Here is a 115,343-nt window from a genome sequence, read left to right on the forward strand (position 1 = left end):
TTAGAGATCCGCACCACGTCCAAGAAAAATTCTTTTCAGTTTCTTTCTCGTTCGCTTGGCGACAGGAAAATACTTTAGGTGGAAATGCAGGTCAGCGTCAAATCCGAGCGCCGTGTCCCTACTCACAAAGTAGAATTTCAGCTTAATTTCGCGGTTTTCTAGGCTTGCCAAAAATAAGAAAGAGGGTGGAGTGGAAAAAATTCCACTCCACCCTCTTCGATTAAGTTCCGCCAACATCTTAAGATCGTGTGCTAAGCCATACTCAAATTCCAGAGTTTCTGTAGTCGAAGTTATTTACTTCGTATCCTGATTTGAATTACGTTCAAATTCCATACGAATAGCTTCGGCAACTCGCTTAGAGATATCAGGGTGGAAAACACCTGGGATTATGAAGCTCGGGTTGAGCTCTTTTTCTTCAACCACCTCTGCCAATGCTCGCGCAGTTACCGAAAGCATCTCATCGGTGATTTCTTTGGCTCTGATATCGAGCAGCCCACGGAAAAGTCCAGGGAACACCAAAACGTTGTTGATCTGGTTCGGGAAGTCAGATCGACCAGTTGCAACGATAGTCGCATACTCTCCTGCCGCTACCGGATCAACTTCTGGGGTTGGATTAGCCATTGCAAAAACGATCGCATCCTTTGCCATGGTTGCAATGTCGGCACCAGTCAAGATATTTCCAGAAGAAACTCCGATCAGTACATCGGCGCCTTTAAGAACATCCTTGAGCGAACCTTCAACATTTCGTGGGTTCGTGTTCTCAGCCAACCATTGACGGTCCGGATCCGCCTCTTGACGGAAGCGACCCAAAGACCCTGCACGACCACAACCGATTACATCCTTAGCCCCCTCACGAAGTAGCAAGCGAATGATCGCGTTTCCCGCAGCTCCCACGCCTGAAACTACAATCTTTACATCCTCTATCTTTTTATTAACGACCTTCAAAGCGTTAATTAAAGCAGCTAAAGTGACTGCAGCTGTACCATGTTGATCGTCATGGAATACCGGAATATCGAGTTCTTGACGCAACCGTCGTTCAATCTCAAAGCAACGAGGCGCCGAAATATCTTCAAGGTTAATTCCACCGAATCCAGGCGCAATTGCCTTAACGATCGAAATAATCTCCTCGGTGTCTTTTGTATCGAGACAAATTGGCCATGCATCGACATTGGCGAAGTTCTTAAATAGTGCCGCCTTGCCCTCCATGACAGGCATGGCTGCTTCCGGACCAATGTCTCCAAGACCAAGCACTGCAGTTCCATCAGAGACCACAGCAACCGTGTTTCGCTTGATGGTAAGACGACGAGCTTCAGCTTTATCATCAGCGATAACTTCACAAACGCGCGCCACACCAGGGGTATAAATTCGCGATAGATCCTGACGCGTCTTTAAAGGACGCTTTAGTGCAATTTCAATTTTTCCACCGAGATGCGCCTGGATTGTTGCATCGTGGATACCGTGGACCACAACGTCGTCGAGATCTTCAAACGCTTCCCTGATCTCGATTGCATGTTCGTAATCTGTACAGTTCATGGTGATATCGACCAAGATTCTATCGTCATCAGAACGCACAACATCAATACCGAAAACCATCGCGCCACAATCGGCTACAACTTTAACTAATTTAGGGATTGAGTGCGGATCCGTGGGAATTTCGCAACGCATTGTTGCAGTGTAGGTCGGAATCGCCAAACTCATAATAAACATACTCCTCGTATAAACAAATACGGCTCAAAGCCATTAACACAAGTTTAAGAATGGCACAAAAGTCCTAATGAGTGTTACAGGTAATCAGGATACAAACAGGGATGGGTGACGTAACCTCTAACGTCACCCATCCCTGAGCACACATCACATGATTGTGCAAATCAGCCCTGAGCTCGCTCCATAATGATTTCACGTACACGAGCAGCGTCTGCCTTACCACCGGTAGCACGCATGACTGCGCCGACGATCGCTCCAGCTGCCTGAACCTTTCCATTGCGGATCTTCTCAACCACATCGGGGTTCGCGGCCAAAGCTTCGTCCACGGCTGCCATCAATGCACCATCGTCGGAAACAACTTCCAGTCCGCGTGCCTTTACAACATCAACTGGGCTTCCTTCACCCGCCAAAACGCCTTCGAGAGCCTGACGAGCTAGCTTATCAGTGAGTTTTCCGCTCTCAACCAATTGGTCAAGCTCAGCAACATCAGCGGCAGTGACTGGAACAGAATCGAGTTCTACGTCGTTGTCCTTTGCGTATCGAGCCAATTCGCCCATCCACCATTTACGTGCTCCCGCAGGAGTTGCCCCGGCTTCAACCGAATCGGAAATTAAATCCAACACGCCAAGATTCACCATGTCACGCATCTCGAGATCCGAAACTGACCATTCTGCCATCAGACGACGGCGCTTAGCTGCCGGAAGTTCAGGCAAGGATTCCCGAATTTCTTCAACCCAAGCACGGCTAGGCTTCAACGGAACCAAATCCGGCTCTGGGAAATAACGATAGTCATCGGCGTCGGACTTAACGCGACCAGACAGCGTGGTTGAGTCAGCTTCTTGCCAGTGGCGCGTCTCTTGAAGAACCAAACCGCCCTCGCTCAAGACTGCTGCTTGGCGGCGCATTTCGTACTGAACCGCACGTTCGATTGCGCGGAAAGAGTTTACGTTCTTGGTTTCTGTACGCGTGCCAAGCGGAGATTCCGGAGTCTTACGCAAGGATACATTGATGTCCGCACGAACGTTTCCGCGCTCCATGCGAGCCTCTGAAACGCCAATTGCACGAGCAATATCACGAATAGTCTGCACATACTTAGCCGCAACCTCTGGAGCGCGTTCGCCGCATCCTTCAATCGGACGGGTAACGATTTCAACCAACGGAACACCAGCACGGTTGTAATCAACCAGGGAGTGACTAGCACCATGAATACGACCCTCGCCTCCAACGTGGGTGTTCTTACCGGCGTCTTCCTCTACGTGAGCACGTTCGATATTGACGCGGAACACCTCTCCATCGTCAAGCTCCACATCGAGGTATCCGTCAAACGCAAGCGGCTCGTCAGACTGTGAAGTCTGGAAGTTCTTGCAAAGATCGGGATAGAAGTAGTTTTTGCGAGCAAAACGGCAGGATTCAGCAATATTACAGTTGAGAGCCAAACCCAAGCGGATCGCGTACTCAATCGCTTTCTTATTTACAACGGGAAGCGCACCTGGCATGCCTAGTGAGACCGGCGTCGTATAGGTATTTGGCTCGCCACCGAATGCGTTCGGAGCAGCGTCAAACATCTTCGTTGCCGTTCCCAATTCAACGTGCACTTCGATGCCAAGAACTGGGTCGAAGTTGTCAACAACGTCTTGGTAGTCCATCAATTCATCCATCACAGAGCCTCCTCCAGTGCTTCAACGGGACACTTCGCGGCTTCCTCCACCGCAATTTCCTCGATAATCGAGGCAAATGAATACATCCGCGCATCTTCATGAGCCGGAGCAATCACCTGCACACCAACTGGGAGTCCTTCAGAAAGACCTGCTGGGATAGACATCGCCGGAACTCCGGCCAAGTTAGCTGGAATCGTAGCAATATCGTTGACGTACATCGCCATCGGATCATTGGATTTTTCACCAAAGCGGAAAGCGACGGTTGGAGACGTTGGGGAAATGAGAACATCACACTGCGAAAATGCTACTTCAAGATCCCGTTGCACAAGCGTGCGGACCTTCTGAGCCGAACCATAGTAGGCATCAAAGTAACCAGCCGAAAGTGCGTGCGTGCCCAAAATGATGCGGCGTTTAACTTCAGTTCCAAACTTTTCGCCACGAGTTGCACACATCATGGTTTCAGCGGTAACTGGGCCTTCCTTTGGTTCTACGCGGTTACCGTAACGAACGCCGTCGAAACGCGCCAAGTTCGAGGATGCCTCGGCTGGCATGATCAAGTAATAAGCACCCAATGCAAATTCGAAGGACGGGCACGAAATCTCAACCAACTCTGCTCCGCGCTGACGAAGTTCATCAACCATTGCATTGAATACATTGAGAACGCCTTCGGAGTAGCCCTCTCCACGCATTTGGTCAACGAGACCAATACGAAGGCCAGCAAGATCCTTCTTACCTGAAAACTTTTGTGCTTCATCTAGCAGGTCAATATCAGAATCCGGCAACGAGGTTGAATCGTGTGGATCGTAGCCGTCTATGATATCTTGCAAAGCTGCTGCGTCTGCAACAGTGCGAGTAACAGGACCGATCTGGTCTAAGGACGATGCCATTGCAACCAATCCATAACGCGAAACTGCACCATAAGTAGGCTTAGCGCCAACAGTTCCCGTCACAGCACCAGGCTGACGAATCGATCCGCCCGTATCCGAACCAAGGGCCCAAGGAGCAAGATACGCAGAAACGGCTGCAGCCGAACCACCACCAGAACCACCTGGAATTCGTTCGGTATCCCAAGGGTTGAGAGTCGGACCAAATGCCGAGTGCTCCGTGGAGGAGCCCATCGCGAATTCGTCCATGTTGGTGTGTCCAAGAATTGGGAGTCGCGCTTCCTTGAGCTTGACGACGACAGTCGAGTCGTAAGGGGGTTTCCAGCCAGCAAGCATCTGCGAACCACAGGTAGTTGGAATACCACGCTGGCACATATTGTCCTTTACCGCGATTGGAACACCTGCGAACATTGGGAGTTCTTTACCGGTTGCACGATCTTCGTCAACGGCCTTCGCCTGCGCAAGTGCACCTTCGTGATCAACGTACAAGAAAGCGTTGAGCTTCGGATTCAAACGGTCAATATTATCGAGGCATGCTTGGGTGAGTTCCACGGAAGAAATTTCACCGGCTCGAAGCATCTGTGCCAGTTCAAGGGCAGATTTTTTCAGAATCTCTTTCATTTATTCCTCCCCCAAAATCTGTGGAACAGCAAACTTGCCATCCTCGTGTGCAGGTGCCATCGCAAGCACTTCGTCGAGCTCCACACCAGGGCCAACGACGTCTTCACGCCACACATTGGAGAGCGGAATCGGATGCGAAGTTGCTGGAACATCAGCCGATGCTACTTCTGAAACTTTTGCAACGGCGTCGGAAATCACGGCTAGTTCTTCCGTAAACTGAGTGATTTCCTCATCCGTCAAGGTAATACGCGCGAGGTCCGCTACGCGGGCGACCTCTTCTTTGGAAAATGACGACATATCTTTATTCTATGGTTCTTGACCACATTGCGCGAACCCGCATCATATTTCGTCACAGTCATTTTCACGAATAACCGCCCCTAGGTGCTAATTAGATTCCTAGATCTGTTAAGAAATGCGTTCATAGTGCATCAACTAGGCATCCGATATCGGTTATGCTGATAGCCATGAAGCGGATGAACAGGCAGCAAAAAGAAACGGTGAAACGAGCCGTAAAGTGGTGCGTTGGAGGGTTGGTGAGCGCGCAAGCTGCCACGATTGGTATAGTGTCGGCGATCGATGCCCATCGCAAACGCCGTGACCCACAAAGTGGAACATTTCCCTACCTAGATCCCCTCAAAAATTCATTCCGTGAACACGAAGTAACTGTTTACACATTTGGCGATCAGCTTTATTCCGCGCAGCTCGAGGCTATTCGCTCTGCTGAACACCATGTTTATTTCGAAAACTTCATTATGAAGGACGATCACATCGGCAATGTCTTCAAAAACGAACTCATTGAAGCAGCTAAACGAGGTGTTTCCGTCTACATCATCCTCGACACCTGGGGAAACCTTAACCAACCACCAAGTTTCAGGCGCTACCCACCTCATCCCAATCTCCATGTAATTAGATTCCCGCTAATCCGGCCAGGAATCATTACCGGTCAAGCCCGAAAGAAAGGTCGCGACCATCGAAAAATTATTTGTGTGGACTCGAAGATCGGCTTCGTAGGTGGATACAACGTCGGCGATCTCTATGCACACCATTGGCGCGACACTCACATTCGGATTCGCGGCCCCCAGGTCTGGGAGTTAGAAAACGCATTCGTCGATATGTGGAACCTCTATCGATACAAGAAGATCCATCCCGAGCTACTAGATGTGGGTGCTGGTGTTTGGGCACCTCATCTGCGTGCGGTAACCAACACTCCCGCCTTCAATTCTTACCCAGTGCGTGCTCTCTACCTCGAAGCTATCGATCGCGCTTCTAAAAATATCTGGATCACCATGGGGTATTTCATCCCAGATCAAGGACTTAAACACGCATTGATCCAAGCCGCGAAACGTGGGGTTGATGTAAGGATTCTTATTCCTGAGTTCTCCAATCATATCGTCGCGGATTGGGTGGGACGGCCGCACTACTCCGAGTTACTTCAAAACGGAATTCGAATTTTCCGCTATCGCCAAGCGATGGTTCATGCCAAAACCATGACGGTAGATGGAATTTGGTCGACCGTGGGAACGACAAATATTGACAGGCTCTCCATGGCGGGAAACTTCGAGATCAACATGGAAATCTTCTCCTCCGAGATGGCAGATTCGATGGAGCAGATCTTCCGACTCGATCTAACAAATGCTAACGAATTACTTCTAGAACAGTGGGAACGGCGAGGAAAACTCTCTAAACTCGGAGAAAAGCTCCTCGGACCTCTCGGCCCACTTCTTTAACCTCTTGGCGCTTAAGCCGAAGGTAACTTCCCAGTTCGAATTAGCTCCTCGAATTCCTCTTCGCTAAGAATAGGTACACCTAGTTGCTGAGCTTTCGTTGCTTTCGATCCAGCGTTTTCGCCGACGACGACGGCAGAAGTTTTCTTCGAAACCGAATTTGCCGCTTTTCCGCCGTGCTCAACAATCGCATCGTTCACAGACTCTCGGGTAAATCGCTGCAAAGTTCCAGTAGCAACGATCGTTAGCCCTTCAAGAGTTTGGGGCAGCTTCTCTTTTTCTTCCTGGACGTCGTTTGTGAAAGAAACACCGGCAGCTTTCCACCGCTCAACAATTTCTTGATGCCAATCGATCTTGAACCAATCTAAAAAGGACTGTCCGATTACTGCACCAACGCCGTCGACCTGGGAAATCTGGTCCGAATCAGCCTCAACGATTGAATCAAGGGAACCAAAAGTTTGGGCCAATGCCTTCGAGGCAACTGGACCAACGTGGCGAATATTTAGAGCTACTAGCTTTCGCCACAAATCCTTAGATTTGGCAGCCTCGATTTCCTCCAAGGCCTTAACCGTCGTCTTAGAAGGTTCGGACACGAAATAGGTACGTCCATCTGGGAATTCTACACTTGGTGCCTCCACTTTTCGTCGAGGCTTCGTCCATGCTGCTCGAACGTACTTATAGTCACCCGTCAATTCGCCTTTTGTGCGCACCGGTTGCCATTGCCAAACATCTTTTACATCTTCAGCTGTGAGGTCAAAAAGTCCAGCCTCCGACTCCAACACAGGTATTTGCGCTGGCGGGAAATGAAGCTCAGTCAAGACTTCCTCGGAAATTGTGTGCTCAGGGTCAAGGATCGCACCGTCGTCGTCAATAATTCCAAGCTCTTTACGCTGGTCAAAGCTAAGGCAAACCGGCTTCTTCGCTCCTCCAAAGTCTCGGAAATCAACTGTGTGACCGGTCGCGAGCGCGATTAGCGCATCTGCACGTAGCCGGTCCGGGTCAGCCAGCCATCGCGCAGATTCTTCGCCTAAGGCTTCAATATCAAGCGAGCCGCGCGAAGCAATATGCACAATTCGTTGGGTGAGCTGGGCTGGGCATGAACGAGTATTTTGGCACCGTAAATCGGCATCCCCGTCCTTCGAAGCGCGAACCGGCGCTCCGCAAGCTGGGCAGGTAGTTGGCATAACAAACTCGCGCTCCGAACCGTCACGAGCGCTCTTAATCGGACCAACCACTTCGGGAATGATATCTCCAGCTTTACGAATTATCACCAAATCCCCGATCAAAACGCCCTTGTGTTTGACCTCCGTCGGATTATGAAGAGTTGCTTGCGAAACCGTTGATCCAGCAACTTCCACCGGTTCCATAACGGCGAAAGGAGTAACTCGACCAGTTCGTCCCACTTGGACACGAATATCTAGGAGTCGGGTTTGCACCTCAGTCGGTGGAAATTTAAAGGCAACTGCCCACCGTGGCACTCGAGTGGTGAATCCAAGTCTTTCTTGTTCTTTGCGATTTTCAAGTTTGATTACGACGCCGTCGAACTCATGAGCCAAGGAATCACGTGCGGATTCGTAGCGGTCAAGAAAAGCTTCAATTCCCTCTAGCGAAGAGACGATCTTTGTTTGTTCGGAAATAGGTAGCCCCCAGCTTTGGAAGGCATCGTAAACTCCTTCTTGGGTTTCCACCTTTTGAGCCAGTATAGGTGATGCGCCCTCTAATGCCCCGATACCGTGAGCGATAAACGATAGCGCTCTGATCGCAAAACCCGAATTATCATCTTGACGAAGCGAGCCAGCTGCCGCATTTCGGGGGTTGACAAAAGTCTTAAGTTTTTGTTCCCTGCGTTTGAGGGGAATCAAAGGCTCTTGATCGTCGGTAGCTTTATTGCTGTTGCTCAATCGGATTCTAGAATTCGCTTTGCGGATCTGTGAATTTACAGCTGAAATCTGCTCGTTACGCTCTTCGATCAGTTCATTTCGCTGGTCAACCAACTCATTAAACTCAAGGAATTCCTTGATTGGGAAGAACACCTCACCACGCACTTCAACCAGCTCTGGAACATCTTCTCCCTCTAATCTAGCGGGAATAGCGGAAATAGCGAGGGCATTTCGAGTCACATCTTCACCTTCAACGCCGTCGCCTCGCGTTGCAGCACTGTCTAAAACACCGTTTCGGTACGTAAGATTCAGAGCAAGTCCGTCGATTTTCACTTCGGCTGTAAACCTTGAGCCCACCGGTAAATCAGCTTGCAACGTGGTGTACCAGGTGCGAAGTTCTTCTCGCGAGAAGACATCTTGAAGCGAGTACATACGCTTTCGATGCACCAAGGTCGGCACGCTCTCGCGAGCAATCTTCGAACCAACTTTCATCGTTGGCGAATCAGCGCTCCACAGCTGCGGGAATTGATCTTCTATCGTACGAAGTTCATGGATGAGCTCATCGTATTGAGCATCCACCATAATTGGTTCATCCGATGAATGGTAGGCAATCTGAGCTTTACTAAGAAGCTCAGCCAGCTCATTCCAACGGTGTTGAGCTGAATCGAAAGAAAGTCCCTGAGTCACGTAGATATTGTTTCGCATCCACCTCGCCCACGCCACTTTTCGCACACAATAGGGTAGGCATCGCAGCCAGATAAAGAAATATGCATCTCATTCGATGAAATTGTGGCAGGGGAAGTATTCTTAATACATGGCAGTCCGGCAGTTGCTGAATTCGATACGCAAGATCACTCCCGCTGACGCAATCATTGCGCTTAGTGTCGCTGCTCTTTTCGCATATTCATTGCTATTCATCGAGTCTCAAATTTCCTTGATCGAAAACGAAATCATCAGCCTCTTTGCCATTGCCATCATCGTTTGCGTAGCAACAGTTTTTCGACGTACGCATGCCCATATCAGTGCTGGAATCGTCTACTTCGGATTTCTTTCACGCTATCTTCTTTTGCCTGCTCTAATTCTGCCCTTTGACCTCGTTATACTGTTTTCTCTCTACGCGGTCACGGTATACGGCGAAAAAGCAGCTCGAATCGTAGCACTAATTGGCGCACTCTTTTTCGGTTTCCTTCTTACTTTCCCGGTGATCCCAACCAATCAGATCCTCGAATCGATTCTCGACTTCGTCCTCATCGAATCAATCGTCATCGCCACTTTTTCGGTTGCGATGCTTCGCTATATACAGCTCCAGCGCTACCAAGAACTTCTTGAACGAAATGAGCAGGTACTGCGTGATAGCGAACGCGATTCTGAAATAGCCGTGATCGAAGAACGTACCCGAATCGCTCGTGAAATGCACGATATCGTGGCACATACGCTTTCCGTCGTCATCGCCCAGGCCGATGGCGGTCGCTATGCGGCTAAATCAAATCCTGAAGTCGCTCAACGCGCGCTTGAAACAATTTCTGAAATGTCACGTGCCGCACTCGGAGATATTCGTTCGATTATCGGTGTCCTCAGGGACCCCAATGAAAGCCACTCCCCTCTGAAGCCCCAACCTGTAGACGACGATTTAGATCAGCTCGTCCAAAAGGTTAGAGACTCGGGCGTAAACATTTCTTACCTTCGACTCGGAACAGCGTTCCCGCTTCCAGTTGGACTCGGCAACGCTCTGTACCGAATCTGCCAAGAAGCATTGACTAATTCCCTAAAGCACGCCGGTCCACATGCACAGATCACGGTTATTTTAAAATGGTCTTCAGTTGCCATTACATTAGAAATTTTGGACGATGGACGTGGTGCTGCTACACCTGACGACGGAAAAGGTCACGGAGTCATTGGTATGAGAGAACGCGCCGCGCTATTCGGCGGAACGGTTGAAGCTGGTCCACGTCCAGAAGGTGGATTCCGCGTACGCACTCTTATCCCAGTGAACTCATCGAGAGGAATGTCAAATGACGGAAATTAACACCCCTGAAAAAATCAGAGTCGCTCTGGTTGACGATCAAAACCTAGTTCGTTCTGGATTCTCGATGGTTATTGATTCCCAACCTGATATGCAGGTAGTTCTTGAAGCGAATGACGGCGAACAAGCCCTAGAACGAATCGCTTTGGTACCAGCGGACGTTATCCTTATGGACGTACGTATGCCAAATATGAACGGTTTGGACGCAACTGAGCACATCGTAGACACCGCTTTCCCACACGGTGTCGAACCTAAAATCATCATCCTCACGACGTTTGACGTGGACGAATATGTAATGCGAGCAATCGAAGTGGGAGCCTCTGGATTCTTGCTCAAAGACGCACCACCTGACGAAATGCTTTCGGCAATCCGTACCGTTTACCGTGGCGATGCCGTTATTGCGCCGTCGTCGACGAAACGTCTCGTTGCACATCTAGCGACCGAAGCATCATACACCAAGGCGATCACCCCAGAACTACTCGATGTCCTTTCTGAACGGGAAAAAGAAGTGCTCTACTACGCAGCTCGTGGATTGAGCAATACAGAAATTGCTGATGTCCTTTTCCTCGCCGAGGCAACTGTCAAGACCCACGTAGGTCGTATTTTTTCAAAGCTCGGCGCTCGTGACCGCGTACAAGCAGTAGTGATCGCCTACCAAGCAGGACTCGTTAAGCCGGGTGAAATTGACTGAGGATGCAAACCATGGAAGAAATCCCGATTGCCGGAAGACTGACTGACGTAACTAAATCTATTTTAGTTGCGGGTGTTCCTACGCGTGTCCTTGACACCGTCACTTTCGACCTTCCTTCACGGAAAATGACTGCTCTCCTTGGGCCATCTGGTGCCGGAAAATCCACGATTGTGTCGTTACTTGCGGGGATGGATCATGTTGATTCTGGATTCATTCAGTTAGCTGGGGAAAATTTGACTCAGCTAAACGCCACAGAGATCACTGAACTTCGTCGCAAACGCATCGGAATGATTTTTGAATCAGATAATTTGATTCCGTCACTGACGATTGAACAAAACCTTCGGCTCCCTGAAACTTTCACGAAGGAAATTATTGATGAATCAAACTTTAAAAAAATTACCCATGATTTCGGGCTGGTGGACGTCCTACAGTGCTTCCCACATAACGTGGGATTGGATATTCAACAAAAAGTAGCAATCGCACGTGCCTTGCTCTTCAAAACCATGATTCTCCTGTGTGATGATCCTGTACGAGGAATGGCACGCAATGCAGCACGCGAGATTTTGTCACTTTTGCGAGTATGCGTCCGAGAATTCGGAACGAGCGTTCTTATCACTACGGAGGATCCATCTGCAGCAGCTTTCGCCGATCGCGTCTATCTCCTTTCAGACGGATACGTGAAGGGACGCATTGACTCTCCATCACTTTCTTCGGTTCTGCTCGCAATGAATTCTTTCGGATACGGCGAAGAATAATGCTTGGTTACGTATTTCGAACGTTGTCGTTTAACTGGAAAACGCACCTTCTACCGGCTTGTGCGTTGATAGTTGCGTCGATTTTTATTTTACTCGAAGTTCTTCTCAGTCCCTTTCTAAGCGAAACCCTGCAACACTCAGTGGATAAAACGGTAGGTCACGTTTCCTTCGCAATTTCTGATCCAAATCAAACCGCAAAAGACCTCGAAGCTAAGCTCAAAGAAATACCAGAAGTTGAGAGTGTTTATTTCTCTACCGACATTTCCACTCTTGCTATTTCCGGTCCCAATGCAATTACCGCAAACGTCAATTACGCGCCTCCTTTGCGCTGGTCTGATCTAGATATCGATTCAGGTAATCTCCCTAAAGACGACCAGCACGCGATAATCTCAGCTTCCACCGCCGAGGCACTCAATTTATCAATCGGTGATTCTTTTTCGCTTTCCATCGAAGATGCCCAGAATGTAGCACTCCATAAGCTCGTGGTATCGGGAATCTATTCTCGAAGTCCGTTTTCAACACCTTCAAACCGCTTCGAAATTCTTGTGAATTCGATTGACGATGTTCTCAGCACCAAGACGAGAACTCAACATATGGCTGAAAATAACTACCTCTACGTCATTGCAAAGCCTCACTCCTCACGCGCAGCGCTCGGGCAGAAGATTGCTGAAATCACCGACGGTAATATCCAAAACACTGACGAAATTCGCAAACAGGTAGTCATTGATCAAACGCATTCGATTGAGTATTACCAAAGCATTTTAAGTTGGCTCTTGATAGTACCGATGCTACTCTCGGGCTTTGTTATTGCTGTATCAACTCATACGCTGGTAAAGAACCGGTGCCGAACTATCGCACAGCTTCGCTTGCTTGGAGCATCACAGTTTCATATCTTCGTGATCAACGCCGCGGAAATTTTGGTGGTAGCCATCATTAGCACGGTACTTGGCCACGCGATTGGACGTGCCATCGTTCAATCGCTCGTGGAGCTCATGAAATCTGGATACGGTGGGGCGTATATCCCTCAAACTTTCACTGTTACCCCAAGCGACTATATTTGCGCCGCTCTTGGCTCAATTGGCATCGCCCTTATCGCCTCACTCCCAAGCGTGATCGCGTATTCCTTCGTTTCAGAAACCTATATCTACGCCAAACCAAAGCACCAAAAACCAAAGCGTCTAACCCTCTTGGCGATCAGCATAGTCCTCTTAGTCCTTGGGACGGCAGCTTTATTTTTCACGATCATCGTTCCAGAAGACTTCCTCTACATCGCACTTACCGGAAATGAAACACAATCTTTGCGTCTTATGGCTATGGTAGGACTCTTCCTCCTAGCAGCATTTGTCTCTTTTGTGGTCCTGCGCTTCATTGTTTCTGGGATTACCCGCAAGATTCGTTTTAGAAAATCCATGACTAGCTTACGCTTGGCATCCACCCAGCATTACGCCGATATGGCCTCACGCATCGGAACTCTTATGGTTATTGGTACCGCGGCTTGCCTCATGGGTCTCACCACAATGAGTTCTATTAAGACGACGGCCTATCAAGAATCTGGGGAACGTTACGTTCCGTATGATGCCTCAGCTCGTATTCTCGATCCATCCCATATTTCTTCTGGCTCAGTGGGAATCGATACCCAATCAATTGTTGGTCTATTAGATAATTCCAATATTGATCGAGTTTTGCCACTTCCAACAATGGTTGCAAACCTCGACTATGAGGGTGCACCGAGCTTGGAAAATCTCTACATCTACAGCATGGATACCGAAGCAGCTAAACGCTATTTCGGTTCAGATGCACGCTTCCTCAAGAAGCTTGAACCTGGAACGATTGTTATTCCGCGCGATCTTATGGGCAGTCCTACCTCTGATCTTCCAGATCAAGTTACATTAACTCGCCAGATCTTTAATGGGGATAATCTGAGTTCAACTCCGATAGGCTCACCAGTTACATTTAAAGCGCGCTATGCGCCTATACCGTGGACGATTATTACCCCTAGCGACTTTTCACGTTTTGCGTCAACAAGTCAGATAGCTGAGGTATGGATCAGATTCTCGAGTCAAGGCCTCCAGCACCGTGATTTAGCGTATCAAGCTACTATCGACATCATAAAGAAGCATTCACAAGTTCCACCTAACCTCACCTTAGCAACGAAACTTCCGAGCGAGAGTGATCGCAATACACCAGCGTCTATTCTTACACTCGGTTTACTTACGATCAGCTTGATTCTTTGTATCATTGCTGTTTGTAACTCACTATTCCTCTCCCAGCAGGCACGGCGTTCAGAGTTCAGAACCCTCTCTGGTTTGGGTATTTCTCCGCATCTACTTTCAACTAGCCTGGTTGTTTCTGCAATTGGTAGAACAACGTTGGCGGTGATCGTCGGTGCTCTCGCGGGAGTTGCGAGCGGAATCTATCTTGCACAGTCCTATATTGGTGCGATCACATGGAATCAGATTTTCTCCATTCCGTGGATTTCAATCGCTATTTTGGTGCTCGTTTCCACCCTTCTAGCAGGCACTTGGACCCGCATCCAAACCCTTTTCCCAACTTTTTCGCACCAATCGAACCGTCAAGGGCAATAAATCTGCCGAGGATCACAGTTTTTACCCTTTACTCTGTGAGTGAAAACTGCAAAAGTTAAGTATTACAACGATTACACGACTAAGTAACGTGCACTTTTCGAGATAGTCTCGGCACTGCCCGCACGTTTCAAGGAGACATTACATGGATTGGCGTCACGAAGCTGCGTGCCTTAATGAAGATCCGGAACTCTTTTTCCCGATCGGAAGTTCAGGTCCAGCCATGGCTCAGGTAGAACAGGCAAAACGAGTGTGCAGAACATGCTCGGTTCTAGACACATGCCTTAAGTGGGCTATTGAGACCAATCAAGATGCAGGTGTTTGGGGTGGAATGTCCGAAGATGAACGCCGCACGCTCCGTCGTCGTACGGCACGTACTCGTCGCGCAAGCTGAGCTTTCACATAAATCATTAAAGTGTGGTGGTTGCCCGAACTGGTCAACCACCACACTTTTCTTTTCAGATTACTGCAGGAATGTTTCAGCTTATCCTTGCTTGTAGTACGTATTCACTTACGAAGGTGAAGCTCCAGGCTCACTAAGGTGCCTCCATCGACGTGGTTAGACCACTCAATCGTTCCGTTCAGCTCACCTCGCACCAAAGTTTTAACGATTTGGGTTCCTAATCCTCCACCCGGACCATTTTCCGAAATACCAGAACCATTATCACGTACCTGCACGAATAGTCTTTCTTCGAAGCGTTCTGCATTCACTTCAACTTTGCCACCTTGAGCAAGACCATGTTCAATTGCATTGGAGATAACCTCGTTCAGAACCACAGCAAGAGACGTTGCTTGCTCAGCCCGTACTTTCCCAAATGACCCCGTTACTGCAATGTCTACCGCAGACTCTGTCACGGCGATATCGCGTACCATTTTCAAAAGTGATCCAAAAACGGAATCGAACTCCACAACTTCATCGATGGTCTGAGAAAGTCCTTCGTGTACTAATGCAATCATGGAGACACGACGTTGCGCCTGCTCAAGTGCAACTCTAGTTTCATCGTTTACAGCGCGGCGTGCTTGCAATCTAAGCAGCGCAGATACAGTCTGAAGATTATTCTTCACACGATGATTAATCTCGCGAATCGTTGCGTCCTTCGTCAACAATTCGCGTTCTTGACGCCGTAACTCAGTAATTTCACGCGTCATCAGCAAGGCTCCGGCCCGCTCGCCGTCGCGAGTAAGCGGAATGGCACGGAGGGACACAATAACTCCATGAGCATCGATTTCTGCTACCCACGCAGCCTTGCCTAATAAGACGACGGGAAGGGATTCGTCAGGGATCGAGAAATCATCAAAAATTTCGGTAACTGTCTCGGCCAATACATTTCCAACCAGTGGTTCATCCACACCCAACCGGCGGAAATGAGAAACGGAATTTGGACTCGCGTACAGGACTTCACCGTCGTCGTCGAGCTGAATAACACCATCTGAAACACGCGGGGTACCGTGGCGATACCCAGCCGGCATCCCCTCTAGTGGGAAATCCCCCGAGGCAATCATATTAAATAAATCATGGGCAATTTCTTCATAGTTCTGGTGCGCCTGTGAAGGAACACGATCTTGCAACAGAGCAGTAATCACGCGCACCACACCAATCACATGCCCATCAAAACAAACCGGAATAAACGTATTCGACACACTTGAGTCTTCGGTGGTCACAATTTCGCCCAAGTTAAAAACTGCGAACACTATCTCGGAGCTGTCTGCATCAACTTTCTCTCCGATGATATCCGTCTCAATCAGGGTTGCCGCCGTCGCAGGACGAGCATGCGCTGCCGTAATAAATTCATCGTCGGTTGGAATATAAAGCAACAAGTCCGCAAAGGAAATATCTGCAATGGTCTGCCAGTCTCCTACGAGCTGATGGAACCATTTTCTTTCATCTTCGGTGAAGCGCTCAGAGCGCTCAAGAATTTTCGTCAAAGTTGGCACAGTTCCACAATAAGCCGATTTCGTGTTCAATGGTTATATGAAGTTTTCAGTTGATACAAAAATCAATGCCAGTTTTGCCCAAATTCTCCAAATCTTGCCTTCCGAAGAGCTCGCGCAAGCTCGTGCTAAGGCCCTTGGTCTTAGCGATTACACTTTTAGCACAGATCCCGGCAACCGGATCAACGAGGGCGTTGATACCAACACATCATCCGTAAGCTCAGAGCTTACAGTTTCAGTTCAATCCACGATGTTTCCTGCCCAGATGAGATCGCTCCTACCTCGCGGGATTAATGCAAAGATCAAGGCAAATCAAGTTCCATCAGCGCAGAGTGCTACAATCCATTTCGATATAACGATTTTAGGTGCTCCAGTTAAGGTCAATTCCGTTGCAAAGGTTTTACCCGAAAGTGAAAATACCGTCATGACATACGTCGGCGATATCAAAGTCAGCGTGCCATTTTTAGGTGGTGGAATTGAAAAGAAGGTTGTTGAACAGATTCCGCACATCTTAGGTAAAGATGCGGTGATCATTGAGAGCGTAGCAAAGCAGTTCGGCAATCGGTGAACTAGACTGTAACTATGGCAGTTGTGAACAGACAGTACGAAGATTTGCTCTCCGATGTGCTCGCAAACGGAACGGTGAAAGGTGACCGCACTGGTACCGGCACTATTTCCGTTTTTGGGCGTCAGCTCCGATACGACCTCGCGAACGAAGGTTTCCCTCGGATCACCACTAAATTTGTGGCAATGAAGGCAGTCAAGGGTGAGCTACTTTGGTTCTTGCGTGGCGATACCAACGTACGGTGGCTCCAAGAAAATGGCATCACTATCTGGGATGAGTGGGCGGACGACGCCGGGGAGCTCGGTCCTGTGTACGGCTATCAGTGGCGCTCATGGCCAACCCCAAATGGTGAGCATATCGATCAAATTCAGCAGGTAATCGACACAATCAAGAACAATCCTGATTCACGGCGCATGATTGTTTCTGCATGGAATGTGGCTGATCTTGAGGATATGGCACTTATGCCTTGCCACGCATTTTTCCAGTTCTACGTAGCTAACGGAAAACTCTCATGCCAGCTCTACCAGCGATCAGCAGATCTTTTCCTCGGAGTGCCATTCAACATCGCTTCGTATTCACTTCTGACTCACATGATTGCCCAGCAGTGTGATCTTGAGGTAGGAGATTTCGTTTGGACTGGTGGTGACTGCCATATCTACTCAAACCACATCGAACAGGTAAAAGAGCAAATTTCACGTGAGCCTTATCCGTTCCCAACCCTCGAGCTCCGCAAAGCCAATTCAATTTTTGGCTATCAGATGGCTGATATCGCGGCATCAGAGGGATACCAGCACCACCCAGCCATCAAAGCACCAGTTGCTGTTTGAGATTTAGAATTTAGGCGGATTTAATGCTTGGAATGATTTGGGCTCAGGGGCACAACCTTGCAATTGGAAAAGATGGCACCTTGGCGTGGCATATTCCAGAGGATCTCGCCATGTTCAAGCGAGTCACTTCTGGTAGCCCGGTGATCATGGGGCGCCGCACATGGGAATCACTTAGCCCGAAGTATCGTCCACTCCCAAATAGAAGAAACATTGTGTTGACGTCTAACGCGGTTTACGATGCACCCGGAGCCGAGGTGTTTACCGATCTAGAGACAATGATCGAAACCCTCAACGTCCACGATCCCGATAACAACGTGTGGGTGATTGGCGGAGCTCAACTCTATAAATCGTTGCTTGATCAAGCCGATGCGTTGGTGATTACAGACGTTGATCTAGATGTTCCAGATGCCGACGCTTTTGCCCCTCGGTTAACTGATGAATGGGTGCCAGTACAAACCGAGCCCGATCGTGGTTGGTTGAAATCCAAGACGGGAATTAATTATCGTTTTTCGGCTCTCCACCGCAAAGTTTCCTTTTCCGACGACGATCGTGCACGTAGTGCTCGAGCTTTCGCCCAAACCAAGGATCCGCTACATCTTTATTCGTGAGCAGCGATTAACTACTCCGCTCCCATCCAGAACCTATTCTGATTTACTTTTCAAGCAATTGCAGCTCTCCGAGGACCTCGTTTAACGCTTCGGTTGATGACGGATGCGTCCAAATACCATCACGCAGTTCAGATACTGGAATTTTTGCTCGCATTGCTAGCGCAACGAGGTTGATCACCTCTTGAGAATCAACATGGAAAAGCCGAGCACCCAGAATCATATCAGTGTTAGCATCAACAACAATAGAGATTAAACCGCGAGGGTCGCCCACTGTTTTTGGACGCGGCATCGCCTTAATTGACGCCACCTTTTTGGTTACAACTTTGATTGAATAACCAGCCTTTTGGGCATCTTTTGCCGTCAACCCAACCGACGATAGCGGCGGAGTAAGGAACGTTGTCACAGGAACAGCCACACGATCCAAACGAGAACGTTGCACACAATTGTTACTAGATCTGTTACTAGAGCCATCTTGACGGAACAGAATACGATCCTTGACGATTCGGAAATCGTCAAGAGAAATATACGTATGTTGTGGTCCCCCATTAACATCACCTAATGCAAATACGCCTGGGACCGAAGTTTCAAGGTAATCGTTAACTACGACTGCTCCACGTTCGTCCACATCAATGCCCACTTCATCAAGAGCAAGACCAGACGTAGCCGGGCGTCGACCAACGGCAAGTAATACGGCGTCAGCATTAACAGTGACGTTCCCATCACGAGTATCTGCACGGACGATAGCTTCGCGAACAGATTTAACGCGCGCTCCAGTTACGAACGTGATGCCAGTCTGTTCGAGAACATTTCGAACTTCCTGAGCAACCTCCGGATCTTCAGATTCTAGGATTTCTTCACCCATGTGGAACACTGTCACCTTGGAGCCAAAATTCGCGAACATTGAGGCAAATTCCAAGCCGATAAATCCTCCGCCTACAACCACTAAATGATCCGGAAGGTCAGTCATATGTTGAATAGTTGTGGATGTAAAAATCTTGGAGCCGTTTGCTACATTTTCTTCGCCTTCAGGGAGTGCAATATTGGCTTTACCTTGGAGAATCTCATCGGGAATACCATCAATTGGAGGAACAACCGGAACAGCGCCAGTATTGATCACCACTGACTCACCCGAAACCTTCACGGCCCCTTCTGCAGTCTCAATTTCAATTATTTTGGGAGTGATGAACCTGGCACGTCCATTAAAGACCGTGGCTCCTGGAATCTCTGCGAACATCGAGTAGTTGACTGAATTAAGCTTAGAAATCAAAGCATCGCGCACTTTTACAGCATCATGGAAATGTCCCTGCTTATCAGTTACCTGAATCTCTGCTTGATGAACGAGCGTCTTTGTTGGAACACAACCAATATTGATACAGGTGCCGCCATACATCATTGAAGATTGCTCTACAATCGCGACCTTTTTGCCTTGCTTTTGAAGATTAATAGCGAGGGTTTTTCCGCCCTTGCCCCAGCCAATAACAACTACATCGAATTCTTCCATACTTTGAAAATATGCTTGGGTGTCCACACATGCATAGTGTTTTCACAATAAGCTTAGACGGGCACCCAAGCAGAGCTAGTCGCGAATCTTTCGATTTGATTCCATAAGTTCACTGTACAAAAGCAGTATTGATTAAGTACCGCTATTCAAGAATCTCTTTTTCTGGCTCATCGAGAAATACTTCACCGATATATTTTGGATGCATCAGGTTCTCAACAGAGAGTGCCTCATCTAGTTCTTCTTCAGTTATCAACCCTCGTTCGAGGACGACCTCGCGAACAGACTTTCCGGTGCGCGCGCATTCCTTGCCGATTAAGTCACCCTCGTGATGACCAATAATATCGTTCAGGTATGTGACGATTCCTATCGAATTCATAACGAAATGCAAGCAGACGTCTTCGTTAACTGTAATTCCGTCCACGCAGTGTTCACGCAATGTAATACAAGCATTCTTTAGAAGAGTAATCGATTCGAAAATTGATTGTCCGATTACAGGTTCCATTACGTTGAGCTGCAATTGCCCAGCTTCGGAAGCCATCGTAACCGTCATATCGTTGCCGATCACTTTAAAGCACACTTGGTTGACGACTTCAGGGATCACTGGATTGACCTTCGCCGGCATAATGGAGGATCCAGCTTGCATCTCGGGAAGATTAATTTCATTGAGACCGGCTCGAGGACCCGATGAAAGCAAACGAAGATCGTTACAGATCATCGAGAGCTTCGAAGCAAAACGCTTCAAAGCACCCGAAAGTGACACATATGCACCGGTGTCGGAAGTCGCTTCCACGAGGTTTGGAGCTGGTTTAACTGCCAGTCCCGTAACCTCGGCGAGTCGCCTAACCACAATTTCTTGGAAACCCGCCGGCGTATTAAGTCGAGTTCCAATCGCAGTGGCACCGAGGTTAATTTCCAAAAGTAATTCGACTTCATGTACTAGGTGCTTAACTTCTTCTTCCATCAAAACTCGGAACGCGTCAAATTCCTGACCAACAGTCATAGGGACAGCGTCTTGAAGCTGGGTGCGTCCCATTTTCAAAACACGTTCGTTCTTCTCTGCTAAAACTCCAAAAGATCCAGCAAGATTTTCCACTTCCTTGACCATATCAATCACCATTCGATAAACAGCGATTCGGAATCCAGTTGGGTAGGCATCGTTCGTAGATTGCGACTTATTAACGTGGTCATTTGGATTGATTACCGAATAGGTACCCTTGTCCAAGCCCATTGTCTCAAGAGCAAGGTTAGCTATAACCTCGTTCGTGTTCATGTTGACAGACGTTCCTGCTCCCCCTTGGAATACGTCCACTGGGAACTGGTCCATGCAGCGACCTTCGTCCAAAACCAGATCACAGGCCCGCACAATCGCCTTCGATACATCGGCTGAGAGCACTCGAGCATCTCGGTTCGCCAATGCCTCGGCTTTCTTGACCTGCACCATTCCGCGGATAAATTCAGGAACACTATTAATCGTATTATTGGAAATCTTGAAGTTTTCGATTGCCCGAAGAGTATGGACTCCATAGTAGGCATCGTTTGGTAATTCACGAGCTCCGAGTAGATCTTCCTCGATTCGTGTAGCAGCCATTTTATCTCCTCAGTGACAGTTGGCACGTCTTCGTTAACGCTTTTGCTGTAATTTCATTGTTTCACGATTTCATTCTTTACGCAGTGCCAAGCGTGAGTTCACCGCAGAGTGGAGTTTCCATCCAATCCCGAAATTCTTTTCCATGCATTCCCTGCGAAAGAAGGAAAATAGTCTTTGCATAGCAGGCTTCAAACGTCATATTCAAAGCGCTCACAACTCCAAGCTCGGCAAGCGCATATCCCGATTCATAGTGTCCAAGCACTACATGGGCCTGCATACACTGCGAGGAAACAATCACTTCTACTCCGTCATTCACAATTTCGACCAACACATCTACTAAGCCAGGCTCATCCGCTGGAATATTTCCAGTGCCATAGGCGCGCAAAATTACTGCTTCGGGCCGAGGCTCAAGCATCGCTTTCACTCGCGTTGCAGTAATACCCGGTACCAGATCTAGAACGACGACGTCGTGGCGATCGTATTTATTGATGTCACCAACATCAGAAGAAAACGCTTTGTCACCGAAGTCGCTCCATTGCCATGGAGCTCCAGTAGTTGCGAGAACAGGAGAATTCGGAGAAGAAAATCCTTCGAAATTCCATGACGACCATTTCGTTGCGGAAGCTCCATTGATGATGGAGCGACCAAAAACAAGTGCCACGCCTCTAACATTTCCGCTGGTAATAGCCATTAAAGCATCAACTACATTCGCATAAGCATCAGTATCGAGAGCGCCGATCGGGAGTTGGGAGCCAGTGAGAACAACTGGCTTCCCAAATCCCCGAAGTGCGAATGCTAAAGCAGATGAGGCATAGGCCATCGTGTCCGTGCCATGCAAGATAACAAATCCGTCGGCATCGTCACGTGAATTCCATAGTGTATCGACCAATGCTTGCCAGTCTGCAGGTGTAGCGTTAGATGAATCGATAAGAGTTTCAAACTCAGTGAGGGTCACTTCTCCAATGGTTGGACGCCGTGATACCAACTCTTTGAGCCAAGTGTCGAGATCAGCTCCAGGTGCCAGACCTGAATCGGTCTCAACCATTCCGATTGTTCCACCTGAATAAATGACGTTGATTCGCACGATTTCACCTTACTATGAGGTTACGCCTGTAGCTCCGCCGTCTATGGTTTCGGCATCAAGCACGTGATCCATGAGGTCGCCACGAATACGGTTACGGACCGAATACCAGCCGATCACCAGCATAACTGCGATGCCAATAAACATGAAGATCGTTGGACGACCGACTTTTGGATCGAACCACATCGAACCGATGACTAGGAGTAAGAACGCAATTGCGACCAAATTTGTATATGGGGCAAAGCGCAACCGGTAGTTAGGACGCTCCTCGATTCCACGTTCAGTCCGGCGAACAAAGATCCAATGCGTGATCAGGATTGAGATCCACGTACCTGCAATTCCGATGGCCGCGAGGTTCATGACGATTTCAAAGGCCTTGCTTGGATAGGCATAGTTGATGAGCACACCGATGAGACCAAGTACAGCTGTGATGATGATTGCGTTCATCGGAACGTGGTTCTTATTGAGTTTCGCTGCCACCTTTGGCGCTTCACCTGCGACTGCAAGCGAACGGAGGGTTCGTCCAGTTGCATAGAGACCCGCGTTGAGGGAAGACAACGCGGCGGTGAGAACGACGATTTGCATGATCGTGCCAGCATGAGGAATACCAATGCCACTAAAGAAGGTAACGAATGGGGATTCGTCTGCGGAATAAGCGGTCCAGGGAAGGACGAGCGTCATGAGGATAACAGCGCCCACGTAGAAAAAGGCAATACGCCAGATCATCGAGTTGATTGCCTTGGGTAAGACAGTCTTTGCATTCTCAGCTTCACCAGCTGCAACACCGACCATTTCAGTGCCACCGAAAGCAAAAACGACCCCGAGGGAAAGCGTGAAGAGTGGAAGGACTCCCAATGGGAAGAAACCACCAGCATTGGTCAGATTATGAACACCAGCAGTGTGGTTACCAACGCTCTGACCGGTAACGATTGCCCAGATCGCGATAGCCATGAAAATAAGGATTGCACTTACTTTGATAAGTGCAAGCCAGAATTCAAATTCTCCAAAAGCCTTGACGGAAAGGATGTTGAGGACGAGTACTAGTAAGAGCGCCACAGTTGCCAAAACCCACTGTGGGACCGCTTGGAAAGTTGGCCAGTAGTGCAGATAAAGAGCCACCGCCGTGATGTCTGCCATGACGGTAGTCGACCAGTCTAAAAAGAATAGCCATCCTGTCACGTAAGCACCTTTTTCGCCCATGAATTCGCGAGCATAGGAGACGAACGCCCCCGAAGACGGTCGACGAATTGAGAGTTCACCAAGGGCACGTACCATGATAAAAGCAATGACACCACATAGCGCGTAGGAGATAGCGAGCGCTGGTCCACCTTGAGAAAGGCGTCCACCAGCACCAAGGAACAAACCAGTTCCGATCGATCCACCGATTGCGATCATCTGAATATGCCGGTTTTTCAAACCTTTTGAATAACCCTCATCAGCTTTATCTTGGGCTTGTGAATTGACTGGAGTGCCAGAATTCTGGTTCATACGAAAACTCCATCTGTTGAGTCCGCACCGCGGAAGTGGATAAATATTAAGATCGCATACCCTCGCATACGCTCACATGACCATTTTTACACCTCGGACAAGAGGTCGAACGCAAATCGTAATTTTTAGATAATTTTTCACTTAACTCACATTTGCATTACTTAACTAATTTAGGATAAAAGCCCCATGGCGTTCAATGCCGTGAAAACAAATGTTAGCTTCGTGAAGTCACCCACTGTACAGCATTTAGTGAAGAGATTAGAAACCTGCTTTTGTGAGTAAAACCAAGTCGAGCATGGAGCACCTTAATCCTGCCGAATATGGTGACGACAAAATTACAGGGCTCAGCAACGGTTGAAGGCGTGGCTTTCACACTGAATTTGCCACACCTTCAACCAGGTATTCTATTTTCCTAATCCACCGTTTTCCACCATCAAGTCAAAATGCCTTTAGACTTGATCAATTATTCATCGATGCGGATCTATTTCCATCGTTGCTCGCCCTACAGTTTTTCACTGGTTCTTTGACCTTTTTGCGATTTCATCCATGCGCCAGCACCACCTAAGAGTAGAAACAGTGCAGCGCTTTCCCAAACATAGTAGTTTGCGCCAGTAACCGCTAGCGCCGCCACTAGTTCCTTATTCACCTTAATCGTTTGCAGTTGTTCATTCACATCGTGATGGACAGCAATCGTCTTTCCCGCGAGTTGTATATCTTCAAACACCACGACGCTTTCAGCGTTTAGTTTCGAGGCATCAAAGTTCATCGTTACAAAGGCACACTCTGAAGGATCTTTTGGCAAAAAATCGATCTGGGAAGAAACTGCCTTCCCCTCCGAATCAAGGACAGGACTTCCATCACGATAGTGAAGTGATCCAGTAACTTGGTAGATAGTTCCGGGAATTAATGATTGTTGCAAATCGCAAACTTTATCGGTAATTGATTGCTCAGGTTTAGCAATCACCTCTTTAGAACCGTTATGAGTATTTGAAGCTGATGTGAAAAGAGCAGGCATTTTCCGCTCAACTACGTATTGTTCTTTCGAATCTTCGAGTGAAGAACGGAATGGCTTCACTCGATCATCGCCAACAAATGACGTTTCAAATACGTATGTACCTGGAATATCACCGTGTTCATCGCGTTTAACTTTGAATTCTGTTGCACCAATATTCGGGTAATACCCGTTTTGCGCAGATACGTTTACTTTTGCGATTTCTTCCGCAGCGCCACGGTTTTCATCGGTTACCTCAGTTCCTTTCGGAAAGAAAAGTAGCGTTTGAGTCATAGATTTTTGATCAGATCCAAAATATTCGTCACCTAAAAAATCACCATGGTTCACCGGAAATCCCTTCACAAATAAATCATCAACTAGGTAGGATCCCGATTTTGTTTCTCGGATAGACATCGTCGAATCTATCTCTGCCGTTGTTCGGTAGGAAGTGGTTTCATTTGGTATTCCATAACCGTCTGCCCAATCACTATGGATATAGTTCTGCACTTCGTTCGGTTGCTTTGATTTTTCAACACTCCAAACAACCGTGGCAAAACCTGGCTTATTCGACTTAAAGGATGCCTTCACAGAGCCTGGTCCCTTTGCCACAACGCTCACTGATTCAATAGCAACCGCTCGGCTGGGAACAACATCTATCTTTTTCGGTGGATTCTCACCCATAAAATATGCCGTTGCTGTAAAAGTAACCGGAACCGGCGTCGTCGTGTCATCGAAATTGAGCCATTTTCCATTTCCATAGCTAGGATCCGATAACGCATTGAATGTATCGATAAAGACTCCGTCATCACTAATCTTCACCACCTGCGATGTTCCCATCGGCTGAAAATCATACGTAACGTCCCAACGCGGGCCAGATATTAAAATTTCTTCAGGGTCGTAGATTATTGAGTTTCCATAGGTAACCGTATTTTGTGACTGGTCATTAATGAGTTTGGTAAGAGTTTTACGAGAAGCCTTAAATTTTATCGAGGTTTCTACCTTGCCATTTCCAGTGGATTTCCAACTCAAGGTCATCGGTGTTGATTGACTTGTCCCCGTCCAGATTTGTGTACCAGTTGTATCAAATACAGCTGGACCGCTCAGCATCACAGTCATCGGAATTCCCTCGATATATGCTCCGGTTTGGTTGGTAACACCGATTGAATGGATATTACCTTTCCGCAACTGTTCACCCGAAACTCCACCGGGCTGGTATCCAACTGCTGCCGAATTCTTAGCTTCAGACGCAAGCCCCTGCGCTGTGCTTTCAATGTGCGGCGCATACTTTCGAACTGTGGACATAATATCGTTTACTACATTTTGTGCCGAAGAATCTGAATAGAGCTTAGACCCCACGGAATCTTCTTCAAAATTTGCGTGAACTAGGAGAGAAATCGCCGATTGCACCGCAGGGTCCGTCGACCCCTTGTATCTGTCTAAAAGGTACGCCATTTGAGGTGTTGTCAATTCTAGACCGGAAACTCGTGGAATAGCCGTGTCCAGCGTTGCTACGCTGATAACTTGGTCTCCACTGACCGGTGCAGAAAGACCACTTTGTACACAGTAAGCTACCAATCCTCCGGTTGACGAACTAGGTGCCTGCGTACCCAACCAAGCAGTATCTGTTCCTTCTCCGATGTAGTAACCAATTCTCCCTAGTCCCTCTGGGTCGTTGGCTGAAATCGTGGCGTGAGCTGGTTGGGAAAACGCCATTGAATAGCTAAAGAAGAAAAGGAATACCGTGTTTATCATGACGTAGAATCGCATTCTGCGACGATGTCTATAGGGTTGCATTATTACTCCATTCAGTGGTTTTTGGGTGTACTAAATCCAGCCCGCTCGGGCTGTAATACTTTGTTTGATCGTGAGAAAGTGCACGAGCTAGGTCAGCAAGGCATCACCCATGAGTTATCATTCGTATCTGCACGAATACCTTGATCTCGTTCATCAGTCACAACCCACACGCCGTCAGCGCTATTCGCCACTGACTCGCTACGTTCAATGAGGATCCCTGCTACTAAAACAACAAATGTAAGTCCGCCAAGCATAAACATGATTACTCGGCGTCGTGTCTGTCGAGGCAGATCATTTTTTCGCAACTTTGATTCGCCCATCGCTTTTGCTCTCTTGATTCATATGGTTAATGCAGATACCAAAACCGAAAATTTCCTTGAGATTCTCTATAAATGATTCACTCAAGATCCCTATGGCAAAGGCGATAATCTATTTGTAGCAATATTTAGAAAAACCATATTTTGTTTTCCACAAGGTGGGTGAAAACACCTGAAAATTAGCTAAAATATTTCCTACATTTTCCTATTTGTTTTACAAATATGCTGGTCTTTACGCTATTCGCTATTGTTGTCCACGTTAAATGGAATAGTATTCATTTCACATAACTCAACGTCGAGTACGGAGGTACAGAAATGAAAAGAAAACTACTTGCTTCAGTCACAACTCTTCTAACGTTCGTGGCATGCACACCAGCAATGGGATTAACCGACTCTCCTGCGGTGCAGTCACAAATAACCATCGAAGCTGCTAGAAGCACAAACCTAAACAAGGCAACGACGATCGACTCAGAATCTGCTGAGGCGGAATTAGATAAATTGCCTGTTAAAGGTCGCGCACCAAAAACGGGATATAGTCGCAAGCAATTCGGGCCCGCCTGGGCCGACACCGACCACAACGGTTGTGACACGCGAAATGACATTCTCCAACGCGATCTTACGAATATTAAAACTAAGGCGAATGGATGCACGGTTCTTTCAGGCACCCTCGTTAGCCCCTATACTGGGGAAACAATCGAGTTCGTCCGCGGAAATTTGACATCTAGCCTCGTTCCAATCGATCACGTCGTAGCCCTTTCCGACGCTTGGCAAAAAGGAGCTCAACAAATTTCGGCCGAGGATCGCAAAGAGCTTGCTAACGACCCACTTAACCTCATCGCCGTCGACGAAAGGTCCAACAAACAAAAGAGTGACGCTGACGCTGCTTCATGGCTGCCGAGTAATAAGTCATTTAGGTGCGAATACGTTACAAGGCAGATTCAGGTAAAGACCAAGTATCAACTTTGGGTAACGAGCCCCGAGAAAACCGCAATGAAGGACGTACTCGCTACGTGCCCACGCTAAAACTGGCTTCGTGCGGGATTGTAAAATCCCGCACGAATTCCCTACCTCTTTAAGGGCAGCGACAACGGATCACATTAGTTTCATGAACAACCCCAGTTGGACACAACCTAGTTTCCGGTACGCATTTATTGGGCACCTAGGAACAGGGTTCTTTTCTTTTGACGCTTTCCTTGGCTGAATTTTGCAACGTTGTGTTTAGGATTCATCTGCCAAGGTTCTTCACCTTAGCTATTATGCTTTTGATCGCAGAGTTCCTCTCCCAGCTATTCCTAACTGTTTTTGATCGAAGAATCGAACAAAAACGCAGGCGCACTGGAGCCAGCTCCCTTCCCAACGCAGTTTCAGGCGTTGCAGTTCGAACCTTAGCATTCGCCGTCGTCGGAACATTTACGACTTCATCGAGAGCTACAGTAACGATCGTCGTCTGTGCCTTCCTCGTTTCCTTAGGCGAAATGGCTACGCTGAAATCGTGGAAAGATGGACTTGACGACGACGAAGTACGGCACGCAGTCCAAGAGACGGCTCAGCTTGCGCGCGATACCTTTCACGGATCGGATTGAATCTTAGCTGACGAGCCAATACGTTCTTTTCGAGTTTTGCAGAGATAGGACGCCATAATTATTGCGAGTGCTAACAATGCTATGGTGCTAATGATTATCATTGTTCGAGCGGAGATGTCAGCGAAAAGAACTGTATAGCTCATAGGAAAATAACTGAAAACTCTGGGTGATTGCACCCTGTTTATTCATCGGATTGTTTTATATTCATTTGCTCTTGGATAGCATCAATTTTCTTTTCAACCCTGACATTATGCCGCCCCATAATTCTCTCGACAACAATGATGCCGGTCACCACCAAAACTATGATCAGCACACCAAACCAAAACCAGTAATCAGAGGATTTTGGCAGGAGTACGGACCCCTTAGCACAATATAGTTCGTTAAGCACACTTAACATCATTACCCCTGTGCAACTGCGACCATACCGTACAGATTACTACGAACACCTATCAATCTAGTATTCATATTGGTTGACAAATTGAGATGCCGTATAAGGAGCCAGCAATATGGTCTCGCCCGGTACTACAGCTACAGAGTCCACTAGCAATACACTTTGAAAACAGAGACTCCATGGCGCTCGATCGATTCGTTCGAAACTGTTACGTTCGAATTATCGGGATTATGTGCATGGTCATTGTTTACATTACATCTCTATTCGAACATGACAGTCGAGGAGCGGTGGTTTCTACCGTTTTCATCGCAGTAACACTAACGGTCATTCGTAAGATCAGAGCTGAAAAGCCGAAGGATAAGAATACAAAATTCTAGTTCGGTGCGAATTATGCTCATTCGAAAAGTTGGGATTGTTGAACTTGAAAAAACAAAATCCCCAGACTCTGTTGAGTCCAGGGATTCTGGTTTAGTTGCGGGGACAGGATTTGAACCTGCGACCTCCGAGTTATGGGTATTGAACACAATTGATCGTCTTTTGTTTTGTCGCGTTATCGATAAAGATTTCGGGCTGGTTGCGTAATGTTTGCGATCAAAAAATCGAAGCATTTTTATTTCCGATTAGACCTATCGTTAACATGCTGCATGACTAATACACTATGGCCAGTGCCGTCCGAGTGGGAGAAATCCTTAATTTTGTGGGAGCAATATTTAATTGCTTGTAACAAAAGACCCCGAACTGTTGAAACTCGCATTCGCGCAATGCGTAACTTTGCTAGAGAAATCAATGAAATTCCTCAAAATGTCACTGAAGATGACATATTTTCCTGGGCTGGACGCAAACAATGGGCAGCTGAAACTAGGCATTCAAAATACGTAACGCTGCGGTCATTCTACGAATGGTACGCAAGGAAGAATGAGTTGGCTGATCCAACTCTTTATCTTCCTTCAATACACCGAGCCTGTCCTCCCCCGCGTCCTATTCCCGAGTTTTTGTATGAGCAAAGCCTGAGTGACACCAATTCCCGCCGAACTCTCTTGATACTGCGGTTAGCTGGGAATCTAGGTCTACGAGTCGATGAGATTTGCCGGGCCAATATCGAAGATATTATGCCAGATTTGCTTGGTTATAGTCTTCGAGTTACCGGCAAAGGCGGTGTTGTTAGGTACCTACCGCTTCCCACCACAATGCATCGTGATCTAATCGCCGCTGCAGATCCCGTAACAGGTTTTGTTTTCCCAGGCAAGATCAACGGTCATTTATCGGCACGGTGGGTCGGAAAAATCGGCGCTCAAGCGCTCCCTGGTGAGTGGACTTTGCACACTCTTCGGCACCGTTTCGGAACCATTTCCTACCGGCAAGATCACGATCTACTCACAGTACAACGCTTGCTCGGCCATCTTCAAGTTTCGACAACTCAAAGATACGTAGAACCAGCAAAAGAAGCGATGAGGTCAACCATTCTCGCAATAAGCATTTAACCGACAAAACTAACAATCTATGCCGAAACATCATTTTGCTGGCATCTCCGGCAGAGCCAGCACCGCTGGCAAGGCCAGCAGAAAGGAAAACTCGATGATCATTTCAGTTTGTAATCAAAAAGGCGGGGTGGGTAAAACCACGTTGGCTACTAATATTGCTCAGCGGCTTTCAGAAAACGGCAGACATGCTGTTTTATTGATTGATGCAGATCCGCAAGGTAATGCATCAACGACAGTCGGTGCCGATGTCGGCACCGAAACATTAACCTTGAATGATGCTCTCACGGCGGTAGCGTCAGGTGCTCCCGGCTCAGTGATTACCCAGACGATCATAGAGTGTCTGCCGCCGTGGACTATTTCGTTGATTCCAGCAGATCGTCTACTCGCTTCGCGCGAATCAGACACTTCCCTAGGACGGGAGAATCGCCTCAAGACTATGTTGGAAGCGGTTCAATACGATTTCGACCACGTTGTGATTGATTGCCCACCTTCCCTTGGAATGCTGACCACAAACGCACTCGTAGCCTCAGATAAAGCTTTGGTGGTTACCACCGCTCGTGAAACGAGTTTTGATGGGGTCGCGGAAATAACCTCTACTATCGCAACTGTACGCGCACATTATAATCCTGACCTTGTTTTATCTGGGGTTGTGGTCAATTCTTACCGTGCAGATCGGTTGGATCGCCGTGAATGGTTTGATCATCTTCAAACCTATTACGGTTCACATCTTCTGCCCAGCGCTATTCCGGAGCGTGAAGCTATTGCTGCCGCAGCCTCTAGGCATGAACCTATCGGCTACGTGGACGACATCACTCACAACGCTTTAAATGCGTTGATTCAGATTATTAAGAAAGAGTCGAAATGAAAACTCCCGATCCACACGTGCTTTCAAAAGCAACAATCAATGATCCAATCATTGTTGGCAACGCCAGCGAAGTGGGCAGTGCCGGATATGCCAGCCAAGCCAGCCACGCCAGCACTGCTGGCAGTGCCAGCGAGACTGTTGAAACCCGGGTTAAGTTCACAATCCGTCTACCTAAGACTCTCATGGGCAGGATCCGGGCAGCGTATCTTGCTGATCTCGCTACAGGTGGGGCACCGACTCTCTCTGAATGGGCTGCTGAGCATCTCGAGCAGGCTGTGAATGAGTCTGAGCAGCGTGTTAATGGCGGAGCACAGTTCAGGCCTGTAGGTACCGGGCGTGTGCCACGGCTGCCTTTGTCCGGACGCGACTAGTCCAAGGCGATTATCATGGATAAGGGCAGATCACGAACAACAGATCCACTAACCAGCAATATAGCTGGTAGTAAGTTAAAGAATTTCACTAAAGATCATGGGCGGATCCTTAAAGCTCTACACGAGTATGAAAATCTTACTGATTCTGAGCTTGAACAACTTGCTTCACGACGTCACTGGCCGATGTGCGGGAAAGACTATTACCGGCGGCGTCGTTCTGATTTGAAAACAATGAACCTTATAACCGCCACTGATCAAAGGCGGGCAAATCCACAAGGAAATCTAGAGACCGCATGGGCTCTCAACATTGAAAGGAAAACACGAATGGAAACACAAACCGGTGCATCATTCGACGAAGGCAACATTATCTTCATCGATCTAGGTGATGACGAATACGGGGTGGAAGGTAAAGACCTCCAACCAGGTGCCGAGGTGAAAGTATCGAAAAAGAACGGTGGTAAAGCCACCGTCATTATCGACGAGATTATCGACGAGGAGGACGGTATCCAGACCGCTACCTTTACGTGGCCGGACGAGGTTGGCAAAGCTTTAGAGGACGGCCAGACTATTTTTACCCAGACCGATAATGGTGAATGGCTTATTAAAGGTTATGCGTTGATTGAGGGTGAAAAAGTCGAAGTCACTTCACGCAATGGAAAGAAGCGCACAGTCATTGTCGGTCCTATCCATAGCGCCGACGAGAATAGGCTTCAAACAGCTGCGTTTGAGAATGTCGAATCCGATATGAGTGACTTGCTTGCTGATGGGCGCATCATTTTCATCCGTGACGACGGCGAGTACCTCATCAAAGGTAAAGGGCTAGCGAAAGGCTCAACAGCTAAAGTTACGAAAGCTAACGGGAAGAAAGTGAAGGTTACTGTGGGACATGTTATTTCCGACGAGAATGGCATTCAGACCGCTACTTTCACTTCGATAAACAAGAGTGAAAATTGAGGTAATTAAAACACTGCTGGCTTGGCTGGCACTGCCAGCCAAGCCAGCAGTGCCAGCAAAAAATTGTTAGGATAAACGTATTGTTAATCAAAGACACCTGGGTAAGTGGTTCGAAAGCGCAATCTGTTGCTTATCAATTAAAAGCCCACGGAGCGTCGCGAGTTATCGCATTAGCTGTCGCTAGAAAAATAAAACCTAACTTCCTAAATTCCAATGACATAATCAGTAATTTCGAGCGCCCTAGTAACGTGTTTAACCCAGCTATTTCACCTTGGAATATTTGAAACAATTTCGTTTCTAGATACACACATTGAAGTGGTTAACGCATAACATGCTAGATTTCTGGGTGTTCTGACCGAGTTATCAGTGTGGCGATAATGAGCGATATGCTAGCGCTAAGGTCTGGTCAGGATTTCTTTGACCCTACTGTTCCACAATTTGCTGCGCCGCATTTGAAGCAATTCACCACATTAAATTGGACGGAATTTTAACAGGAACACCGCTGTCACATTAATGAAGTTTTTGTTTACCATTTTTTGTCACGATCCAAATGATTCCGAACGTCAAAATAAGCGGGAAAAGGTAGTGCTCAATGAATTGGGTTGCCACAACAATGCTCGATTTTGCTTTGGACATATTGCTTATCAGCACAAAATTCAAGATGAAATGCCCCAAAAATAGCGGCAAAATGCGGTGCGTTTTGATGAAGTAGAGGGCTGTGAACACCGCAAGGGGTGCCATAAAGAGCAGCGAAGTTATTGATCCCATATGTAGGTGAATTACTCCACGGATAACAACCATGATGATGAGCGAGATGGAAGTGTTTATGTGCGCTTTCTTTATCAATAACCATAGGACAATACCTGTGAAAACAACTTCTTCCGTTGCTCCCATGACCGATCCAGATAATGTATCGGCAAGAGGCGAATATCCTGAGTAATCAAGGTCAAAAGTGGCTTCGGTAGCATTCCTCAGTAGTTCGTCTATTTGGAAACGCTGTGCCAATACAACGAGTTCACGCTGCAAGATAGGGTAAATCAAGAGCATGGCAATTGTTCCTACCACGCCATAAGTAAATGTTTTTGTGGATTCTAGATCCGGTTTAGCGATAATTGGTGATTGTTTTGAGTTGGTCAGCTTCATAAATAGTAGCCAAGAAGCAATCATCCATATTAAATAAAAGATGAACCCGTGGAACTTGTACGGGGGGAAAATATTGCCTACATCCACGTAAAAGCCTAGGGCAGTTGTACTTAGAGATGTTGCGTCGAAATATACCCATAGGTTTTGAAGGATAAACGACACAGGTGGATAAAACACAAACAGGTAGAGCAATACGTTGGGTATATTCTTTATTTTTTTTATCATAATCACCTAAAGTAGGGATTGCTTTCTTCTCGTTGAAGTTCCACGGGTAGATATTATTGTTTATTCATCATACTTAATCGGGTCTATCGCGTCAGTACATCCCCAAGTTGTACCAACACGGACACATTCGTTGCAAAGATATTTAACTCCACCAATCCATTTTATAGTTTCTCCAGCTTTCCTGGGGTAGCCCGGTCCAACTTTGATTGTGCAGTGCGGTGGCCGAGGAGATAAGCCTTGTGTGTATGAGGAATTGTCAGATCCCAATAGTGAAGGTTCCGAAGGTACTCCGACACCGGTAAGCGCAACTCCTAGAAGTAATGACGTGAGAGCGTACAGTGTAGTTTTCATAAAAACTCCTTTGTTTTCTAGTTGGTGGTTGTAGCTTAATCCACAGCCTTGCACCTGTCCTTCAATTTTCTCGAAATCGACAAATTGGATATAAGTTTATTTACCGACAAGCTAAGGGAGAGGCTAATCGGCGGCATCGTTCGTGCTCATCATTCGTTCGCGAAATATTGACCACACTATCAATTATTTCCTTTTAAAGTTCATTATCAGAATCGAACGTCGAATATATACACGAGAATTCTACATAAAAGCACTGGCGGCTTTTGGAGCAATGATCGTTGGTGTCCTTTTCTGGATCAGTATTTAGGTGAGACTACTAGAAAACAGATACTAGAATTTATAGAAAGAAGAGAGTGGCTGCGTTTAGCGTAGTCGCCCTCTTTGTTTCCAAGTTCATCGGCTGCGTGATTTTTGGTGTGTCACAGGTGCGGGTGTATCGGTTTGCACGGGCATCATGCGTTTAGGTTGATGGTTTGGGACAATGATGTCTGTTTTTCCTTCTTCACTAAGGCGGATCGCGGCTCGTATGTTTTGTAGGTTGAATCCTGTCCATGTTTGACGGTTTGCACCTGTTTCGACTTCGACGATGGGTGCCGCAGTGTAGCCTTGTTATCTGAATTTTTCAACCAGGTCTGGGTATTGATCGGGCGATACTTCGCTAAAGGGGGTACCTGTTTTATTAAACTGGCGTTTGGTAGCAACGCATTGAACACAGTTTGCTTTTGTGTAGATTGTTATTGCGTTGTCTTTTCTGACAGGCACGGTTAAGTGCTTGTAGGTTTGCGGCAACATGGTTGGTAACCATTCCGCGATGAGCCATCGTGAAGCAGCGGCTTGTTGGAGACGTGGTGATGTCGCGATGTTTTGCTGCCCATCGACGCCTGTCTCATTATACATGTGGATGGATAGAGCGTCGGAGCGAACGTATTGTGGGTATTGGCGTAAGGGTGGGCAGTTTGCGGCGCTCCACATTTCTTCAAAGTCGATGGTCTCGTATTTAAGATAGTTTGTTAAATAGTTGAGGCCGCGAACATATACGTCGCTTTCGCTTATCGACATGCCGTTATAACGGCTGTTGACGAATGAGCTCAGTTCGCGTGTGAGTGATTCTTTCACTCCGTCAAAGTAGTCCATTTGCCTTGTAGTGATGTTTGTTTGCTGCGCTGCAAGAGCTTGTTCATAGGTGAGATATAAAGCCATGTTTGTCCACTCCTCACCGATGCTGTTTGGCTGGTTTGAGTGGCTGCGCTTGCGACTCCGCCCCGCGTCCAGGTTCTTGCACGGGAGGGGCGTTTAGTGTGGCTGTTTTTATTGCGTCGCGGATGAGGTCTTTGCGGAATCCTGACCAGTGGCTGGTGCCGGAGAATACGACGGGTGCAGTGTAGTGTCCGAGTGCTTTGAGTAGGTTAATGTCGTGTGGGTTGCGGGCGAGATCGATTTCTGTGTAGCTGACACCGGCTTTATCGAATTCGCGTTTTGTCGCTGTGCATTGTGCACAGTCGGGTTTGGTGTAGATGGTGATCATGATTGGCCTTTCATCAAAAGATTGTTGTCTTTTGATGCTTCGCGACCGTCAGCATCTACGTTCTTTTATTATCTCATAAAGCTGGATGTTCAGTGCAGCGGAATCGGATTATTTTTCTTTTGTTTGTGTGGTGCGCTTCGCGCGTGGATTGGACGGATCTTAGATCCGTACTAGTGGTGCACGCTGTGCGTGCTGGGGATTGTGTGTTCCGGCTGAGTTACCAGTGCTGCGATTACGGTTTTCGCGCAAGCGTTTGAGCGCCTGGGCAGGATTGACTTTGCCCTGATCTCACCCACACTGCGCTAAAGCTGCGTATGGGTGAGATCACCGCAGTCAATCTTTTTCTGCCCCTGCCCTACGGGTTGCACTTCATCGTTATCAATCGCGTTTCTGGTTTTTGTCAGCCGGACAAACAAACGTCCACAAGATAATCGAAAGGTTAGATCATGAGCATTGAAGTAACCGATGTTGAGTCGTTCAAAGCGGTTGTTGCACAGGCGTATAGCGAGCCGATGCTTGATGTTAGTTGTGGAAGGTGTTGCTTTCTAACAAGCGTGTGGGTGCACGTGGTCTTGGACAGGCGCTGCGTGGCTTGGATAATATTCAGGTTCGCGACTATGTTCTCATTGCAGCAGTAACAGGAAGGGTGGATATAGCTCTTGGCACGTTTGATGATGTGCTTAACGGGGCGTGTGCTCAGTCTTTGAATGTCGCTTCTGTGGAACGGGCTATGTGCGTGTTGCGTGCTTGCGATAATTACCTTGATGTTGTGAGTGTCCCCTTGCATGGTGTGCTTGCTTATCTTGCGTGGTGGAGTGGCGATAGTGGGACTGCCGAGCTCGAAACCGAGCTAGCGTTGAACGCCGACGCTAGCTACAGTCTTGCGCTGCTTGTTCGCCACGCTTTGATCGTGGGACTGCCTTCACCTGTTGCAGGTAGTTAGGAGCAACTGTGTTTGGGAGGACACCGAGTCGCTGTCCTCCCAAACCTTTACCACGTGTCGGGTGTGGTATCGGGCGAAGGTTCGACAGGTGCGGGTGGGGTTCGTTGTGTATGTTTCACAGTGGTTGCTTTGAGAAGACGGGCGAGCGTTCCGGTTGCGCTGAGGGCGTGGATGAGTTCGTCACGTTTCATACCAGACGCTTCGAGTTGGTCACGTTGGTGAAGAATATCGTTCACGATTTTTTCATAGCGATTGATAGAGCTCTGTAATTTTTTGAACGCTGCCTTTTGCGTTTTCAGGCTTTCTTCTTTTGCTTGAAAGAAATCGATAACTGGATCGAGTGAAGGAGTGTTTTGCATTTGAATATTTCCTTGCTGGATTCAAAGGCAAAGAGTCTGCACTGGTGAATGTAGCACTTATTTTTCGTGTTTGTAGATTCAAGATGACTTTATCGATACCTATTCAATTCTGTGATAGCGTGACAAAGTAAGTTGATCAATAAGCATTCTAGTTTCTAAGAAGACAGCACATGAAAATTGATGATTTCTTTCGAAATGTATACGTTCAAATTATTGGAATCTTATGTATGCTTTTCGTGGGTATAGGTTCAGCTTTAACGGGTGATACCCGAGGGGTCGTAGTTGCCACTGGTTTTATTGTTGTTTCTCTTATTGCAAGAAGGAAAATTAGCGAAGAGAAATCCGAATAATCTATTGCTTTGGAATCGTGTGGGGCGAGAAATATTTTTCTCGCCCCACACGATTATTTATTTCTTAGCAGAATGTTGCGATTCCGACTGCCGCACCGCCAGCTACGCCCCAACCGGTAGCACCTACTCCGGTTCCTGCTATACCTCCGAGTACGCCACTTCCAGCCGTACCGATAACGCATTTCGCTGGTTTCCAGAATCTTCCACCACGACATGACCCATTCGGGTTATGCCCAAATGCGCAAAAACCGCGTGTAACAGCTTGCGGTTTGTCCAAATCGGCTTGACTGTCTCCGACCAGAAGTACCGTTTTGGAGATAATTTTCGTTGACGCATAGCCTACGGCTTTAGAAATAGTTTCTCCGGAATTTTCTTTGATAAGAACATCGTTAGTATTTCCACCGGCTGCTTCGAAATATCCACCATCGAGATAGATTATTGCTGTGTGCTCATCAATTGACTGGACTAGGTAAGAGACATTTGTCTTGACCATGCCTGGTGACCAATGAGTGGAGTCAACGTTGGTTTGTGCTGCTGTGATATCTGCTGTGTTATTTGCTGTGTCCGCGGTCGCAATACTAGGGGCGAAAAAGGTTGCCATTAGTGCGACTGATAAAGCGATCAGCTTCTTGATGTTTTTCATTTCTTTCCTAAATGAATTGATCTTTCAAGTCCATGTTTATAAGTAGACTCGTTATCATATTAATCCTAATTTTGTTTTGTGAATTGATTTTCAAAAAGGGTATTTACCAACGTTAAGCCTTCTCAATATTGTGCCTTATTGACAGTTCTATCCCTGCTGCGAGCGAAGCTCGCTTTGATTCTTCTTCAAAACTGTCGCGCAGTTTTGAAGAACTAAGTGCACGAAACATCGTTTCGTGCACGAGGTCTAAACGCGTGAACGTGTTTAGACGTTTCCTCTTCTTCGCGTCGAGCTGCGGCGAGCAAAAACAACCAAGACAGCCTAGGGCGAACGTCCTAGGCTGTCTTGGTAGCAAGATTAGCATAAGTAATACTTTACGAATGCTGTCTTGCCACTGTCGTGGTATGCTTGGAGTACCCAAACCCATTAGGAGGAGACGTGGAAAAGCCACGGTCTTCCGGGGAGAACTCGAAGCGGGATTTGACGAGGTCGTTCAAATTGTCTGCCGCTGATTGGGACATGGCTGGTCGCCGTATGCGACTTTGCGAGCAAAGAAATTTTTCGAAATTTGCTCGTGAAATTCTAACAACTGGCATTGTTACTGTTTCTAATTCTGCGTCAATTGCTGATGAGATTTCTCGTCAGCTCGGACCGATTGGGAACAATATTAACCAGATCGCACGTAAGGCGAATACTGATAATTTGCTTCACTCGAAGCGGTTAATGAGGCTCTGGAGTTGTTGGAGAAAGTCCATCATATTGTGCAAGAGTTGAAGAGTTCTCATGGCGGTCATCAAAGTAAAACAGATTCATACAACGTTTAAAGCAGCGATTGAATATGTGGTTGATAAGTCGAAAACTAACGGCGGTGTTTTAACGTCATCTAACTGTGGGATCCCTTCGATTGCTGAGTCTGTTTATTGGGGTATGCGTAGTACTCAACTGGAAGCAGACCTTGCTAGGAAGCGCGGTAAACGCGGGAGTGTGATGGCTAACCATGTTATCCAGTCGTTTCTTCCCGGTGAAGTAGATCCAGTTAAAGCACACGAGTTAGGTGTGGAATTTATTGAGAAAATTCTTGGAGGTAGCGATCAATATGACTATGTGATTGCGACCCATACTGATCGTGGTCATGTCCATAACCACATCATGTTTTCACCTGTAAATCGCAAAACGTTGCGCCGGTATCGGATGCCGAAAAGCCGGGTGTTTGAGTATCGGCGGATATGTAATCAGATCACGAAGCGCGAGGGTTTATCGGTTACTCGTGAATGGAACGAGCGTGATGACCCGGAAAAGTTAGGGCACAGTATTGGTGAAATTTATGCGAAAACGAAAGGTAAATCGTCGAAGATAAAACTTGCTTCTTTGATAGATATTGCGATTACTAACGCGTTTTCTTGGCAGAGTTTTACTGAAAACCTCGAAGAAATGGGGATCAGTGTTGAGTTCATTGGTGAAAACATTTCTTTTAACGCACCCAAGATTATGAAGAATAAAGTTCGCGGTAAAACGTTAGGGGTTGCGTTTAGCGAACACGCAATCATGTCACGGCTCGGGCGCGAAAATGTTAGCGAATATATTGTTCAAAAACGCCTTGTGAAGTATGCGGGCGATGAAACATTTCGTGTGCAACTACCGGGGGTTCACCCTCATAAATTCATCATGGTGGATGCTCACCATGTTAATGATCATGGCACACACTACCGACTATATTTGCCGAACTCTCAGACTTTTTCGCCGTCTGATTGGCAAGGACGCTTGAACGGTAGTCCGTTGACAACCGAGGGTCTGTACCGGCACTTTTCACGCACAGATCCTCTCAAAACAGCACGCGTGCTCCATCAAAACAATCCTAGCCAGCGTGGTAAAACGAGCGCGCAACAAGCCTATTTCGCGGGCATTGACCGCAGAGTAGAAAAACTACACGACGAGGCGAAAGTCAGCAACATGTTTGCTGACTATGTTCACTCCGACGATAAAACGCAGCACTTCACAAAACTCACTACACGCTTGCATGAGCTCCAAAGCGAACTATCGTCGGCGATTATTTCGCGTCAACAAGCAGCTGATATTGACCACGACCATGCACGGTGGGATGAACAGATTTCAGAATTAACCGATGAATTAAACGCCTACCGCGCGGTTGTTTCCAAGATTGAAGAACTCAATAATCAACAACCTGACCGAAAGGAACCGAGACGATGAGTATCTTAAATTTCGAGGGTATGGGCAGCCAGTTAACCATGCAAGCAATACGTAGTGGGATCAAAGTAAACGCAACATGCACCCGGCTAACAACAACAGTTTTAGCAGACGTCGTGCGTGTAGCTACACGCGAGATTTCTAAAACACCCGGACTCCCCGGTTCACCTGAGGGTGGAAAAATGAGCGTGAAAAAACTCCAACTAAAAAAATAACGGGGACATCCATTCACAAGAAGTCTCCCCCAAACTCGTGTCCGCACTTTCGAAAGATTTGAAAAAACGAGGCGTCGATTTCGCTATAGAAAAAGGAAGCGATGGACTTACCCATGTTCATTTCAAAGGAGCAGACGTCGATACTATGCAGCACGGGTTCAAAATGGCACAAGCCAGACTCGAAAAACAGGTAGAGCACAAACAAACACGCAGCGACGTCGCTGCCAAAATTAAAGAAAAAGGGGACTGCTGTAGGTTTGGTTGACAGTTTTCCTTCTGGTTTTTAGGCCGCGATTGATACGGCTGGTTCCATGATTATTTCGTATTCGATGGGTGTCAACCTCCCCAGCGCTCGCTGGCGTCTCTTCCTGTGATAAGTCCGTTCGATCCAGAGGGTGATCGATGCTGAAAGCTCACACCGGGTCACCCAGGATTTGCGGTCAAGGACATTCTTTTGCACGAGGGCGAAGAAAGATTCCATTGCAGCGTTATCCCCACACGCTCCGACTCTGCCCATCGATCCCTTCGCACCGAAGGCTTTCAACGCGGCACGGAATTTCCTGGATCGGAATTGCAAGCCGCGATCCGAGTGAACAATCACGCCCTTGGGCCCACCACGCTTCCTCATTGCGTCCTCGAGTGCCGCCACAGCAAAGTGCGATTTCATCCGCACGCTAGTCGCAAACCCAACGATTGCGCGTGAACACAGATCCTTGATCGCGCATCGATACAGTTTCCCTTCCCTCGTCCAGTGCTCAATGATATCTGTGACCCAGACTGTGTTTAGTGTATCAGCGTGGAAGTGGCGAATCTTAGCAATGATTTCCTCGTCTTGGGCTTGTCTGTCTGAGACAGGGCTGGCTAGCCATTTGTAAAAAGCTTGGCGAGAGAATTTCAATACCCGAGCCACAATCGTCAAGGTTGCCTTTCCTTGAGCGATCAGTTTTTCCACGGTCGGGAAGATCTTTTTGGGCGAATCGCCTCCTGGCTCAAGTAGGCTGCTGCGGCACGCAGGACTTCGTTTTCCATCTCTAGCTCACGAATCCGCTTCAAAGCAGCGCTCATCTCCTTGGCGACCTCCGGATCGTTCGAGGGGCTCATCCCGTGAGCCTGTAGGGGGGGGCGTCAGTGATCCATTTCTATAACAAGGACCGCGAGACACCCAGATCAGCACATACTTGCCGGCGGCGCATCCCTGATTCAACCAGTGCGACCGCGTCGGCTTTAAACTGCTCGTTGCAGATCTTTGGCATGTCAACATCCTTTCGTGCTCCACACCCGTGAAGCAACCCTGGTGTCAACCAAACCTACAGCAGTCCCTACGATTCATATCCATCAGAGACCCTCGCGAAACAAAGGAACATCCTCATATACTTCATCAGCAGAAGAAACAGACGACATTACCGGGGTAAGAATCTTCTCTACCTCGTCACGTAGGATACGAAACTGACCAGAAGGCAAAACGATATGGGCGACTTTGTTCGAATTGATCCAGTTATTCACCGTGCCCCGACTTACTTGAAGAAGTTGTGCAACCTCCGTGATGGAAAGTAGATGCTTCACTTGCCCACACCTTACTGTTTAGATTAAATCTAACTATCTAGTGTAACTCTAATTTGATCTAAAATACTTTGTCAAGGCAAAATAACTTGTTCATTTCATCTAATTTCGATATAGTCGAAATATGACGATATTGAACGATACGTACACTACAAACATGACTGCTAAGCAAATTGTTGGCGAACGCGTTAATTTATGGTTACGACGTCGCGGACTTACGCAAATGTCACTGGCAGACAAACTTGGTATTACATCTGCAACAATGTCTACTAAGATCGCAGGGAAAACTTCATGGTCTGTTGAAGATCTTGTTAAAACAGCAGCTTTTCTCGATGTTTCAATTGCCGATTTGTTACCCGAAGAGACGGTTGAGCTGGAAAAAGCAAAATCCCCAGACTCTGTTGAGTCCAGGGATTCTGGTTTAGTTGCGGGGACAGGATTTGAACCTGCGACCTCCGGGTTATGAGCCCGGCGAGCTACCGAACTGCTCCACCCCGCGTCGGTAGTTCTACTCTAGGCTGTCACCGGTATATTTATCAAGATGAGGGAGGGTGCCTTTGCTCACGTCGAGCAAAGGCACCCTCCCTCATAAGTCAGCAACGCCTAGTGTTCCTTTATTTTCCTAGGACTTTCTGAGCATCAATTGCTTCCTTAATCGCCTGAGCTAGCTTGTTCTGGGCAGTTCCATAGGCACTCCAGTCACCGGACTTCCGTGCCGATTCACTCTCAGAAATAGCCTGTTCTGCCTTCTTCAATGCAGCATCTAGCTTCTCCTGTCCGGTGCCGCCAGCAACACCCGGAGCAGGTGCAGGAGCTGGTGCTGGCGCATCAGCACTTCCTTCAGGCTTCTTTCCTTCTTCCTTTTCGTCTCCCGATCCGGAGCTAACCTTTCCATCCGGAGTTGGCAACGGAGCCGTCTTCTCTGCCTTAATTGCAGCGTCTCCCGCATTTACACCAGAATCACCACCGAATACCTTATCCAATGCCGCATCCAAGGTAGGTGCGAAACCAACTTGGTCTCCGAACAAGGCAAGAACATATTGCAAGGTTGGGTATTTAGTTCCAGTTGATGCCTGAACATAGATAGGTTGAACGTATAGAACTCCCCCACCTATTGGCAACGACAGCAAGTTACCTTCCATAACTTCTGTCCCACCACGGCGCAATAGGTTCAATGCGGTGGATACATCTGGGTTAGTGAGCATCGTGTTCTCTGCTTGTCCTGGTCCAGGAACTGTCAAGTCACGAGGCGCCTCAAGAAGTCGCAACTTTCCATACGAATCAGCAATCTTTCCGGTCTCGCTCCCTGCATTCGAATCAACTGCCAAGAATCCCGTCATCACGTTGCGGTTCGTATTGCCACCAGGGATATAGGACGTCGTCAAAGAGAATGATGCATGATCCTGACCAGGCATTTGCAGAGTCAAGAAGTAAGGAGGCTGGTTAGGGGCCTGGCGGTTTTCGTTATCAACTGTAGGTTCACGAGGAACCTGCCAGAAATCTCCACCGGAGTAGAAGGACTTAGCATCTGTTACGTGATAGCGAGCCAAGAGCCCACGTTGAACCTTAAATAGATCCTCTGGGTAACGAACGTGCGCAATTAGATCTCCTGGCATCTTGTCCAACGGAGTAACTTGGCCCGGGAAGATATTCTTCCACGCATTGATAATTGGATCCTTTTGGTCCCACTGATATAGCGTTACCTTACCGTCGTAAGCATTAACAACAGCCTTAACCGAGTTACGAATGTAGTTGATCTGTTCAGGGTTCTGACCAATCTGGTTCTGCTTGGTGCGAGCGTCAGCGGTCAGCTCATTCAAAGTCTCACGAGCTGAATATGGATAATTATTTGATGTGGTATACCCATCGATAATCCACACTAGATCCTTCGGCGTATTTGGATTGTTGTCCATATCCACAACAGCCGGAACTGCCTTGGTATCGAGAGTCAAGTACGGTGCAACCTTAGCAACACGTTCGCGTGGGTCGCGATCAAAAAGAATCTGCGATTCAGGAGTGACTCGATCCGAGAAGAACATTTCGGTTGAACGGAACCGTACCGAGAACATCAGTTTCTCGAAAGGGTTCGAAATCTTTGGGCCACCGTCACCCTTATAAGTGGTATTAACCTGCCCGTTAGGTGCGGAATCATCTGGGTAATCAAGTTCCCAAGGATCCGTTCCCTTTGGTGCACCTACGATCGAGTAGTCAGGAGACTTTTGGCCGAAGTAGACACGCGATTCATACTTGCCCATTTCTCCCGACGACGGAATACCGGCCTCCCAGAATGCAGGGTCACCCTTCGTCGTCGCCGTATTTCCATAGGCTGCAGCTACACCGAAACCATGGGTGAAGACGGTGTGGTCGTTAACCCACGAGCGCCGTGAATCATCAAGTCCATTGAGGTTTAGTTCGCGTACCGAAATAACGGTATCGCGCATATTTCCATTGATGTTGTAGCGATCGACCGACAGCTGTGGCAGGAACTCGTAGTATTGACGGTTCTGCTGAAGCTGGTTGAAAGACGGCGAAACGATGTTCGGGTCAAGAAGACGGATCTGTGCCGCGGTTTGCGAATCCTGACGCAACTGACCAGGAGCTGCGTCAGTACGTGCAGCATAAGAACGAGTATCTACGTCATCCAGGCCGTATGCTTTTAAGGTCGCATTAATGTTGCGCTGGATGAACTCAGATTCGAGTTCAGCAGCGTTTGGATCAACCTTGAAGTTCTGCAAAAGAACTGGGTAAAGGCCGGTAAGAACCGTACCTGCAGCAACGGTCGATACAACGCCGATGACGGCGAGTTTCCAAGTGCGTCGAACAGCAGCCACTGCGAATAGAATCGCGATGAACACTATCGATATAGCAAGGATCGTTAGACCTGGCTTAGAAGCATTAATGTCAGTGAAGCTTGCACCGGAGAAACGATCATTGTTTCCAAGCAAAAGGTCATAGCGCGAGAGCCAGTAGGAAACCGCAATACCGAGAGTTGCCAAAGCTGCCAAGATTCCAAAGTGACATTGTGCTTTCTTGGAAACCTTGAACTTACCTTTGACTGTCAAAATATCTGAGTTGATCCAGTAACCAGCAACTGCCGCGAGCAACGAAATAGCAACAAGCATAAAGAAGTAGCTCAAGAGCAGATGCAAGACTGGAAGGCTGAAAACATAGAAAGAGATATCCAAACCGAATTCTGGATCTTTTTGATTGAATGGTGTGGAATGCATCCAGAGAAGGAATGAACGCCAGTCGGTTCCCAAGGTACTTCCCGCGAATAAACCTACTAGTAGTGGTGCCAGAATCAACGATAACCATGGCTTACTACGAGCGATTCGGTTGAATTTTGCTTGTCCTGAAACAGGAGCCAACACGGGATCGGATACAGGAACTGTATTCTTCCCGAACTTCCCTCCCATTGCAATGCGGAAGTTGACGGCAACCAAAGTCGCAAAAACAATTGTTCCGAGTCCAGCAAGAGTTAGCCATGCACCATATTGCGTCCAGAAAACGCGTGCAGCTTCGATTTGCTCAAACCATTTCAATTCAGTCCAAAACGATGCAAAAACCACAATTCCCGCAACCAGAAGCCCAAGCACGGCAAGCGTTGGCAAAAATGCCCCGCCTGCGCCGCCTTTGACCCTAGGTTTCTTCGGTTGTGGCATTTTCGGTGGTACCTGTGAAGTAGACAATCCAAAAACCTCGTCACGTTGTATTTATTCCGCTCGCGCACGCATTTCTGCAGGACGACGGCGAAAGGTAATCAATTAAAACACTATCAGAAATAAGCGATTTTCAGCATCTGTCAGATCTGCCCAAGCTCAAAAATATGAAAGAATAACCTTATGACTTCTTCACAATCACTACGCAACGCAACATTGGAAATCGAAAAGCACGTTTCTCGTGGTGGATGGGATGGGCCTATTCGCCTCTTCGCCCTAGTCAATGCACGTGCAGCACTAGATTCCAACCCTGCACTCGCCCAAGAGCTTCCAGCAGATGTGCAAGCAGATTCGATTACAGATCCAGATGTTCTTTTTTCTGTAGAACAAGAAGGCCTTCCAGAAGTCGACAGCCTTGACGAGCTGCTTGGTCATATTATGTGGCCCAATGAGGTTGACGGCGCAGCGCTTTCTGTTGAACGTGTGGTTCTACCACCATCAGCAGAGGTCAACCTGCCTAAAGATGAACGTGAGCTCACAAAGGCGATAGAAAAACACCCCGATCGTCAAGACGTACGCATGGTTGCCGCCGTCTTACGCACCGGTGAAACTTGGGGTGCGATCCGTATGAAAGACCATGATGCCGACGACATGGTCTTGTCTGGTCCAGACATCGTTGAGGGTCTAACCGAAATTCTTAAGGCAACTTTCGAGTAATAGACAACCACGTTGATGTGCTATTAACAGTAACTATCGATAGAGAGCTACTTATCCTTTTTGATTCCATCAAGTAAGGCACGGCACGAAGTCAATTTACTGGTATCGCCCTTCGCTACTCCTTCAACCACTGCTTTTGCTTCGTCAATTGAGCGAACTGCCCAGATTTTCATTCCTTTGGGTTCATAGCCAACTGTTTCACTGCAGTTAGCGGCTGGGGCGATGAAATTAGTTGCACCGTGTTCCGATGCTCCCTGTAACTTGTGCTCGATTCCTCCGATTGCCCCGACATCGCCATCCCACGCAATCGTTCCGGTACCCGCGATTGACGCCTTTCCACCCATCGATCCTTCGGTGAGTTGATCAAAGATGCCAAGCGTAAACATCGTGCCGGCACTTGGTCCACCGATCCCGTCAACAATGTATTTAACGTTTCCAGGGTACTTCACATCAGTTACTTCCAGTCCGACTCCGAGGAGCGAACCAGGATGAACCCATCCCTGCTGATCTGCTGGATACGGAATTGTTTCGAAACTTTCTTCGCGCACTTCGCCTCCCCGCTGAACCCGCAACGTAACATTTGTTTTTGGTTCGGTCTTATCTAGGATCGAAGATAGCTGTTTAAACGAAGAAATATCATGAAACTGCTGTTCACTGGCTAACTTTATGCCTTTGATAATATCACCGGACTTCAATAGCTTTCCGGAGGGGTATGCCCGATTGAGACCAACGATTTTAAGATTCATAGAAACTGGGTATCCCGCAAGCTCAAATGCAACTAATGCAGCTGTATCTTGAGACGTCGTCATCGCCTTGGTGTTTTGCGCCTTCACTTCCTTAGTGGTCAAGTTATCTGGAAACATCACGCGCACTGGCATAACTTGCAGGTCTTTACGGAACAAAGCCGTAACTGCCTGCGCCACAGGAGCACCGGCGTCGCCATTTCCGAAAGCGCTAACGGTAGTCATAAATAGATGGGTATCGGTAGGATATGTGCTTACCCCGCTGACCGAAACTAACGGTTTTCCTTCGACCTTCGAATTGACATCCAGCGCCGGTCCCGTTGCTTGCACCACGAAGCTAGACGGAATCACCGAAACAACTAGGAGTAGCACAGTAAAAACCAGCCCCGCGAGGCGTACTCGATGCATTTGGTTCTTTGTGTTGAATTTGTTAATACCCACTCAACTATAATGTCACGCATTCCTGTAAAATTGCTGGAAGATCCTGACGAAAATGGGCACACTCACGTTCGCCCAGTGCGGAGTTTCATTTCTTGTTACTTTCTAGTTATTGCGACTACGCTTGGGGTAGATGTAGGAGGATCATATGAGTCAAGACCCGAACAATGCCCAGAATCCAAACGACTTTGAGCAGATGCTTCGTGCCATTCTTGGGGACGAAGCCGCACAAGAAGTAGCTCGAGCGTTTGAGACAGAGGGTATTGATCCCAATGCCCAGATGGCGCAGATGTTCAATGGTCAAGATTTCACCGTCATTAGCCAACAAATTCAAGATATGCTTGGCTCTTCGGGCGAAGGTGCCATTAACTGGAAGATCGCGGAGCAAGTGGCCCGCGAAACAATTGTTAATAAGCACCTCGACAAGCTCAGTGGCACGGAGGGCGACGCCGCACGCGATGCTTTGCGTACAGCCTCCCTTTGGCTCGATGCCGCTTGCGAATTAGACCCGGCTATTGGACCGAATCTTGCATGGGTTCGTCTTGACTGGGTTGCGCATTCACTCCCGACCTTTAAACGACTTTTCGATCCGGTCGGTGAAAATATCGTAAGAGCAGTTTCCGAATCTTTTGATATTCAAATCGAACATATGCCTCCTGAGATGCGAGGAATGCTTGGTGATCCAACCCAGATTATGGGCAAAGTTCTTGCCTCAATGCTAGGAGTTCAATATGGAGCGGCACTTGCTGAACTAGCCACCGCATCGTTTGGAACTACCGATACTGGTATCCCATTGATGGAAGGTTCTTCGGCTGGTCTGGTTCCTTCTAATATTGCTGAATTCGCCAAAGAATTAGATATCGATTACTCGGAAGTTTTGGCGTATGTGGCAGTTCGTGAGGCGGCAGCTGCTCGGCTTTACACTCGGGTTCCTTGGCTGAGAGCTCGGGTCCTTGACACAGTAGCTGAATTTGCTCAGGGAATTATGATTAACACTGATGCAATTGAGGAACAGTTGCGCGATATCTCTATGGAGAACCCTGCAGCTATGCAGGAGATTGACTTGAGCGGCATTTTCTCACTTGATCTATCGGAAGCGCAAAACGATGCCCTAGCTCGGCTTGAACATCTGATTTCCCTGGTCGAAGGATGGGTTTCAGAGATCTCGGCCCGAGCAGTTGCTCCACATCTTCCCAATGCTGTGCCTATGCGTGAGATGTTTACTAGGCGTTCTGCTACGAACAACCCGGCTAAGCACGTGTGGGAAACACAGCTCGGAATGCAACTCGTTCCGCGCCAGATCAGAGACGCAGCAAAGTTCTGGCAGCTTGCGGAAGCGAAGCTTGGTATAGACGGTAGGGATGCCCTTTGGAATCACCCTGATCTTCTCCCTAGCTCTGAGATGCTCAAACACCCCGAAGAATTCTTCGCTTCGGATTCCGCCTCGGATATTGAAGCTGAGCTTGATTTATTCCTAGAAGACCTCTTCAATGAATCGAGCGAAGGTAGCTCGGACATTCCACACGAGCCAAAATTTGGCGAATCAGAACCGTTCGGTGAATCCGAATCAGGCAAATAATCTAATCTAGCGGACGTAGCCTGTTGGGTGGGGTGGGTTTCCACAATCGTGGAAACCCACCCCACCCAACAGTGGTCTTTGTATAAGCTCCTAAATCCAGAACTGAGGAATATTAGGAGCAAAGATGCATATCAACAACGGACTAGGTATTTATTGGTGGTCTCCAAAAGCCGCTCAGATTGGATTAGATCCACGCCTAGGGGTAACACTTACAAATCTCACCGAGAAAGAAATGGGATTTGTAGATGCACTAACTATTTCTCACACTGACCTAGACATAAAAGCGCTGGCGAATTCTAAGAATATATCCGAGGATCGCGTCAAAGAAATTCTTTTCCAGCTTGATGAGGCTGGGTTACTCGATCACGATCGCCCCTACCTCGCCGACGGTGATGCTTGGTGGAGGTTGCGTCATCGTCTCCCCGATCACCGGCAGATTGCACACATCGCCATTCCGAAGCTCGATGCTTTGGGCTTCGCGATCGCATTGGATCTAGTTGCGGGTGGCATCGGTTCAATTTCCTCTGAAGATGTACAGCTTATCGGAGACTATGACTACCGACGTGCTCGCAGTGATTTCTTCGGACTACCACGCATTCAAGCGCTCACTACTTTGGCACGGGAAGTCAACCCTCATGTGCAACTCAAACCCACGTCTTCCCCAGATTTAGTGGTAATGACTAGCTCTCACTGCATCGATCCGATCGCGGTGGGAAACCATCTTTCGAAAGGAATACCGGTTCTCCAAGCTTGGATAGAAGAAGTCGATGTACACATCGGTCCCCTTTCAGTTCCACACCGTAGTCCATGTGGTACCTGTGTATACCTAGAGCGTTTAGACGACGACGCACGTTGGGTTTATTTCGCTCCCCAAGCATATTCTGGTCGCCCAGTTCTCCCTGAACTCACCAGTTTCCAACTCGGCGCAGGGTTTGCTGTACGCGAAGCCCTCAATTTCATAGATGGCTTCGAATCAGTGCTTTTTCAATCATCGGTAATTATTCCGCCAGCACCCGAGCTGCCGTGCTTCATTGAGGCCACGGTTCATCCTCGATGCGGTTGCAAAGACGTAATCGAATCCCGATAATTCCAAGCTCAACCATCAATCGCTACCTAGCTCGGCGGTCTAGCGCCGTCCGCCTATCACATTGGGATTAACCACCGAAAGGATATCGAATCCGTACCTAGTTAACTTCGTTCGCCCAATTCCCTTGATTCTTCCTAGTTCCTCCAGATTCCTAGGCTTTTGCACTGCGATATACATCAACGTGACGTCGTGGAGCACCACGAATGCCGGCTTTTCGATCTCTTCAGCAACGCTTTGGCGCCATTGCTTTAGCGCTTCGAATAGCGCAACATCTTCCGGATGTTCCTCCGAGAAGCTCTGTTTCGTGGCTTTAGAGCGTTGGCGTTTCATAGTCGACGCAGAAACTTCCTCGGGCCATTCCGATTCTAAGAACCTCGAGAGCTTACGATTACTACGTGAGCCATTGCCAAGCGCATAGGAAATATAGAGTTCTTCTTGAGCACGAGTGAGTCCAACGTAAAGAAGCCGCCGCTCTTCACTCACCTTATCTGGCGACGTAGCTAGTGAAATAGGCATAAGCCCTTCACTCATTCCAGCTAAGAAAACTACAGGCCACTCCAAACCCTTTGCGGCGTGAAGCGACGAAAGCGTTACCGAATTAACGGTAGGAACGTTGTGTAGCTGAGAACGTTCTTCCAATTCAATTACAAAGTCTCGGATCTTTGCACGCCGGTTAGTCCACATATCTTCTGCGAGGTTTAGCAAGGCGTGTAAAGACTCCCAACGCTCGCGGGCTGCGCCCAAATTTTCAGGAGCATCAGGCCGCCAGCCCATCCCCTTCAAGGTATTGGAAACCAGTTCAGGTAGCTCGAGGTTTTCTTCGGCTCTGGCTGCCGCCCTCAACGCCACCATAGCTTCGCGCACTTCACGACGATTGAAGAACTTCTCTGAACCCTTCAGCGAGTAAGAAATCCCAGCTTGTGCCAGCGCGTTTTCAAAAGCAACCGACTGTGCATTGGTACGGTAAAGAATCGCGATATCGCTCAATTCCCTGCCTTCATTCTTCAAACTGAGGATCTTCCCTGCGATGTTTGAAGCTTCGTCGCCGTCATCCTTATATTTCGAAAAATCAATCGGGCGTCCGGTCGGTAGCATCGATTTCAGATGTACGGCACCGTTCAATTGGTCATAAGAGATGGTTGAATTAGCAAGATCAACAATCTGTGGAGTAGAACGATAGTTGCGGTTGAGCTTCACCGTCTGTGCTTGAGGAAATTCTTTAATAAACTCAGATAGATACGTGGATTTTGCTCCGGTAAAAGAATAAATCGTCTGAGAAACATCGCCAACTACACACAGGTCTCTGCGATCTCCGAGCCAGAGTTGCAAAAGTCGATGTTGCATCGGCGAAACGTCTTGGTATTCATCAACCACAAAATGTTTAAAACGATTTCTGATTCGATTAGTGATGTCAGGACGGTCACGCATAATACCGATCAGAATTAAAATAACGTCTTCGAAGTCAATAACGTTTCTTTCCTGTTTCACTTCTTCGTAAACCGAGATCAAGCGGGCAATATCAGCGGGTGACTGATCAGCAATATTAACTCGGTTTTCCGTAATAGCCCGCGCAGCGTAATCATCAGGAGAAACAAGCGAGACCTTCGACCACTCGATTTCTTCTGCCAAATCTTTCAAGCTAACTCGATCTGTTGGCATGCCAAGTTGTGAAGCAGCTTGAGAAACAAATGGCAGCTTGTATTCTTTGATTTCCGGCACGCGGCCACCAATAGCATTTGGCCAAAAGAACCTCAGCTGGAAAAGTGCTGCGGCATGGAAAGTCTGAGCCTCAACCGCACCGACTCCTAGATCACGCAGACGCGCCCGCATCTCCCCCGCTGCTCGGCTGGTGAATGTAACTGCTAAAACATTCCGAGGATCGTAAACCCCACTATGCACACCATGAGCAATTCGATAGGTAATTGCACGCGTTTTTCCTGTTCCTGCACCTGCGAGCACGCACATCGGTCCATAGAGAGACGTTGCAACAGCGCGCTGCTCAGGATCAAGATCCTCTAACAACTCATTATGGTATTCGGTCAATTCGAATCCCTCTCTTGGACAACAAAAATATACAGACTACTAGAAATCAAAAATGCCAGCTAAATTTTTCGTTGCTTCTATTCTAGTGTGGCACACGGTTCCCTCCCATTTTCGTGTCCACAGTTTTTCGCTTCGAGCTTGGAAAAGTGTTCCGTCAACTATCAAGCATTTAGACTACAACCATGACCAACAATCTTATTACGCTTTACACCACCACCTGGTGCGGGTACTGCAAAAACCTCAAAAAACAGCTCCTCGCCAAAAATATTCCTTTTCAAGAAGTAGATATCGAGCAAGATCCAAAGGCTGCCGAGCACGTTGGCAAAATCAATGGCGGAGATCAGATAGTCCCAACTCTGGAATTCTGGGACTCCACCACAATGACTAACCCACGTATTAGCGACGTTGAATCAAAACTGGCAGAGCGCCAAAGCTAAGATCGTCGATTAGCGCCTAGTAGTCTCGACGATTGCCCTGCCCAGAACTCGGTCTTCACGATAGACGACGACGGATTGCCCGCGCGGCAAACCACGTACCTGTTCTTGGAGTTCAATATCCATTACACCATCGGCAAGGGTGATACTCGCAGGAAGTTCACGCCCGTGTGCGCGGACTTGAACGAAAGCCTCCAAGGCGTCACCAGTATTAATATCGGGTGCCAACCAATTGGCATCCACTGCACGGATTGAACAAACGGACAGAAGTTCTTTCGGACCAACGGTAACGATATTTGACTTCGCATCGACGTCGATTACGAACTTTGGCTCTTTTCCTTGGATTGATCGATCAAGACCAAGTCCCTTGCGTTGCCCGATAGTGTAGCCGTAAACACCGGCGTGTTCGCCAACCACTTTCCCATTTTCATCCTGGATCTCACCGGCCTGTTTCCCGAGCCGAGCTTCTATAAAACCACGGGTATCGCCGTCGGGAATAAAACAGATGTCGTATGAATCAGGCTTGCTAGAAACACCAAGCCCTCGACGCTCTGCCTCAGCACGAATCACGTCTTTGGATTCAGCATCACCCAGTGGGAAATATGAGCGTTCCAAAGTCTCCAAGCCAACCGCAGATAATACATAGGACTGGTCTTTGCCTCTGTACCGAGCTCGTCGCAACTGAGTGAACCCGGTTCCTGAATTGCTTCGGTGAAGTGTGCGCGCGTAATGCCCGCTGATTACCGCATCAAAACCATGCTCTGCCGCAAACTTGTGAAGGACGGCAAACTTCACGTGCTCATTGCAGTGAACACATGGATTAGGCGTGTATCCGCGCTGGTAGGCATCAAGAAAATAATCGATAACCAACTTCGAAAATACTTCGGCGTAATCCCAGACCTGAAAATCGATTCCTAATAATTCTGCAACCCTAGCCGCATCTTGGCGATCGCGCGGATTCCCACAACCAGTAAGTGGTCCATCTGGTACTACGTCAGACTTCATATTGGCATGCAAAGCCAAATAAACCCCGGTTACATCGTGCCCTTGTTCGACCATTCGGGCGGTAGCGACTGAGGAATCCACCCCACCAGACATTGCAGCTAGAATCTTCACCTTCACAGTTTAAGGGCTTGCGAATAGAAATTCAGGTTCACAGGTGCCAGATCCGGTCAGAACCACTCAACTTTCATCCAAGTGACACTCCGCATTCGTTGATGATTTCAGAAAATTAAACCTAACTGCCAGAATATAATCCGTGAGTTCACCGATTGACACTACGAGCCGTCAGCACTTCGTTGAAAGTATGTCGCCCCTATCCGAGCCAGTTCGCTGCTATCCACCTCGGTTCGGCGTCCACCTAGTAGACGGCGGTGTTGATGTATATATGCATGCCGGTCATGCCAATCGAGTAGATATTTGCTTCTTTGACCGGGAGGGAAGCGAATTGACCGAACGCTCTTTCCAGCTTAATCGAACGCTTCATGGCAATTGGGAAGGTCACATCTCTGGTATCAATGCCGGACAAGCCTATGGTTTTCGCGTATATGGACGTTGGGACCCAGACGCAGGGATGCGCCATAATCCAGCAAAAGTTCTGCTTGACCCGTACGCTCGGGCATTTGCACAGTCACCACGACTCCATAGCTCACTCTATGCCCACGAAGTTAACGATGATCTCACCCCAGCCGCCGGCTCTCAAATCAGTACATTGAACTCTGCGAAGTTTGCCGCACTCGGTATGGTCGTACACGAGGATGCAATTCCCGCCAGCCATCCTTTTACTCCGTGGAACCGCACGATTATTTACGAAGCCCACGTAGTTTCCCTTACTCGTAGTCTACCTGGAATTCCCGCCGAACTGCGCGGAACCTATGCCGGCGTTGCTCACCCTGAAACGATTCGTTATCTCAAGGATTTGGGCATCACTGCAATTGAGTTACTTCCTATCCATGCCAAATTTTCCGAGCCATTCCTCACCGAGCGTGGCTTGGAAAATTACTGGGGATACAACACTCTTTCATTCTTCGCACCCGAGCCCAGCTATGCCACAGAAGCAAACCAACACGCGGGACCAAACGGCGTCATCAACGAAGTAAAAGGGATGGTTTCCCTACTTCACGACGCCGGTATCGAAGTCATCCTTGACGTCGTCTACAACCACACCTGCGAAGCTGGAGTCAATGGACCTACCTTGAGTTGGCGCGGATTGGATTCCACCGCCTACTATCGCCACGATTCCCACCATCCAGGTGCTCTTAAAGACTCGACCGGATGCGGAAATTCCTTTGACTTCCGACGCGATCCGGTGGTTCAACTGACTTTGGATTCCCTTCGCTATTGGGTTGAGTGCATCGGAGTTGACGGATTCCGATTCGATCTAGCTGCAACGCTGGGCCGTGAAGGAGATTCCTTTAACCGTAAGCATCCTCTTTATGTTGCGATGGCAACCGATCCGATTTTGAGCAATGTTAAACTCATTAACGAACCCTGGGATATCGGGATAAACGGTTGGCAGACCGGTAATTTCCCAGCTCCCACAACGGATTGGAATGATCGTTTCCGCGACGCTGCACGTGCTTTTTGGCTCACTGAGCCTGCATCAATCATCGCTGGTGGAACAGGTTCGGATTTGCGTGATTTAGCTACTCGTCTTTCTGGTTCCGCCGATTTATTCGGTCACGGACGTATTCCAGGTGGACGCGGAATCCATTCTTCAATCAATTTCGTCACCGCTCACGATGGATTTACCCTACGCGACCTCGTCTCCTACAACGAGAAGCACAACGAAGCCAACCTAGAAGGCAATTCCGATGGAACCACGAACAATCTATCATGGAACCATGGATTCGAAGGCGATCATGGCTTTGAGGGCGACGACACCACAACCGTTTTCTCCGAAATCGCGACGAAGCGTCGTCGTTCCATTCGCAACATGTTAGGAACCTTGCTTTTCAGTGCAGGAACACCAATGCTCAATTCTGGCGATGAAGTACTCCGCACCCAAATGGGAAATAACAATGCCTACTGCCAAAATAGCGAAATTTCGTGGTTGAACTGGGATCACGATCTTCATGCGCAGAACCTCTACCAAACAGTTTCTTACCTCAACGCACTTCGTCAAGAGCACCAGGTGTTGCGCCCTACCACCTTTTATACCGGTGAAATTCAGCCTAAGGATTCACTTCGTGATCTTGAATGGCTCGATGCGTCCGGCAACCCGATGGCAGACTACAAGTGGTTTGACTCCCAGGTACGCACTCTCCAGATGCTCCGTTCTGGAGCCGGCAATGGCCCCGATGCCTTGATGATTCTCAATGGAAGCATCAACGACGTCGAGGTGCAGCTCCCCCACGGGCGTGGCACTGATTTTGAGTTGGTTTGGGACTCTACTTGGGAGATTCCGTGTTCGACTTTCAACAGTTATGAGTCGGGTTCATTGACCACGCTGCCAGCACTGTCCATGCGTCTGTATTTTTCACACGTGCCGGCATAACTATTTAATTTTTCCTGCCCTGCTGTCAACCGGTAGGATGCTTTTTAAGTAAAGGAAGAGGAAATGACTTCACATAACGTTCAAGACGCACTCGAAAATGCCACCTCCGATGCCTCGTTGGCGCATGCTCGTGAGGTAAGCACCAAAATTAAAGCTGCGATTGAGAAAGATCCCAGCGATTTTCGTGTTCTGACGGGAGACCGTCCAACTGGAAATCTTCATATCGGTCACTACTTTGGATCCTTGCGTAATCGCGTTGAACTCCAGAAAAAGGGTGTGGATACGTGGCTCCTTATCGCCGATTACCAAGTAATCACTGACCGCGACGGCGTCGGACCACTCAAAGAACGTGTGTATTCACTTCTAACTGACTACCTTGCGATAGGTATGGATCCAGAGAAAACAACTTTCTTTGCTCACTCCCAAATCCCTGAGCTCAATGAACTCATGCTTGCGTTCCTGTCCCTCGTCACGGATGCCGAGTTACGGCGTAATCCAACCGTTAAGGCGGAACTCGATGCAACCGACGGACGCCCAATGTCCGGTTTGTTGCTCACCTACCCGGTCCACCAAGCTGCTGATATTCTGTTCTGCAAGGCAAATATCGTTCCGGTTGGGAAGGACCAGTTGCCACACCTTGAGCAGGCTCGTGTTATCGCTGATCGCTTCGAGGCTCGCTACGGACTAGCAAAGTCAGGCAAGTCGGTGTTTCCACGTCCACAAGCACTCCTATCCGAAGCTGAAAGCGTCCTTGGACTTGATGGCACGAAGATGAGTAAGTCGCGCGGAAATACCATCGAGCTAGGCATGACTGCAGACGAAACTGCTAAGCGAATCAAGAAGGCAGTTACCGATTCGGATCGAAACATCACTTTCGATCCAGCTAATCGCCCAGAGGTTTCCAACCTACTGCTCTTGGCAGCACTTGCAACCGGCGGTGATCCAGTTGAAATCGCTCAGAGCATCGGCGACGGTGGCGGCGGTACCTTAAAGAAGGTCGTGACGGAAGCCATCAACGAGCATCTTGCACCAATTCGAACTAAGCGTCTTGAGCTCACACAAGATCCTGGTTACCTCGAAGATGTACTTCATCGAGGTATTGCAAAGGCTCGTGAGCAAGCACAAGAGACCTTACGCGAAGTTCATGAAGCTCTGAATATGGTCTATTAAAGAAATAAATTTGAGGGGATCCATCCGATAATGGCTCCCCTCATTTTTAACGGCGTAAGCGCAACGCCCTAAGCCAACATTCACCACCATTATGTAAACGTATGAAAAAGTTTTCAGTTAAAAACGGCTAGATTTCAGCAAATATAAGGCTCCCCTTTGCAAGGCTTGTAAAAAGAAAGTTCAAGATCGTACATTTCTGTTATACGCTTGAGCTATAGATCTCGAGCCAAGCTTAGGATCTGAAAGCGATATCTCGCTCAACCTATAAAAGGAAGATTTATGACAGACGTCGATTTCACCACGTCAGTGGGACAGCAGGTTCGAACCGTTTCCGGTAGAACCCCGCACGCCGCTACCTCACTCGAGTACTGGGCTGCTATGTCAAACACAATCGTGTCAATGCTTGCCGATAACTGGGAGCGTAGCGAAGAGACTTACAATGCACGGCGAATGCAGCATTACTTCTCCGCTGAGTTCCTGATGGGACGTGCACTCCTTAACAACCTCAACAACCTTGGGTTGGTAGACGAGGCAACGGCGGCACTCGAAGCCTACGATCAGAACCTCACTGATGTTCTAGAAGCAGAAAACGATGCCGCACTTGGAAATGGCGGTCTTGGACGCCTTGCTGCATGCTTCTTGGATTCATGCGCAACGTTGAATCTTCCCGTTCGCGGTTACGGAATCCTTTACCGCTACGGACTCTTTAAGCAGTTCTTCGAAAACGGCTACCAGGGAGAAAAGCCAGATGCCTGGATGGAAGAGGGCTATCCATTCGTTATCCGCCGTGAAGAAGAACAAAAACTCGTTCGTTATAACGATCTCACCGTTCGGGCAATCCCCTATGATATGCCGATCACCGGATACGGAACCAAGAATGTTAATACTCTGCGCCTGTGGAAGTCTGAACCGATGGAAGACTTCGACTACAACGCCTTCAACTCTCAGCGTTTCACCGATGCCATTGTAGAACGCGAGCGCGTCAACGATATTTGCCGCGTCCTATATCCGAATGACACCACGTTCGAAGGTAAGATTCTGCGTGTACGCCAGCAATACTTCTTCTGTTCGGCTTCGCTGCAAGCAATCGTTGAAAACGAGCTCACTGAACGCGGCGGCGTCGAAAATTTCGATGCATTCAACTCCATTCAGCTAAACGATACCCACCCCGTTCTTGCGATCCCAGAACTCATGCGTATCTTGCTTGATGATCATGGGATGAACTGGGAAGACGCATGGGCAATCGTTTCGCAAACTTTTGCGTACACGAACCACACTGTGCTTGCAGAAGCGCTCGAGACCTGGGAGATTTCGATTTTCGAAAGACTGTTCCCTCGCATTCTTGAGATTATTCGTGAAATCGATCGTCGCTTCCGCGCTGAGCTTGCTGAGGCAAACTTCCATCCTGGAAAGATCGATTACATGGCGCCAATCGATGGCAACCGAGTTCGAATGGCATGGATTGCATGCTACGCGGCATACTCAATTAACGGAGTTGCCGCTTTGCATACCGAAATCATCAAGAAGGACACTTTGCATGATTGGTATGACATCTGGCCAGAAAAATTCAACAACAAGACGAATGGTGTGACGCCACGTCGCTGGCTCAACCAGTGCAACCCGCGCCTATCGGCACTCCTTACCCGTGAACTTGGATCGGATGCTTGGGTGCGCAATCTTGACGAGCTCTCCAAGCTCGGCGAGCGCAGTGACGACAGTGCATTGCTAGATGAACTCAACGAGATAAAACACCAGAATAAGATTGATTTTGCTGCGTGGATCAAGGATCGTCAGGGCATCGATATTGATCCGGAAGCTATTTTTGACGTTCAGATCAAACGTCTACATGAATACAAACGCCAGCTTATGAATACCCTCTATATCTTGGATTTGTACTTCCGAATCAAGGAAAATCCAGATCAACATTTCGCTCCTCGCGTCTTCATTTTCGGCGCAAAGGCAGCCCCAGGTTATATCCGGGCCAAAGCAATCATCAAGCTCATCAACGAAATCGGTCATTTGGTTAATAACGATCCAATTGCATCCAAGGTAATCAAGGTTGTGTTTGTGGAGAACTATAACGTTTCCCCAGCGGAGCATATTATCCCGGCTGCCGATGTTTCTGAGCAGATCTCGACTGCTGGAAAAGAAGCATCAGGAACCTCGAATATGAAGTTCATGATGAATGGTGCGCTTACGCTCGGCACCATGGATGGCGCAAACGTTGAAATTGTTGATTCAGTCGGACCTGAGAACGCCTATATCTTTGGTGCACTCGAAGAGGACCTCCCCGAGTTGCGGAAGAACTATGATCCACGTTCTGTTGTGGAAAATACTCCAGGACTAAAACGCGTCTTGGATGCGTTAACCGACGGCACCTTGAACGACGATGGTTCAGGAGCCTTCCACGATCTGCTTGGCTCCCTGCTTGAGCCAAATGGCTGGGAACCAGCCGACATCTACTACGTGCTTGGCGATTTTGCGGATTACCGCAAGACTCGCGATCAAATGGCATCAGATTACTTTGCCGATCGTCGTCAGTGGGCTAAGCAGTGTTGGCGAAATATCGTGGAATCTGGACGATTCTCCTCCGATCGCACCATTAACGACTACGCAACCGAAGTCTGGAAAATTGATCCAATCGCTATCTAGTCCAAGCATTTCTAACTATGCAAATAGGTAGATCCTAGGAGTGCATAGTATAGCGACGACGCCGGTCCCCTAATGGAGGTCGGCGTCGTCGCCTTTGTTTGCTGGTGGAGTAACACCAACGGATAAAACTCAATTCAATTAGACTAGAAGACGTGAGTATTGCGAAGAAACAAGCTATGAAATCGAAACCGGCCGATCGGAAGGTTGTGTCCACATCAGGATTGTCACCTGCGAGCACGTCTAAACTTGCGTCTACGCAACCGCAGGTTGCACCGTTCTACCAAATCGGTCGAATTCCAATCATTGATGTTTCACCATCATTGGAAAACGGTGCTTGGCCGGCTAAGGCAACCGTCAACGAATCATTTCCAGTACAGGCAACTATTTTCCGTGAGGGACACGACCTCTTCGGTGCCGAATGTGTTTTGGAAGATGTTGACGGCAACGTCGTTCAAACCGCTCCAATGAAGGACGTTGCGCCTGGATTACGGCGCTACGAAGGCTGGTTAACTCCAACTAAACCAGGAGCTTATTCGTTCTTCATTCGGGCTTGGTCAGATCCAGTCGCAACTTGGGTTCATAATGCCCAAATCAAGGTTGATGCGGGTATTGACATTGACCTCGTGTTCCTCGAAGCACAGCAGTGGCTGAAGCGCGCAAAGGATAATTGCCCAGAATCGAACCTTCACTACAGTATCTTCAGTGATGCTTTAACTACAGTAAAGGATGCCTCACTCACTCCAAGTGAACGCTTGAGCGTAGCTACTTCCAGTGACGTTAGCGCTGCTTTGGAAAAATTCCCTGTACGTGACTTCGTCACCGAATCCGCACACTTTCCACTCTTCGCAGATCGAGAACGTGCCCTCGTTGGTTCGTGGTACGAAATTTTCCCGCGTACCACCGGATGCCACTTTGACCATAAAACAATGACGTGGGTTTCTGGAACCCTTGCCACAGCCACTAAGGAACTAGACCGTATCTCGGAAATGGGATTCGACGTCGTCTATCTAACTCCGGTTCATCCAATTGGAACAACGAACCGGAAGGGTAAGAACAACACCCTCGATGCGAAGCCTGAAGATCCAGGTTCTCCTTATGCAATCGGCTCGAAAGATGGCGGACACGACGCTATTCACCCAGATCTCGGCACCTTTGCCGATTTTGATGATTTCACTGCCCGTGCACATGAACTAGGAATGGAAGTCGCATTAGATATTGCACTACAGTGCTCCCCGGATCATCCATGGGTTACTGAACATCCTCAATGGTTTACTAATCGCGCAGACGGTACGATCGCCTACGCCGAAAATCCACCGAAGAAGTACCAAGATATTTATCCGCTGAATTTCGATAATGATCCGGAAGGGATCTATCAAGAGATCAAACGGGTGCTTGAACTGTGGGTTTCTCATGGCGTAACAATTTTCCGAGTAGATAACCCGCACACCAAACCATTGGATTTTTGGCAACGACTACTGGGGTACTTCCGGCAAGCTCATCCCGAAGTTATTTTCTTGGCGGAAGCGTTTACCCAGCCACCGATGATGCAGACCTTGGGCATGATCGGATTCCATCAGTCCTATACCTATTTTGCTTGGCGAAATGAAAAGGAAGAGATCGAGGAATACCTCGAGGAGATTTCGCGAGAATCGGATTCGCGAATTCGCCCCGCTTTCTGGCCAACCACCCACGATATCCTTACACCGTATATGCAGCGTGGAGGAATTCCAGCGTTTCATATCCGAGCAATTTTAGCGGCAATGGGTTCACCAACATGGGGAATCTATTCCGGTTATGAATTAGCTGAGAACATTGCCCGTCCAGGTGCAGAGGAACAAATCGACAACGAAAAGTACGAATTCAAGGAACGAAACTACCAGGCTGCGGAGCACAACGGAATTGCGAAATTGTTGCGTGATCTCAATGCAATTCGCGCCCAACACCCTTCTCTCAGGCGACTTCGGAACGTAACAATTCACCCCACTACCAACGAAAAAATCTTGTGCTTCAGCAAGACGATTCGGCCAGAAGAAAATAACGGGCACGAAGACTCAGTTATCGTGGTCATCAACCTCGACCCGTACGCTTCACGTGATGCCACCATCAACCTTGACCTATCTGCATTGGGTGCTCAAGCACGCTGGGATGCAGGTGCCGTCTTGGAGGTACGCGACGAACTTTCGAACGAAACCTATCTTTGGAACGACCATCCTTATGTCCGGCTAGATCCACACGGCCGAGTAGCCCACATCCTCAACGTAAAGGTTCTTTAATTTATGACGATTTCCGCCACAAATTTAACTCACCCTGCTCAGTCCAACCTAGCTATGCGATTAGGGAACGACGGCGCTGGTCTCAGCAACGATCCCGATTGGTTCCGTACCGCCGTTTTCTATGAGGTACTTTTGCGCTCATTCAGCGATTCTACTGGTTCTGGTACTGGAGACATGCGTGGTTTGATTGATCGATTAGATTATCTCCAGTGGTTGGGCATCGATTGTTTGTGGATTCCGCCATTCTATCCTTCACCGATGCGCGACGGAGGATATGACATTTCGGATTACACCGACGTCGATCCGAAGTACGGCTCACTTGCCGATTTTTCCGAGCTGGTAACAAAGGCTCACCAACGTGGTATCCGAATCATCATCGATCTGGTTGTCAACCATACCTCGGACCAACATCCGTGGTTTAAAGCCTCTCGCGAGAATCCTGATGGTCCGTATGGCGATTTCTACGTTTGGCGTGATACCAACGAGGACTACGCTGAAGCACGCGTTATCTTCGTTGACACGGAAGAATCGAATTGGACCCTAGATGCAGAGCGCCGTCAGTATTTCTGGCATCGTTTCTTTTCACATCAGCCAGATTTGAATTACGAAAATCCAGCTGTGCGCGATGTAATTAAAGATGTCGTTCGATTCTGGTGCAAGTTCGGCATCGATGGATTCCGACTCGATGCAATTCCCTATCTTTTCGAAGAAGAGGGCACGAACTGCGAAAACCTACCACAAACACATGCTTTCCTGGCTGAGTTGCGCGCGATGATCGACGCCGAATTTCCAGGTAGGATTTTGCTTGCAGAAGCTAATCAGTGGCCCGAAGACGTGGTTGCTTACTATGGAACGGACGAAGCTCCAGAATGCCATATGTGCTTCCACTTCCCCGTAATGCCACGGATTTTCTACGCTTTGCGTGACCAAAGGTCAACTGCAATTCGCGATATTCTCAATGCAACTCCGGCTATTCCCGCTGGTACTCAGTGGGGAACATTCTTACGCAACCATGATGAGCTCACTCTCGAAATGGTTTCAACCGAAGAACGCGAGCGCATGTATAGTTGGTACGCGGAAGATCCACGAATGCGAGCCAATGTGGGTATCCGACGCCGTCTTGCACCCCTATTAGGTAACTCTCGTTCCGAAATCGAGTTAGCGCACGCTTTGTTACTATCTCTACCTGGTTCCCCTTGCCTCTACTACGGCGATGAGATTGGAATGGGCGATAATATTTGGCTCAATGACCGAGATTCTGTCCGTACACCTATGCAATGGACCCCGGATCGCAATGGAGGATTCTCCGTTGCAGACCCGGGTCGGCTCACCTTGCCGGTGGTTCAGTCCCTCGTATTTAACCATCAGTCAGTTAACGTAGAGTCCCAGCTATCACAGCCATCTTCTTTGCTTCACTGGGTCCGTAACCTGTTGGAGTTGCGTAAATCCTATCCGGTATTAGGAAGCGGTAGTTTCACTCTTTGTAATGCCGACGCCGAGTCCATCCTTAGTTTCGTCCGTTCAGATGCGCATCAAACAATTTTGTGCGTGATGAATATGTCCCAAACTCCAGTAGCAACCACCCTCGATCTCAGCGCTTACGCAGGAAAAGCTGTAGCTGATATTGCGGGAGGTAATTCTTTCCCAACTATTCCAGCTGATGGTTCATATCCGCTGACGTTACCAGGTAGATCTTTCTACTGGCTCGTTATTTCTCAGTCGGAACCTGATGTCCATCAGACGGAATCTCAGCCGGTTTCCATTTCGGATTCGGATCCTAATTCCCCGGTTGAGGAGTCACTCTAATGGCAACTCTCGCGCTTTCACGCTGCGTTTTACAGTCGGATGATTCCTTTGTGGAACAGTTAAATCGATGGTTGCCAAAGACCCGGTGGTTTACGGGCAATAAGTCTTTTCCTGAGGCAGTAATTACCGAAGAGTTCCCACTCGGGGGCTCGGAAAATACTGCCGCCAAGCTCCTTATTGTTTCGAGCGGAGACACCCAATTCTTCGTCCCAGTAGTTTTGCGTCTAGGTTCCCAACTCGCCTCGGGCACTGTTTGGGACCATCAAGACGACGGCAATCTACCTAAGCTTGGACGAATCGCGACTATCTGTGCACCATTACCGCCTAATGCGTCGTCGTCATTTACCAAAACAGAACTGGCTACGCAGGCAAGTACCGTGGAGCAAGTCGCCTTGGTGAGTGTATTGGACGCTACCGATGATCCTTACGGGCAAGAATTACTGCTTAGGTGCTGCTTAGGTGACCTTGCAAACGAGGCACATATAGATCCACGCATTGAAACTCTTGCGTCGAAGCAGAATTCTACGAAGATACCAGCGTTGAAGAATTTTCATCGACTCAATGCAGAGCAATCCAACACCTCTATCATCTACGAATTTAAAGAAGCAGATTCTCATGGATCAGAAGGGTTGATTGTTAAACTGCTTCGAATCGTTAATATCGGGGCTAATCCCGATATTGAATTACAAGCAGCTCTTGCAGGGCAGAATCCGCGCACGGTCCCACTTCATTACGGTTCAGCACGTGTTCGCGCTTCTCATGGTTTAGGCTACGCGGATTTATTGGTGGGTCAAGAGCTACTTCGCGGCTGCGTCGATGCATGGCAAATGTTCCAGGCAGAATTGAATACGCCTTCATCTGAACCGAATGACCCTAACCTTATCCGTTCACTTGGGGCATTGAGTGCAGATTTTCATTCCCAATTACGCGAATTATTTCCAACTGATGCACCTACGCCTGGTCGAAAAGCAGAAATTTATTCTACGTGGGTCGACCGTTGTAACGAGGCGATTGAAGCGGCACCAGAGCTAGCTGAATATCGATCAGAGATTCTCGGGCTATTTGATCGCGCAAGGAATATCAACTGGCCGGACCTCCAACGAGTCCACGGCGACTACCACCTTGGACAGGTCCTGTTCGTTCCACATCTTGGCTGGAGAGCAGTGGATTTTGAAGGTGAACCACTTCGGCCGCTCTTCCAGCGTTCACAAAGCGATTTATCGCTGCGCGATGTAGCCGGGATGTTACGTTCCTTCGACTATGCTGCAGGCGCCGTCGTTCTTAATGGGAAACCTGAAAACGTAGCGCGGGCTTGGGCGAAAAATGCGCAAGCATTGTTTATGAGTGGTTACGGGGCACTTTCTAACGAGGAAGAACTCCTGCTCGGAGCTCTTATCCTTGAAAAAGCACTTTACGAAGTCGTCTATGAAGCTACGTATCGGCCACGCTGGCTTACAATTCCTGTCCAAGCAGTCAAAGATATTTTCGTTTCGCGTAAATCTACCAGCGTAAATTCGTTACGTTGAACTCCGAAACATGGGAGACTTAAACCATGAAACTGAACGCTATTACCGTCGCTCCAGAACTTCTTGAGGCAGTGTCTGAAGGAAGTTACCACGCACCACACGATGTGCTCGGTCCGCACTCGGACGGAGAAAACGTCACAGTCCGCGTGATTCGACAACTCGCTGATGCAGTGTCGATCGTGACTGCAGATGGGGAATTTTCGGCCGTACACGAAGCAAACGGAGTGTGGGTAGCGGTTATTCCAGGTGCTGACGTGCCTGATTATCGAGTGAGTGCAACCTACGGTGATGAGCCTCAAATTTCCGACGACGGATACCGGTTTCTCCCCACCATCGGTAGCATGGATGAACACCTTTTCCGGGAAGGTCGCCACGAACGGCTCTGGGAGATGCTTGGAGCTCACACTCGCGAATACACTACCGAACTAGGAACAGTACACGGTACAAGTTTCAGTGTTTGGGCACCAAATGCACGTGCAGTTCGCGTTGTCGGTGATTTCAACGGCTGGAATGGTGTTGGTGCTTCAATGCGCGCCCTGGGTTCAACTGGGGTCTGGGAACTATTTATTCCAGGTGCCCAGGCAGGAGCACGCTACAAGTTCGAAATTCGTTATCAGGATGGCTCGTGGCATCAAAAGGCTGATCCGATGGCTCGTCGCACGGAGGTACCGCCATCAACGGCATCGATCATCACCGAATCTGACTTCGAGTGGGATGATGCCAAGTGGATGAAGTCGCGTGCAGAAACTGACCCACATTCGGGTCCGGTTTCAATTTACGAAGTTCACTTGGGATCTTGGCGCACCGGTTTAAGTTACCGAGAAATCGCTGAGCAACTCATCGAACACGTTAAGCACTTGGGCTTTACGCACGTTGAATTCATGCCGGTTGCTGAGCATCCATTTGGTCCTTCTTGGGGATACCAGGTAACGTCCTACTACGCCCCTACTTCTCGTTTCGGAAGCCCAGACGACTTCCGATACCTCATTGATGAACTCCATAAAGCTGGAATCGGCGTCATTATGGACTGGGTTCCGGCCCACTTCCCTAAAGATTCTTGGGCACTCGCTCGCTTCGATGGTACGCCACTCTACGAGGATCCCAACCCTTTGCGCGGAGAACAGCCTGACTGGGGAACTTACGTCTTCAACTTTGGTCGAAACGAGGTTCGTAACTTCTTGGTGGCGAATGCCCTTTATTGGTTGGAAGAATTCCACATTGATGGCATTCGCGTTGATGCTGTTGCTTCGATGCTTTACTTGGACTACTCACGCGAAGCCGGAAAGTGGCAGCCAAATATTTACGGCGGACGTGAAAACCTAGAAGCAATTTCGTTTATCCAAGAGGCAAATGCCACTGCATACCGTATTCAACCGGGTATTATGATGATCGCTGAAGAGTCTACCTCTTGGGGAGGAGTCACGGGTCTAACCGAAAATGGCGGACTTGGTTACGGCTTGAAGTGGAACATGGGCTGGATGAATGACACCCTTCGTTACCTGCAGGAAAATCCTATTAACCGCCGCTGGCATCATGGCGAACTCACTTTCTCTTTGGTTTATGCGTTCTCCGAGCAGTTCCTCCTACCAATTTCTCATGACGAGGTCGTGCACGGTAAGGGATCTTTGTACTCCAAGATGCCTGGTGATCATTGGCAAAAGCTTGCAGGGGTTCGACTTCTGTTTGGATATCAGTGGTCTCACCCTGGCAAGCAGTTGCTCTTCATGGGTCAAGAATTTGCTCAGATCGATGAGTGGAGCGATGGACATGGCCTGGATTGGTGGCTCACCGATAACCCCGCACACGATGGCGTTATGCAGTGTGTCAAAGCGCTGAACGACGTTTATAAGGAGCATCCGGCACTATGGTCAGATGATTTCAAAAACTCTGGCTTTGAGTGGATTGACGTTTCTGACGGTGATCACAACGTTCTTTCTTATCTCCGTAAATCCGCTGATGGATCCGAAGTCGTAGCAGTTATTTGCAACTTCGCTGGGGTTCCACACAACGACTATCGAGTTGGACTTCCAAGGCTCGGCGGTTGGAAAGAAATCTTCAATTCCGATGCAAAGGAATTCGGCGGCTCCGGCGTCGGAAATATGGGCAGAGTCGAAGCAAACGAAACGGCTTGGAACGGACGCCCGTATTCGGCCATTATGCAGCTTCCTCCTTATGGCGTGGTGTATCTCGAACCTGAAGAGATGTAAAAATCTTCAAGCCTTGATTGAGGTGGGTGGCGGTTCCCATCGATTGCTTCGGAGCATCGGGAACCGCCACCCACCTTTTATCGCTCTGCAAAAAATTGCAAAAATCGCAATATTTTTCTGAAAACGCTATAGTTAAAGGTGAGTTTCTAAATCGAGACTTAGTTAAAGTGCCATCAATTCAAAGTCGAAAGAAGATCTCATGGCTAACCGAATTCGCCTTGCAGATGTGGCGAAACAAGCAGATGTTTCAACGGCTACAGTTTCGCGCGTATTAAACGACAAAAATTCCGTGGCATTAGAAACTCGGCAAGCAGTATTAACCGCTCTTGACCTGCTGGGCTACGAACGCCCCGAGCGTCTGCGCGAGCGCAATGGCGGATTGATCGGCCTAGTTCTTCCAGAACTCACAAACCCAATCTTCCCAATTTTTGCTCAATATCTCCAAGCCTCGATGGTCATGTACGACTACACTCCCCTCTTGGGAGCACACGAAGCAGGCGGAAGTACCGAAGATGCATACATAGACGCAATGCTCGAACAACACGTTGCTGGATTTATCTTCGTATCCGGTCTCCACGCAGACAGTACCGCTAGTCTCGATCGCTACCACCGAATCAGAGCACGCAATATCCCCTACGTTACGATTAACGGCCATAATCCCAATCTAGATGCTCCCGATTTCTCTGCCGACGATGCCTCAGCAGTTAATCAAGCCCTGCGCCACCTCATCTCCCAAGGCCATTCACGAATAGGACTGGCAACCGGTCAGCTTCGCTTTCTCCCCGCTCAGGCAAAATCAGATGCCTTTAAAGACGCTATGAAGGCTCTTCTCCCAGATACTTCTGCACCTCAAGCAAATACTTTGTTTACAGTCGAAGGTGGGTATGCAGCCGCTCAGGAGCTCATTGCTCAAGGCTGCACCGCAATCATCTGTGCTTCAGACGTCATGGCTCTTGGAGTAATCCGCTATTGTCACTCCGTTGGACTCGATGTGCCACGCGATATCTCGGTCGTGGGATACGACGATTCCCCATTTATCGCTTTCACGCATCCACCGCTAACTACCCTTCGCCAACCGGTTAAGGCAATCTGTGGAGCTGCCGTCACTACCTTACTTTCAATGATCAACGATCGCACCACCATAAGCAACCCAATGAAGTTTGCACCTGAGCTCATCGTCCGCGAGTCAACTGGCTTAGCACAAAGCAAATAAAATTGTGGTTCATGCCCAGTCGAAGAGCATGAACCACAACGAAAATCCGCACAGAGAACTGGTTACCTCAAGGTCAAAGTTCTTTTTCAAGACGCTAGAATAGAGCGTTAGTCAAAGCTTTACGGGCGGTCTTAACTAATTCTGTATGGATACCTACCACGTCGAATAACTCAATTAGGCGCTTTCGAACAGTTTCTCGTGCTTCCCCATCGGTATCACGGATAACATCGAGCAACCGCCCAAAAGCCGCATCCGGCCGCCCATAGGCCGTTTCTACATCCGCCGCATTCAGATGCTTATCGATCTCTCTCAGCGAGCAATCCCTAGCAGCCTCCAACACAGCTTGGGCTCCTTCTGAGCTGCCTTCCGGATTGATGAAATTAACTCGCTGCATAAGCTCAACCTGGCGCAAGGAAGTAAGTGCATCACTATCGCCTGGATTTTCTTTCAAAGCTTGAGAAAAAGCGGCGTGAGCTCCTTCTAGGTCTCCATTGTGTAGCGCGGTTTGACCCTCTTGGTGCAGTGGAGGTAGCTCAGGTTCAGGTTCCACATCGGAATCTTGCCCATCTAGCACCCCGGTGATCCCGTAGCCAGTGGCAGCTTCGAGCAACTTCGAAACGGTATTGTCGATTTCTTCACGTGCAGGCAAACCTTGGAAAAGTGGAATTGGTTGTCCTTGCAGCACAGCAACCGTCGCAGGTACACCGGTAATTCCGAACATCGAAGTTAGCTCGCGTTCTGAATCTGTCGAAATTAATCCAACCTGCACACGCCCCCGCAAGTTCTTTGCAATCTCTGAAAGCTGAGTGACCAAGGTTTGTGAGTTTTCAGAACGATCTGAGTGGAAAACAAATATCACCGGCAAATGCATCGAGTTTTTAAGGATCTGCTCAATGTTCTTGGACGTAACCTCAACGATGAAAGGTCCCGAAACCGTCGTCGGTGTTGCCTCAGCTACTCCTTCCGATCCTCCAGCATCAGTTACGCCAGTACCACGAGAAGTACCGGTGACCGATGTAGTTGGAGTTGAACGCAATGCGGATAGATCAACAGCGCCTCGCAATGAGCTTACAGAAAATCCTTCGTTCACGAATTAACCTTCTTTCGTTACAGCGAGCAAAGTGGGTACAGAAGCTCCCAATACCTTCACCGTCTTATCTTTAGCGTCCTTTGGCGGAACATAGAACGCCACCAGCACCGAATACTGTGCAACAACCGGCTTATCTACGTCAACCACTGCATTGTTTGCGTCTTGACTGAACATCGCACCGATATCACTTCGCAGTTTGACGATGGCACCCGGCTTCGTTTTATTCAGGTAAAGGCTGTAAGCCATTTCGTTAACGATCAACAAGCCACCGTCCTCAGTTGAAACCGCTTGGATTCCATGCGAGCCAGGAGCAAAGTTCGTCTGAACAGTACCGTTATCTGCAATCGCCTGAGCTAAGCTGTCTTGTTGCTTAGAAATCTGAGTAAAAAGCGGATCTCCGGCAGAAAAAGGAATCGACGTGATCTGGCGACTCTTGTTGTACTCAACATAACCGTTGATCACCGAGTTTGGATCCACTGCAAACTTGGTGGGGTCATCCACAAGTTTACCCGTCTGGTTCGAGAGGCTCGCCTTCAGCTTAGGAGCTTGAGCATCTGGGAAGATCTGAACCTGCCCCCACAGCTGATATTGCGCACGCGCATCTGTTTGTGACCACACCGTCAAAGATGGCAGGTTCTGCTGTTCAGTTGGAGCGGCAACCGTCATTAGAGTACGAGGAAATGCCGCGCCCGAGGACACAGGAACTGCTTTTTCGTCTACGACGACGGGAGGCATCTTGTAGCCGTCACCCAGAATCTTCTTCAATCGGTAACGTGCCTCGCGGTATTGGCGAATCGGTTCACCAAACCGATTCCCAAGTTTATTGACGTCAAGGGCAGCATCCGCCTCGGCAACATTTTTCTTCACCTCACCGGCTATTTTCTTGTATGAATCTTCAGAAATGATGATCTCAACCGCCTTAGATGCTGAAGGTGCAGGAGGTTCAAGGTTCGCAGAACAGGCCGACAACGCAAGCATAGCGGTAACTACACAGGCAAATATTTTCTTTTTATGCATTCTTCGAACCGCTTTCATTTCCATCTGTTCTGTGAGCAAAGGTCCATAAAGACTTCCAGTACTCGTCTTTTTTATCTTCGACCGACTCGGCTGATTCCTCCGATGCGCCTTCAATAGTGTTACCTTCAACTTCACCAGACTTGAGCAAAGTAGCTCCAGCCGATCCAGGTAGAGAATCAATTAATTCTTTATCCTCTTGTTCCTCAAGCTCAACGACCTTGAGAAGTACTCGGTCTTGGCTATTTAATTCACGCGAACGCAAAGTCTGTGAACGCAAAGTTCCTGGGATAATAATCGCGCCAAGTGCTCGATCGGTATGGCGAATCTGCAACTCCCGATCAGTTTCAGGACTTGCAATGTCACCCTTAAATGCTGGCAGGATCGATGTTTGAGCCTCGGCAAATTTCTGTTTTTGTTCACGACGACGAATCTGACGCTCACGCAGTTCTTTAAGTCGTGCTCGGTCTTGGCTATCACCAAGAAGCAGGAAGCCTCCCACTAATGCAACCAAAACGCCTATGAATACCCAAGGGATCGGGCTACTTGAGCTCTGCGCCCCAGACCACGAAAGCGTAACCTTCGGCGTCTTCCCAGAAAGGGTGCTAACCACTAGAGAACGGTCAAGACCCTGTGGAAGGCTGAAATCGACATGTGCTTTTCCTTCGGATTTGCCAGATTCTACCCATAGGTCAGATTGGGAAATATCAAATTCTCCCTTTGCCGCACGATCTTTATCCGAGGCGATAGCTTCCGGCTTTCCCTCGTGATTTTTTAGCTTAGCCTTATCCCAAGTCTCGAAACCCTCAACCTCTATTGCGGTTGAGTTGCCAACGTAAGCCTTAACGTCGTTAGAGTTTCCGATTCCCCAAACAATGGTTTCATCTGGAGCTTCAATATCGATACTCACCTTTTCATTTCCTAAATTGAGCACACCGGGAGAGGTAAAGACTAACGTTGAGTCATGAGATGCCGGGACAGTTAAAGACACCACTGAGTCAGAATCACGGAAAATCGTGGTAACAATCGTAACGACAGCAATGAGGATTCCAGCGATAGCTAGGACTATTCCAGCAATCTGTTTGATGGAAAATTCTTTCAATGTACTCTCAATTCGCAAGGAAACAACGGTCCGTGGCATATCCACTTCACTTAATTATAACGATTTGGCAACGATCTACCCTATCATTGTTTTCTAGTGATAATTCTAGCGAACTTACGTCCGCTTTATTCCTTACGTTTCGTGAGAAATTCGGGGTACGCTAGACGCATAACTTAATTTCACGGAGGTACTCTTGAACGACGAAACACCCTCGTTCCCGATCGTTATGCGCGGTTATGACCGTGCTCAGGTAGACGAAAAGATTGCTCAGCTCACCGATAATCTTGCCCAAACCCGCAACCACGTGGCGAATCTTGACTCTCAGATTTTGCGACTTTCTGGGCAACTTTCCCAAGCGCAGGCAAACTTGAAGGAAAACGACCGCCCTTCTTATGCAGGATTGGGAAGCCGAGTTGAGCGACTCCTTCGCTCAACTGAAGAACAAGCTCTTGATGTAATGACTCAAGCTCGCAGAGACGCGAAATTCATTATTGATTCAGCACACAAAAAGGCAGAAGGACTTCGCCTCGCTGCTGAAACCGAAAGCCAAGCACTACTTGCTTCTGCGCAAAAGGACGCTATGGATATTCGTAATCTTGCTTCGAACGACGCTCGTACTCGCACCGAGAATGCAGAGCAAACTAGCGAAGAAATGTTATCTTCCGCTCAGAGGGAAGCTGAGCGGATGAAAGAACAATCAGAAGCATCTGCTGCTCATACCCGTTCCGCTGCAGAGCATGAAACCACTCTTCTGCGCTCAGAAGTTCAAGACGAGGTAGCTCGTTTGCGTGCACAGACAGAACGTGACACCACGCAGATGCGCTCTGAGGCACAAACCTTTGCATCACAGATGAAGGCAAATGCTGAAGCTGAAGCTGCAGCGATGAAGACGGCGGCAGAGCTTGAGATTTCTGAGCTTAAGGCGCAGGTTGAGAACGAAGTTTCGAAGATGCGTACCGAGGCAGAAGAAGCGATCACAGCTCAAGCTAAAGAATCTGCTGAACGCCTAGCTGAGCAGGAGTCACGCTTACGCGAATCAGCTCATACCATGCTTGAGTCAGCAGAACTCGCAGCTCGCGAAGCCGAGCAACGCGTCGCTGAGGCCACTCAGCGAGCATCGCATTTGAACGATACTTCCTCGCAAAAATCTTTGGCCATTATTTCCGAAGCTGAAGAAGAAGCAAAGCGAATTCTTGATGCCGCAAATGAAGAAGCAGCTCGAATCCGTAAAACGGTAGAAGAAGAAACTCAGCAGATGCGGAAGTCTGCTGATGACCACATTCGCTCTTTGGAAGATCAGCGCAATAGTTTAACTTCCTACCTCGACGATATTCGTTCTCTACTCAGTGGCTCCACCTCCTCGCTTGCACTCGGTGAAATCATCAAGAACGCCGAACAAAACGATGAGGAGCCCAGCGGCTTGGCATCTGAAGTCGAATCAAACTAAATACGGATTCTAGCAATGAATATCTAACGGGTCTCCCAGAGGTTTGCGGTTTCGATACCACGCATTGCTACGAGCCTTAATCCTGCTGGTGGGGTCGCATGTGCAACGACACATGCGACCCCACCGTACTAGTCACCAGCCACTCTAGTTCGTGGTAGCTTCGTAAAATTCTTTGAGGATTTCTGCCAGTTCAGTTGGTTTTTCATCAGCCGTAAAATGACCGGCTTCGTCGATCTCAATAATCCGTGGATGTTGTGCTCGCAAGGCAATATTCATTAAAGACTCCAAAGAGCACGTGACATCCTCTGAACCACGAATCAAATAAACTGGTCCATCAACCAATGAGGGAGCATCCAAGCGGTCCAAGCGAGCACCCATCGCTCGTTGAATCCACGCTAATGACTTATCAGGAAGTGCACGGAATCGCTTATCGAGGTCCTCGCGAATCTCGCTAGATGTTTCCTTCGCAAGCATCGTGGTGGTCCAATCTTTCACAGTGTCATAACCGTGCCCAGCCTCTGCCTTCTGCGCAGCATCTTCACGGAATGCCTTTCGGTCAGCGTCATCTGCGGTAATGTTCGTATCCATTAGAGCAAGACCAGCAACATAAGCTGGGAAAGTGCCTACAAAATCTGCTGCTACAGACCCACCCATCGATAGCCCACCGATCGCAACTTTGCGGATCCCAAGGTCATCTAACAATTCTTTAATTGCTTCAGAAAATGCTGGGATCGACGGTGATCCATCTCCAAATTCCTCACCCGAAGGTGAGTCACCAAATCCAGGCGCATCAACAGTTAAAATATCAATGTCACCCAATTGATCACGCACACTGTTCCACATTGATGAATCAAGTGGCAGGGCGTGAAGCAATAGAAGCGGGAGATCTGATTCAGTTCCAGTACGTTTATATGCGAGTTTAGCCATGACTCGAACTTATCACTGTCCCACCCAGATTCATCGAATTTTCCCGACGGCGAACCTTTGTACAATCAAACATCAGAACCACCGAAGCGTAGCGCTAATTAGCGACGTCGCCCTCGTGCATTCCAGCAACCAGAGTGCCAATGTCTACGATCCCGAGCCCCAGCTTCGGCACCAAACCAGCCTTCTTCGGTCCACGCAACAACGTGGGATTCACCGATGGAGATTGTGCCATTACATCCCGGACAAAGATACACTTTCTGCCCGCTTCTAATCTGATGTACTTTGTACTCAAGTCCATCTGTACCGATTTCACGATGAGTGTAGCCCATCAATCTTTCGGTGTTCAGCGCGGGAACCTCCCGCTGGTATTTGCGCGAGGAGCGCATCAGAACAGCCGATCCTCAGGATTATCAAGACCACGCATGAAGTCATAATCCAGTACGAGGCATTCGATGCCACGGTCTTCAGCCAGGACACGAGCCTGAGGTTTAATTTCTTGCGCAGCAAAAACACCACGAAGAGGTTGAAGAGTTGAATCCCGACCAAGATATTCAAGGTATCGCGTCAACTGCTCGACCCCATCAATTTCTCCACGCCGCTTGACTTCCACTGCAACGTAGTACCCTTGGGAGTCAACAACCATGAGGTCAACGGGACCGATCGGCGTCGGATATTCGCGACGCACCAATCGGGTACCTGCACCAATGAGCGAAACCTGTTCGGCCAGTAATTTTTGAAGGTGAGCTTCTACTCCATCTTTCACAAGACCAGGCTCTTCCCCGAAAGTCTGCTCGTGATCCGAATGCACTTCAAAAAGTCGAACAACTAGCCTATCGTTCGTCTTACGATGTTCAACATCCCAAACTTCGACTACACCCTGGTGGGTTTCATCGTCGTCAGGAAGCCGTACCGAAAGATTGCACGGAGCGCTCATCCAGTTCAGTGGCTTATATGATCCGCCGTCAGAATGGATCAAAACGGAACCATCAGCCTTGATCATAAGTAATCGGGTTGCTGGTTCAAGGTGCGCGTCTAAACGACCCGAATAATCAACAGAACAGTCGGCGATAACTACTCGCACGAAAAGGTCACCTCAGTTTTAAGTAGATTAGCGATCAGATGAGCGTTGTGACTCTACCACAACCATGATTTCGTCTGAATCAACAGTAACAAATCCTCGACTAGTGAGGATCTCCTGCTCTTGTCCAGACGAGAGTGTAAATCGCACACTCCCAGGTTGCAGTATTGCCAGCAACGGAGTGTGGCCAGGAAGAATACCTAGCTCACCATCCGCCGCTGGAACAACAGCATCCGTCACTTCCCCTTCGAAGAGGATTCCAGACTTTGCTACTACTTGAAGCTTCATCAGCGGGTTTCCTGCTGAATCTTGTGCCAAGCCTTCTCGATATCGTCGATACCACCGATATTGAAGAATGCCTGCTCAGGAACATGATCATATTCGCCGTCACAAATGCGCCGGAACGCTTCAACTGTTTCTGCGATTGGCACAGTTGAACCTTCAACACCGGTGAACTTCACTGCGGTGTAGGTGTTCTGAGACAGGTACTGTTCGATACGACGAGCGCGTGCAACCGTGACCTTGTCCTCTTCAGAAAGTTCATCTACACCAAGGATCGAGATAATATCTTGAAGTTCTTTATTCTTCTGGAGAATCTGTTTGACGCGGGTTGCGGTCTCGTAGTGATCCTTACCGACGTACTGTGGGTCAAGGATTCGCGACGACGAAGCCAACGGATCCACAGCAGGGTATAGACCACGCGAAGCAATATCACGTGAAAGCTCAGTGGTTGCATCCAAGTGAGCAAAAGTCGTTGCTGGAGCCGGATCGGTGTAATCGTCGGCTGGCACGTAAATTGCTTGAAGCGAAGTAATGGAATGACCACGGGTCGAGGTGATTCGTTCCTGGAGTGCACCCATTTCGTCTGCGAGGGTCGGTTGGTAACCGACAGCCGAAGGCATACGACCTAGCAGTGTCGAAACCTCAGAACCCGCCTGGGTAAAGCGGAAGATATTATCAATAAACAGCAGAACGTCTTGGTTCTGCACATCGCGGAAGTATTCCGCCATGGTCAAACCAGATAGTGCGATACGCAGACGAACCCCTGGTGGTTCGTCCATCTGACCAAAGACTAGCGCGGTCTTTTCTAGAACTCCGGCGTCTTCCATTTCCCGGATAAGATCGTTACCTTCGCGAGTGCGTTCTCCAACACCAGCAAATACGGAAACGCCACCGTGATCCTGGGCAACGCGCTGAATCATTTCTTGAATCAGAACGGTTTTGCCAACACCTGCACCACCGAATAGACCAATCTTTCCACCCTGGACATATGGGGTGAGAAGATCGATAACCTTGATTCCGGTTTCGAACATCTTAGTTTCTGGTTCGAGTTCGTCGAAGTGAGGAGCCTTGCGGTGAATTGGCCAGCACTCGGTAACCTCGAGCTTCTCGCCGTCTTCAAGGTTCAAGCACTCACCAATAACGTTGAATACGTGACCTTTGGTTACATCACCAACAGGAACGGTGATTGGCTGTCCAGTATCAATAACAGTTGCACCACGGACCAAACCGTCGGTCGGCTTCATCGCGATAGCACGGATGATGTTATTTCCGAGGTGCTGAGCAACTTCCAAGGTCATCGAGAACTTAGATTCAGCTTCGCCCTGGCCTGAAAGATCAATTTCAGTGGTGAGAGCGTTGTTGATTTCAGGCAAAGCGTCTGGTGGGAACTCGATATCCACAACAGCACCAACAACCTGCACCACACGCCCGGTGGAGACTTTCTGTGTTTCTTCTACGGCGGTCATTGTTTCTTCCTTTGTATTTCCCGGCAACCGGGCTAGATTGACGGGACTACTTACCTAGCGCATCAGCGCCAGAAATAATCTCAGTAATTTCTGTTGTAATTTCTGCTTGACGTGCGTTGTTAGCAAGTCGGGTGTACTTCTCGATGAGTTCTTTAGCGTTATCCGTTGCGGAGTGCATTGCCTGCTGACGAGCCGCAAGTTCTGCTGCCGCGGACATAAGCATCACTGAATGGATTCGTTGAGCTACATACATTGGCAACAATCCATCAAAGACTTCCTGGGCGGAAGGCTCAAACTCATACAATGGAATTGTCTCGTCTTTGACGGTATCGTCGTCGGCATCCACAACTTCGAGTGGAAGCATGCGTCGAATCTGAACCACCTGGGAAACCATCGAAACGAACTGGGTAGATACTAAGTGAAGCTCGCTTACCCCGCCTTCATCAGCCGAAGCGAGGAACAAGTCCAAGAATGTTTGCGCGATTTCTGATGAAACCTCATCGCTCGGTTTATCCGATTCACCGGTCCAAGATTTAATGACCGGCACTCCCCTGAAGCGGTAATAGGATTCACCACGACGTCCAGACACAAACAGAATAGGTTCCTTGCCTTCAGTGCGAAGCTCAGCCATGAGGTTGTCCGCTTCACGAAGCACAGAGGAGGAATACGCCCCTGCCATGCCTCGATCTGACGTAACAACGAAAACCATGACTCGGTTCGTATCAGTTCGCTTGGACACCAGCGGATGATCCGCATGTGCATGTGCCGCAACCGTCGCAATCGATTTCGTCAGAGCACGCGTATATGGATCTTGACCGAGCGCACGGTCTCGAGCCTTGCCAATTCGAGAAGCCGCAATGAGCTCCATCGCACGGAAGACTTTTTCGAGTGTGGCTGTAGCCTTGATCTTTTGTTTATAAATACGCTGTGTACCGGCCACGATTACCCTCGCTTCGCACGAACGATCTGTTCTTGAGATTTCTCAACATCTACGTCGGATCCAGCTTGCATTTCCGTATCAACGGTTGCGAGGAACGACTGCTGGAATTCTTCAACGGCTACGCGTAGCGCATCTTCCGTATCCGATTCCAGCTTGCCAGTCTCAGCGATCGTGGTGAGCACGGATGTATTACGACGAAGGTGGTCAAGCATTCCTTCTTCGAAAGCGTGAACGCGCTCAACGGGAACTTCGTCAAGATACCCTTTAGTACCAGCCCAAACGGAAGCCACTTGGTCCTCAACTGCGTATGGTGTGTACTGAGGTTGCTTCAAAAGCTCCATCAAACGTACGCCACGAGCGAGCTGGCGTTGGGTCGCGGCATCAAGGTCAGAAGCAAACATTGCAAATGCTGCCTGTGCGCGGTACTGAGCCAAAGTAATCTTTAGCGTACCCGCAACCTTCTTCATCGCCTTAATCTGAGCGTCACCACCAACTCGAGAAACCGAAATGCCAACATCTACAGCTGGGCGCTGGTTCGAGTTGAACAAATCGGACTGCAAGAAGATCTGACCGTCGGTAATCGAAATGACGTTGGTCGGAATGTAGGCCGAGACATCGTTCGCCTTGGTCTCGATGATTGGAAGACCAGTCATCGATCCTGCACCGTATTCATCTGAAAGCTTTGCACAACGCTCCAGCAAACGAGAATGTAAGTAGAAAACGTCACCTGGGTAAGCTTCACGACCTGGTGGACGACGAAGCAGAAGCGAAACCGCTCGGTATGCTTCAGCCTGCTTGGAAAGATCATCAAAGATAATGAGGACGTGCTTACCTTGGTACATCCAATGCTGACCAATTGCAGAACCGGTGTAAGGAGCAAGGTACTTGTATCCTGCCGAATCCGAAGCTGGAGATGCCACGATCGTCGTATATTCCAATGCTCCTGCACGCTCGAGCGTTGCGCGCACGGAAGCAATTGTGGAACCTTTTTGACCAATCGCTACATAAATGCACCGAACCTGTTTATTAGGATCACCGGATTCCCAGTTAGCCTTCTGGTTCAAAATGGTGTCAATAGCCAGAGCCGTCTTGCCAGTCTTACGGTCACCAATGATTAGCTGGCGCTGCCCACGCCCAACCGGGATCATGGCATCAATAGCCTTAATACCCGTCTGAAGTGGCTCATGAACCGACTTACGCATCATTACACCTGGTGCCTGAAGCTCCAGTGCACGACGCTCGTCGATATCCTTAATTTCACCCAAGCCGTCAATTGGTTCACCAAGTGGGTCAACAACGCGCCCTAGGTAGCCCTCTCCGACTGGAACAGAAAGAACTTCACCTGTGCGTCGAACTTCCATTCCCTCTTCAATACGAGAGAAATCGCCAAGAACAACAACACCAATTTCGTGCTCTTCTAGGTTCATCGCCAAACCTAGTGTTCCGTCTTCAAATTTCAACAGCTCGTTCGCCATTGCCCCTGGTAGACCTTCTACTCGGGCAATGCCATCTGCTGTGAGGGTTACATGACCAACCTCTTCGTTGGCAGCCTTTGGTGGCTCATAGGAGCTCACAAAGGAGTCCAACGCAGCCCGGATCTCATCCGGCTGGATGGTAAGTTCAGCCATTAATCTTCCTTCGCTCGAAGCGGTTTTCACCGCAAGAATTTATTTAACGTTATTTAGAGAAAACTGCTTTGACGTCAGCAATACGGCTGGCCAAAGTTCCATCGATAACGTCGTCTCCAATATGGATGCGCAACCCACCAATAACTGCTGGGTCAAGTGCAATATGCAACTTGACATCCTTCTTGTAAAAATTAGACAAGATTAAACGCAGGCGTTCTTCTTGTTCGCTTGTTAATGGGATTGCCGATGTTACCGCAGCAACAAGGTGCTTTCCGCGCTCTGAGGCAATCACAATGTAATCAGTGATTAGACGGCTCAAAGTGTTCTTCTCGGCCCCTGAAACGGAACGAGCCAGCAGCGCTTGAGTGTATGGATTAAGATTTCCAAATACTCTGCGCATGAGATCGGTTCGCGCCGACGCCGGGTAGGTAGAATCCTGAAGCGCCACACGTAGTGTGCGCTCACGTTTAAGCAATCGAAGCGACTGATAAAGTTCTTCTTCAGTTTTGCTTAACAAACCTTCTTTTTCTGCGCCGATCAGAATCGTCTGAACACCAAGATTTTCGAGTGCCTTGAGTAAATCTCCTTTTTCAGCCCAGCGCTCGCGCACCAGTCCGTGGAGAAGCTCAAGCACCTGAGCCGAAATCTTCTTAGCGAAAATATCGTTTACTAGGTTGAGTCGATCATCTATGTCGCGAGAAGCATCTTCGAGTGCAGATAGAACAGCGGAGTTGCTTCGCACCACGTCAGCAACCGAGAACACTTCCCAGCCCATTTCGATAGGATTTCCTTGCCCGTCATGGAGAAGGGCTTCCCACGTACTAGCAACTCGAGTCAATGCAGCTTCACTTCTCGAACGCATCAGACCTCCTGCGCCGCAGCTGGTTCTGACTTCACCATCGATGTTTCTAGTTCATCTAGGAAACGATCGATAACACGCGAAGCGAGTTCCGAATCGGTAACGGATTCACCAATGATTCGTCCAGCAAGTTCAGTTGCGAGTGCACCGACGTCGGAGCGAAGAGCCCGTGAAGCAGCTTCAGTATCAGCCGAAATACGTTGTTTAGCGGTATCAACGATTGCTGCCGCTTCGTCCTTCGCCTTGACCTGAGCGTCAACAACAATCAACTTGGCGTTCTCTTGTGCCTTTTCACGAATTTCAGCGGCATCGCGATGAGCCTGAACGACTTCGTCTTGCAGATCTTGACGTTCCTCAGCGATCTCTTTACGTGCGATTTCCGCTGCTTGAAGACCTTTTTCAATCTTCTCAGAACGCTCGTCTAACATTGCCGAGAACGACGGCCATGCAAACTTATAAACGGCTAGTGCAACAACAACAAAGGCCAACGTTCCCCAAATAAGGTCAGGAAGGGCGGGAACAACAACCGAAAAAGAACCGTGTCCGCCACTACCCGATGCGAGAATCGTCGAATTTACCATAGTGATCACGCAGCGAAGATGAAGCCGGCCGCAAATCCGATAAGACCGAGTGCCTCAGCAAATGCAATGGAGAGGAACATGTTAACGCGAAGGAAGCCCTTCAACTCAGGCTGACGAGCAGTTGCTTCCTGGTTCTTGGCGCCAATAAGGCCTACACCAATTCCTGGACCAATTGCAGCGAGACCATAACCGATGGTGGCGATGTTACCAATCATGTGGTTCTTTTCCTTTTCTATTGAGATTCTCAGTGTTCTGAGATCGATAATGAAATGTAGGCTGCTGCAAGCATCGCGAAGATGTACGCCTGAAGCGCGCCAACAAAAAGCTCGAAGATTACGAAAATAATTCCTCCGAGAAGTGTGAGAGTACCGAATCCAATTCCCATTACGCTTGAGAACTCGAAGTAGAAGAAGTGGGTTCCCAAAAAGCAGAGGACTAGGAGGAAGTGCCCAGCCATCATGTTTGCTAAAAGTCGGATCGTTAGGGTGATTGGACGAAGGATGAACGTTGAAAGAAATTCAAGCGGAATCATCAACACATACAGTGGTTTTGGTACACCTGCGGGCATAAGTTGGTGCTTGAAGAATGCTAACCCTTGAGTTCTGATACCGGCCACAATAAACGCAAAATAAGCTACGAGCGCGAAAATCAATGGCATTCCTACCAGAGAGGTTCCTGCGATCTGCAAGCCAGGGATAACTCCTGTGATATTCATGAATAAAATACCAAGGAAGATGGTCATTAGTAAGGGCTGATAGCGTCGTGCTTCTTCTTCACCGATAATTTCATGACCGATTTGCACCCGTGAGAAGTCGAGGAGACTTTCCATTGCACTCTGCGCACGACCCGGAACCAGCTTGGCTCGCTTTGAATAAAGGACAAGCAAAACAACCAAAACGGCGACGGCTATGAGACGTACCATCAAGATACGGTTAATCTCAAACGGAGTACCTGCGAAAAGAAACGGTGCTGGATTAAATTCGTGATCAAGGGTAGGAGCTTCGAACCCACCGTCGCTCGAAGTAGCGAATATCGGCAATGTAGCAAGACTTAATAGCAGGTTCACTATCCAGGCATTCCTATCTTGAAAAGTTAGTGCAAAGAAGATTCGTCCACGGGAACGAGTTTCGAATGAAAATTCGTTATTTCACACGTAGCACCTTGCGATAATACTTTACCGCAGTTTCGAGGTTTCAACCAAGACCGTGCGGAAATTAGTCCTAGATCATTTACCCCCTATTAATACTCCTAATATTCGACCGGATCGGAGTTAAATTCAAAGTCCGGACCAGGCTGCTTCATCACCAAAACTGAGCTAATCAGGAGAGAAAGAATCAGCGCACCAGCAAAGCCCACAAGCATCGCACGGAGGTCTACAATTGCCCACAATCTCGCATAACTTATGACTATTGCTAGCAAAACCAACTTCACGACGAAGAGCGAAGCGGTAACGAAACCTTGATATTTGGGTTGCTTTTTCCCCGCACGTAGATAAAAACCCCACGAAATTAGGTTTGACAAAGCTACGACGAAAATCCCTAGCGTAGCGCTCAACCCTGAACTACCGCCAGAATAAATATAGGAAAAAAGTCCCACAGCAATCCCGATAGTCAACAAGATTGCAACATCCCATTTCATCACCGATGAAATTATTTGGTCTGCATTTTTTCGCTGCCCCGGAACCAGTTCCTTACGACGAAACTTCACCACGTTTGCGTAGCCTCCTCGATAGCACGTGACGCGGCCGCGCCGGCGTCGATAGTTGACGAGCGGTAATAACGACGGCGACGACGATCGCTATCAGGATCCCTGGGAAAATAATCGGGTACGGGTAAACGACGTAGGCAACCGCCGAAAACGATGCCACTGCCGTCCACATATAAAGCACAAGGACCGCAGCACGATGGGAATGACCGCGGCGAAGCAAACGATGATGGAGATGCCCGGCGTCGGCCTCAAAAGGTGACTTTCCTTGACGAACGCGCCGTAAAACAGCCCAAACCATGTCGATCAACGGAATGACCAAAATCAGTGCAGGAACCAAGATTGGCATATAGGCGGGTACAGCAGTTCGGCTGTTTACGTGCATCGGATCAATTTGCCCGGTGACCAAGATACTCGCACCGGCAATCACCGCACCTAGCATCAGTGCACCTGAGTCCCCCATGAAAATGCGAGCTTGATGGAAATTATGGGGCAGGAATCCGATACAGATCCCGACTAGACCTGCGACGACGGCGGTAGCCACCGAAGTATAGTCACCTGGTGAAGACGCACGAGTCAGGAAGTAGGCATAACCGAAGAAGGCAAGTGCTGCGATGCCAACCACGCCGGCTGCCAAACCGTCAAGCCCATCAATAAAGTTCACCGCGTTAGACACCATTACCACTACGATGATTGTGGCAAATAAGGTTAGACGCTGAGAGCCAACAGTTAGACCTAGGAAAGGCACCGAAATCAATTGCACGCCAAACCATGCCATAGCGCCGGCTGCCAAGATTTCACCAGCCAGCTTCGCATACCATCGCAATTCCCAGATGTCGTCAATGACGCCGATAAAGCACATAGTTCCGGCGCCAAGTAAAATTCCCCAGGCACCCGAGTTAGCGCTAAATGCCGAACGAAGATACGGAATTTGTGCTGCAAGGAGGAAAGAAACAACCAGTCCCAAGTACATTGCCACTCCACCGAGGCGCGCAATAGGAACTTCGTGCACGTCGCGTCCACGAATCTTGGTGATTGCACCGGTTGTTAGAGCAATATGGAGCACTAGGGGCACCAAAAGGTAAGTCACCGCTGCAGACAAAACCATTATGAGCAGGTAGACCCTCACGGCAACACCTGCACGTCAGTTGCGGATTCAAGCTGTTCAATTGAGAGCGCACCCAATCGAATTAATTGTGGTTGGCGTGGACTCTCAAGTACGAATTTCACGATGGTTGACGGTGTGCCTCCGCCTGTACAACCGCCGTCTAAATACGTGCTCACAGCTTCCCCAAGTTGCTCAATCGCCTGTGAAATGGTGTTTGCAGGAGGATTTCCCGTCTTATTCGCACTAGTCACTGCAAGCGGACCGGTTTTCTCCAAAAGTTTCAACGCAACTGGATTATCCGGCATGCGCAATGCGACGGTGCCATGGGTTTCACCCAAATCCCAACCAAGGTTTTCCTTCGCTGGCAAAATGATCGTCAACGCACCTGGCCAAAATACTTTCATGAGTGCAACAGCTTCGTCCGGTACCCAAGAGGCAAGCGAACGAGCCTGTTCGGCGTCATGGACCAAGACTGGAGGAGGCATCTGCCGAGTACGCGACTTGGCATTTAACAGAGCCGTGATAGCATCAGCGTTAAATGGATCAGCACCGATCCCATAAACCGTATCGGTGGGAAGGCAGACGACGGCGCCCGCCTGTAAAGCTTCGTCGGCTCGAATAATTCCTTCGGAAAGAGATTGGGCCTGCGAACAGTCATAGATTTCCATTTTGCCTCCGCATACTTTTCACCATCATTCTACCTAGAATTTGTTACAGATTAACCCACCTATCGGTGCCTTTTTGAGGTCATTCACCTTCTTACCCGAGAAGAGCAAGCTCATTACCCCGATCCATCTATTTTCGAGCCCAGAGCCACCGATCGGAACCGTTATAATCTTGACCGGTTCCACATTTACGGAAGAAATGGCTCGCATAGTCACGCAATACTTTTCCCTGCTCGTCGGCATGCTCCATAATGAATAAGCCGTCTGTTTTCACTAGGGTGGCAACATGGTCAATGAGTTTTTCGGGAAATTCGAGGCCATCTTCCCCACCCCCAAACAGGGCCATTGAAGGGTCTGCCAGTACTTCTTCCGAAAGTTTGTGAGTTGCAGGTACGTAGGGAGGATTAGAGACGACGACGTCGTACCCAGTTCCAGCAGGATCGTTGAAGTCGAGTGCGTTTCCGTGAACGAGCCTAACCCTGCCACCATATCGTTTGTTGTTCTGCTCGATCGAAGCAAATGCGGTTTTGCTGAGTTCCACTGCGCTCACATCGGCGTGCGGAACTTCAGTAGCAATTGCAATCGCGATGGCTCCCGAGCCGGCGCATAGATCAACCACCCGCGGATGCTCAACCCCGCTTTGAATAAGTTTTTGCAATTCGTCTATCGCCGCCTGCGCAACTAATTCGGTTTCCGGTCGGGTGATGAAGACGCCAGGTCGCGATTCGAGTTCTAGGAACCGGAACCACATTTTACCAATGATGTGTTGAAGTGGAACTCGTTGTGCGCGACGCTCAATGGCGTCATCGTACATGGCTAGCTGATCAGAATCGGGCGTTTCTGACGCAAATGGAACGCGACCAAAGCTGTATTCCGCTAGTTCTTTAGCATCATGGGTAGCACTAGCAACGCCCGCCTGCATCAACAGGTCAACGCTGTTCTTATAGATATCGTTCCAGATCACTGTTCTGTGGCGTTTTGTAGGCGCTCAGATTCATCCATTTCCCTAAGAGAATTAATCACGGATTCCAGATCACCGTTAAGCACAGCGTCAAGATTATGTGCCTTGTATCCGGTGCGGTGATCGGAGATACGGTTTTCAGGGAAGTTGTAGGTACGCACACGCTCCGAACGGTCAACAGTACGTACCTGAGAACGACGAGCGTCTGCTTCAGCTGCTGCTTGTTCATCTAGTTGCTTTTGACGAAGTCGCGCACGTAAGACGCGCATTGCAGATTCACGGTTCTTGATCTGAGATTTTTCGTCTTGCATCGAAACCGTGATGCCAGTCGGAAGGTGGGTAATACGTACGGCAGAATCCGTGGTGTTAACGGACTGCCCACCTGGTCCTGACGAACGGAAAACGTCAATTCGCAGATCGTTATCGTTGATCTCAATTTCGCCGGGATCATCCACTTCAGCAAAAACAAGAACTCCGGCTGCTGAGGTGTGAATTCGTCCCTGTGTTTCGGTCACCGGAACACGTTGGACACGGTGAACACCCGCTTCGAACTTGAGGTGAGCCCATACACCCTCAGCAGGGTCTTCTGGAACAGATTTTGCTTTAACAGCCATCTGGACATCTTTATATCCACCGAGATCAGTAGTTGTAGCAGAGAGGATTTGGGTAGCCCAGCCCATTGATTCTGCATAACGCTGATACATCCGAAGAAGATCACCCGCAAAGAGCGCGGATTCTTCGCCACCTTCTCCTGCTTTAACCTCCAAAATAGCATCTCGCAAATCATCAGGATCACGAGGAATTAAGGCGTCGCGCAAATCGCTTGCCGCGGAAGTTGCTATTTCTTCGAGACGTGGGATCTCAGAAGCAAAAAGTTCACCGTCTTCCCCACCCATCTCAACGATTTCGCGGGTTTCATCGAGATCACGTTGAGCTTGCTCCCATTTCTGGTATCGCCCAACAACTCGACCTAGTTCAGCATAACGCCTTCCTAAGGAACGCAACTTATCTGGATTCGCCAGCACCTCTGGAGAAGACATCTGCATTTCGATGTCCTTATGCTCCGCGACCATCGCTACCGCTGCCGGAAATTTCTCCATTATTACTGTCTCATCCCTTGTTGTGTTCATTAGTAAAATTAGGCAAAATCCGAGCGTATTTTGCCCATAAATAGACCGAACGCCGGTACTCATACAGTACCGGCGTTCGAAAGACTTGCTACTTGGTGCGCTTACCGAAGCGAGCCTCGAAGCGTGCAACGCGTCCACCGGTGTCCAGAATCTTCTGCTTACCGGTGTAGAACGGGTGGCATGCCGAGCATACATCGACGCGCAACTCTTCTCCACCAATGGTAGAGCGGGTTTCGAATTCGTTACCGCAGGTGCAGGTAACGCTAATCGTTTCGTATGTAGGGTGGATTCCCTGCTTCATTTTTACTCCTTGGATCGTTTAACGCCCTGGGTCCACAACGCACTTTCCCTATACGAACAGGGCTAAGATTGCCGAAGCAGCGAGGTGGTGAACCAGAAGCCGACGCTATATTTAATCACTTTTCAGCGAACAATGCCATAGACGTGAGCAAGTGCTCAGTCGGCATTATTCTGCATACCTCGAACGATAGAAACCAAGAATTCCTTGTTGGATTCCGTCTTGCGGAGGCGGTTGAGCAAGTAATCGGAAGCTTCTTGCACGTCAAGGGTTCCGAGCGCGCGACGCAGGTGCCATACGATTTGGAGCTCTTCGTTGGAGAACAACTGCTCTTCGCGGCGAGTACCCGATGCATTGACGTCCACAGCTGGGAAGATACGACGATCTGCCAACTGGCGGGAAAGCCGCAGTTCCATATTGCCGGTACCCTTGAATTCTTCGAAGATCACTTCATCCATCTTCGATCCGGTTTCAACCAGAGCAGACGCGATAATCGTTAACGAGCCACCGTTTTCAATGTTACGAGCAGCACCAAAGAACTTCTTTGGCGGGTAGAGAGCAGCAGCGTCAACACCGCCGGACAGGATACGCCCAGAAGCCGGAGCTGCCAGGTTGTACGCACGTGAGAGACGAGTGAGGGAATCAAGCAAGATAACGACGTCTTGACCAAGTTCAACCAAGCGCTTCGCACGCTCAACTGCAAGTTCTGCCACGATAGTATGATCTGATGCTGGGCGATCAAAGGTCGAAGCGATAACTTCTCCCTTGACGAGTCGCTGCATATCGGTAACTTCTTCAGGACGCTCGTCAACGAGAACAACCATTAGATGCACATTTGGATCATTCTTTGCGATTGCCATTGCTAGCTGCTGCATAACTACCGTCTTGCCCGCTTTTGGCGGGGAAACGATCAAACCACGCTGTCCCTTACCAATTGGAGCTACCAAATCAACGATTCGCGTGGTCAAAGCGTTCTGGGTGGTCTCCATGCGCAACATATCTTGCGGGTAGAGCGGAGTAAGCTTGTTAAACTCGGGCCGTTTTGCGCTATCTTCTGGCGATAGACCATTAATTGCGGTGACTTCGACCAGCGGATTGTACTTGTGTAGGCGCTGACCACGGCGAGGGTTGCCTTCGGTTACCGAACGAACTGCACCTGCAACGGCATCTCCCCTGCGCAGACCATACTTCTTAATAATCTGCTGCGATACATAAGCGTCGTTCTTCCCAGGGAGGTATCCACCAGTACGAAGGTAGGAGTTGGTGCCGGAAACATCCAGAATTCCAGCAACCGGGATCAGCACTTCTTCATCACTGACTTCGTCTTCAACGTCATTGGCGTCGCTACGCGAATTGTTAACCGCGCCATCGCGGCGATTGCGATTTCGATTATTTTCGCGACGGTTGTTGCGATTACGTTCGCGGCGATTGCGATTACGGCTACGTGGGTTATCGTCGTCACCCTCGGTATCGCGTTGCTGTTCAGCAGCACGACGCTCCGCAGCTTCTCCCAATGCTGCTAAGGCCGCCTCTTTTTCCTCTGCGGAAAGCTCTTCGGCTTCACCGTGGTTGCGATTTCGGCGTACCTGCGTGGCTTCCCGATCGTTTTGACGGTTGCGATTACGGCTACGCTTAGGCAGGTCGGCAACGATGTTTTCGGTTCCTTCCACAGGAGTCGACGCCGAATGTTCATTTTTCTTTGCAGAGCTACCCACCTGCTTGGAAGACTTCTCAATTTTCGCTGGGCGTTCTTGACTTTGAGTCGAACGCGCTTGGGAAATAGCAGCAATGTAGTCTGCTTTGCGTGATTTCGGCGCCATCTTGATTCCCATAGATGCCGCAATTTGCTTCAATTCAGGCAGAAGCTTAGTTGCCAGTGAACCGCTGGACTTGGTGGAGGTTTCGCTCACGAGGTTCCTTCCCCGGGTACCACATTTGGTACGTTGTTCGTTTGATACTGAGCCTCGGAAATATCACGAGGAAAATACGAGTAGACAGAAAAATGAAGCACGCATACTACACACGCAATGCCAAAAGTTGAGCCGCTAAATAGAGATAAGTAGCGCAACATATGATCGATTGGTAGAACCAAACAACTGCTGTCTGGTGTTTATACTACACGCTACCATTTCACTTATGAAACTCTGGAGTTTCGATTGTGTTGTACCTCTACCCTATTCGGATTCGTCTACAAGGTAAGCACCGTGTACTTGTTTTGAATTTACTACGTGAAATCCCTGTTCACCAACGATTCTTGCCATATTTTGATCGATTTTTGCAAAAACTAAGATCGTCGGACCCGCCCCGGAAATCACGGCCGGCCAACCAGCGTTTCGCAGAGCTTTAAGCATTGCCGCACTCCGAGGCATGGAATCGGCCCGATAATCTTGATGCAATTTATCCTCAGTTGCATCGAAGAGAAGCTCAGGACGATGCTCCAAAGCGTGAACAAGCAAGGCCGTTCGTGAGGCATTAAAGGAAGCGTCTCCATGTGGAACCGCACTTGGCAAAACAGATCGTGCCTCAGACGTTGCCAAAATTTCGTTTGGGATCAATAATGACGTGTGCACATCTGGGCGGATTCCTAATTTAGTGGTCCGTAGTTCTTCTCCAGCGTTCCATGACAGCGTTGCTCCTCCATAAATAGCAGGTGCAGCGTTGTCTGGATGACCTTCGAAACGAGTTGCAAGGCGCAACATAGTTACTTCATCAAGCGCTTCTGGACGGTCAACTAGACCTTTAACCAACATCAGCGCAGCCACAACTGCGGCAGCTGAGGATCCTAAGCCACGTCCTTGAGGAATCTTATTTCGGCACACAAGTTCGATGCCTCCGCCAGGAACTCCCAGCCACTCCATTGTGTTCTTCATGGTCTGAATAATAAGGTGGTTTTCATCGCGTGGAAGCGTTTGTGACCCCTCGCCTAGGATAACTACGCGCGAAGTGCCCGTAGTTAGAGTGGCGGCAACTTCATCCCAAAGGTCGTGGGCGATACCCATTGAGTCAAATCCAGGGCCTAGATTTCCCGACGTAGCTGGAACACGAACGCGCGCATGGTTATTAATCAAACGCATGGAGATATCGACCTTTCACATTTTTGGAAAGTTAATGCAACAGAGCTGGCGCAACACCGTAGATGCCACACCCGTCACAATCCTAGTGCATTCACAGCCGCATCAACCGTAGGCGCGATAGGTTCAAAGTCAACAGGTGCATTACCAAGGGCAGTTGCGGTGTCTTTCAAACCGTTGCCGGTAACAGTACAAACAATGGTCTTCCCTTCTGGAACCTTGCCTTCATTTGCAGCCTTGATCAATCCCGCGATTGATGCCGCCGACGCAGGCTCAACGAAGATGCCAACCTGAGCAGCCAAAAGTGCTTGAGCAGAGAGGATCTCTTCGTCTGTTACACGGTCAATCCAACCATTGGAATCGGATTGAGCAGCTTGGGCGTAGTCCCACGAAGCCGGATTGCCGATTCGGATCGCCGTCGCCACCGTTTCAGGTTCAGCAACTGGGTGTCCAAGCACAAACGGAGCAGCTCCCCAAGCTTGGATTCCCCACATTTGCGGAACTTTGGTGGAAACTGGCGAAGGCGAACACGCGCTATCATCGATAGAAGCGGCAGTAGTTTTTCCAGCGTATTCGTTGTATCCCATCCAATAGGCGGAAATATTTCCAGCATTACCCACCGGAAGTACATGGATATCAGGAGCATCTCCGAGCGCATCAACAACCTCAAAGGCTGCAGTTTTTTGACCTTGGAGACGATAGGGATTGACCGAGTTGACCAAGGCAACAGGATAACTAGAAGTTAACTCACGAACAATGTTGAGACAGTCATCAAAATTTCCATCCACCGCAACTAACTTAGCCCCGTGCACAATAGCTTGTGCCAGTTTGCCAGCTGCAATTTTCCCAGCGGGAAGGACAACTGCACACTCTAAACCAGCAGCAACGGCGTAAGCCGCTGCCGATGCGGAGGTGTTTCCCGTCGAAGCACATGCAACGATCTGCGTATTCGTCTGTTTAACTTGGGAAATCGCCGTCGTCATTCCACGGTCTTTGAATGAACCGGTTGGATTCGCACCTTCGACCTTGACATAAACGTCGGCATGTACAAGTTCACTCAAAGCCCTAGCGTAGACGAGCGGAGTTCCACCTTCGTGCAGTGTTACAACGGGATCGTTATCACTAAACGGAAGCCGTTCGCGGTATTCGTTAATTAATCCGGACCACTGATGTGCCATTAGTTTTCCTCCACTTTCAAAACACTCAAAACTTCCACAACGTCGTCGGAATTTTGCAGTTCTTCAATAACACAATCAATAGATGATTGACGCACCTGGTGCGTAATAATCGTAATTTGCGTGGTAGCAAGGGAGTGATTATCCCCAATGTGTCCAGATTTATTTTGCATTACCGATGCCATTGATACCCCAGCATCAGCGAATCGCTTAGTGAGAGTGGCTAGAACACCAACGGTATCGATAACTTCCAGCTTTATGAAGAAGCTCGACATGGATTCTGAACGCGGTAGCACTGGAACATCACCATAAAGCACCTCGCGAGGGGCATGACCGCCAATAACACGTTTCGCGGCTGCCGCAACAACGTCGGAAAGCACAGCAGATGCCGTCGGAGCACCACCTGCACCGCGACCAAAAAACATCAAGCGATCAGCGGACTGCGCCTCAACCAAGACCGCGTTGAAAGACCCGTGAACCGAAGCCAAAGGATGATCCTTAGAAACAAGGGTTGGACTCACCGACATTTCAATACCGTCTTCGCCCCGCGAATCAAAGTGACGCTCTGCCCGAGCAATCAACTTAATGACATAGCCAGCAGCTTCAGCAGAAGCAATATCGTCAGCCGTCACTCCCCTAATTCCTTCCACAACGACGTCGTCCAAACTCACGCGCGTATGAAAGGCAAGCGAAGCCAGAATCGCAATTTTGGCGCCGGCGTCGTAACCATCAACGTCCGCGGAAGGATCGGCCTCAGCAAATCCAAGTTGTTGAGCAAGGAGTAGCGCTTCGTCGAAATCCATATTTTGGGTGGTCATTGAATCAAGAATGAAGTTGGTAGTTCCATTCATAATTCCCATAACGGCATTTACTCTGTCTCCTGCCAAGGATTCACGCAACCCGTACACAACTGGAACGGCACCGGCAACTGCCGCCTCATAATAGAGATCGACGTCATTTTGCTCAGCTAAGTCATAAAGTTCTGGTCCGTGAGTTGCCAAGAGCGCCTTATTTCCAGTAACAACACTTGAACCACTACATAATGCTTCACGCACAAGTGTTCGTGGAGGCTCAATTCCACCGATCAGTTCAATAACAATATCAGCTTTAGAAATAAGCGCCGAGGTATCTTTGGTTAACAAAGAGCGATCAATTGCTCCGTCACGCTCGGTTTCAAGGTTGCTGACAGCAATTCCGATGAGCTCAAGAGGCGCGCCCGCACGAGCGCTAAGAAGATCACGTTGTTCGGTCAGCAGGCGTGCTACCTGCGTACCGACGGTGCCGCAACCCAACAGGGCAATTTTTACGCTTTCGGTTGATTTATTCACCGTCGAACTCCTCTTTATCGTTAATCTTGATCAAGTGAAAGCAGGTCATTGATCGTCTCACTTCGAATAAGCTCTTTTAACGTTCCATTTTCAACAGCGACGACGCCGGGGCGAGGCAACATATTGTAGTTGGATGCCATCGCACGCCCATACGCACCAGTGGCTGGGACTGCGAGGAGATCACCAGCTTTAACATCTGATGGAAGAGCAACATTACGCACGACGATATCGCCTGATTCGCAGTGCTTTCCGACCACACGTGCACGTGTACGCGAGGCATCAGAATCACGGGAAACGATGGCGGCGGTGTAGTCAGCTTCGTACAGAGCTGGTCGGATGTTGTCAGACATTCCACCGTCGACTGAAACATAGGTACGCAAACCCGAATCAATTGCCACGTCTTTGACGGTTCCAACCGTGTAGAGCATCAATGTGGAAGACGCAACAATTGAGCGACCCGGCTCAATTGAAATAAGCGGTGCTGGTAATCCGCTTTCAGAAACGTGTTTGCGCACTACATCTGCCAAAATACGAGCAAATTCTCGAGGGTTTGGCGGTACGTCATCGTCCGCCGTGTAGCGAATCCCATATCCGCCGCCTAAGTCAATTTCGGAGATCTCAATTCCTTGTTCATGAGCCCAAACTCGCTCTGCAAAGATAACTTGGGCTGCTTGTGCGAATCCCTCAGTAGCCGAAATCTGTGAACCGATATGTGAGTGCAGACCGATGAGGTCAACATTCGAAAGTTCAGCCGCGCGTGCAATTGCCTGATGGGAAACTCTGGTGGAAACTGATAAACCGAATTTTTGATCTTCGTGCGCGGTGGCAATAAATTCGTGACCACCAGCATGCACCCCAGTAGTCAGTCGAAGGTAGACCGGCGCAATCTTCTTTAGATCTTCAGCAACGCGGTTGACGAACTCAAGTTCCGCAAGCGAATCAATAACGATATGCGCAACGTTTTGCTCCAGTGCAAGTTCAATTTCCGCGCGGGACTTATTGTTCCCATGCAAACCACAAAAATCACCCGGCACTCCACCCGCGAGCGCAGTACGTAATTCGCCTTCTGAAGCGGTGTCGATGTGTAGACCTTCTTCGTACATCCACCGAGCAAATGCTTTTGAAAGGAATGCTTTACCCGCATAGTAAACGTGAGCGCCAGCAAGGTCCGCGAAAGCGTGATCCATCGCCTCTTTCCATGCACGTGCACGAAAGCGAGCGTCGTCGGCATCTAATACATAGCGTGGAGTTGGAAATTCCTTGGCGATATCACTCACCCTGACGCCGGCGACGGCAAATTCGCCGTCGCTAAGGCGGTCGGTGTTTATCGACCAAACTCCATGAGGGGCTCCATCAGGGATCGGCGCTTCAAGCTGTTCCAAATTCATAACGGTCCTTTCGGAGTTTGGCACTACACCAGAGTTTGCGCTACATCTTATCGGGTGCGCTCACTCCAAGCAGGCCGAGTCCATTTGCCAAGACTTGCCCGGCAGCATCGTTAAGCCAAAGTCGCGCCTGATGGGTAGCCGTGACTTTTTCATCGGCTCGCGGAGTAACTCGAGATTTTCCGTACCAAGCATGATAGGCGCTTGCAAGATCTTCAACATAACGTGCGACGCGGTGCGGTTCGCGTAACTGAGCAGCTTGGGAGACGATTTCTGGATACTTCGCCAAAGTAGCCAAGAGCTCACCATCCGCTTCGGAATCAAGCAGGCTCGGGTCAAAGACATCGCGAGTGACGCCGTGCTCAGCAGCGTTTCGATCAACGGACTTTGTGCGGGCATGAGCGTATTGCACGTAATAAACAGGGTTCTCGTTGGTGCGCGAAGAGATCAATCCAAGGTCGATTTCCAAAGTGGTATCCATTGCCGCACGAACCAGCGAGTAGCGAGCTGCATCGACACCAGCTGCATCCACAAGATCTCCAAGGACGACGATCGTACCTGCACGTTTAGACATACGCACCGGTTCGCCGTCGCGAACGAGGTTGACGAGCTGACCGATCAGGATTTCGTGGTTTTCACCCTTGCCAGCGGTATCACCGAAAGCTCGGGTCATGGCGTAGATACGACCGATATAGCCGTGATGATCGGCACCAAGCATGAGGATTACGTGATCGGCACCGCGATTACGCTTGTCTAGATAGTAGGCGATATCTCCGGCAAAATACGCCGCGTCACCGTCAGATTTGATGATGACTCGGTCCTTATCGTCACCAAAATCGGTTGTGCGAACCCAAGTCGCACCATCCTGCTCGAAGATGACTCCCTTAGAGCGCAAGGTTTCGATCGCTTGGGAAACTGCGCCAGACTTGTGGAGGGTATCTTCGTGGAAGAACACATCGAAGTGAACGCGGAAATCATCGAGTTCTTTCTTAATTTCCGCGAACATGAGGTTCACACCATTTTCACGGAAAAACTCTTGTGCTTCCGTATCTGAAAGCTCAGAGATGTTTACTTCTGGGTGAGCTCCCATAACTTCGTTGGCGATATCTGCAATGTATTGTCCGCCATAGCCATCTTCTGGAGCTTCTTGTCCCTTGGCGCGCGCCAAGAGTGACTTCGAGAAACGATCGATCTGAGCGCCATGATCATTGAAGTAGTATTCGCGTACCACATTAACGCCGGTAGCTTCCAAAATACGTGCGAGGGAATCACCAACTGCCGCCCAGCGAGCTCCCCCAACGTGGATCGGACCGGTTGGATTAGCAGAGACAAATTCAAGGTTAACGGTTTCGCCACGGCCCGCAGTATTACGCCCATATTCGGTACCAGCATCAAGGATTGAACGAGCTAGCTCACCGGCGGCTGCCACATTCAAAGTAATGTTGATGAACCCCGGTCCGGCAATATCCGTCTTTGCAATATCGGAACTATTCTCAAGTTTTTCGACGAGAATCGATGCAAAAGCACGTGGGTTTGTGCCAGCTTTTTTAGCGAGTTGCATTGCGATATTGGTAGACCAGTCACCATGCTCGCGCGAGCGTGGCCGCTCCACCTTGATTTCGGTCGGTACGTCGTCTTCGCTAAGAGAAATAGTACCGTCAACGATCGATTCTGATAATGATGCACGAATAAATGCAGAAAGTTCCTCTGGAGTCATAGCTCAATTGTACCGAGATACCCTAGGTATCCCCTATTTTTCTGGCGGTGAACTTAGCCATTGAGATCAGTGAAATTAGCTAGTGTGTACGATCCAACAGTTACATCAGTTCATTCGTGGAATGATTGAGGAAGCTGATATACTCATTTATCGTTGCCCCGATAGCTCAGGGGATAGAGCGTTCGCCTCCGGAGCGAAAGGTCGCAGGTTCGAATCCTGTTCGGGGCACAGCTAAAGGCTGGGGAAAAGTACTTCTACTTTTCCCCAGCCTTTTCGTTCTTTCTTTTTGGTTGCTACACACGCAACGTTTTATGTAAATTCGCTGGAATTTTTCAATACGAATAAAGTGGCAACCAGAATCATATTTATTAAGAAATAGTCCAACCCTAAAATAACGATAAGTCTTAGTACCAGCTATCCAAATCAATTCGATTTGGCGGAACTTCCCCATTGCGCAACGCGGTTAAATTGGCCATAAAATCTGCGACGATATCATCATTCCTAGTAAGTCCAGAGATATGAGGCATTACCGTGACTTTCGGATTCATCCAATGCCAATCGTCAGAACTCAATGGCTCGTGGTCAAAGACGTCAAGAAGTGCATGGGTAAGATGCCCTTCTTCAAGGGCATGACGTAGGGCGACGTCGTCAACAGTTGTTCCTCGACCAATATTCACAAAAATTGCATCGTTGAGCTCACCAAAGATCTGTTCATTTACAATGTTTTTGGACTCAGGAGTATGCGGGAGCACGGCAACGACGACGTCCGCCTGGCTAAGTAAATTGCCACGACTATCAAGGGCACGTACCTCGTCAAACGCTGGCTTGGCGCGTCCTGATCTAGATAGCCCATCGACTCGTGCCACAAACGGGCGAAGCAAACGTGCAACTTCACTTCCAATATGACCAGTACCGATCACGACTACATTCATATTTATAGCGGTACTGTTACCTAGACGCTTCCACTCCGCCCTCCGTTGAAGTTCCCGATATTGAGGAAATTCACGAACGATTCCAAGTACGCCGGCAACCACAAACTCCGCCATACGATGCGGCATTGATGCAACTGTGTTCGTAAGAACCGATCCAGTTTCACGCAAATCGTCGTATAGCCAATGCATACGATCAATTCCATCAGTTGCCGAGTGATACCACCTGATTGATGTTTCGCTTGGCTTGACTGGAAACTGGAAACCTAACCACGAATCAGCCCAATTCAAATCCTCATCGCTGAGCTGGTCCGAAGGAACAAACCGAAATTCGATATCCCCAATTTCTTCCGTGGCTGCTGGCATAAATTCGGCAAAGTACTCTTCGGTCAGGAGCACCTTTTTAGGGTATAGCGTCATTTCTCCTCCTTGCGAATTTTTCCTAGTTTGGTCCATTCTTCATCAATTACCTTCTGAGCAAGAGTTGGCTCATCGGTAATGAGTGCATCAATGCCCTGTTCAATCAGTGTACGCATAACGTCGGGGTCATTGATGGTCCAGGCGTGGACTGCCTGACCGCGTTCGTGACACAATTCGATGAGTCGTGGCGTCAAAACTGGAATTCCACCGTGTAGAAGCGGCACTTGAATCGCCTCAACTCCGTGCCTAACTCCAGGCACCGTACGAGCAAGCTTCCTCCCCATCTTTGGCGGTAACATGGCAGCAATAACCAAAACGGCAATTGCGCCTTTTCCTAAGGACGTATGAACACCTGGAAGTTTGCGACGCAGATATTTCAATCTCGTTTCATTAAAAGAAGAAAGCGATATTTGATCAATAGCGTCGCAACGCTTAATAGTCTTTATCAAATGACGCACGACGTGTTGAGATTTTGCGTCCACATTAAAAATCAAGTTCGGGAAACCATTTAATGCATCATCTAAACGGACCGGATGATTCCCAGATTCATCTGCTACTTTTAGGATTTCCTCCCAAGTGAACTTGGATATCCTCCCACGAGAATCGGTTGTCCTTCTTAGATCCGGATCGTGTATCAAAATCACGACCCCATCAGAGGTTGCGTGCGAATCGGTTTCAATAAAACGAAAATGTTTCGAATCCATATTGGCAAAGGCTGCCAAAGAGTTTTCGGGGGCTTCGTTTCCTCCCCCACGATGAGCTATAACTACGGGTTTCTCCCCGCATTGCCACATTCTTGTAGACTTAGTTGCCTTCACTTCGTGGACTTCCTTTCGATTCCCATTCAGGTTACCGAAATTCATCGCGAGTTACAGGTCATACGGAAAGTCTGTCCGATTGCTTACATCTTTTAGTTGCAACTTTGACCGAGTTCACGTGCACCCATCGCCTTAAGGAATTCCATAGGTTCAACAGCGTTGGTGCCGGTACCAGCTCCTGGATGGATTTCGAGGTGAAGGTGAGGTCCCGTCGAGCGACCTTGAGAGCCAACTAAACCAATCTTCTGGCCAGCTTTAACGGTATCTCCCTCTTTAACGAGGATGCCGTCGCTCCACATGTGGAGATACCAGGACGTAAAAGTCTTTCCATTGATCTCATGCTGTACAACGATCATATTCGAGGCAGCTCCATCGAGACCAGCACCCGCATGGAGAACTTTTCCGTCAGCCACGGCATAGAATGGAGTTCCGTCAGAGGCCGCAAAATCTTGACCTTCGTGCAACTTCGCCCCCAACCCGAAGGGGTCCGAACGATACCCGAAAGTAGAGGAAACTCGATACGTTCCTGCTTTCATTGGCATAAAGAGCGCATTTCCCTCAGACACGAAAGAACCCACCAAAGAGTTCGCACCGGTTTGCGGAATGCACTGGGTTTGAGCGGATTGAGCAGCTTCTTCAGCCGCACGTAGACGAGCGCCATCCGCGGCGCCATCTTTAGCAAGAATGGTTTCCGGGGTATGCCATGTAGAGGATACATGCACAGAATTCAGGACCGAGTTTTGACCGGTGGTGGATTGAGCACCAACTGCGTCTTGGATCTGAAGCACCCCAGTAGATACAAGCGCAACCGCGGAAAGAACCCCAGTTCCAACTAATATTGGAGAAGTCTTACCCGCACGAACCCGATCCATAATTGCCGAAACATTGCTTCGACCAAACTTCTTATTAAAAGTGATCCTGGAACGGAAAAGCTGTGGAGTTGCATGTTTGAGCACTGGGAGCGCCTCGGTAAGCTGTTCGCCTTCGCACTCAATTCGCTCTTGAGCTTCACATTCAGCCAAGGCCTCTTCAACGAGCACTTCAGATTCTTCGATCGCGAGTACAGGTGGTTTTTCATTGTCACCTGCTGGAGAAGCAACTTTCACAACAGCATCTTTAACCGCGACTGCTTCCGTTTGCTTTATTGCAAGACGATGACTGCGTTGAGTTTGTGTGCCTTGCGCCTGCGAACGCTCCAGCATTTCTTGAAGACGACGTGCTCGCGCGTCGTCATCCATAACGGAAGCACTGCGTGCGCGACCAGAACGAGTACGAAGGGTTGCTTCTTGTGCTTCACGCTGAGCAGCTATACGCAGCTCGCGGCGGGAAGGAAGCGACCGCTTTTCATTGACGCTAGTCGTCAAGACGTACTCCTTAGATGGAAATGCTGTGATTCAGATCCGAGTATTAGATGACGCAATTTTTAGATCCACACTTGATCATAACGGTTTGATAACAACTATGCTACAGAAAATAACAATTGGACCAGTGAATCAAACCACAAGCATTTTCTGGCGATTTATTATGAATTTTATTATTCGTCATTTCAACCATTTTCTACCCATTCATAAAGAGATCATCACCAAGGTTTTGATCGCTCTATACGCTTTCTTGACGAATCACCGCGCCACATTTGTTCTCGGGAGTAAATGAGGTCAGAAACCGAAAATGATTCACAGGAACAGGACCAAAGTCACTAAGATGGAGAGGAAGGAATATCCCAAAAGATTGAGGGTGGGAAACAGATGTCACAAGGTAGTGAAGAATTCGGACCAAACCAGGGATTTATTGAAGATCTCTACGCGGCGTATCTCAAGGATCGCTCAAGCGTTGGTCCACAGTGGTTGGATATGTTTAGGCGTTGGGAAAACGAAGGGCGCCCGACTCAAAAGGCTGAGCATCCACAGGACAGTACACTTGAAGGCATTTCCCAGCACCACCGGGGTTTACAAGAAGCCGATCGTGAAACAACTCAATCCACGAACGTCACACGTTCGGACTTACCTCCCCAGCCCCGTTCAGCAGCACAACCAGCACTTACTCCGTATGTGAAGTCCTACGATGTTCGCCCACGCGTTGAGGAGTCAACGCCGGATGAAGATGAATTCATCACGATGAAGGGCGCTGATCGTGGTCTAGCCAAGAACATGGATGCCTCACTCAGCATCCCAACTGCTACGTCGGTTCGTAGCCTACCTGCGCGGATTATGTTCGATAACCGAATGGTTATTAATAAATATCTATCAACCACTCGCGGTGGAAAAGTATCCTTCACCCACCTGATCGCCTATTCAATGGTTGAAGCACTCGCCGAAATGCCCGAGATGAATAACTCCTACAAACTCGATGAAAAAGGCAAACCCACCCTTGTAAAACCCGCACACATTAACTTCGGCTTAGCTATCGATGTGGTGAAACCAGATGGTTCGCGAACCTTAGTTGTTCCAAATATTAAACAAGCCGAAGCTCTTACTTTCTCCCAATTCTTTAACGCATATGAAGACTTAGTAGAGCGAGGACGTAACAATAAACTCACCTTAGATGACTACCAGGGCACCACCGTTTCACTCACCAACCCAGGCGGATTGGGCACAGTTCACTCCATTCCGCGGCTCATGAATGGACAGGGTTTGATCGTAGGCGTTGGCTCAATGACTTACCCTCCAGAGTTCCAGGGCACTGCCGACGAAGCCCTCGCACGCATGGGCGTCTCGAAAGTCGTGCACCTGACTTCAACCTATGACCATCGAGTTATTCAGGGTGCTACGTCGGGACGCTTCCTACGCCTGCTCGAGCAAAAGCTGCTCGGTCTCGATGGCTTCTATGACCGCGTCTATATGTCGCTTCGCGTCCCCTACCGCCCGTTTAGATGGGAAAAGGATGTTGAATACGACGCCGAGCGCGAGCTTGGAAAGCCAGCGCGTATCGCTGAGCTAATTCACGCCTACCGTTCTCGTGGTCACCTCATTGCAGATACCGATCCACTTTCTTTCCATATTCGACGTCACCCAGACCTTGAGCTCCGTTCGTATGGACTGACTCTGTGGGATCTGGATCGCTCCTTCCCAACTGGCGGGTTTGCAGGAACCTCTCATTTGACGCTACGCGAAATCCTCGATCAACTCCGCGAGGCGTATTGCCGAACGGTTGGCATCGAGTACATGCATATTCAAGATCCAGCACAGCGTCGCTGGTTCCAAGAGAGGCTGGAGCGCCCTGCTGATCCGACTCCAAAGGACACGCAACTTCAAATCTTGAAAAAACTCAACGAGGCAGAAGCTTTTGAAACCTTCTTACAGACGAAGTACGTTGGGCAAAAGCGCTTCTCACTCGAAGGCGGCGAATCTTTGATCCCAGCTCTCGACGCTATCCTCGACGGTGCCGCTGAAGATGGCCTTTCCGAGGTCGCCATTGGGATGGCACATCGTGGTCGACTCAATGTGTTGACGAATATTGCTGGAAAATCGTACAAGCAAATTTTCACCGAGTTTGACGGGCTCATTGATCCAAATAGTGTCCAGGGTTCAGGAGACGTTAAGTACCACTTGGGCACCGAAGGTATGTACACCTCCCCAAGTGGAGATACCGTCGGTGTATACCTCGCAGCTAACCCATCCCACCTCGAAGCCGCCGACGGAGTTTTAGAAGGTGTGGTACGCGCCAAGATTGATCATATGGATGCCGGTGAAGATGCATACGGTGTTCTCCCGATCTTGATCCACGGCGACTCGGCTTTCGCCGGCCAAGGCGTAGTAACCGAAGTTCTTAACTACTCACAGCTTCCTGCATACCGCACGGGTGGAACAATCCACGTGATCGTCAACAACCAGATCGGATTCACGACCGCACCGTCGTCGGCCCGTTCTTCTCGTTATGCAACGGACATCACAAAGGGTCTGCAGCTACCGATTTTCCATGTAAACGGTGATGATCCCGAAGCGGTCGTACGAATGGCTCGCATGGCCTACGAATACCGTGAAGAGTTTAAGAAGGACGTTCTACTCGATATCACCTGCTACCGCAAACGCGGACACAACGAAGGTGACGATCCTTCGATGACGCAGCCAATCATGTACTCGCTGGTTGATTCCAAGCGTTCCACGCGCCAGCTCTACACCGAGGCATTGCTTGGTCGTGGCGAGCTATCTGAAGAACAGCTTGCCACGGTTGAGCAAGATTTCCAAGCAACGCTAGACGGCGCATTCGCCGAGGTTCGCGATGCGGAAAATACAGCGAAAGAAGCTGGAAAATCCGCTGCCGAAATTCTTGGTCTTCCTAATCCAGGCGCGGAAGAAGACACAACTTTGGTTGGTTGGGAAACAGCGATTTCACCAGCGGTTCTTGCACGAATCGGCGATGTCCACACCACTCCGCCAGAAGGCTTCAGCTTGCATCGCAAGATAGAACAGCTCTTCGATCGCCGTAACAAGATGGCGCGCGAAGGCGGAATTGACTGGGGATTTGGCGAGCTCATCGCCTTTGGTTCCCTATTGATCGATGGAGTTCCGGTCCGTATCTCGGGTCAGGACTCACGTCGTGGCACATTCGTTCAGCGTCACGCGGTTGCACACTGCAATGCAACCGGAGCGGAATGGACGCCACTCGAGGGGCTAACTGATAGCCAGGCACATCTCGCGATCTACGACTCCTCACTTTCTGAATACTCGGTTCTCGCATTCGAATATGGCTACTCAGTTGAGCGCCCGGATGCCCTGGTACTTTGGGAAGCTCAGTTCGGCGACTTCGCCAACGGTGCTCAGACGGTTATCGATGAATTCATTTCTTCAGCTGAACAGAAGTGGAACCAGAAGAGCTCACTGGTTATGTTGCTTCCACACGGATATGAAGGTCAAGGGCCAGACCATTCCTCTGCGCGAATCGAACGGTACCTCCAGCTTTGTGCTGAGGACAATATGCTCGTGGTTCAGCCGTCAACGCCAGCAAACCACTTCCATTTGTTGCGTCGCCAAGCATTTGCACGACCTCGCAAGCCGCTTATTGCGTTCACGCCCAAGCAACTCTTGCGACGTAAAGGTGTGGTTTCCTCGGTTGAAGATTTTACTCAAGGCCGGTTCCAGCCAGTAATTGGTGAAACGAATTCCGAGATCAAGGACGTGGATCGGGTCCTGTTGTGCACGGGACGCCTCTATTACGATCTACTGGACGAGCGCGCAAAACGTGGAGACACCTCCACGGCGATTGTTCGTGTTGAACAGCTCTACCCTAACCCTGTCGAAGATCTTTCGGCTGAGCTAGCAAGGTACCCCGGAGCTGAACTTTTGTGGGTTCAGGACGAGCCAGCAAACCAGGGTGCTTGGTCACACCTTGCTCTCGAAATGTTCCCGACGATGGGAATTTCGGTTCGCCGGATTTCACGACCACACGCGGCAGCTCCGTCAACTGGACTCGCAGCAATCCACAAGTCACAAAATGCTCAGATTCTAGCTTCGGCGTTTGATCGCTAAAATAACAGGCTGAACAAATAAAACTGTAAACTGGTTGTTGGCGGCAAATGATATTTGCCGCCAACAACCATATTCGGATTAGAAGGAGCGAGTGTGCAAGAATTACGAGTCTTTTTCGTTGGCGATGAACTCGTTGCTGGCAAAGGTGACGCACGTGCCCTTGGCTGGGTAGGCAGAATCATTGCCCGAACGCCGCTCAATCCCCCAATGACCCCGATAGCCCTTGCATTCCCTGGAGAGAATACTGGTCAGCTCACCGATCGCTGGCAAACTGAAGTTTTACCACGCTTGGATCGAGACTCAGTAAATCGCTTGGTAATTGGTCTAGGTTCTCACGATCTCGATGCGGGAATAAGTTCTGCACGATCACGCCTCTACCTAGCCAACCTCCTAGACAATGCAGAACGCCGGCAACTCATGCCTTTCGTCGTCGGACCTCCTCCTCGCCACGATGTTCCGGCACGTCAACTACAAGACCTCTCTCATGCTTTCGCGGATGTGTGCGAACGTCGATCGGTTCCCTACGTTGAAACATTCGCACCGCTCGTCAACCATGAGCAGTGGAACACCGATATGTCGATTTCTGGTGGATACACTCCGCATCAAGCAGGCTACGGACTCATGGCATGGCTAGTGCTTCACCGTGGTTGGCATCGTTGGCTTGGTGTAGACCCACAGAATTTCGTCGAGTAATATATCTTCGGTGCTCTTCGGAAATACACCTCTGGTATGCACCAACACTTCATTTCTGAGGTAATAAAATGAGGGGCTCATCGAGCCCCTCATTAAGTCATTCTCAAGCGTTTGGACGCTTGCCGTGGTTTGCACCGCTCTTCTTACGGGAGCGACGCTTGTTTCCGCGCTTCGACATAATTTTCTCCTTTGTAACGCATCTTGCGATGCTAGACAGCTACTAAGTCTAGCGAATTAACACCCTATCCGTCACATCAACGGTGGGTGAATCTGAACTCAGCTTTGACGAGTCTCCGGTCATCGACCTTAGCTGAAACCAATTATTCGTAGGATTCGTATCTGTACTGAACTACGAGCCTAGAAATTCGAGTCCGAAGCTCAGCAGGAGCTTCTTCACAACACGAACGTCGTACGATCTCCCGGATCTTCATTTCAGCTGCAATCTGCTCTGAACAGTGCGGGCATTCCTCGCCATGACTGTACAACACTTGAGCGCGTTCTTCCGGAACTTGATGATCGAGTAGTTCAAAGAGGCTTTCAACCACGTCACTACAACCGCAATCAGGGTTCGAACTACATTCGACGAGCTGATCGACAAGCTCATCAATCTTTTGGTCTTGTTTATCGCTATCCATCATTTCTTCGATCCTCCCGTCGTATATCCAAGTTCCACCGCGTAATCATGGAGGATTTCACGAAGCTGTTTTCTTCCACGATTGAGTCGAGACATAACTGTACCTATTGGCACGCCAGTAATATCAGCAATTTCTTGATAAGAGAAACCTTCTACGTCTGCCAGGTATACAACTGTGCGACGTTCCGGTGAAAGTTGTTCAAGTGCTTCTTTGATATCAGTATTGGGCAAGCGATCAAGTACCTCAGCTTCAGCGGATGCCAGTCCTGAGGAATCATGGGTGGAAGCTTGATACTCCTGCCAGTCCTCCACCTCCGCGCCATCTACTTCCGCGGGACGTCGCTGCTGTTTGCGGTAGTTGGAAATGAAGGTGTTGTGCAAGATCCGATACAGCCACGCCTTCAAATTTGTACCTGGCTGGTACTGATGAAACGAGGAAAATGCCTTCGCAAACGTTTCTTGCACCAAATCCTCGGCATCATGAGGCTTGCGAGTTAACCGCAGGGCAGCACCGTAGAGCTGATCCAGATAAGGAAGTACGTCATGTTCAAAGCGCGCCGCTCGTTCTTTAGCATCTTCGCCGTCGCTCACTCGCGAAATATCGGTTGTGCTCACAACTCTCCTTTCGTGAAAAACGATGCCTCGATGCATTTTCTTCATGCATCGAGGCATCGAAAATCAACCGTTGGCTAAAGACTATCGAATTGTTTCGCCTTCACGCCAAACTTCTGCGACATCTAGCTCATCGGTGAAATGAATGAATGACGGTCTCTCCCCGACTGTCCACTCAATCGTTACTCCGCACGCCGAACTATCTATACCCAAAGCCGCCGCGGGAGCCGCCACGCATGCACGCACAGCCTGCTCCATAGTTGTCGCACCGCAAGTCACCATGCGCTTGATCTCATCGGAGAGGCGAGCGGTTCCACCTGCGATAGCGCCGCCTTCCGTGAGGCGTGCGACGCCGTCGACAATAGTTACTGGCAGTCCACCTAGTTCGTAGTCACCATCTGCCATACCAGCACCCGCCATAGCATCGGTAACGAAGACGACGCCGAGTTCTCCAGCTGGTGAGGCACCTACGTATTCGGTTACGTCCGAAACCAGATCGGGATGAAGATGAACTGCATCCGCCACTAATTCAACAACGCATTCACCGCGTCGAGCTGCTTGGATGAACTCGCGTACCGGACCCGGCTCGCGGTGCGCTAAAGGAGGCATAGCGTTAAACAAGTGAGTAGCTGTTTGAGCAGGCCGTCCAAAGCTACGAGCACTTCCCGATTCCGCGGTTGCACGCAAACGTTCCAGGGCCTGTGCGCCAAGTGCCGAAGTGTGACCCCACGATGGAACAGCACCAAATTCAAGCAACAGTTCAGCGGCTTCTTGTGCATTTTCGACTTCAGGAGCGATCGTCATCGTACGAATCCATCCACGCCCGGCTTCGAGCCATGCCCTGAGCTCTTCCATATCGGGGTTACGCACAGCGGCAGGGTTCTGGGCGCCACACTTATGAGGAGAGATATATGGGCCCTCAAGATGAATTCCCAATAACTCCCCTTTCTCACACCAAGGAACAAGAGCTTCGATCGCTGGAACCGGATCAACCATCGAAACCAAGGAAGCCAGCATGCCCGACGTCCCACACTTTTGATGGGTTCGAATAGCAGTTTCGATACCCGCATCGTTGGGGTCATCAGGGAACGAGGCTCCACCACCGCCATGGCAGTGAATATCGATCAAACCTGGGGTAATCCAACCATGGATATCATCGCTCACTGGACAGAGCTCAACCAGTACGCCGTCGTCATCCAAAACGATTCCCGAACCTACAAGCTTGCCGAAACCGTTAAGAACCTTACCTTCGATGGTCTTCATAGCGTCTCCCAGCGATCCTTGTAAAAGTCTGTGCGAGTGAGGAGTTCAGCCGCAGCTTTGTCCACGAGTACGGTTACATTCGGATGCATCTGAAGGATCGTGGCAGGCCAAAAGCTTGAAACTGCACCTTCAACAAGTTCCTTAACTGCTTCTTTCTTAGCCGAACCAGTTGCGATCAGTAAAATAGAGCGAGCATCCATAATTGTGCCTAAGCCCTGGGTGATGCAGTGAGTTGGTACCTTGGAAATATCGTCGTCGAAGAAACGTGCGTTATCTTCACGAGTCTGGCGAGTTAAAACGTCCACGTGAGTGCGCGAGGTCAAAGCTGTGCCAGGTTCATTGAAGCCGATATGCCCGTTTGAGCCGATTCCAAGGATTTGAAGTTCCACCCCGCCATTGTCACGGATTGCGGCGTCGTGACGATCGGCGGCTACCAAGGAGTCAGAATCGTTACCATCTGGAGTAAAAAGGTTTTCATCCTTCAAACCAGTCTTATCGTCGCCCACCAACTCAGTGCGCAGAACGTTACGGTATCGCTCTGGATGATCTTCAGGAACGTTGACATACTCATCCAACGCAAAGGCACGGGCATCAGCGAGGCTAAATGTTCCTTCTTCATGGGCCTTGCGGAGTTCTGCGTACAGGTTGAGCGGGGTCGATCCCGTTGCAACTCCAAGATTACGTATAGTTGCACCATTCATTGCTTCAATAACGATGCGTGCTGCTTCGGCTCCGACCTTGTGCGCATCGGAGAAAATTCCCACCTTCATATGCTTAACCAGCTTTTCTATTATTTGTTTGGCGCGACCACCGCATTGCGGAACCAACCGGTGATCGATGTTGGATGAGTGATTGCAGTTCCGACCACTACCGCAAAAGCTCCGGCTTGCATCGCTTGAGCTGCGTGTTCGGGAGAATGGATGCGTCCTTCACAAATCAAAGGCACGTCTGGGAACTCGCGTGCAATTTCGGTAAGGAGTTCGAGGTCTGGACCTTCGGTTTTAGGGCGGTCGGGAGTGTAACCCGCAAGCGTCGTAGAAATAATATCTGTACCTGCGGCAACAGCTACCTGTGCGTCGGCAAATGATCCACAGTCAGCCATCACTAAAATACCTTCATCTTTAAGGGCTTTAACTGTGTCGGTGTAGGAAAGGCCATCTGGGCGTGGACGGTTCGTTGCATCGATGGCAACAATATCTGCGCCTGCCATTGAGCACGCACGTGCATGACGGAGGGTCGGAGTGATATAAACGCCGTGATCGCCTTCCTTCCACAGGCCGATGACCGGAATCTTAACGCGACCTTTAATCGCGGAAATATCAGATAGTCCCTGGCAGCGAATTGCCGATGCTCCACCGATTTCCGCAGCTACAGCCATTTGAGCCATCGTCTCAGGGTGACGCATTGGCTCACCTGGATATGCCTGGCAGGAAACAATAAGTGTTCCTCGTAAGCTCTCAATTAATTCGTTCATCATGAAAATCCTATCGCTGTAGCGTCTGGAAAGAAATTACCGATTTTAACGGCGAAGAAAATTTAGAGCAGCCCCTAATAGTGGAGCGTCGTCTCCAAGGTCTCCGTGTACTACCGGGGTATTGGCAACGCCGTCCATCGCACAACCATCGTAACCGCCGCGAACAGCATCCCACCACAATTGTCCAGAACGAGTCATTGACCCACTTAAAACGATGATTGCAGGATCGAGGGAATTTGCCAAAGATGCGATTGCTTCACCTAAAGCGAATCCAGACTCAACAAAACATTTTTTCGCCAATGGTGCACCGGCGTCGGCACGTTCTTGGAGCTCTCGTCCGTTGGCGACGGGACCTTCCCAGGACGCATCGTAATTATGTTCTTCTTCTAGACGCGCGTTGTACCAGGTGGTGATTCCGCTACCGGAACAAATCGCTTCGATGTGGCCGCTACGACCACACGAACACTGTTGCCCCTGTGCAAAATGGTGATGGATATGGCCGACGTGACCGGCAAGGAAATGCGAACCGTAGTAGACATTTCCATTGTTTACCAATGCGCCGCCAATACCGGTGCCGACCGCGATAGAAAGTGTGGAATTATGATCGCGGCCAGCACCAAGTCGCGCCTCCCCCAGCCCGTGCGCATGGACATCGTTCAGCACCCGAACCGTAAGGTGGACATTTTTGGAAATTAGGTCAGCAAGTTCAGTACTTCCCCAACCTGGCATCGTGTTCGTCGCCGAAACGATTACTCCCGTACGAGGATCAACGACGCCAGCGCTTGCGATTGCAACGCCTTGACTATGTGGGTATTGAGAAACAAGCTCACTCACCAGCGCACAGATTCGCTGTGCAACATCGGCACCGCCGCGCTGGGCGAGAGTAGGAATGGAACCACATTCAGAGATTCGGAGGTTAGAGTGCACGGAAATCTCAACGATTCCCCAGCCAATCTTGGTGCCACCGATATCTAATGCAATTAATGAATCCATGTCATTCTCCCGCCCGCACTGCGGCTATTAGACTTTTCAGCTCAACATTCCTGTTTTGGTTAGGACTTGGCGAACCCATTCAACGTTGTCACCGCTGAGAGCCTGAACAGGCTCTGGCATCTCGTTGGATTCAAACTCTCCCATCAGCATGAGAGCAGTCTTGAAGGCACCAACCCCAGCGCCGAATCCTTGAACCCCTTGAACCATAACGATGGTCATGAGATCTGCTAGGCGATCTTGTTCGGAACGCACTGCTTCCCAATCTCCGCGCTGGTAAGCCTCCCACTGACGGACGTAGCCGTGTGGATCAACGTTAGCAAGACCGGGAACCGAGCCATCTGCACCGGACATGTAGGCACCGTCAACAACGACCTCGTGACCGGTTAGGAGCTGGAGTGGGTGACCTGCTTCTTCGTTCATACGGGTAAGGAAACGGAAACCGACGTCGTCGCCTGAAGAGTCCTTGACACCGGCGATAACACCATCTTGACCGAGCTTAACTAGGAGTTGAGCAGGGAGCTTAGTGTGAACACAAACTGGAATATCGTATGCCCAGATCGGAAGGTCGGTTGCTTCGTGAAGAAGACGGAAGTGACGCTCGACTTCGGCCATGCCCTGAAGCGCATAGAACGGTGCTGTTGCCACGACGGCATCTACTCCGTAGCTCTCAGCTTGGCGAATATGCTCGATGACGCGGCTGGTTTCAGTGTCGATAACACCTGCGATGACTGGGATACGTCCATTAACAATTCGCATCGTATGTTCGAGCACTTCAGCGCGACGCTGCGAGGTTGAGAAAGCAACTTCACCGGTTGAACCGAGGATGAAGATACCGTGAATCCCAGCGTCGATCATGCGATTGAGGTTACGCTCCAAGGATGGAACGTCGATCTCTTGATTCTTTAGTGGAACGGCAAGTGGTGGCACCACGCCACGCAACGGTGCGTTCATGATTTCTCCTTAGAGTACCGGGTGCAACAACGATGGAGCTGCGCCCAAGAGTTTTCGAGTGTAAGGGTCTTGTGGGTTATTGAGGAGTTCAGCTGCTGGACCTTCTTCCACAACTTTTCCTGCGTTCATGACGGCGATTCGATCAGACACATAGCGAACAGTTTGGATGTCGTGGGAGATGAAAACCATCGCTAGACCGAGGTCACGCTTGAGGTCCGTAAGGAGGTTCAAGATCTGTGCACGAACGGAGACGTCAAGCGCCGACGTCGGTTCGTCAGCAATGATCGCATCTGGACGGATCGCGAGCGCACGTGCAATCGCAACGCGCTGACGCTGACCACCTGAGAGCTGACCAGGCAGTGCGTCAAGGGCCGAGCTTGGGAGTCCCACCATCGAGATGAGCTCTTCAACACGCCTCATTCGTTCGGCTTCAGTTCCGATCTTGTGAACGCGCAATGGGTCTGCAAGTTGATCTTGAACCAACATGCGTGGGTTCAAGGCAGTGGCTGGGTCTTGGAAGACGACGGACACTACGCGACCGATTTGACGGCGATTTTCAGCGGTGCGCTTCGTCACCTCAGCACCCTTGAAAAATACCTTTCCAGCTGTTGGCGCTTGTAAACCACACATAACGTTTGCCGTGGTTGATTTGCCACATCCAGATTCTCCGACGATACCAAGGGTTTCGCCGGGGTTAAGTTGCATGGTTACTCCACGCACGGCCTGAATCGTATTGGGCTTGAAGATTGAACCAGTACGAGTTTTGAAGGTTACTTCGACATTTTGCAGATCAATGATCGGCTGGATATCAGTCATTTTTGTTCCTCTGCAGTTTCAACGGGTTCATCAGCGAGGAGCGCATGAGCACCCCGCGGTGGAAGAGCAGCATAGAAGTGATCCGGCGTTACTTCCTTCAGAACTGGACGAATATCTGCGCCGTAGTCTGGGTGCGAAGAACGCGGAGCAAATCGATCACCAGCTGGGAAATCACGCGGAGATGGAACTGTTCCTGGTACCTGATGGAGTCGACCTGATCCGGATTCAATCGATAGAACAGCACCGAGGAGTCCACGGGTGTATTCGTGGACTGGGTTCGTGAGCAACTCAGCGGTTGGGGCCTGCTCAACAACTTGACCGGCATACATGACGGTAATATGGTGAGCGACTTCAGCAACGAGCGCGAGATCATGGGAGACGAAGATCATTGCGAATCCGAGCTTGTCACGCAGTTCGTTGAGAAGAGCGATAACTTGCTTTTGAACAGTAACGTCAAGTGCCGTCGTCGGTTCATCGGCAATGATTAGCTTTGGATCGCGAGTCAACGCCATAGCAATCAGCACACGCTGACGCTGACCACCCGAAAGTTCGTGCGGGTAAGACTCAAGCGTACGCTTTGGATCCAATCCTACGAGTTCAAGTAGTTCCTCAGCTGAACGGGTTCCCCCACGGCTCGTGAGTTGCTTAAGCTGCGACTTAATCAGCATTGCTGGGTTAAGCGAGGAAAGCGCATCCTGGTAGATCATTGCCATTTCGTGTCCGAGGAGAGCCTGACGCTCGGTTGCAGACATCTTCAATAGGTCCTTACCTTCGTAGAAGACTTCACCGGAGATCTGTGCTCGCGGATCAATAAGACCCATGATCGAAAGGGCGGTAATGGACTTACCACATCCGGATTCTCCCACAAGCCCCATCGTTTCGCTCGGACGGACCGAGAAGGAAACATCGTCAACGACGTTAACGTCACCGTGACGAGGGAACTTAATCGAGAGGTTACGAACTTCGAGCAAAGGCTCGGAAACGCCATTGGAGACGAAACGATCATGACGTTGGGTTTCGACCGCACGCAGGGAATCGATACGAGCCTGGAGAGACTCGGCCTGCTCTGCATAGGCGCGGCGGGGATCAAGGAGAAGACGATCAGCTTCACGTTTCGAATCGGAAGATGGAGCATCTTGGAGTTTGCCACCGCTTGGAGCGGCAACCATGGCATCGGTGATTCCTTCGGAGAGGATATTCAGGCATAGAACGGTAACCATGATGAAAAGACCTGGGAACAGGGCAGTCCACCACATACCGAGCATGACTGACATATTCGACGAGGCATCGGAAAGAACGTTACCCCAGGTCGGAACCATTGATGACTGAAGACCCGAACCGATGAAGGTCAAGGATGCTTCCAGGATGATTGCATCAGCAACCAAGACGGTTGCGAAGACCAAAACTGGAGCCGCACAGTTACGAATTACGTGCTTAACCAAGATCCATGGAGCACGCGCGCCAGAGACGATGACTGCACGGACGTAGTCTTCACCATAAGCGCTCATGACGTTTGCACGGACGATACGTGCTAGCTGTGGAATATAGACGAAGGAGATCGAGAGAACAATGACGGCCAAGATACCCACCGTATTGTCTGCTTCGAGTCGCTTCGAAAATACGAGGACGGTTACAGCAGCAAGGGCGATGCCAGGAACTGCCATGATGATGTCCATGATTCGCATGATTACTTCGGAAAGTGACTTGCGGACGACTGCGGCTACCGAACCGATGATCGCTCCAAAGAACAGAGCGATGAAGGTCGCGCACAAACCGATGATGAGCGAGAACCGTCCACCATAGAGGATACGACTAAGGATGTCACGGCCAACGTGATCGGTTCCGAAAATATGTTCGCCGTTTGGGGCGACCCAACGATCGAAGATTTCTTCAGGTGAATATGGGGCAATAAGCGGAGCGATCACGGAGATCACTGCGATAATTGCGAGCACAGTCATGGCGATCTTGGCGCCAAGACTCATGTTCTTGATTCTGCTGAACCGCACGTTTTCTTGGGTAAGTTTCTTCAACTTCTTTTTGTTGGACATCACTACACCGACCTAATACGCGGATTGATAAGGAGGTAGAGCATGTCGACGATGATGTTCACGATAATAAACGCGATTGCGACGACGAGTGCGCCTCCCTGGACCAAGTTCACCCAGTTATTTTGGATACCCTTGATGAGCACCTGGCCCATTCCATTGATGGAGAAAATAATTTCGATAACAACTGCGCCGCCCATAAGGTAGCCAACACGCAGACCAAGAACCGTAACCGGGGTGATCAAAGCGTTACGGAGAACGTTGCGACCGATAACTACGCGCTTAGGAATTCCAGCACCTAGAGCGGTACGGACGTAGTCACGATCCAGTTCTTCAACCATCGAAGTACGAACAACACGCGTCATCTGTCCGATAACAGGGATCGCGAGCGCAACTGCCGGAAGCAGCATGCGCATGAACCAACCGCCAAAGTCTTCGGACAACGCTGGGAGATCGCCTGAAACCGGGAGCTTTCCAACGAAGGCGAGTACCAGGAGTACTGCTAACCAGAACGATGGAGTTCCGATGCAGATAACGGAAAGAATGCGGATAACTTGATCTGGCCAACGATCGCGGTAGATTGCCGCGAGGATTCCCAGTGGGAATGCCACGATTACGGCCAAGATCAGGCCAAAGAAAGTGAGTTGAAGTGTTACTGGAAGCGCAGCACCTACTAGGTCAGTCACACGGTTTGTTTCACCGACACCGTAGATGCCAAGGTCACCATGGAACATATTGACAATGTAGTGCCAGTATTGGAGCAGGACCGGATCATTTAGACCCTGGCTCTGACGGAATGCTTCGAGTGCGTCAGGGGTAGCGTTTTCGCCGAGAGCCGTGTAAGCGGGATCGATCGGCGATAATGCCATGATAAAAAAGACGAGGATAGTGACGCCGAAAACCATAATCGGCAAAGCAATGAGCCTTCGTCCTAAGAGTCGAAGAAGATTATTCATGGATCCTCATTCTTCCTAAAATTTGATTCTTAGCGCAGTTGAGGAGGGACAGGACATTCCTGTCCCTCCTCAACATTTGCGATGTCGCCAAAACTGGCAGGAGATAAATCGCGGGTTTGAGTTTTCTAAGCGTTACTTAGCTGCCGAAACTCCAACAACCTCAAGTCCCGTGGTACCAATTGGTTTAACATCCATGAGCTTCTTAGGGTTGTAAGCGGTGATCATCACACGGTGGAATAGTGGGTAAAGCGGAACTTCTTCAGAGATCATGTCCTGAACTTCGCCCCACTTCTCGTTGGCCTTGTCGCCTGAAAGCTGACTTGCCTCGGTCACAAGCTTCTGGAGAGCCGCGTACTTGTCAGGAGCTGAGGTCTGCCATGCGTCGCGCTGCTTGGTCCATACGTTGTCTCCGTACCACCAGTTGATGATGATGCCAGGGTCGACGCCGAATACCGAAGGATCTCCAGGCGCAAGAATTGCGTCGTAGTTAGAGTTCGGGTTATCAGCGTAGTTAGCGTAAACGTCTGCAGATGCCTGCGACTTGATATTGACCTTGACGCCGGCTGCTTCAAGGTCAGCCTTGATCTGTGGAGCAAGGTTTGCAATCCATGGGTGATCAGTCGTTACCAAAGTGATTTCAAGGTTGGTTGCGCCGGCGCTTGCGAGGAGTTCCTTTGCCTTTGCCTGATCATAGGTGTACTGAACCTTTGCCTTCTTGAATGCGGCGTTAGTGTCAGGGAGGAAGGACTTTGCAGCGGTAGCTTTGCCATCCATTACGGAGTCGATGAGTTTATCGGTGTTGATTGCGTAATGGAATGCTTGGCGAACCTTAGGATCGTTGAAAGGAGCTTTCTTGGTGTTGAACATCAAGAATGGGTTGTTGTAGCCCTGAACTTC

Annotated in this window: 102 protein-coding genes, 2 tRNA genes and 1 pseudogene (1 of these 105 running past the window's edge); 39 read left to right on the forward strand and 66 right to left on the reverse strand. The window is 49.2% G+C overall.

All coding sequences use genetic code 11. From position 1 onward, the window contains the following. Positions 1–294: 294 nt before the first annotated feature. The 4 genes from EIH22_RS07370 to gatC form a co-directional block, all read right to left on the reverse strand. Entirely contained in the window at positions 295–1,698 is a 1,404-nt protein-coding gene (locus tag EIH22_RS07370) for an NAD-dependent malic enzyme (RefSeq protein ID WP_124055437.1), read from the reverse strand. Between the two features lie 170 nt (positions 1,699–1,868). Further along, complete coding sequence (gene gatB / locus EIH22_RS07375; RefSeq protein ID WP_124055438.1) at positions 1,869–3,362, reverse strand: Asp-tRNA(Asn)/Glu-tRNA(Gln) amidotransferase subunit GatB; 1,494 nt, start codon at positions 3,360–3,362, stop codon at positions 1,869–1,871. Continuing rightward, complete coding sequence (gatA, locus tag EIH22_RS07380; protein WP_124055181.1) at positions 3,362–4,867, reverse strand: Asp-tRNA(Asn)/Glu-tRNA(Gln) amidotransferase subunit GatA; 1,506 nt, start codon at positions 4,865–4,867, stop codon at positions 3,362–3,364. The genes gatB and gatA overlap by 1 nt, the downstream gene beginning before the upstream one ends. Beyond that, positions 4,868–5,164 carry an Asp-tRNA(Asn)/Glu-tRNA(Gln) amidotransferase subunit GatC gene (gene gatC / locus EIH22_RS07385; RefSeq protein WP_124055182.1) on the reverse strand — a complete coding sequence of 99 codons (297 nt, stop codon included), beginning with the start codon at positions 5,162–5,164 and terminating at the stop codon, positions 4,868–4,870. Positions 5,165–5,331: 167 nt separating this feature from the next. Between gatC and EIH22_RS07390 the strand changes: the two genes are divergently transcribed. Next, complete coding sequence (locus EIH22_RS07390; protein ID WP_235001824.1) at positions 5,332–6,594, forward strand: phospholipase D-like domain-containing protein; 1,263 nt, start codon at positions 5,332–5,334, stop codon at positions 6,592–6,594. 11 nt (positions 6,595–6,605) lie between these two features. Here the strand turns inward: EIH22_RS07390 and EIH22_RS07395 are convergent, their stop codons facing one another. Continuing rightward, positions 6,606–9,176 (reverse strand): NAD-dependent DNA ligase LigA, encoded by a 2,571-nt coding sequence (locus EIH22_RS07395; RefSeq protein ID WP_124055184.1) that lies wholly within the window; start codon positions 9,174–9,176, stop codon positions 6,606–6,608. 109 nt (positions 9,177–9,285) lie between these two features. Between EIH22_RS07395 and EIH22_RS07400 the strand changes: the two genes are divergently transcribed. The 5 genes from EIH22_RS07400 to EIH22_RS07420 all read left to right on the forward strand — a co-directional run bounded on the left by EIH22_RS07400 (position 9,286) and on the right by EIH22_RS07420 (position 14,916). Continuing rightward, a complete protein-coding gene (locus EIH22_RS07400; RefSeq protein ID WP_124055185.1) occupies positions 9,286–10,497 on the forward strand; it encodes a sensor histidine kinase in 1,212 nt (403 codons plus the stop codon). Beyond that, positions 10,484–11,185, forward strand: coding sequence for a response regulator (locus EIH22_RS07405; protein WP_124055186.1), 702 nt, complete (start codon positions 10,484–10,486; stop codon positions 11,183–11,185). The genes EIH22_RS07400 and EIH22_RS07405 overlap by 14 nt, the downstream gene beginning before the upstream one ends. A gap of 11 nt (positions 11,186–11,196) precedes the next feature. Beyond that, positions 11,197–11,940, forward strand: coding sequence for an ABC transporter ATP-binding protein (locus EIH22_RS07410; RefSeq protein WP_160149048.1), 744 nt, complete (start codon positions 11,197–11,199; stop codon positions 11,938–11,940). 140 nt (positions 11,941–12,080) lie between these two features. Beyond that, positions 12,081–14,525 (forward strand): ABC transporter permease, encoded by a 2,445-nt coding sequence (locus tag EIH22_RS07415; RefSeq protein WP_160149049.1) that lies wholly within the window; start codon positions 12,081–12,083, stop codon positions 14,523–14,525. Between the two features lie 142 nt (positions 14,526–14,667). Next, entirely contained in the window at positions 14,668–14,916 is a 249-nt protein-coding gene (locus EIH22_RS07420; protein ID WP_124055189.1) for a WhiB family transcriptional regulator, read from the forward strand. A gap of 113 nt (positions 14,917–15,029) precedes the next feature. Here the strand turns inward: EIH22_RS07420 and EIH22_RS07425 are convergent, their stop codons facing one another. Beyond that, positions 15,030–16,457, reverse strand: a complete 1,428-nt coding sequence (locus EIH22_RS07425) for a sensor histidine kinase (protein ID WP_124055190.1) — start codon at positions 16,455–16,457, stop codon at positions 15,030–15,032. A gap of 37 nt (positions 16,458–16,494) precedes the next feature. Here EIH22_RS07425 and EIH22_RS07430 point away from each other — a divergent pair, with 37 nt between their 5' ends. The 3 genes from EIH22_RS07430 to EIH22_RS07440 are packed head-to-tail and all read left to right on the forward strand — an operon-like array spanning position 16,495 to position 18,454. Next, positions 16,495–17,022 carry a DUF2505 domain-containing protein gene (locus EIH22_RS07430; protein ID WP_124055191.1) on the forward strand — a complete coding sequence of 176 codons (528 nt, stop codon included), beginning with the start codon at positions 16,495–16,497 and terminating at the stop codon, positions 17,020–17,022. Positions 17,023–17,036: 14 nt separating this feature from the next. After that, entirely contained in the window at positions 17,037–17,846 is an 810-nt protein-coding gene (locus tag EIH22_RS07435) for a thymidylate synthase (RefSeq protein ID WP_124055192.1), read from the forward strand. A gap of 23 nt (positions 17,847–17,869) precedes the next feature. Next, positions 17,870–18,454, forward strand: a complete 585-nt coding sequence (locus tag EIH22_RS07440; protein WP_124055193.1) for a dihydrofolate reductase — start codon at positions 17,870–17,872, stop codon at positions 18,452–18,454. A gap of 43 nt (positions 18,455–18,497) precedes the next feature. Here the strand turns inward: EIH22_RS07440 and EIH22_RS07445 are convergent, their stop codons facing one another. The 6 genes from EIH22_RS07445 to EIH22_RS07470 all read right to left on the reverse strand — a co-directional run bounded on the left by EIH22_RS07445 (position 18,498) and on the right by EIH22_RS07470 (position 27,217). Next, positions 18,498–19,955, reverse strand: a complete 1,458-nt coding sequence (locus EIH22_RS07445; RefSeq protein WP_124055194.1) for an FAD-dependent oxidoreductase — start codon at positions 19,953–19,955, stop codon at positions 18,498–18,500. Between the two features lie 142 nt (positions 19,956–20,097). Then, positions 20,098–21,543, reverse strand: a complete 1,446-nt coding sequence (gene aspA, locus EIH22_RS07450; RefSeq protein WP_124055195.1) for an aspartate ammonia-lyase — start codon at positions 21,541–21,543, stop codon at positions 20,098–20,100. A 76-nt stretch (positions 21,544–21,619) separates the two neighbouring features. Beyond that, positions 21,620–22,627 (reverse strand): asparaginase, encoded by a 1,008-nt coding sequence (locus EIH22_RS07455; RefSeq protein WP_124055196.1) that lies wholly within the window; start codon positions 22,625–22,627, stop codon positions 21,620–21,622. A 12-nt stretch (positions 22,628–22,639) separates the two neighbouring features. After that, positions 22,640–24,112: an amino acid permease gene (locus EIH22_RS07460; RefSeq protein WP_124055197.1), complete on the reverse strand. Its 1,473-nt coding sequence runs from the start codon at positions 24,110–24,112 to the stop codon at positions 22,640–22,642. 502 nt (positions 24,113–24,614) lie between these two features. Beyond that, positions 24,615–26,870 carry a VaFE repeat-containing surface-anchored protein gene (locus EIH22_RS07465; RefSeq protein WP_124055198.1) on the reverse strand — a complete coding sequence of 752 codons (2,256 nt, stop codon included), beginning with the start codon at positions 26,868–26,870 and terminating at the stop codon, positions 24,615–24,617. Positions 26,871–26,989: 119 nt separating this feature from the next. Then, positions 26,990–27,217, reverse strand: a complete 228-nt coding sequence (locus EIH22_RS07470) for a hypothetical protein (protein WP_124055199.1) — start codon at positions 27,215–27,217, stop codon at positions 26,990–26,992. Between the two features lie 312 nt (positions 27,218–27,529). On the opposite strand from EIH22_RS07470, the gene EIH22_RS07475 reads away from it, so the two are divergent. Both EIH22_RS07475 and EIH22_RS07480 read left to right on the forward strand, forming a co-directional pair. Further along, on the forward strand, positions 27,530–28,237 hold the full coding sequence (locus EIH22_RS07475) for an HNH endonuclease family protein (RefSeq protein ID WP_124055200.1): 708 nt from the start codon (positions 27,530–27,532) through the stop codon (positions 28,235–28,237). A 233-nt stretch (positions 28,238–28,470) separates the two neighbouring features. After that, complete coding sequence (locus EIH22_RS07480; RefSeq protein ID WP_124055201.1) at positions 28,471–28,797, forward strand: hypothetical protein; 327 nt, start codon at positions 28,471–28,473, stop codon at positions 28,795–28,797. A 181-nt stretch (positions 28,798–28,978) separates the two neighbouring features. On the opposite strand, the gene EIH22_RS07485 is transcribed toward EIH22_RS07480, so the two are convergent. Then, positions 28,979–29,185 carry a hypothetical protein gene (locus EIH22_RS07485; RefSeq protein ID WP_124055202.1) on the reverse strand — a complete coding sequence of 69 codons (207 nt, stop codon included), beginning with the start codon at positions 29,183–29,185 and terminating at the stop codon, positions 28,979–28,981. 393 nt (positions 29,186–29,578) lie between these two features. On the opposite strand from EIH22_RS07485, the gene EIH22_RS07490 reads away from it, so the two are divergent. From EIH22_RS07490 to EIH22_RS07510, 5 genes are all read left to right on the forward strand, one after another. Further along, on the forward strand, positions 29,579–29,770 hold the full coding sequence (locus EIH22_RS07490; RefSeq protein WP_124055203.1) for a hypothetical protein: 192 nt from the start codon (positions 29,579–29,581) through the stop codon (positions 29,768–29,770). Positions 29,771–29,832: 62 nt separating this feature from the next. After that, positions 29,833–30,669 carry a tyrosine-type recombinase/integrase gene (locus tag EIH22_RS07495; RefSeq protein WP_200829220.1) on the forward strand — a complete coding sequence of 279 codons (837 nt, stop codon included), beginning with the start codon at positions 29,833–29,835 and terminating at the stop codon, positions 30,667–30,669. Positions 30,670–30,763: 94 nt separating this feature from the next. Beyond that, positions 30,764–31,534 (forward strand): ParA family protein, encoded by a 771-nt coding sequence (locus tag EIH22_RS07500; protein WP_124055205.1) that lies wholly within the window; start codon positions 30,764–30,766, stop codon positions 31,532–31,534. Continuing rightward, on the forward strand, positions 31,531–31,905 hold the full coding sequence (locus EIH22_RS07505) for a hypothetical protein (protein ID WP_124055206.1): 375 nt from the start codon (positions 31,531–31,533) through the stop codon (positions 31,903–31,905). Before EIH22_RS07500 ends, EIH22_RS07505 begins: the two co-directional genes overlap by 4 nt. Positions 31,906–31,920: 15 nt before the next feature. Then, positions 31,921–32,859: a hypothetical protein gene (locus tag EIH22_RS07510; RefSeq protein ID WP_124055207.1), complete on the forward strand. Its 939-nt coding sequence runs from the start codon at positions 31,921–31,923 to the stop codon at positions 32,857–32,859. A gap of 510 nt (positions 32,860–33,369) precedes the next feature. Here the strand turns inward: EIH22_RS07510 and EIH22_RS07515 are convergent. The 3 genes from EIH22_RS07515 to EIH22_RS07525 form a co-directional block, all read right to left on the reverse strand. Next, the gene (locus EIH22_RS07515) at positions 33,370–34,089 is read right to left on the reverse strand and encodes a CPBP family intramembrane glutamic endopeptidase (RefSeq protein WP_160149051.1); all 720 of its coding nucleotides are present in this window, start codon (positions 34,087–34,089) and stop codon (positions 33,370–33,372) included. 1,098 nt (positions 34,090–35,187) lie between these two features. Next, on the reverse strand, positions 35,188–35,778 hold the full coding sequence (locus EIH22_RS07520) for a glutaredoxin domain-containing protein (protein ID WP_124055209.1): 591 nt from the start codon (positions 35,776–35,778) through the stop codon (positions 35,188–35,190). A 13-nt stretch (positions 35,779–35,791) separates the two neighbouring features. Next, positions 35,792–36,103, reverse strand: coding sequence for a glutaredoxin domain-containing protein (locus EIH22_RS07525; RefSeq protein ID WP_124055210.1), 312 nt, complete (start codon positions 36,101–36,103; stop codon positions 35,792–35,794). A gap of 538 nt (positions 36,104–36,641) precedes the next feature. Here EIH22_RS07525 and EIH22_RS07530 point away from each other — a divergent pair. Then, the gene (locus EIH22_RS07530; protein ID WP_160149052.1) at positions 36,642–37,046 is read left to right on the forward strand and encodes a DUF4192 family protein; all 405 of its coding nucleotides are present in this window, start codon (positions 36,642–36,644) and stop codon (positions 37,044–37,046) included. Between the two features lie 47 nt (positions 37,047–37,093). Here EIH22_RS07530 and EIH22_RS07535 read toward each other — a convergent pair whose 3' ends face one another. Then, entirely contained in the window at positions 37,094–37,405 is a 312-nt protein-coding gene (locus EIH22_RS07535) for a hypothetical protein (protein ID WP_124055212.1), read from the reverse strand. A gap of 170 nt (positions 37,406–37,575) precedes the next feature. Between EIH22_RS07535 and EIH22_RS07540 the strand changes: the two genes are divergently transcribed. Further along, positions 37,576–37,755: a hypothetical protein gene (locus EIH22_RS07540; RefSeq protein ID WP_124055213.1), complete on the forward strand. Its 180-nt coding sequence runs from the start codon at positions 37,576–37,578 to the stop codon at positions 37,753–37,755. Between the two features lie 64 nt (positions 37,756–37,819). Here the strand turns inward: EIH22_RS07540 and EIH22_RS07545 are convergent, their stop codons facing one another. After that, on the reverse strand, positions 37,820–38,398 hold the full coding sequence (locus tag EIH22_RS07545) for a hypothetical protein (RefSeq protein ID WP_124055214.1): 579 nt from the start codon (positions 38,396–38,398) through the stop codon (positions 37,820–37,822). 534 nt (positions 38,399–38,932) lie between these two features. Between EIH22_RS07545 and mobC the strand changes: the two genes are divergently transcribed. Genes mobC through EIH22_RS07565 form a run of 4 tightly spaced genes read left to right on the forward strand, consistent with a single transcriptional unit; the run spans position 38,933 to position 41,083 of the window. Then, positions 38,933–39,172, forward strand: a complete 240-nt coding sequence (mobC, locus tag EIH22_RS09165; protein ID WP_407640837.1) for a plasmid mobilization relaxosome protein MobC — start codon at positions 38,933–38,935, stop codon at positions 39,170–39,172. Positions 39,173–39,181: 9 nt separating this feature from the next. Further along, positions 39,182–40,606 (forward strand): relaxase/mobilization nuclease domain-containing protein, encoded by a 1,425-nt coding sequence (locus EIH22_RS07555; RefSeq protein ID WP_124055216.1) that lies wholly within the window; start codon positions 39,182–39,184, stop codon positions 40,604–40,606. Beyond that, positions 40,603–40,818 (forward strand): hypothetical protein, encoded by a 216-nt coding sequence (locus EIH22_RS07560; RefSeq protein ID WP_124055217.1) that lies wholly within the window; start codon positions 40,603–40,605, stop codon positions 40,816–40,818. The genes EIH22_RS07555 and EIH22_RS07560 overlap by 4 nt, the downstream gene beginning before the upstream one ends. Positions 40,819–40,855: 37 nt before the next feature. Then, positions 40,856–41,083, forward strand: coding sequence for a DUF3801 domain-containing protein (locus tag EIH22_RS07565; protein ID WP_160149053.1), 228 nt, complete (start codon positions 40,856–40,858; stop codon positions 41,081–41,083). 18 nt (positions 41,084–41,101) lie between these two features. On the opposite strand, the pseudogene EIH22_RS07570 reads toward EIH22_RS07565, so the two are convergent. Next, positions 41,102–42,071, reverse strand: a pseudogene (locus tag EIH22_RS07570) (IS3 family transposase). An 82-nt stretch (positions 42,072–42,153) separates the two neighbouring features. Beyond that, a complete protein-coding gene (locus tag EIH22_RS07575) occupies positions 42,154–42,381 on the reverse strand; it encodes a helix-turn-helix domain-containing protein (RefSeq protein ID WP_124055219.1) in 228 nt (75 codons plus the stop codon). A gap of 154 nt (positions 42,382–42,535) precedes the next feature. Here EIH22_RS07575 and EIH22_RS09170 point away from each other — a divergent pair, with 154 nt between their 5' ends. Next, the gene (locus EIH22_RS09170) at positions 42,536–42,844 is read left to right on the forward strand and encodes a helix-turn-helix domain-containing protein (protein WP_407640838.1); all 309 of its coding nucleotides are present in this window, start codon (positions 42,536–42,538) and stop codon (positions 42,842–42,844) included. Here EIH22_RS09170 and EIH22_RS07585 read toward each other — a convergent pair. Both EIH22_RS07585 and EIH22_RS07590 read right to left on the reverse strand, forming a co-directional pair. Next, a tRNA-Met gene (locus tag EIH22_RS07585) sits at positions 42,804–42,877 on the reverse strand. The genes EIH22_RS09170 and EIH22_RS07585 overlap by 41 nt on opposite strands. Positions 42,878–42,992: 115 nt before the next feature. Next, complete coding sequence (locus EIH22_RS07590) at positions 42,993–46,040, reverse strand: UPF0182 family protein (protein ID WP_124055220.1); 3,048 nt, start codon at positions 46,038–46,040, stop codon at positions 42,993–42,995. A gap of 180 nt (positions 46,041–46,220) precedes the next feature. On the opposite strand from EIH22_RS07590, the gene EIH22_RS07595 reads away from it, so the two are divergent. Beyond that, complete coding sequence (locus EIH22_RS07595; protein ID WP_124055221.1) at positions 46,221–46,754, forward strand: PPA1309 family protein; 534 nt, start codon at positions 46,221–46,223, stop codon at positions 46,752–46,754. 47 nt (positions 46,755–46,801) lie between these two features. Here EIH22_RS07595 and EIH22_RS07600 read toward each other — a convergent pair whose 3' ends face one another. Beyond that, on the reverse strand, positions 46,802–47,938 hold the full coding sequence (locus tag EIH22_RS07600) for a YlbL family protein (protein WP_124055222.1): 1,137 nt from the start codon (positions 47,936–47,938) through the stop codon (positions 46,802–46,804). 145 nt (positions 47,939–48,083) lie between these two features. On the opposite strand from EIH22_RS07600, the gene EIH22_RS07605 reads away from it, so the two are divergent. Both EIH22_RS07605 and EIH22_RS07610 read left to right on the forward strand, forming a co-directional pair. Next, positions 48,084–49,514 (forward strand): zinc-dependent metalloprotease, encoded by a 1,431-nt coding sequence (locus tag EIH22_RS07605; protein ID WP_124055223.1) that lies wholly within the window; start codon positions 48,084–48,086, stop codon positions 49,512–49,514. A 124-nt stretch (positions 49,515–49,638) separates the two neighbouring features. Next, positions 49,639–50,601 (forward strand): hypothetical protein, encoded by a 963-nt coding sequence (locus tag EIH22_RS07610; protein ID WP_124055224.1) that lies wholly within the window; start codon positions 49,639–49,641, stop codon positions 50,599–50,601. A gap of 39 nt (positions 50,602–50,640) precedes the next feature. Here EIH22_RS07610 and EIH22_RS07615 read toward each other — a convergent pair whose 3' ends face one another. Next, complete coding sequence (locus EIH22_RS07615; protein ID WP_235001826.1) at positions 50,641–52,644, reverse strand: ATP-dependent DNA helicase UvrD2; 2,004 nt, start codon at positions 52,642–52,644, stop codon at positions 50,641–50,643. A 182-nt stretch (positions 52,645–52,826) separates the two neighbouring features. Between EIH22_RS07615 and EIH22_RS07620 the strand changes: the two genes are divergently transcribed. Continuing rightward, the gene (locus tag EIH22_RS07620) at positions 52,827–53,081 is read left to right on the forward strand and encodes a glutaredoxin domain-containing protein (RefSeq protein ID WP_124055225.1); all 255 of its coding nucleotides are present in this window, start codon (positions 52,827–52,829) and stop codon (positions 53,079–53,081) included. 9 nt (positions 53,082–53,090) lie between these two features. On the opposite strand, the gene mnmA is transcribed toward EIH22_RS07620, so the two are convergent. Further along, entirely contained in the window at positions 53,091–54,194 is a 1,104-nt protein-coding gene (gene mnmA / locus EIH22_RS07625; protein ID WP_124055226.1) for a tRNA 2-thiouridine(34) synthase MnmA, read from the reverse strand. A gap of 142 nt (positions 54,195–54,336) precedes the next feature. On the opposite strand from mnmA, the gene glgX reads away from it, so the two are divergent. From glgX to EIH22_RS07665, 8 genes are all read left to right on the forward strand, one after another. Continuing rightward, complete coding sequence (glgX, locus tag EIH22_RS07630; RefSeq protein ID WP_235001827.1) at positions 54,337–56,574, forward strand: glycogen debranching protein GlgX; 2,238 nt, start codon at positions 54,337–54,339, stop codon at positions 56,572–56,574. Between the two features lie 63 nt (positions 56,575–56,637). Further along, the gene (trpS, locus tag EIH22_RS07635; protein WP_124055227.1) at positions 56,638–57,744 is read left to right on the forward strand and encodes a tryptophan--tRNA ligase; all 1,107 of its coding nucleotides are present in this window, start codon (positions 56,638–56,640) and stop codon (positions 57,742–57,744) included. A gap of 279 nt (positions 57,745–58,023) precedes the next feature. After that, complete coding sequence (locus EIH22_RS07640) at positions 58,024–60,396, forward strand: glycogen/starch/alpha-glucan phosphorylase (RefSeq protein WP_124055228.1); 2,373 nt, start codon at positions 58,024–58,026, stop codon at positions 60,394–60,396. 176 nt (positions 60,397–60,572) lie between these two features. Continuing rightward, positions 60,573–62,669 carry a maltotransferase domain-containing protein gene (locus tag EIH22_RS07645; RefSeq protein WP_124055442.1) on the forward strand — a complete coding sequence of 699 codons (2,097 nt, stop codon included), beginning with the start codon at positions 60,573–60,575 and terminating at the stop codon, positions 62,667–62,669. A gap of 54 nt (positions 62,670–62,723) precedes the next feature. After that, positions 62,724–64,475, forward strand: coding sequence for a maltose alpha-D-glucosyltransferase (gene treS / locus EIH22_RS07650; protein WP_235001847.1), 1,752 nt, complete (start codon positions 62,724–62,726; stop codon positions 64,473–64,475). Then, on the forward strand, positions 64,475–66,001 hold the full coding sequence (locus tag EIH22_RS07655) for a hypothetical protein (RefSeq protein WP_124055230.1): 1,527 nt from the start codon (positions 64,475–64,477) through the stop codon (positions 65,999–66,001). Before treS ends, EIH22_RS07655 begins: the two co-directional genes overlap by 1 nt. Positions 66,002–66,027: 26 nt before the next feature. Beyond that, the gene (gene glgB, locus EIH22_RS07660; protein ID WP_124055231.1) at positions 66,028–68,208 is read left to right on the forward strand and encodes a 1,4-alpha-glucan branching protein GlgB; all 2,181 of its coding nucleotides are present in this window, start codon (positions 66,028–66,030) and stop codon (positions 68,206–68,208) included. A gap of 199 nt (positions 68,209–68,407) precedes the next feature. Next, complete coding sequence (locus EIH22_RS07665) at positions 68,408–69,421, forward strand: LacI family DNA-binding transcriptional regulator (protein WP_124055232.1); 1,014 nt, start codon at positions 68,408–68,410, stop codon at positions 69,419–69,421. A gap of 94 nt (positions 69,422–69,515) precedes the next feature. Here EIH22_RS07665 and EIH22_RS07670 read toward each other — a convergent pair whose 3' ends face one another. The 3 genes from EIH22_RS07670 to EIH22_RS07680 are packed head-to-tail and all read right to left on the reverse strand — an operon-like array spanning position 69,516 to position 72,666. Continuing rightward, on the reverse strand, positions 69,516–70,511 hold the full coding sequence (locus tag EIH22_RS07670; protein WP_124055233.1) for a tetratricopeptide repeat protein: 996 nt from the start codon (positions 70,509–70,511) through the stop codon (positions 69,516–69,518). 3 nt (positions 70,512–70,514) lie between these two features. Then, on the reverse strand, positions 70,515–71,528 hold the full coding sequence (locus EIH22_RS07675) for a hypothetical protein (RefSeq protein WP_124055234.1): 1,014 nt from the start codon (positions 71,526–71,528) through the stop codon (positions 70,515–70,517). Then, the gene (locus EIH22_RS07680) at positions 71,521–72,666 is read right to left on the reverse strand and encodes a hypothetical protein (RefSeq protein WP_124055235.1); all 1,146 of its coding nucleotides are present in this window, start codon (positions 72,664–72,666) and stop codon (positions 71,521–71,523) included. Before EIH22_RS07680 ends, EIH22_RS07675 begins: the two co-directional genes overlap by 8 nt. Positions 72,667–72,820: 154 nt before the next feature. Between EIH22_RS07680 and EIH22_RS07685 the strand changes: the two genes are divergently transcribed. After that, the gene (locus EIH22_RS07685) at positions 72,821–74,074 is read left to right on the forward strand and encodes a DivIVA domain-containing protein (protein ID WP_124055236.1); all 1,254 of its coding nucleotides are present in this window, start codon (positions 72,821–72,823) and stop codon (positions 74,072–74,074) included. Positions 74,075–74,218: 144 nt separating this feature from the next. Here EIH22_RS07685 and EIH22_RS07690 read toward each other — a convergent pair whose 3' ends face one another. The 23 genes from EIH22_RS07690 to argS all read right to left on the reverse strand — a co-directional run bounded on the left by EIH22_RS07690 (position 74,219) and on the right by argS (position 96,377). Continuing rightward, positions 74,219–75,001, reverse strand: a complete 783-nt coding sequence (locus EIH22_RS07690; protein ID WP_124055237.1) for an alpha/beta fold hydrolase — start codon at positions 74,999–75,001, stop codon at positions 74,219–74,221. Positions 75,002–75,095: 94 nt separating this feature from the next. Beyond that, positions 75,096–75,233 carry a hypothetical protein gene (locus EIH22_RS08945; protein WP_160149054.1) on the reverse strand — a complete coding sequence of 46 codons (138 nt, stop codon included), beginning with the start codon at positions 75,231–75,233 and terminating at the stop codon, positions 75,096–75,098. 153 nt (positions 75,234–75,386) lie between these two features. Further along, positions 75,387–76,082 (reverse strand): endonuclease NucS, encoded by a 696-nt coding sequence (gene nucS, locus EIH22_RS07700; RefSeq protein WP_124055238.1) that lies wholly within the window; start codon positions 76,080–76,082, stop codon positions 75,387–75,389. Positions 76,083–76,109: 27 nt separating this feature from the next. Continuing rightward, positions 76,110–76,397, reverse strand: coding sequence for an ATP synthase F1 subunit epsilon (atpC, locus tag EIH22_RS07705; RefSeq protein ID WP_235001828.1), 288 nt, complete (start codon positions 76,395–76,397; stop codon positions 76,110–76,112). After that, positions 76,367–77,827 carry a F0F1 ATP synthase subunit beta gene (gene atpD / locus EIH22_RS07710; protein ID WP_124055240.1) on the reverse strand — a complete coding sequence of 487 codons (1,461 nt, stop codon included), beginning with the start codon at positions 77,825–77,827 and terminating at the stop codon, positions 76,367–76,369. The genes atpC and atpD overlap by 31 nt, the downstream gene beginning before the upstream one ends. A gap of 46 nt (positions 77,828–77,873) precedes the next feature. Continuing rightward, positions 77,874–78,767, reverse strand: a complete 894-nt coding sequence (locus EIH22_RS07715; protein ID WP_124055241.1) for a F0F1 ATP synthase subunit gamma — start codon at positions 78,765–78,767, stop codon at positions 77,874–77,876. A gap of 2 nt (positions 78,768–78,769) precedes the next feature. Then, on the reverse strand, positions 78,770–80,395 hold the full coding sequence (gene atpA / locus EIH22_RS07720) for a F0F1 ATP synthase subunit alpha (RefSeq protein WP_124055242.1): 1,626 nt from the start codon (positions 80,393–80,395) through the stop codon (positions 78,770–78,772). A gap of 49 nt (positions 80,396–80,444) precedes the next feature. Continuing rightward, positions 80,445–81,257, reverse strand: a complete 813-nt coding sequence (locus tag EIH22_RS07725; protein WP_124055243.1) for a F0F1 ATP synthase subunit delta — start codon at positions 81,255–81,257, stop codon at positions 80,445–80,447. Beyond that, positions 81,257–81,835 (reverse strand): F0F1 ATP synthase subunit B, encoded by a 579-nt coding sequence (gene atpF, locus EIH22_RS07730; RefSeq protein WP_124055444.1) that lies wholly within the window; start codon positions 81,833–81,835, stop codon positions 81,257–81,259. Before atpF ends, EIH22_RS07725 begins: the two co-directional genes overlap by 1 nt. A 5-nt stretch (positions 81,836–81,840) precedes the next feature. Continuing rightward, positions 81,841–82,050: an ATP synthase F0 subunit C gene (atpE, locus tag EIH22_RS07735; RefSeq protein WP_124055244.1), complete on the reverse strand. Its 210-nt coding sequence runs from the start codon at positions 82,048–82,050 to the stop codon at positions 81,841–81,843. Between the two features lie 29 nt (positions 82,051–82,079). Next, positions 82,080–82,901: a F0F1 ATP synthase subunit A gene (gene atpB, locus EIH22_RS07740; RefSeq protein ID WP_124055245.1), complete on the reverse strand. Its 822-nt coding sequence runs from the start codon at positions 82,899–82,901 to the stop codon at positions 82,080–82,082. Positions 82,902–83,083: 182 nt separating this feature from the next. Further along, entirely contained in the window at positions 83,084–83,542 is a 459-nt protein-coding gene (locus EIH22_RS07745) for a hypothetical protein (RefSeq protein ID WP_235001829.1), read from the reverse strand. After that, the gene (locus EIH22_RS07750) at positions 83,526–84,629 is read right to left on the reverse strand and encodes an MraY family glycosyltransferase (protein ID WP_235001830.1); all 1,104 of its coding nucleotides are present in this window, start codon (positions 84,627–84,629) and stop codon (positions 83,526–83,528) included. Before EIH22_RS07750 ends, EIH22_RS07745 begins: the two co-directional genes overlap by 17 nt. 35 nt (positions 84,630–84,664) lie before the next feature. After that, complete coding sequence (locus EIH22_RS07755) at positions 84,665–85,315, reverse strand: L-threonylcarbamoyladenylate synthase (RefSeq protein ID WP_124055248.1); 651 nt, start codon at positions 85,313–85,315, stop codon at positions 84,665–84,667. Between the two features lie 127 nt (positions 85,316–85,442). Further along, positions 85,443–86,276 carry a peptide chain release factor N(5)-glutamine methyltransferase gene (gene prmC, locus EIH22_RS07760; RefSeq protein WP_124055249.1) on the reverse strand — a complete coding sequence of 278 codons (834 nt, stop codon included), beginning with the start codon at positions 86,274–86,276 and terminating at the stop codon, positions 85,443–85,445. Then, positions 86,273–87,373: a peptide chain release factor 1 gene (prfA, locus tag EIH22_RS07765; RefSeq protein WP_124055250.1), complete on the reverse strand. Its 1,101-nt coding sequence runs from the start codon at positions 87,371–87,373 to the stop codon at positions 86,273–86,275. The genes prmC and prfA overlap by 4 nt, the downstream gene beginning before the upstream one ends. Before the next feature lie 118 nt (positions 87,374–87,491). Next, positions 87,492–87,704 carry a 50S ribosomal protein L31 gene (gene rpmE, locus EIH22_RS07770; RefSeq protein ID WP_124055251.1) on the reverse strand — a complete coding sequence of 71 codons (213 nt, stop codon included), beginning with the start codon at positions 87,702–87,704 and terminating at the stop codon, positions 87,492–87,494. 155 nt (positions 87,705–87,859) lie between these two features. After that, positions 87,860–89,611 (reverse strand): transcription termination factor Rho, encoded by a 1,752-nt coding sequence (rho, locus tag EIH22_RS07775; protein WP_124055252.1) that lies wholly within the window; start codon positions 89,609–89,611, stop codon positions 87,860–87,862. Between the two features lie 264 nt (positions 89,612–89,875). Further along, entirely contained in the window at positions 89,876–90,775 is a 900-nt protein-coding gene (thrB, locus tag EIH22_RS07780; protein ID WP_124055253.1) for a homoserine kinase, read from the reverse strand. Between the two features lie 74 nt (positions 90,776–90,849). Then, positions 90,850–91,950, reverse strand: a complete 1,101-nt coding sequence (gene thrC / locus EIH22_RS07785; protein ID WP_124055254.1) for a threonine synthase — start codon at positions 91,948–91,950, stop codon at positions 90,850–90,852. Further along, positions 91,950–93,275, reverse strand: a complete 1,326-nt coding sequence (locus tag EIH22_RS07790; RefSeq protein WP_200829221.1) for a homoserine dehydrogenase — start codon at positions 93,273–93,275, stop codon at positions 91,950–91,952. Before EIH22_RS07790 ends, thrC begins: the two co-directional genes overlap by 1 nt. Positions 93,276–93,295: 20 nt before the next feature. Then, positions 93,296–94,663 (reverse strand): diaminopimelate decarboxylase, encoded by a 1,368-nt coding sequence (lysA, locus tag EIH22_RS07795; RefSeq protein WP_124055256.1) that lies wholly within the window; start codon positions 94,661–94,663, stop codon positions 93,296–93,298. A 40-nt stretch (positions 94,664–94,703) separates the two neighbouring features. Next, on the reverse strand, positions 94,704–96,377 hold the full coding sequence (gene argS / locus EIH22_RS07800; protein ID WP_124055257.1) for an arginine--tRNA ligase: 1,674 nt from the start codon (positions 96,375–96,377) through the stop codon (positions 94,704–94,706). Between the two features lie 155 nt (positions 96,378–96,532). On the opposite strand from argS, the gene EIH22_RS07805 reads away from it, so the two are divergent. Then, positions 96,533–96,605 (forward strand) — tRNA-Arg (locus EIH22_RS07805). A gap of 176 nt (positions 96,606–96,781) precedes the next feature. Here EIH22_RS07805 and EIH22_RS07810 read toward each other — a convergent pair. The 3 genes from EIH22_RS07810 to EIH22_RS09115 all read right to left on the reverse strand — a co-directional run bounded on the left by EIH22_RS07810 (position 96,782) and on the right by EIH22_RS09115 (position 99,908). Next, the gene (locus EIH22_RS07810) at positions 96,782–97,726 is read right to left on the reverse strand and encodes a D-2-hydroxyacid dehydrogenase (RefSeq protein WP_160149055.1); all 945 of its coding nucleotides are present in this window, start codon (positions 97,724–97,726) and stop codon (positions 96,782–96,784) included. After that, the gene (locus tag EIH22_RS07815) at positions 97,723–98,544 is read right to left on the reverse strand and encodes a glycerophosphodiester phosphodiesterase family protein (RefSeq protein ID WP_160149056.1); all 822 of its coding nucleotides are present in this window, start codon (positions 98,542–98,544) and stop codon (positions 97,723–97,725) included. The genes EIH22_RS07810 and EIH22_RS07815 overlap by 4 nt, the downstream gene beginning before the upstream one ends. Positions 98,545–98,636: 92 nt before the next feature. Beyond that, complete coding sequence (locus EIH22_RS09115; RefSeq protein WP_124055260.1) at positions 98,637–99,908, reverse strand: M23 family metallopeptidase; 1,272 nt, start codon at positions 99,906–99,908, stop codon at positions 98,637–98,639. A gap of 381 nt (positions 99,909–100,289) precedes the next feature. Between EIH22_RS09115 and EIH22_RS07825 the strand changes: the two genes are divergently transcribed. Further along, positions 100,290–104,009 carry a multifunctional oxoglutarate decarboxylase/oxoglutarate dehydrogenase thiamine pyrophosphate-binding subunit/dihydrolipoyllysine-residue succinyltransferase subunit gene (locus EIH22_RS07825; protein ID WP_124055261.1) on the forward strand — a complete coding sequence of 1,240 codons (3,720 nt, stop codon included), beginning with the start codon at positions 100,290–100,292 and terminating at the stop codon, positions 104,007–104,009. A 93-nt stretch (positions 104,010–104,102) separates the two neighbouring features. After that, positions 104,103–104,702: a GDSL-type esterase/lipase family protein gene (locus tag EIH22_RS07830; RefSeq protein ID WP_124055262.1), complete on the forward strand. Its 600-nt coding sequence runs from the start codon at positions 104,103–104,105 to the stop codon at positions 104,700–104,702. 103 nt (positions 104,703–104,805) lie between these two features. Here the strand turns inward: EIH22_RS07830 and EIH22_RS09175 are convergent, their stop codons facing one another. The 12 genes from EIH22_RS09175 to EIH22_RS07885 form a co-directional block, all read right to left on the reverse strand. Then, positions 104,806–104,880 (reverse strand): 50S ribosomal protein bL37, encoded by a 75-nt coding sequence (locus tag EIH22_RS09175; protein ID WP_376988485.1) that lies wholly within the window; start codon positions 104,878–104,880, stop codon positions 104,806–104,808. 142 nt (positions 104,881–105,022) lie between these two features. Next, entirely contained in the window at positions 105,023–105,340 is a 318-nt protein-coding gene (gene rsrA / locus EIH22_RS07835; RefSeq protein ID WP_124055263.1) for a mycothiol system anti-sigma-R factor, read from the reverse strand. Then, entirely contained in the window at positions 105,337–105,951 is a 615-nt protein-coding gene (locus EIH22_RS07840; protein ID WP_235001831.1) for a sigma-70 family RNA polymerase sigma factor, read from the reverse strand. Before EIH22_RS07840 ends, rsrA begins: the two co-directional genes overlap by 4 nt. Positions 105,952–106,032: 81 nt before the next feature. Further along, positions 106,033–107,211 (reverse strand): N-acetylglucosamine-6-phosphate deacetylase, encoded by a 1,179-nt coding sequence (locus EIH22_RS07845; protein WP_124055264.1) that lies wholly within the window; start codon positions 107,209–107,211, stop codon positions 106,033–106,035. After that, on the reverse strand, positions 107,208–107,981 hold the full coding sequence (locus tag EIH22_RS07850; protein WP_124055265.1) for a glucosamine-6-phosphate deaminase: 774 nt from the start codon (positions 107,979–107,981) through the stop codon (positions 107,208–107,210). Before EIH22_RS07850 ends, EIH22_RS07845 begins: the two co-directional genes overlap by 4 nt. A 20-nt stretch (positions 107,982–108,001) precedes the next feature. Then, positions 108,002–108,685, reverse strand: coding sequence for an N-acetylmannosamine-6-phosphate 2-epimerase (locus tag EIH22_RS07855; protein ID WP_124055446.1), 684 nt, complete (start codon positions 108,683–108,685; stop codon positions 108,002–108,004). 45 nt (positions 108,686–108,730) lie between these two features. Continuing rightward, entirely contained in the window at positions 108,731–109,678 is a 948-nt protein-coding gene (locus tag EIH22_RS07860; RefSeq protein WP_124055266.1) for an ROK family protein, read from the reverse strand. 36 nt (positions 109,679–109,714) lie between these two features. Next, a complete protein-coding gene (locus EIH22_RS07865) occupies positions 109,715–110,629 on the reverse strand; it encodes a dihydrodipicolinate synthase family protein (protein ID WP_124055267.1) in 915 nt (304 codons plus the stop codon). A gap of 9 nt (positions 110,630–110,638) precedes the next feature. Continuing rightward, positions 110,639–111,445 (reverse strand): ABC transporter ATP-binding protein, encoded by an 807-nt coding sequence (locus EIH22_RS07870; protein WP_124055268.1) that lies wholly within the window; start codon positions 111,443–111,445, stop codon positions 110,639–110,641. After that, entirely contained in the window at positions 111,442–113,493 is a 2,052-nt protein-coding gene (locus tag EIH22_RS07875) for a dipeptide/oligopeptide/nickel ABC transporter permease/ATP-binding protein (protein WP_124055447.1), read from the reverse strand. Before EIH22_RS07875 ends, EIH22_RS07870 begins: the two co-directional genes overlap by 4 nt. Positions 113,494–113,495: 2 nt before the next feature. Beyond that, positions 113,496–114,446 carry an ABC transporter permease gene (locus EIH22_RS07880; RefSeq protein WP_124055269.1) on the reverse strand — a complete coding sequence of 317 codons (951 nt, stop codon included), beginning with the start codon at positions 114,444–114,446 and terminating at the stop codon, positions 113,496–113,498. 132 nt (positions 114,447–114,578) lie between these two features. Further along, positions 114,579–115,343 carry the end of an ABC transporter substrate-binding protein gene (locus EIH22_RS07885; RefSeq protein WP_124055270.1) on the reverse strand. It continues 807 nt past the right edge of the window, so only the last 765 of its 1,572 coding nucleotides appear in the window; the start codon falls outside the window, past its right edge; its stop codon occupies positions 114,579–114,581.

It is taken from the genome of Arcanobacterium ihumii (assembly GCF_900604515.1).
Taxonomy (GTDB): domain Bacteria; phylum Actinomycetota; class Actinomycetes; order Actinomycetales; family Actinomycetaceae; genus Arcanobacterium_A; species Arcanobacterium_A ihumii.

Excerpts from the sequence above, each read along its gene's own strand:
- EIH22_RS07370 (WP_124055437.1), bottom strand. The coding sequence starts at position 1,698 with ATGAGTTTGGCGATTCCGACCTACACTGCAACAATGCGTTGCGAAATT.
- gatB (WP_124055438.1), bottom strand. The coding sequence starts at position 3,362 with ATGGATGAATTGATGGACTACCAAGACGTTGTTGACAACTTCGACCCA.
- gatA (WP_124055181.1), bottom strand. The coding sequence starts at position 4,867 with ATGAAAGAGATTCTGAAAAAATCTGCCCTTGAACTGGCACAGATGCTT.
- gatC (WP_124055182.1), bottom strand. The coding sequence starts at position 5,164 with ATGTCGTCATTTTCCAAAGAAGAGGTCGCCCGCGTAGCGGACCTCGCG.
- EIH22_RS07390 (WP_235001824.1), top strand. The coding sequence starts at position 5,332 with ATGAAGCGGATGAACAGGCAGCAAAAAGAAACGGTGAAACGAGCCGTA.
- EIH22_RS07395 (WP_124055184.1), bottom strand. The coding sequence starts at position 9,176 with ATGCGAAACAATATCTACGTGACTCAGGGACTTTCTTTCGATTCAGCT.
- EIH22_RS07400 (WP_124055185.1), top strand. The coding sequence starts at position 9,286 with ATGGCAGTCCGGCAGTTGCTGAATTCGATACGCAAGATCACTCCCGCT.
- EIH22_RS07405 (WP_124055186.1), top strand. The coding sequence starts at position 10,484 with ATGACGGAAATTAACACCCCTGAAAAAATCAGAGTCGCTCTGGTTGAC.
- EIH22_RS07410 (WP_160149048.1), top strand. The coding sequence starts at position 11,197 with ATGGAAGAAATCCCGATTGCCGGAAGACTGACTGACGTAACTAAATCT.
- EIH22_RS07420 (WP_124055189.1), top strand. The coding sequence starts at position 14,668 with ATGGATTGGCGTCACGAAGCTGCGTGCCTTAATGAAGATCCGGAACTC.
- EIH22_RS07430 (WP_124055191.1), top strand. The coding sequence starts at position 16,495 with ATGAAGTTTTCAGTTGATACAAAAATCAATGCCAGTTTTGCCCAAATT.
- EIH22_RS07435 (WP_124055192.1), top strand. The coding sequence starts at position 17,037 with ATGGCAGTTGTGAACAGACAGTACGAAGATTTGCTCTCCGATGTGCTC.
- EIH22_RS07440 (WP_124055193.1), top strand. The coding sequence starts at position 17,870 with ATGCTTGGAATGATTTGGGCTCAGGGGCACAACCTTGCAATTGGAAAA.
- EIH22_RS07445 (WP_124055194.1), bottom strand. The coding sequence starts at position 19,955 with ATGGAAGAATTCGATGTAGTTGTTATTGGCTGGGGCAAGGGCGGAAAA.
- aspA (WP_124055195.1), bottom strand. The coding sequence starts at position 21,543 with ATGGCTGCTACACGAATCGAGGAAGATCTACTCGGAGCTCGTGAATTA.
- EIH22_RS07460 (WP_124055197.1), bottom strand. The coding sequence starts at position 24,112 with ATGAACCAGAATTCTGGCACTCCAGTCAATTCACAAGCCCAAGATAAA.
- EIH22_RS07465 (WP_124055198.1), bottom strand. The coding sequence starts at position 26,870 with ATGCGATTCTACGTCATGATAAACACGGTATTCCTTTTCTTCTTTAGC.
- EIH22_RS07470 (WP_124055199.1), bottom strand. The coding sequence starts at position 27,217 with ATGGGCGAATCAAAGTTGCGAAAAAATGATCTGCCTCGACAGACACGA.
- EIH22_RS07475 (WP_124055200.1), top strand. The coding sequence starts at position 27,530 with ATGAAAAGAAAACTACTTGCTTCAGTCACAACTCTTCTAACGTTCGTG.
- EIH22_RS07480 (WP_124055201.1), top strand. The coding sequence starts at position 28,471 with ATGCTTTTGATCGCAGAGTTCCTCTCCCAGCTATTCCTAACTGTTTTT.
- EIH22_RS07490 (WP_124055203.1), top strand. The coding sequence starts at position 29,579 with ATGCTCATTCGAAAAGTTGGGATTGTTGAACTTGAAAAAACAAAATCC.
- EIH22_RS07495 (WP_200829220.1), top strand. The coding sequence starts at position 29,833 with ATGACTAATACACTATGGCCAGTGCCGTCCGAGTGGGAGAAATCCTTA.
- EIH22_RS07500 (WP_124055205.1), top strand. The coding sequence starts at position 30,764 with ATGATCATTTCAGTTTGTAATCAAAAAGGCGGGGTGGGTAAAACCACG.
- EIH22_RS07505 (WP_124055206.1), top strand. The coding sequence starts at position 31,531 with ATGAAAACTCCCGATCCACACGTGCTTTCAAAAGCAACAATCAATGAT.
- EIH22_RS07510 (WP_124055207.1), top strand. The coding sequence starts at position 31,921 with ATGGATAAGGGCAGATCACGAACAACAGATCCACTAACCAGCAATATA.
- EIH22_RS07520 (WP_124055209.1), bottom strand. The coding sequence starts at position 35,778 with ATGGCTTTATATCTCACCTATGAACAAGCTCTTGCAGCGCAGCAAACA.
- EIH22_RS07525 (WP_124055210.1), bottom strand. The coding sequence starts at position 36,103 with ATGATCACCATCTACACCAAACCCGACTGTGCACAATGCACAGCGACA.
- EIH22_RS07535 (WP_124055212.1), bottom strand. The coding sequence starts at position 37,405 with ATGCAAAACACTCCTTCACTCGATCCAGTTATCGATTTCTTTCAAGCA.
- EIH22_RS07540 (WP_124055213.1), top strand. The coding sequence starts at position 37,576 with ATGAAAATTGATGATTTCTTTCGAAATGTATACGTTCAAATTATTGGA.
- EIH22_RS07545 (WP_124055214.1), bottom strand. The coding sequence starts at position 38,398 with ATGAAAAACATCAAGAAGCTGATCGCTTTATCAGTCGCACTAATGGCA.
- mobC (WP_407640837.1), top strand. The coding sequence starts at position 38,933 with ATGCGACTTTGCGAGCAAAGAAATTTTTCGAAATTTGCTCGTGAAATT.
- EIH22_RS07555 (WP_124055216.1), top strand. The coding sequence starts at position 39,182 with ATGGCGGTCATCAAAGTAAAACAGATTCATACAACGTTTAAAGCAGCG.
- EIH22_RS07560 (WP_124055217.1), top strand. The coding sequence starts at position 40,603 with ATGAGTATCTTAAATTTCGAGGGTATGGGCAGCCAGTTAACCATGCAA.
- EIH22_RS09170 (WP_407640838.1), top strand. The coding sequence starts at position 42,536 with ATGACTGCTAAGCAAATTGTTGGCGAACGCGTTAATTTATGGTTACGA.
- EIH22_RS07590 (WP_124055220.1), bottom strand. The coding sequence starts at position 46,040 with ATGCCACAACCGAAGAAACCTAGGGTCAAAGGCGGCGCAGGCGGGGCA.
- EIH22_RS07595 (WP_124055221.1), top strand. The coding sequence starts at position 46,221 with ATGACTTCTTCACAATCACTACGCAACGCAACATTGGAAATCGAAAAG.
- EIH22_RS07605 (WP_124055223.1), top strand. The coding sequence starts at position 48,084 with ATGAGTCAAGACCCGAACAATGCCCAGAATCCAAACGACTTTGAGCAG.
- EIH22_RS07610 (WP_124055224.1), top strand. The coding sequence starts at position 49,639 with ATGCATATCAACAACGGACTAGGTATTTATTGGTGGTCTCCAAAAGCC.
- EIH22_RS07620 (WP_124055225.1), top strand. The coding sequence starts at position 52,827 with ATGACCAACAATCTTATTACGCTTTACACCACCACCTGGTGCGGGTAC.
- trpS (WP_124055227.1), top strand. The coding sequence starts at position 56,638 with ATGACTTCACATAACGTTCAAGACGCACTCGAAAATGCCACCTCCGAT.
- EIH22_RS07640 (WP_124055228.1), top strand. The coding sequence starts at position 58,024 with ATGACAGACGTCGATTTCACCACGTCAGTGGGACAGCAGGTTCGAACC.
- EIH22_RS07645 (WP_124055442.1), top strand. The coding sequence starts at position 60,573 with ATGAAATCGAAACCGGCCGATCGGAAGGTTGTGTCCACATCAGGATTG.
- treS (WP_235001847.1), top strand. The coding sequence starts at position 62,724 with ATGCGATTAGGGAACGACGGCGCTGGTCTCAGCAACGATCCCGATTGG.
- EIH22_RS07655 (WP_124055230.1), top strand. The coding sequence starts at position 64,475 with ATGGCAACTCTCGCGCTTTCACGCTGCGTTTTACAGTCGGATGATTCC.
- glgB (WP_124055231.1), top strand. The coding sequence starts at position 66,028 with ATGAAACTGAACGCTATTACCGTCGCTCCAGAACTTCTTGAGGCAGTG.
- EIH22_RS07665 (WP_124055232.1), top strand. The coding sequence starts at position 68,408 with ATGGCTAACCGAATTCGCCTTGCAGATGTGGCGAAACAAGCAGATGTT.
- EIH22_RS07675 (WP_124055234.1), bottom strand. The coding sequence starts at position 71,528 with ATGCATAAAAAGAAAATATTTGCCTGTGTAGTTACCGCTATGCTTGCG.
- EIH22_RS07680 (WP_124055235.1), bottom strand. The coding sequence starts at position 72,666 with ATGCCACGGACCGTTGTTTCCTTGCGAATTGAGAGTACATTGAAAGAA.
- EIH22_RS07690 (WP_124055237.1), bottom strand. The coding sequence starts at position 75,001 with ATGGCTAAACTCGCATATAAACGTACTGGAACTGAATCAGATCTCCCG.
- EIH22_RS08945 (WP_160149054.1), bottom strand. The coding sequence starts at position 75,233 with ATGGCACAATCTCCATCGGTGAATCCCACGTTGTTGCGTGGACCGAAG.
- atpD (WP_124055240.1), bottom strand. The coding sequence starts at position 77,827 with ATGACCGCCGTAGAAGAAACACAGAAAGTCTCCACCGGGCGTGTGGTG.
- atpA (WP_124055242.1), bottom strand. The coding sequence starts at position 80,395 with ATGGCTGAACTTACCATCCAGCCGGATGAGATCCGGGCTGCGTTGGAC.
- EIH22_RS07725 (WP_124055243.1), bottom strand. The coding sequence starts at position 81,257 with ATGCGTTCGAGAAGTGAAGCTGCATTGACTCGAGTTGCTAGTACGTGG.
- atpF (WP_124055444.1), bottom strand. The coding sequence starts at position 81,835 with ATGGTAAATTCGACGATTCTCGCATCGGGTAGTGGCGGACACGGTTCT.
- atpE (WP_124055244.1), bottom strand. The coding sequence starts at position 82,050 with ATGATTGGTAACATCGCCACCATCGGTTATGGTCTCGCTGCAATTGGT.
- EIH22_RS07755 (WP_124055248.1), bottom strand. The coding sequence starts at position 85,315 with ATGGAAATCTATGACTGTTCGCAGGCCCAATCTCTTTCCGAAGGAATT.
- prfA (WP_124055250.1), bottom strand. The coding sequence starts at position 87,373 with ATGGAGAAATTTCCGGCAGCGGTAGCGATGGTCGCGGAGCATAAGGAC.
- rpmE (WP_124055251.1), bottom strand. The coding sequence starts at position 87,704 with ATGAAGCAGGGAATCCACCCTACATACGAAACGATTAGCGTTACCTGC.
- thrB (WP_124055253.1), bottom strand. The coding sequence starts at position 90,775 with ATGCGTTTGATTAATAACCATGCGCGCGTTCGTGTTCCAGCTACGTCG.
- thrC (WP_124055254.1), bottom strand. The coding sequence starts at position 91,950 with ATGGCACATCAGTGGTCCGGATTAATTAACGAATACCGCGAACGGCTT.
- lysA (WP_124055256.1), bottom strand. The coding sequence starts at position 94,663 with ATGAATTTGGAACAGCTTGAAGCGCCGATCCCTGATGGAGCCCCTCAT.
- argS (WP_124055257.1), bottom strand. The coding sequence starts at position 96,377 with ATGACTCCAGAGGAACTTTCTGCATTTATTCGTGCATCATTATCAGAA.
- EIH22_RS07810 (WP_160149055.1), bottom strand. The coding sequence starts at position 97,726 with ATGACGCTATACCCTAAAAAGGTGCTCCTGACCGAAGAGTACTTTGCC.
- EIH22_RS07825 (WP_124055261.1), top strand. The coding sequence starts at position 100,290 with ATGTCACAAGGTAGTGAAGAATTCGGACCAAACCAGGGATTTATTGAA.
- rsrA (WP_124055263.1), bottom strand. The coding sequence starts at position 105,340 with ATGATGGATAGCGATAAACAAGACCAAAAGATTGATGAGCTTGTCGAT.
- EIH22_RS07845 (WP_124055264.1), bottom strand. The coding sequence starts at position 107,211 with ATGAAGACCATCGAAGGTAAGGTTCTTAACGGTTTCGGCAAGCTTGTA.
- EIH22_RS07850 (WP_124055265.1), bottom strand. The coding sequence starts at position 107,981 with ATGAAGGTGGGAATTTTCTCCGATGCGCACAAGGTCGGAGCCGAAGCA.
- EIH22_RS07855 (WP_124055446.1), bottom strand. The coding sequence starts at position 108,685 with ATGAACGAATTAATTGAGAGCTTACGAGGAACACTTATTGTTTCCTGC.
- EIH22_RS07860 (WP_124055266.1), bottom strand. The coding sequence starts at position 109,678 with ATGGATTCATTAATTGCATTAGATATCGGTGGCACCAAGATTGGCTGG.
- EIH22_RS07865 (WP_124055267.1), bottom strand. The coding sequence starts at position 110,629 with ATGAACGCACCGTTGCGTGGCGTGGTGCCACCACTTGCCGTTCCACTA.
- EIH22_RS07870 (WP_124055268.1), bottom strand. The coding sequence starts at position 111,445 with ATGACTGATATCCAGCCGATCATTGATCTGCAAAATGTCGAAGTAACC.
- EIH22_RS07875 (WP_124055447.1), bottom strand. The coding sequence starts at position 113,493 with ATGTCCAACAAAAAGAAGTTGAAGAAACTTACCCAAGAAAACGTGCGG.
- EIH22_RS07880 (WP_124055269.1), bottom strand. The coding sequence starts at position 114,446 with ATGAATAATCTTCTTCGACTCTTAGGACGAAGGCTCATTGCTTTGCCG.